106 protein-coding genes and 1 pseudogene (1 of these 107 running past the window's edge) are annotated in these 115343 nt (G+C 65.6%); 50 read left to right on the forward strand and 57 right to left on the reverse strand.

Features of this window, described 5'->3' with window-relative positions; all coding sequences use genetic code 11:
* The 4 genes and pseudogenes from ACLMAJ_RS00005 to ACLMAJ_RS00020 form a co-directional block, all read right to left on the reverse strand.
* A pseudogene (locus tag ACLMAJ_RS00005) lies at window positions 1-1864 on the reverse strand (DNA-directed RNA polymerase subunit beta); the annotation flags it as partial.
* Between the two features lie 304 nt (window positions 1865-2168).
* Window positions 2169-2348: a hypothetical protein gene (locus ACLMAJ_RS00010; protein ID WP_412011337.1), complete on the reverse strand. Its 180-nt coding sequence runs from the start codon at window positions 2346-2348 to the stop codon at window positions 2169-2171.
* A gap of 70 nt (window positions 2349-2418) precedes the next feature.
* Window positions 2419-2673: a hypothetical protein gene (locus tag ACLMAJ_RS00015; protein ID WP_412011338.1), complete on the reverse strand. Its 255-nt coding sequence runs from the start codon at window positions 2671-2673 to the stop codon at window positions 2419-2421.
* Between the two features lie 665 nt (window positions 2674-3338).
* Complete coding sequence (locus ACLMAJ_RS00020) at window positions 3339-4286, reverse strand: hypothetical protein (protein WP_412011339.1); 948 nt, start codon at window positions 4284-4286, stop codon at window positions 3339-3341.
* A 414-nt stretch (window positions 4287-4700) separates the two neighbouring features.
* On the opposite strand from ACLMAJ_RS00020, the gene ACLMAJ_RS00025 reads away from it, so the two are divergent.
* Window positions 4701-4898: a hypothetical protein gene (locus ACLMAJ_RS00025; RefSeq protein ID WP_412011340.1), complete on the forward strand. Its 198-nt coding sequence runs from the start codon at window positions 4701-4703 to the stop codon at window positions 4896-4898.
* 36 nt (window positions 4899-4934) lie between these two features.
* Here ACLMAJ_RS00025 and ACLMAJ_RS00030 read toward each other — a convergent pair whose 3' ends face one another.
* Window positions 4935-5756 carry a helix-turn-helix transcriptional regulator gene (locus ACLMAJ_RS00030; RefSeq protein ID WP_412011341.1) on the reverse strand — a complete coding sequence of 274 codons (822 nt, stop codon included), beginning with the start codon at window positions 5754-5756 and terminating at the stop codon, window positions 4935-4937.
* 310 nt (window positions 5757-6066) lie between these two features.
* Between ACLMAJ_RS00030 and ACLMAJ_RS00035 the strand changes: the two genes are divergently transcribed.
* The 5 genes from ACLMAJ_RS00035 (at window position 6067) to narI (ending at window position 13494) form a co-directional block, all read left to right on the forward strand.
* Entirely contained in the window at window positions 6067-6315 is a 249-nt protein-coding gene (locus ACLMAJ_RS00035) for a hypothetical protein (protein WP_412011342.1), read from the forward strand.
* Between the two features lie 307 nt (window positions 6316-6622).
* The gene (locus tag ACLMAJ_RS00040) at window positions 6623-10378 is read left to right on the forward strand and encodes a nitrate reductase subunit alpha (protein WP_412011343.1); all 3756 of its coding nucleotides are present in this window, start codon (window positions 6623-6625) and stop codon (window positions 10376-10378) included.
* 1 nt (window position 10379) lies between these two features.
* The gene (gene narH / locus ACLMAJ_RS00045; protein ID WP_412011344.1) at window positions 10380-12080 is read left to right on the forward strand and encodes a nitrate reductase subunit beta; all 1701 of its coding nucleotides are present in this window, start codon (window positions 10380-10382) and stop codon (window positions 12078-12080) included.
* Window positions 12077-12757 (forward strand): nitrate reductase molybdenum cofactor assembly chaperone, encoded by a 681-nt coding sequence (narJ, locus tag ACLMAJ_RS00050; protein ID WP_412011345.1) that lies wholly within the window; start codon window positions 12077-12079, stop codon window positions 12755-12757. The genes narH and narJ overlap by 4 nt, the downstream gene beginning before the upstream one ends.
* Window positions 12754-13494 carry a respiratory nitrate reductase subunit gamma gene (narI, locus tag ACLMAJ_RS00055; protein WP_412011346.1) on the forward strand — a complete coding sequence of 247 codons (741 nt, stop codon included), beginning with the start codon at window positions 12754-12756 and terminating at the stop codon, window positions 13492-13494. Before narJ ends, narI begins: the two co-directional genes overlap by 4 nt.
* Window positions 13495-13669: 175 nt before the next feature.
* Here the strand turns inward: narI and ACLMAJ_RS00060 are convergent, their stop codons facing one another.
* A complete protein-coding gene (locus tag ACLMAJ_RS00060; RefSeq protein WP_412011347.1) occupies window positions 13670-14119 on the reverse strand; it encodes a VOC family protein in 450 nt (149 codons plus the stop codon).
* A 229-nt stretch (window positions 14120-14348) separates the two neighbouring features.
* Between ACLMAJ_RS00060 and ACLMAJ_RS00065 the strand changes: the two genes are divergently transcribed.
* On the forward strand, window positions 14349-16055 hold the full coding sequence (locus ACLMAJ_RS00065; protein WP_412011348.1) for a metallophosphoesterase family protein: 1707 nt from the start codon (window positions 14349-14351) through the stop codon (window positions 16053-16055).
* An 8-nt stretch (window positions 16056-16063) separates the two neighbouring features.
* Here ACLMAJ_RS00065 and ACLMAJ_RS00070 read toward each other — a convergent pair whose 3' ends face one another.
* From ACLMAJ_RS00070 to ACLMAJ_RS00110, 9 genes are all read right to left on the reverse strand, one after another.
* Window positions 16064-16399 (reverse strand): TfoX/Sxy family protein, encoded by a 336-nt coding sequence (locus tag ACLMAJ_RS00070; RefSeq protein ID WP_412011349.1) that lies wholly within the window; start codon window positions 16397-16399, stop codon window positions 16064-16066.
* A gap of 48 nt (window positions 16400-16447) precedes the next feature.
* Window positions 16448-17425: an alpha/beta hydrolase gene (locus tag ACLMAJ_RS00075; RefSeq protein WP_412011350.1), complete on the reverse strand. Its 978-nt coding sequence runs from the start codon at window positions 17423-17425 to the stop codon at window positions 16448-16450.
* A gap of 42 nt (window positions 17426-17467) precedes the next feature.
* A complete protein-coding gene (locus ACLMAJ_RS00080; RefSeq protein ID WP_412011351.1) occupies window positions 17468-19261 on the reverse strand; it encodes an AMP-binding protein in 1794 nt (597 codons plus the stop codon).
* 255 nt (window positions 19262-19516) lie between these two features.
* Complete coding sequence (locus ACLMAJ_RS00085; protein ID WP_412011352.1) at window positions 19517-20242, reverse strand: sirohydrochlorin chelatase; 726 nt, start codon at window positions 20240-20242, stop codon at window positions 19517-19519.
* A complete protein-coding gene (locus ACLMAJ_RS00090) occupies window positions 20239-21465 on the reverse strand; it encodes a uroporphyrinogen-III synthase (protein ID WP_412011353.1) in 1227 nt (408 codons plus the stop codon). Before ACLMAJ_RS00090 ends, ACLMAJ_RS00085 begins: the two co-directional genes overlap by 4 nt.
* A complete protein-coding gene (locus ACLMAJ_RS00095) occupies window positions 21462-21905 on the reverse strand; it encodes a nitrite reductase small subunit NirD (protein ID WP_412011354.1) in 444 nt (147 codons plus the stop codon). Before ACLMAJ_RS00095 ends, ACLMAJ_RS00090 begins: the two co-directional genes overlap by 4 nt.
* A gap of 64 nt (window positions 21906-21969) precedes the next feature.
* On the reverse strand, window positions 21970-24519 hold the full coding sequence (gene nirB / locus ACLMAJ_RS00100) for a nitrite reductase large subunit NirB (RefSeq protein WP_412011355.1): 2550 nt from the start codon (window positions 24517-24519) through the stop codon (window positions 21970-21972).
* Window positions 24520-24545: 26 nt separating this feature from the next.
* Window positions 24546-26042 carry a nitrate/nitrite transporter gene (locus ACLMAJ_RS00105; RefSeq protein ID WP_412011356.1) on the reverse strand — a complete coding sequence of 499 codons (1497 nt, stop codon included), beginning with the start codon at window positions 26040-26042 and terminating at the stop codon, window positions 24546-24548.
* Window positions 26043-26273: 231 nt separating this feature from the next.
* Window positions 26274-27533 (reverse strand): MFS transporter, encoded by a 1260-nt coding sequence (locus tag ACLMAJ_RS00110; RefSeq protein WP_412011357.1) that lies wholly within the window; start codon window positions 27531-27533, stop codon window positions 26274-26276.
* 65 nt (window positions 27534-27598) lie between these two features.
* Between ACLMAJ_RS00110 and ACLMAJ_RS00115 the strand changes: the two genes are divergently transcribed.
* From ACLMAJ_RS00115 to ACLMAJ_RS00130, 4 genes are all read left to right on the forward strand, one after another.
* Window positions 27599-28285 carry a FadR/GntR family transcriptional regulator gene (locus tag ACLMAJ_RS00115; RefSeq protein WP_412011358.1) on the forward strand — a complete coding sequence of 229 codons (687 nt, stop codon included), beginning with the start codon at window positions 27599-27601 and terminating at the stop codon, window positions 28283-28285.
* A gap of 147 nt (window positions 28286-28432) precedes the next feature.
* Window positions 28433-29917, forward strand: coding sequence for an MFS transporter (locus ACLMAJ_RS00120; protein ID WP_412011359.1), 1485 nt, complete (start codon window positions 28433-28435; stop codon window positions 29915-29917).
* 159 nt (window positions 29918-30076) lie between these two features.
* A complete protein-coding gene (locus tag ACLMAJ_RS00125; protein WP_412011360.1) occupies window positions 30077-30646 on the forward strand; it encodes a GNAT family N-acetyltransferase in 570 nt (189 codons plus the stop codon).
* Between the two features lie 37 nt (window positions 30647-30683).
* A complete protein-coding gene (locus ACLMAJ_RS00130; protein WP_412011361.1) occupies window positions 30684-31544 on the forward strand; it encodes a hypothetical protein in 861 nt (286 codons plus the stop codon).
* Window positions 31545-31549: 5 nt separating this feature from the next.
* Here ACLMAJ_RS00130 and ACLMAJ_RS00135 read toward each other — a convergent pair whose 3' ends face one another.
* The 7 genes from ACLMAJ_RS00135 to ACLMAJ_RS00165 all read right to left on the reverse strand — a co-directional run bounded on the left by ACLMAJ_RS00135 (window position 31550) and on the right by ACLMAJ_RS00165 (window position 40127).
* Window positions 31550-32536: an SCO2521 family protein gene (locus tag ACLMAJ_RS00135; protein ID WP_412011362.1), complete on the reverse strand. Its 987-nt coding sequence runs from the start codon at window positions 32534-32536 to the stop codon at window positions 31550-31552.
* 1 nt (window position 32537) lies between these two features.
* Window positions 32538-33599 (reverse strand): SCO2522 family protein, encoded by a 1062-nt coding sequence (locus ACLMAJ_RS00140; RefSeq protein ID WP_412011363.1) that lies wholly within the window; start codon window positions 33597-33599, stop codon window positions 32538-32540.
* Window positions 33600-33629: 30 nt separating this feature from the next.
* Window positions 33630-34547, reverse strand: a complete 918-nt coding sequence (locus ACLMAJ_RS00145; protein WP_412011364.1) for an SCO2523 family variant P-loop protein — start codon at window positions 34545-34547, stop codon at window positions 33630-33632.
* 4 nt (window positions 34548-34551) lie between these two features.
* On the reverse strand, window positions 34552-36408 hold the full coding sequence (locus tag ACLMAJ_RS00150; RefSeq protein WP_412011365.1) for an SCO2524 family protein: 1857 nt from the start codon (window positions 36406-36408) through the stop codon (window positions 34552-34554).
* 309 nt (window positions 36409-36717) lie between these two features.
* Window positions 36718-37569, reverse strand: coding sequence for a TIGR02569 family protein (locus tag ACLMAJ_RS00155; RefSeq protein ID WP_412011366.1), 852 nt, complete (start codon window positions 37567-37569; stop codon window positions 36718-36720).
* A 136-nt stretch (window positions 37570-37705) separates the two neighbouring features.
* Window positions 37706-38890, reverse strand: a complete 1185-nt coding sequence (gene moeZ / locus ACLMAJ_RS00160; RefSeq protein WP_412011367.1) for an adenylyltransferase/sulfurtransferase MoeZ — start codon at window positions 38888-38890, stop codon at window positions 37706-37708.
* A 130-nt stretch (window positions 38891-39020) separates the two neighbouring features.
* On the reverse strand, window positions 39021-40127 hold the full coding sequence (locus ACLMAJ_RS00165) for a DUF3152 domain-containing protein (RefSeq protein ID WP_412011368.1): 1107 nt from the start codon (window positions 40125-40127) through the stop codon (window positions 39021-39023).
* 189 nt (window positions 40128-40316) lie between these two features.
* Between ACLMAJ_RS00165 and fasR the strand changes: the two genes are divergently transcribed.
* Window positions 40317-40979: an HTH-type transcriptional activator FasR gene (gene fasR, locus ACLMAJ_RS00170; protein ID WP_412011369.1), complete on the forward strand. Its 663-nt coding sequence runs from the start codon at window positions 40317-40319 to the stop codon at window positions 40977-40979.
* A 157-nt stretch (window positions 40980-41136) separates the two neighbouring features.
* Here the strand turns inward: fasR and ACLMAJ_RS00175 are convergent, their stop codons facing one another.
* Together ACLMAJ_RS00175 and ACLMAJ_RS00180 are read right to left on the reverse strand one after the other, a co-directional pair.
* Window positions 41137-41364: a DUF3107 domain-containing protein gene (locus tag ACLMAJ_RS00175; RefSeq protein WP_412011370.1), complete on the reverse strand. Its 228-nt coding sequence runs from the start codon at window positions 41362-41364 to the stop codon at window positions 41137-41139.
* 145 nt (window positions 41365-41509) lie between these two features.
* Window positions 41510-42064 carry a YceI family protein gene (locus tag ACLMAJ_RS00180; RefSeq protein ID WP_412011371.1) on the reverse strand — a complete coding sequence of 185 codons (555 nt, stop codon included), beginning with the start codon at window positions 42062-42064 and terminating at the stop codon, window positions 41510-41512.
* A 101-nt stretch (window positions 42065-42165) separates the two neighbouring features.
* Between ACLMAJ_RS00180 and ACLMAJ_RS00185 the strand changes: the two genes are divergently transcribed.
* Window positions 42166-43002 carry a helix-turn-helix transcriptional regulator gene (locus tag ACLMAJ_RS00185; RefSeq protein ID WP_412011372.1) on the forward strand — a complete coding sequence of 279 codons (837 nt, stop codon included), beginning with the start codon at window positions 42166-42168 and terminating at the stop codon, window positions 43000-43002.
* A gap of 5 nt (window positions 43003-43007) precedes the next feature.
* Here the strand turns inward: ACLMAJ_RS00185 and ACLMAJ_RS00190 are convergent, their stop codons facing one another.
* The 3 genes from ACLMAJ_RS00190 to ACLMAJ_RS00200 form a co-directional block, all read right to left on the reverse strand.
* Window positions 43008-43688 carry a ferritin-like fold-containing protein gene (locus ACLMAJ_RS00190; protein WP_412011373.1) on the reverse strand — a complete coding sequence of 227 codons (681 nt, stop codon included), beginning with the start codon at window positions 43686-43688 and terminating at the stop codon, window positions 43008-43010.
* Between the two features lie 28 nt (window positions 43689-43716).
* Window positions 43717-44772 (reverse strand): alpha/beta fold hydrolase, encoded by a 1056-nt coding sequence (locus ACLMAJ_RS00195; RefSeq protein ID WP_412011374.1) that lies wholly within the window; start codon window positions 44770-44772, stop codon window positions 43717-43719.
* An 82-nt stretch (window positions 44773-44854) separates the two neighbouring features.
* Entirely contained in the window at window positions 44855-45712 is an 858-nt protein-coding gene (locus ACLMAJ_RS00200; protein WP_412011375.1) for an SCO6745 family protein, read from the reverse strand.
* Between the two features lie 414 nt (window positions 45713-46126).
* Between ACLMAJ_RS00200 and ACLMAJ_RS00205 the strand changes: the two genes are divergently transcribed.
* The 4 genes from ACLMAJ_RS00205 (at window position 46127) to ACLMAJ_RS00220 (ending at window position 50329) form a co-directional block, all read left to right on the forward strand.
* Window positions 46127-47869: a DEAD/DEAH box helicase gene (locus ACLMAJ_RS00205; RefSeq protein WP_412011376.1), complete on the forward strand. Its 1743-nt coding sequence runs from the start codon at window positions 46127-46129 to the stop codon at window positions 47867-47869.
* 27 nt (window positions 47870-47896) lie between these two features.
* Entirely contained in the window at window positions 47897-49135 is a 1239-nt protein-coding gene (locus ACLMAJ_RS00210) for an Rv3212 family protein (RefSeq protein ID WP_412011377.1), read from the forward strand.
* Between the two features lie 85 nt (window positions 49136-49220).
* Window positions 49221-49832: an acid phosphatase gene (locus ACLMAJ_RS00215; protein WP_412011378.1), complete on the forward strand. Its 612-nt coding sequence runs from the start codon at window positions 49221-49223 to the stop codon at window positions 49830-49832.
* Window positions 49829-50329: a GNAT family N-acetyltransferase gene (locus tag ACLMAJ_RS00220; protein ID WP_412011379.1), complete on the forward strand. Its 501-nt coding sequence runs from the start codon at window positions 49829-49831 to the stop codon at window positions 50327-50329. The genes ACLMAJ_RS00215 and ACLMAJ_RS00220 overlap by 4 nt, the downstream gene beginning before the upstream one ends.
* 12 nt (window positions 50330-50341) lie before the next feature.
* On the opposite strand, the gene ACLMAJ_RS00225 is transcribed toward ACLMAJ_RS00220, so the two are convergent.
* Window positions 50342-50779: a hypothetical protein gene (locus ACLMAJ_RS00225; protein WP_412011380.1), complete on the reverse strand. Its 438-nt coding sequence runs from the start codon at window positions 50777-50779 to the stop codon at window positions 50342-50344.
* A 38-nt stretch (window positions 50780-50817) separates the two neighbouring features.
* On the opposite strand from ACLMAJ_RS00225, the gene ACLMAJ_RS00230 reads away from it, so the two are divergent.
* Together ACLMAJ_RS00230 and ACLMAJ_RS00235 are read left to right on the forward strand one after the other, a co-directional pair.
* On the forward strand, window positions 50818-51762 hold the full coding sequence (locus tag ACLMAJ_RS00230) for a diacylglycerol/lipid kinase family protein (RefSeq protein WP_412011381.1): 945 nt from the start codon (window positions 50818-50820) through the stop codon (window positions 51760-51762).
* Between the two features lie 251 nt (window positions 51763-52013).
* Complete coding sequence (locus ACLMAJ_RS00235; protein ID WP_011211115.1) at window positions 52014-52268, forward strand: WhiB family transcriptional regulator; 255 nt, start codon at window positions 52014-52016, stop codon at window positions 52266-52268.
* A 137-nt stretch (window positions 52269-52405) separates the two neighbouring features.
* Here ACLMAJ_RS00235 and ACLMAJ_RS00240 read toward each other — a convergent pair whose 3' ends face one another.
* Together ACLMAJ_RS00240 and ACLMAJ_RS00245 are read right to left on the reverse strand one after the other, a co-directional pair.
* Complete coding sequence (locus ACLMAJ_RS00240) at window positions 52406-53920, reverse strand: sensor histidine kinase (RefSeq protein ID WP_412011382.1); 1515 nt, start codon at window positions 53918-53920, stop codon at window positions 52406-52408.
* A 24-nt stretch (window positions 53921-53944) separates the two neighbouring features.
* The gene (locus ACLMAJ_RS00245) at window positions 53945-54160 is read right to left on the reverse strand and encodes a biotin/lipoyl-binding carrier protein (RefSeq protein WP_412011383.1); all 216 of its coding nucleotides are present in this window, start codon (window positions 54158-54160) and stop codon (window positions 53945-53947) included.
* A gap of 90 nt (window positions 54161-54250) precedes the next feature.
* Here ACLMAJ_RS00245 and ACLMAJ_RS00250 point away from each other — a divergent pair, with 90 nt between their 5' ends.
* The gene (locus tag ACLMAJ_RS00250) at window positions 54251-54325 is read left to right on the forward strand and encodes a 50S ribosomal protein bL37 (protein ID WP_022597109.1); all 75 of its coding nucleotides are present in this window, start codon (window positions 54251-54253) and stop codon (window positions 54323-54325) included.
* Between the two features lie 84 nt (window positions 54326-54409).
* Here the strand turns inward: ACLMAJ_RS00250 and rsrA are convergent, their stop codons facing one another.
* Both rsrA and ACLMAJ_RS00260 read right to left on the reverse strand, forming a co-directional pair.
* The gene (gene rsrA / locus ACLMAJ_RS00255) at window positions 54410-54682 is read right to left on the reverse strand and encodes a mycothiol system anti-sigma-R factor (protein ID WP_412011988.1); all 273 of its coding nucleotides are present in this window, start codon (window positions 54680-54682) and stop codon (window positions 54410-54412) included.
* A gap of 20 nt (window positions 54683-54702) precedes the next feature.
* Window positions 54703-55392, reverse strand: a complete 690-nt coding sequence (locus tag ACLMAJ_RS00260; RefSeq protein WP_479725022.1) for a sigma-70 family RNA polymerase sigma factor — start codon at window positions 55390-55392, stop codon at window positions 54703-54705.
* A 213-nt stretch (window positions 55393-55605) separates the two neighbouring features.
* On the opposite strand from ACLMAJ_RS00260, the gene ybaK reads away from it, so the two are divergent.
* On the forward strand, window positions 55606-56100 hold the full coding sequence (gene ybaK, locus ACLMAJ_RS00265) for a Cys-tRNA(Pro) deacylase (protein WP_412011384.1): 495 nt from the start codon (window positions 55606-55608) through the stop codon (window positions 56098-56100).
* 75 nt (window positions 56101-56175) lie between these two features.
* A complete protein-coding gene (locus ACLMAJ_RS00270) occupies window positions 56176-56490 on the forward strand; it encodes a hypothetical protein (RefSeq protein WP_412011385.1) in 315 nt (104 codons plus the stop codon).
* A 52-nt stretch (window positions 56491-56542) separates the two neighbouring features.
* Here ACLMAJ_RS00270 and ACLMAJ_RS00275 read toward each other — a convergent pair whose 3' ends face one another.
* The gene (locus ACLMAJ_RS00275) at window positions 56543-57352 is read right to left on the reverse strand and encodes an SOS response-associated peptidase (protein ID WP_412011386.1); all 810 of its coding nucleotides are present in this window, start codon (window positions 57350-57352) and stop codon (window positions 56543-56545) included.
* A gap of 190 nt (window positions 57353-57542) precedes the next feature.
* Between ACLMAJ_RS00275 and ACLMAJ_RS00280 the strand changes: the two genes are divergently transcribed.
* The 3 genes from ACLMAJ_RS00280 to rsgA all read left to right on the forward strand — a co-directional run bounded on the left by ACLMAJ_RS00280 (window position 57543) and on the right by rsgA (window position 61642).
* A complete protein-coding gene (locus ACLMAJ_RS00280) occupies window positions 57543-59042 on the forward strand; it encodes an aldehyde dehydrogenase family protein (RefSeq protein WP_479725023.1) in 1500 nt (499 codons plus the stop codon).
* A 291-nt stretch (window positions 59043-59333) separates the two neighbouring features.
* On the forward strand, window positions 59334-60644 hold the full coding sequence (gene aroA, locus ACLMAJ_RS00285; RefSeq protein WP_412011388.1) for a 3-phosphoshikimate 1-carboxyvinyltransferase: 1311 nt from the start codon (window positions 59334-59336) through the stop codon (window positions 60642-60644).
* The gene (gene rsgA / locus ACLMAJ_RS00290; protein WP_412011389.1) at window positions 60593-61642 is read left to right on the forward strand and encodes a ribosome small subunit-dependent GTPase A; all 1050 of its coding nucleotides are present in this window, start codon (window positions 60593-60595) and stop codon (window positions 61640-61642) included. The genes aroA and rsgA overlap by 52 nt, the downstream gene beginning before the upstream one ends.
* A gap of 39 nt (window positions 61643-61681) precedes the next feature.
* Here rsgA and ACLMAJ_RS00295 read toward each other — a convergent pair whose 3' ends face one another.
* A complete protein-coding gene (locus ACLMAJ_RS00295) occupies window positions 61682-64219 on the reverse strand; it encodes an ATP-binding protein (protein ID WP_412011390.1) in 2538 nt (845 codons plus the stop codon).
* A 266-nt stretch (window positions 64220-64485) separates the two neighbouring features.
* Between ACLMAJ_RS00295 and ACLMAJ_RS00300 the strand changes: the two genes are divergently transcribed.
* Together ACLMAJ_RS00300 and ACLMAJ_RS00305 are read left to right on the forward strand one after the other, a co-directional pair.
* On the forward strand, window positions 64486-64683 hold the full coding sequence (locus ACLMAJ_RS00300) for a hypothetical protein (protein ID WP_412011391.1): 198 nt from the start codon (window positions 64486-64488) through the stop codon (window positions 64681-64683).
* A 51-nt stretch (window positions 64684-64734) separates the two neighbouring features.
* Window positions 64735-65937, forward strand: coding sequence for a styrene monooxygenase/indole monooxygenase family protein (locus ACLMAJ_RS00305; protein ID WP_412011392.1), 1203 nt, complete (start codon window positions 64735-64737; stop codon window positions 65935-65937).
* 164 nt (window positions 65938-66101) lie between these two features.
* Here ACLMAJ_RS00305 and secA read toward each other — a convergent pair whose 3' ends face one another.
* Window positions 66102-68930, reverse strand: coding sequence for a preprotein translocase subunit SecA (secA, locus tag ACLMAJ_RS00310; protein WP_412011393.1), 2829 nt, complete (start codon window positions 68928-68930; stop codon window positions 66102-66104).
* 689 nt (window positions 68931-69619) lie between these two features.
* On the opposite strand from secA, the gene ACLMAJ_RS00315 reads away from it, so the two are divergent.
* The 6 genes from ACLMAJ_RS00315 (at window position 69620) to bluB (ending at window position 76589) form a co-directional block, all read left to right on the forward strand.
* Window positions 69620-71041, forward strand: a complete 1422-nt coding sequence (locus tag ACLMAJ_RS00315; protein WP_412011394.1) for a WS/DGAT/MGAT family O-acyltransferase — start codon at window positions 69620-69622, stop codon at window positions 71039-71041.
* 40 nt (window positions 71042-71081) lie between these two features.
* Window positions 71082-71615, forward strand: a complete 534-nt coding sequence (locus tag ACLMAJ_RS00320) for a DUF6912 family protein (RefSeq protein ID WP_412011990.1) — start codon at window positions 71082-71084, stop codon at window positions 71613-71615.
* A 139-nt stretch (window positions 71616-71754) separates the two neighbouring features.
* On the forward strand, window positions 71755-72912 hold the full coding sequence (locus ACLMAJ_RS00325; RefSeq protein WP_412011395.1) for a ferredoxin reductase: 1158 nt from the start codon (window positions 71755-71757) through the stop codon (window positions 72910-72912).
* An 80-nt stretch (window positions 72913-72992) separates the two neighbouring features.
* Window positions 72993-74438, forward strand: a complete 1446-nt coding sequence (locus tag ACLMAJ_RS00330) for a fatty acid desaturase family protein (protein ID WP_412011396.1) — start codon at window positions 72993-72995, stop codon at window positions 74436-74438.
* A 99-nt stretch (window positions 74439-74537) separates the two neighbouring features.
* Window positions 74538-75785: a fatty acid desaturase family protein gene (locus ACLMAJ_RS00335; RefSeq protein WP_412011397.1), complete on the forward strand. Its 1248-nt coding sequence runs from the start codon at window positions 74538-74540 to the stop codon at window positions 75783-75785.
* Between the two features lie 159 nt (window positions 75786-75944).
* A complete protein-coding gene (gene bluB / locus ACLMAJ_RS00340) occupies window positions 75945-76589 on the forward strand; it encodes a 5,6-dimethylbenzimidazole synthase (protein ID WP_412011991.1) in 645 nt (214 codons plus the stop codon).
* Window positions 76590-76676: 87 nt separating this feature from the next.
* On the opposite strand, the gene ACLMAJ_RS00345 is transcribed toward bluB, so the two are convergent.
* The gene (locus ACLMAJ_RS00345) at window positions 76677-77969 is read right to left on the reverse strand and encodes an acetyl-CoA C-acyltransferase (RefSeq protein WP_412011398.1); all 1293 of its coding nucleotides are present in this window, start codon (window positions 77967-77969) and stop codon (window positions 76677-76679) included.
* Between the two features lie 312 nt (window positions 77970-78281).
* On the opposite strand from ACLMAJ_RS00345, the gene ACLMAJ_RS00350 reads away from it, so the two are divergent.
* The 3 genes from ACLMAJ_RS00350 to ACLMAJ_RS00360 all read left to right on the forward strand — a co-directional run bounded on the left by ACLMAJ_RS00350 (window position 78282) and on the right by ACLMAJ_RS00360 (window position 80021).
* Entirely contained in the window at window positions 78282-79004 is a 723-nt protein-coding gene (locus tag ACLMAJ_RS00350) for a helix-turn-helix domain-containing protein (protein WP_412011399.1), read from the forward strand.
* 5 nt (window positions 79005-79009) lie between these two features.
* On the forward strand, window positions 79010-79441 hold the full coding sequence (locus tag ACLMAJ_RS00355; RefSeq protein ID WP_412011400.1) for a hypothetical protein: 432 nt from the start codon (window positions 79010-79012) through the stop codon (window positions 79439-79441).
* Window positions 79442-79511: 70 nt separating this feature from the next.
* Complete coding sequence (locus ACLMAJ_RS00360) at window positions 79512-80021, forward strand: hypothetical protein (RefSeq protein WP_412011401.1); 510 nt, start codon at window positions 79512-79514, stop codon at window positions 80019-80021.
* Window positions 80022-80097: 76 nt separating this feature from the next.
* On the opposite strand, the gene hpf is transcribed toward ACLMAJ_RS00360, so the two are convergent.
* The 15 genes from hpf to cofD form a co-directional block, all read right to left on the reverse strand.
* The gene (gene hpf / locus ACLMAJ_RS00365; RefSeq protein ID WP_412011992.1) at window positions 80098-80790 is read right to left on the reverse strand and encodes a ribosome hibernation-promoting factor, HPF/YfiA family; all 693 of its coding nucleotides are present in this window, start codon (window positions 80788-80790) and stop codon (window positions 80098-80100) included.
* Window positions 80791-81036: 246 nt separating this feature from the next.
* Entirely contained in the window at window positions 81037-81681 is a 645-nt protein-coding gene (locus ACLMAJ_RS00370) for a ComF family protein (RefSeq protein ID WP_412011402.1), read from the reverse strand.
* Window positions 81682-81724: 43 nt separating this feature from the next.
* Window positions 81725-83533, reverse strand: a complete 1809-nt coding sequence (lpqB, locus tag ACLMAJ_RS00375) for an MtrAB system accessory lipoprotein LpqB (protein ID WP_412011403.1) — start codon at window positions 83531-83533, stop codon at window positions 81725-81727.
* Between the two features lie 2 nt (window positions 83534-83535).
* Window positions 83536-85374, reverse strand: a complete 1839-nt coding sequence (gene mtrB / locus ACLMAJ_RS00380) for an MtrAB system histidine kinase MtrB (protein ID WP_412011404.1) — start codon at window positions 85372-85374, stop codon at window positions 83536-83538.
* Window positions 85371-86048 (reverse strand): MtrAB system response regulator MtrA, encoded by a 678-nt coding sequence (gene mtrA / locus ACLMAJ_RS00385; RefSeq protein WP_062984230.1) that lies wholly within the window; start codon window positions 86046-86048, stop codon window positions 85371-85373. Before mtrA ends, mtrB begins: the two co-directional genes overlap by 4 nt.
* Window positions 86049-86126: 78 nt before the next feature.
* Entirely contained in the window at window positions 86127-86774 is a 648-nt protein-coding gene (locus tag ACLMAJ_RS00390; protein ID WP_412011405.1) for a dTMP kinase, read from the reverse strand.
* On the reverse strand, window positions 86774-88258 hold the full coding sequence (ahcY, locus tag ACLMAJ_RS00395; protein ID WP_412011406.1) for an adenosylhomocysteinase: 1485 nt from the start codon (window positions 88256-88258) through the stop codon (window positions 86774-86776). Before ahcY ends, ACLMAJ_RS00390 begins: the two co-directional genes overlap by 1 nt.
* A gap of 69 nt (window positions 88259-88327) precedes the next feature.
* Window positions 88328-89398: an alkane 1-monooxygenase gene (locus tag ACLMAJ_RS00400; protein WP_412011407.1), complete on the reverse strand. Its 1071-nt coding sequence runs from the start codon at window positions 89396-89398 to the stop codon at window positions 88328-88330.
* 279 nt (window positions 89399-89677) lie between these two features.
* Entirely contained in the window at window positions 89678-90298 is a 621-nt protein-coding gene (locus ACLMAJ_RS00405; RefSeq protein ID WP_412011408.1) for a TetR/AcrR family transcriptional regulator, read from the reverse strand.
* A 40-nt stretch (window positions 90299-90338) separates the two neighbouring features.
* Complete coding sequence (locus tag ACLMAJ_RS00410; protein WP_412011409.1) at window positions 90339-90521, reverse strand: rubredoxin; 183 nt, start codon at window positions 90519-90521, stop codon at window positions 90339-90341.
* Window positions 90518-90691, reverse strand: a complete 174-nt coding sequence (locus ACLMAJ_RS00415) for a rubredoxin (RefSeq protein WP_412011410.1) — start codon at window positions 90689-90691, stop codon at window positions 90518-90520. The genes ACLMAJ_RS00410 and ACLMAJ_RS00415 overlap by 4 nt, the downstream gene beginning before the upstream one ends.
* Complete coding sequence (locus ACLMAJ_RS00420) at window positions 90688-91953, reverse strand: alkane 1-monooxygenase (protein WP_412011411.1); 1266 nt, start codon at window positions 91951-91953, stop codon at window positions 90688-90690. The genes ACLMAJ_RS00415 and ACLMAJ_RS00420 overlap by 4 nt, the downstream gene beginning before the upstream one ends.
* 109 nt (window positions 91954-92062) lie before the next feature.
* Complete coding sequence (locus ACLMAJ_RS00425) at window positions 92063-92581, reverse strand: NUDIX hydrolase (protein ID WP_412011412.1); 519 nt, start codon at window positions 92579-92581, stop codon at window positions 92063-92065.
* Window positions 92582-92636: 55 nt separating this feature from the next.
* Window positions 92637-94007: a coenzyme F420-0:L-glutamate ligase gene (locus ACLMAJ_RS00430; protein ID WP_412011413.1), complete on the reverse strand. Its 1371-nt coding sequence runs from the start codon at window positions 94005-94007 to the stop codon at window positions 92637-92639.
* On the reverse strand, window positions 94004-95002 hold the full coding sequence (cofD, locus tag ACLMAJ_RS00435) for a 2-phospho-L-lactate transferase (protein ID WP_412011414.1): 999 nt from the start codon (window positions 95000-95002) through the stop codon (window positions 94004-94006). The genes ACLMAJ_RS00430 and cofD overlap by 4 nt, the downstream gene beginning before the upstream one ends.
* A 549-nt stretch (window positions 95003-95551) precedes the next feature.
* On the opposite strand from cofD, the gene ACLMAJ_RS00440 reads away from it, so the two are divergent.
* The 8 genes from ACLMAJ_RS00440 to ACLMAJ_RS00475 all read left to right on the forward strand — a co-directional run bounded on the left by ACLMAJ_RS00440 (window position 95552) and on the right by ACLMAJ_RS00475 (window position 102904).
* Entirely contained in the window at window positions 95552-95785 is a 234-nt protein-coding gene (locus tag ACLMAJ_RS00440) for a WhiB family transcriptional regulator (RefSeq protein WP_040709504.1), read from the forward strand.
* A gap of 62 nt (window positions 95786-95847) precedes the next feature.
* On the forward strand, window positions 95848-96327 hold the full coding sequence (locus ACLMAJ_RS00445; protein WP_378682825.1) for a metallopeptidase family protein: 480 nt from the start codon (window positions 95848-95850) through the stop codon (window positions 96325-96327).
* Window positions 96328-96428: 101 nt separating this feature from the next.
* Window positions 96429-96809 (forward strand): DUF3499 domain-containing protein, encoded by a 381-nt coding sequence (locus ACLMAJ_RS00450; protein ID WP_412011993.1) that lies wholly within the window; start codon window positions 96429-96431, stop codon window positions 96807-96809.
* Between the two features lie 54 nt (window positions 96810-96863).
* Window positions 96864-98240 carry a phosphomannomutase/phosphoglucomutase gene (locus ACLMAJ_RS00455; RefSeq protein ID WP_412011415.1) on the forward strand — a complete coding sequence of 459 codons (1377 nt, stop codon included), beginning with the start codon at window positions 96864-96866 and terminating at the stop codon, window positions 98238-98240.
* A gap of 88 nt (window positions 98241-98328) precedes the next feature.
* Window positions 98329-99540 (forward strand): tobH protein, encoded by a 1212-nt coding sequence (locus tag ACLMAJ_RS00460; RefSeq protein ID WP_412011416.1) that lies wholly within the window; start codon window positions 98329-98331, stop codon window positions 99538-99540.
* Window positions 99540-100763, forward strand: a complete 1224-nt coding sequence (manA, locus tag ACLMAJ_RS00465; protein WP_412011417.1) for a mannose-6-phosphate isomerase, class I — start codon at window positions 99540-99542, stop codon at window positions 100761-100763. Before ACLMAJ_RS00460 ends, manA begins: the two co-directional genes overlap by 1 nt.
* 209 nt (window positions 100764-100972) lie before the next feature.
* Window positions 100973-101893: a cation diffusion facilitator family transporter gene (locus ACLMAJ_RS00470; protein WP_412011418.1), complete on the forward strand. Its 921-nt coding sequence runs from the start codon at window positions 100973-100975 to the stop codon at window positions 101891-101893.
* 90 nt (window positions 101894-101983) lie between these two features.
* The gene (locus ACLMAJ_RS00475; protein WP_412011419.1) at window positions 101984-102904 is read left to right on the forward strand and encodes a cation diffusion facilitator family transporter; all 921 of its coding nucleotides are present in this window, start codon (window positions 101984-101986) and stop codon (window positions 102902-102904) included.
* A 1-nt stretch (window position 102905) separates the two neighbouring features.
* Here the strand turns inward: ACLMAJ_RS00475 and ACLMAJ_RS00480 are convergent, their stop codons facing one another.
* Complete coding sequence (locus tag ACLMAJ_RS00480; RefSeq protein WP_412011420.1) at window positions 102906-104372, reverse strand: phytoene desaturase family protein; 1467 nt, start codon at window positions 104370-104372, stop codon at window positions 102906-102908.
* Between the two features lie 72 nt (window positions 104373-104444).
* The gene (locus tag ACLMAJ_RS00485) at window positions 104445-105023 is read right to left on the reverse strand and encodes a TetR/AcrR family transcriptional regulator (RefSeq protein WP_412011421.1); all 579 of its coding nucleotides are present in this window, start codon (window positions 105021-105023) and stop codon (window positions 104445-104447) included.
* Window positions 105024-105135: 112 nt separating this feature from the next.
* On the opposite strand from ACLMAJ_RS00485, the gene ACLMAJ_RS00490 reads away from it, so the two are divergent.
* Window positions 105136-105567, forward strand: a complete 432-nt coding sequence (locus ACLMAJ_RS00490) for a DUF4267 domain-containing protein (RefSeq protein WP_412011422.1) — start codon at window positions 105136-105138, stop codon at window positions 105565-105567.
* 67 nt (window positions 105568-105634) lie between these two features.
* Here ACLMAJ_RS00490 and ACLMAJ_RS00495 read toward each other — a convergent pair whose 3' ends face one another.
* Window positions 105635-106993 carry a cation:dicarboxylate symporter family transporter gene (locus ACLMAJ_RS00495; RefSeq protein WP_412011423.1) on the reverse strand — a complete coding sequence of 453 codons (1359 nt, stop codon included), beginning with the start codon at window positions 106991-106993 and terminating at the stop codon, window positions 105635-105637.
* Between the two features lie 211 nt (window positions 106994-107204).
* Here ACLMAJ_RS00495 and ACLMAJ_RS00500 point away from each other — a divergent pair, with 211 nt between their 5' ends.
* Together ACLMAJ_RS00500 and ACLMAJ_RS00505 are read left to right on the forward strand one after the other, a co-directional pair.
* A complete protein-coding gene (locus tag ACLMAJ_RS00500; RefSeq protein WP_412011994.1) occupies window positions 107205-108722 on the forward strand; it encodes a sensor histidine kinase in 1518 nt (505 codons plus the stop codon).
* Window positions 108719-109417, forward strand: a complete 699-nt coding sequence (locus ACLMAJ_RS00505) for a response regulator (RefSeq protein ID WP_412011424.1) — start codon at window positions 108719-108721, stop codon at window positions 109415-109417. Before ACLMAJ_RS00500 ends, ACLMAJ_RS00505 begins: the two co-directional genes overlap by 4 nt.
* Before the next feature lie 26 nt (window positions 109418-109443).
* Here the strand turns inward: ACLMAJ_RS00505 and manB are convergent, their stop codons facing one another.
* From manB to rfbD, 3 genes are all read right to left on the reverse strand, one after another.
* Entirely contained in the window at window positions 109444-110523 is a 1080-nt protein-coding gene (manB, locus tag ACLMAJ_RS00510) for a mannose-1-phosphate guanylyltransferase (protein ID WP_412011425.1), read from the reverse strand.
* A gap of 51 nt (window positions 110524-110574) precedes the next feature.
* A complete protein-coding gene (locus ACLMAJ_RS00515; RefSeq protein WP_412011995.1) occupies window positions 110575-111465 on the reverse strand; it encodes a glycosyltransferase family 2 protein in 891 nt (296 codons plus the stop codon).
* Between the two features lie 92 nt (window positions 111466-111557).
* A complete protein-coding gene (gene rfbD, locus ACLMAJ_RS00520; RefSeq protein WP_412011426.1) occupies window positions 111558-112415 on the reverse strand; it encodes a dTDP-4-dehydrorhamnose reductase in 858 nt (285 codons plus the stop codon).
* Between the two features lie 144 nt (window positions 112416-112559).
* On the opposite strand from rfbD, the gene ACLMAJ_RS00525 reads away from it, so the two are divergent.
* The 3 genes from ACLMAJ_RS00525 to ACLMAJ_RS00535 all read left to right on the forward strand — a co-directional run.
* Window positions 112560-114068, forward strand: a complete 1509-nt coding sequence (locus ACLMAJ_RS00525; protein ID WP_412011427.1) for an LCP family protein — start codon at window positions 112560-112562, stop codon at window positions 114066-114068.
* Between the two features lie 3 nt (window positions 114069-114071).
* Window positions 114072-114791: a TIGR03089 family protein gene (locus ACLMAJ_RS00530; protein WP_412011428.1), complete on the forward strand. Its 720-nt coding sequence runs from the start codon at window positions 114072-114074 to the stop codon at window positions 114789-114791.
* A 170-nt stretch (window positions 114792-114961) separates the two neighbouring features.
* Window positions 114962-115343 carry the start of a cytochrome P450 gene (locus ACLMAJ_RS00535; protein ID WP_412011429.1) on the forward strand. Its footprint extends 935 nt past the window's final position, so the window shows 382 of its 1317 coding nt (coding positions 1-382); its start codon is at window positions 114962-114964; its stop codon lies off the right edge, out of view.

Below are 115343 nucleotides of genomic sequence, written 5' to 3' on the forward strand. Positions count from 1 at the left end.
CGGAACGGATCAGCGGCACGGCCTGACGCTGCATGTTCGCACCCATCAGGGCACGGTTGGCGTCATCGTGCTCGAGGAACGGGATCATCGCGGTCGCGACCGACACCATCTGACGCGGCGAGACATCCATATAGTCGACCTCGGCCGAATCTACGAGCTCGACCTCGGAATTCTTGCGACGCACCACGATTCGCGCGTCAATGAAACGCCCCTCGGCATCGAGCGGCTCATTCGCCTGCGCCACCACATGCAGATCTTCCTGGTCGGCGGACAAGTAGTCGACCTCGTCGGTCACCTTGCCGTCGACCACCTTGCGGTACGGGGTCTCGATGAAGCCGAACGGATTGACTCGCGCATACAACGCCAGATAACCCATCAACCCGATATTCGGACCTTCGGGCGTCTCGATCGGGCACATCCGCCCGTAGTGGCTGTAATGCACATCGCGGACTTCGAGACTGGCGCGTTCCCGACTCAGTCCGCCCGGCCCGAGCGCCGACAGCCGGCGTTTATTGGTCAGACTCGCGAGCGGGTTCCGCTCATCCATGAACTGCGACAGCTGCGAGGTTCCGAAGAACTCTCTGATCCCCGCGACGACGGGGCGGATATTCATCAGCGTCTGCGGGGTGATCGCCTCGACGTCCTGGGTCGTCATCCGCTCGCGGACCACGCGCTCCATCCGAGACAGCCCCACCCGGATCTGGTTCTGGATCAACTCACCTACGGTGCGCACCCTGCGATTACCGAAATGGTCGATGTCATCGACCTCGACCCGAACCTCGATGCCACCGGGGGCCGTCATGTTCCGATCACCCGCGTGCAGACGCAGCAGGTACTCGACGATCGTGACGATGTCTTCCTCGGCGAGGACCCGTGAGTCGACGACTTCGCCGGTGTGGATGCCGAGCTTCTTGTTGATCTTGTAGCGACCGACGCGCGCCAGGTCGTAGCGCTTCTTCTTGAAGAACAGATTCTCCAGCAGAGCCTGCGCGGACTCCTTGGTCGGCGGCTCGCCCGGACGCAACTTGCGATGGATATCGAGCAGCGCCTCATCGGTGCCCGGTGTGTTGTCCATCTTCAGCGAGGTCATCATCACCTCGGAGAAGCCGAAACGCTCGGCGATCTCCTCGGTCGACCAACCGAGCGCCTTGAGCAGGACCGTCACGGGTTGACGGCGCTTGCGGTCGATGCGGACACCGACGGTGTCGCGCTTGTCGACGTCGAACTCCAACCACGCGCCGCGCGACGGAATGACGCGCACGCTGTGCAGGTCCTTTTCCGTGGCCTTGTCGACGCTGTTGTCGAAGTAGACACCCGGCGAACGCACCAACTGCGAAATAACGACGCGCTCGGTGCCGTTGATGATGAATGTGCCCTTGTCGGTCATCATCGGGAAATCACCCATGAAGACCGTTTGGCTCTTGATTTCACCAGTGTTGTTATTGATGAACTCAGCGGTGACGAACAGCGGCGCCGCGTATGTCATGTCCTTGTCTTTACATTCCTCGATCGAGGACTTGACCTCCTCGAAACGAGGCTCTGAGAGGGTCAGCGACATCGTTGCGGCGAAGTCCTCGATCGGGCTGAGCTCGTCGAGTACCTCTGCCAATCCGGCCGCAAGCGATTCGCCGCGTGCCGCTACCCGTGCACGCCAGGCAGGCGCACCGATCAACCATTCGAACGAATCGGTCTGCGCTTTCAACAGCCCCGGAATATCTAGGGGCTCACGGAGTTTGGCGAACGATACCCGCTTCGGCGTGCCGGATCGATCGCGTCCGGCCGCTCCGTTCCTTCCGCTATCGATGGGTATTCCGGCATTGGCCATGGTCTGACTCGAGACTGCCAAGATGCGTCCTTCCAGCACCTCGCGCCGCCCACGCGATTCGCGCGGTCGTCACGGTATCTGCTTGTCCTGTGGGCTGTAATTCACATTGCGCACCGGACCGGACGCTGCCCGAACATGACTCGACAACGACGGGTAGCGAGTGACACGCAGACAGTGCCACTTTCTACAGTCATTTCATATTTCGAGAGTTGGACAGCATGCGCCCCGGCGCGAAGTCCCAAATTACACCCGAACTCGATCGATGTCGAGGGTGCAGAACAAAATAGACACGCAATTCCCGGTGTCTTCCCCTATTAATAATGACATCTCAATATGCCATTCGTCAAGTCCATTGGCCGCAATCCGCGAGCGCATTGGTCAGCTGGCCGCCGATGCGATCAGGCTTTCGATACGGTTCGCGGCCGAGCGTGCGTTGCCGGTCGTGCTCGGTCACACGCTCACGCCTCTCGACCGCCATCGCAGCCATCTCGTTGACCTGGTCCAGGCAGACGGCGAAGTCCATCCGGACACCATGCACGAACACACTCAGCTGGACATCCGCCTCATGCGGCATCGGGGAACGCCGGCACTCATCATGTCTCCGAATCTCGAACGCCGATGGGTGCAACCGGGATGGCTTCGGTTACGTCGAGGTTGTCGTACACCTCGAGCCAACCGCTGGCCTCAACTCCGCAGAGCGTTCCATCCGCCAGATGCGCGGTCGGTCGACTGTCGACGGGAGCCAGCTCGAGCTTCGCACGGGTGTCTTCATGGAACGTCGCGAGTAGCGCCCGCACGGACGGAGCGATCTCACCTGCGGGCAAAACCACGACCACGTCATTGGACATGAATCACCGCCCGCGACTTGCCCGGTCCCGAACACGCACGAACCGATGCGATGACAGCGAGTCCGGAGGGACGGAACGTGTCTGGTGATGGTTCGATCCACCGCCGGAACGGCTCGGACAGCGGCGCGGGTGACGGGAGCGCGACCGTGCCGCCCTCTCGAATCACAGATACGTTGTGGCGAAACAACTCCGCGTACAGCGATACATCCTGCGGTATGTCCGGCCTGATCGAATACATCCACCGATTCGACAGTAGAACCACGAGAATCGGGCCGAAAGCGACACCACTGCAACCTATATGATGTCTTACTGCTTGCCCGAGCGGCGCGAACATCCGCATCGCCTACACATGCGTTGCCTTCGTGACGATGCCGCCCATGCTCGGCAGGTCGACAGTCGCGGGCAGATCGCACGCCCGCCGGTCGAAGACCGTGCGCGAGGTCGGAGTATCACCAAAAGCTGAGTGGTGCAGTCATATACCGACGGGACGCGTTCACGGGCGGCGTGAACGACGGCGAGTTCGAACGCCTGCACAGCTGAACCCAGACACGAAGGCCCCCAGCTCATTACGAGCGCGGGGGTCTTCGTTGTCGCAGGCGGCTTGCTCGACCGCCGAAGGTGATCGATGGAGACCGGCACTCACCAGATGTCGACCGAGTGTGCGGTCAGACGCCGGAGATACCGATCTGGGCGCGTACTGCCCCGAGGTGGCCGTGCTGGACGGAGGCGAAGATGCGGCGCGCGTGCACCGCCACCGGGCTCGTCGACCATGGCGCCAGCGCGGTGGTGAACATGAGCTCGCACCAGGACATGGCGGGTACTTCGCCTGCGGCAAGTGTCGCGATGAGCGACATTTCGGTGTCGTGGCCCGACCATGCGGCAATCAGCCAGCCCGCGTCGAGGCGGCCGAGGAACTCATCGGCATCTTCAGGAGGTCCGTGGGGAGTATCGACAGCGAGATGAACGATCGCGGCGATAGCGTGCCGCATCCTGGCATCGATGCCGACGGCGTCTTGCAGCAGCAACGCTTCCAGCGCCGAGCGCAGTTCTACGCCTGGGTCGATCGGCGAGTCCTCGATCATCGGGGTGGTAGCGCGCGAACTACGGATCATAGGAAGTATCTCCTTCGAGTCGGTATCGAGCTGGGGTGTTGCGATGACCGAACGGAGCGCGCACGACCCGAACCGGCCGGGCCACCCGTTCTCGACCAGGCTGACAAGTGCACCGGGGTTCCAGTCCAGCCTGCCGAAGGCAAGGCACCATTCCAGCGCCGGATTGTCCTCGGCTACTACTACATCCAACGCGAGCCCGGACATCGACGCGGTGCACGCGAGCGTGACGGCGTCCACGTCGGGTTCGGTGATGGTCAAATGCAAGGTCGCCTCGTCGTGGCCCGCGTCGGCGCGGGCCCGGCCCGCCAACCAGACCGCGCGGGCTGCCGCGGCCATTGCGCCCGCTCTGCGGTCACCGTGCGGGTGATCGACGTCGCTGTCGAGGAAGGGGCCATACCAGAGCGCGCGGCCCTCGTCACCGCACACCGCGAAGGTGCCGTTGGAGCAATCCGCTGCCGCGGCTAGTGTGATGTGGGGTACCAGTTGGATGTCATTCGTCATGAATCACTCACTCCCGCAATGTGCGCGCAACCTGTCCTCATCGAGCGGGTGATCGCGATGTCGTCACCGACTTCGCGAATTACCCGATAAACGGATCAAATACGCTCCGGGACGGGTTGTCCAGGGAATCGACAAGATCGACTACACCCTGTGATGTACTTACACCGACCAGTGAAAACTCCGGCCGCGCCGAACACGCTCATCCGACGCACAATACCGAGGTCGGAGACCTTTCGAACGGTAACGTCGCAGTCATACCCTGCGTTCAATCAGACTCGGTAACAGTTCATTTCCAGCCGGGGATGATTCGAGGTCCCGTATTGCTTCTCGCGCATGGATTTCTCATGGACGAATCCGTGTTCGATCCATTGCGGAAACCGTTGGCGGCCGCCGGAATCAATGTAGTGACGTGGGATGCGCGCGGCCACCGCGGCATCGGGACACAACACGCTGGTGATATCGAATGCGCTCGGTGTCGAAAAGGCCGCCGTCGGCGGCATGCGCCAGGGCGGTTACTCGGCACTGCGAACCGCCCTGCGCGCGCCGGACCGAGTGTCCGGACCAGCGCGCTACTCGATACCGAGGCGGGCTCGTGCAGCCTGCCCGAATTGATGCACAATCGCGCATTCTTCGACGCATGGCGCATGCCTACGAGCCGAACGACTCCGTGGTCGACGTCTGCGCGGGGCAGGGCGTGCGGATGCCGAGAAAGAATTGGACCCTGCCCGGGTAGTTACCGGAATCCACCCGGAACATTTGGGCATCGAGACTGTAGGGCTCCCCGGTGCCGAGGTCACGAATAAGCATCGGCTGGTCTCGCCCATAGATGGTGCGCCCCGCAGCCCACATGGTCCGAAATTCCGGGTAGCCCCCGAGTTCTTCGAGCAATTCGGCGGACCAGGCGGTATCGCCCGATTGGCCGATGAGCCCACGTAGCCAGTCCACCGTGAGCGCGGCCTCGCGCTCCCAATCGACCATGACCCGCTTGGACAGCTCGTTTCCGAAGAACCAGCGCAGCACATTGACGTCCTCGACCAGCCCGGGGAAAGTGGCGGCGTAGGCGTCATTGCAGAACAGAATGTTCCACCGCGTATCGAGATAGCTTGCCGCATTCGGTTCATGCAATCGCAGCCCGTTGCGCATGTCGGCACCGATTTCCGCGCGCAGTTGTGGTACTGCGGGAAATGTTTCCTCGGTGAGCCCGGCCAGATCGAAAAGGTGCCTACGCTCGGCGTCAGCCAAGCGACCGATTCGATCCAGATACGCGATCAGCGAGGTCACCACAGCCTTGGTCGGGCGATCGCGATCACCGCTTTCGAGGTGGGTGATATAGCTGGAGCTGACCCCAGCGGCGAATGCCAGCTTTTCCCGGGAAATCCGACGGTCGTCACGCAGTCGTCGCAGCAGCCCCCCGAAGGTGGGGGGCCGCAATTGATTCCCGTCGCCGGGATCGGTCGACTTGCTCAGCACAGCAATCCACTCCTATGAAGCAGTAGTCACATCAACGAGTTGGGTACATCTACGCGAGCGGCGAGCTGGACTGCTCGCACCGCCGCGGCGCGAACAAGGTCGATTTGGTCATAGCTCCATCGTCGACGATGCGAGTCCGTGTCCATAGGACTCGATATTAAACGATATTCGTTCTTTATATTCGGAGCACACGCCGTCAAACAGCAACAATGCAGCTACCTATTTAGGGCTGGATTCGCTACGCTGCCACCAACATTCAGGATGCTCGGGGCCCGAATCTGCAGCCCAGCCGAGGCTACATCGACACCGAGTGCTAACCCAGCGCGGCGCGGCGACGACCTTGTCGATCCGGTTGCTACGGGTTTCCGGGCGCTCGGACGCGGCGATTGCGCTGCAATTCACGAGGCTTCGAGTAGGACAGGGCATCGAAACCGACCGGCATGCACGCGTGCGCCGGCGCGGTGGCCAGATCGCGGGGTACCTCGACGACGCGTTCGGCGTCATCAGGCTCCACCGCGACCGTGACGACGCCGCCGGGCTGCTTTATCCGTACGCATGACGGTCGCCGAAATTCTCGGCAAATGTTAACAAATGTAAAGCAAATAAGAACCGGCGGTTTCCAAAGCTTCACCGGCAAGTCCCGAATACACTTGACGATTACGGCATTTCGGCCGGTCAGACGACATCGGGGCTGGTCACGTCCATGTCGGGAGCATTTCACCGCTATCGTTCGGTGACCGTCATATTGCCGCGATCTCACAACTCACCGACCATCGACGCGCGTTGTGAGAGACGCATTTTGACGCGCAACGCGGCCTCCTTACAGTCGGAACATCAGCCCGATTTCACAGCTCGAAGGGGGCGTCGTGGTCAAATCACACACTCAAGGTTCCGCATCCTCCGATTCGGCCGATCGACCATCCCCCGATGCGGGCGACGCGCTGCTTCGATTGGGCAAGTACTTTCGCCGAGGCGAGCCCTCCGCCGATCAGCGCAGCCTGCATCAAGTCGGTGGGCGCAGCGCCGACGAGTTCTACCGCGATCGGTGGTCGCACGACAAGGTCGTGCGCTCCACGCACGGGGTCAACTGCACCGGGTCATGTTCATGGAAGATCTACGTCAAGGATGGCGTGATCACCTGGGAGTCCCAGCAGACCGACTATCCGTCGGTCGGCTCGGACAAACCCGAGTACGAACCGCGTGGTTGCCCACGCGGCGCCTCGTTCTCCTGGTACACCTACTCCCCAGCGCGGGTGCGTTATCCATATGTCCGCGGCGTGCTGCTCGAGATGTATCGGGAGGCCAAGCAGCGCTGCAAGGACCCGGTGCTGGCCTGGGCCGATATCGTCGAGGATCCGGTCAAGGCCGAGCTCTACAAGTCCGCTCGCGGCAAGGGCGGCTTCGTGCGTGCCGAGTGGTGGGAGGCCGCTGAGATCGCCGCCGCGGCGCACGTGCACACCATCAAACGCTATGGTCCCGACCGGGTAGCGGGCTTCTCGCCCATCCCGGCCATGTCCATGGTCAGCCACGCCGTCGGCGCCCGGTTCATTTCACTGATCGGCGGCTCGATGCTGTCGTTCTACGACTGGTATGCCGACCTGCCGGTGGCATCGCCGCAGGTGTTCGGCGACCAGACCGACGTACCGGAATCCGCCGACTGGTTCGATGCCGGCTACCTGATCATGTGGGGCTCCAATGTGCCGGTCACCCGGACCCCGGACGCGCACTATATGACCGAGGCCCGCTATCGCGGGCAGAAGGTCGTCGTGGTCTCCCCCGACTATGCCGACAACACCAAGTTCGCCGACGAATGGGTGCCCGCGCGGCCAGGAACCGATGCGGCCCTTGCCATGTCGATGGGGCACGTCATCCTGAAGGAGTTCTTCGTCGACCGCGGTACACCGCGGTTCCTGGACTACATCAAGCGCTACACCGACCTGCCGTTCCTGGTGTGCGTCGATGATCCGCAGGGGTGGGATGCGGAGGGCGCGTACCACCACGACGGCGCGCTGCCCGGCAAGTTCCTCACCGCCGCCGACCTCGGGCACACCGGCGAGGGTGTGGAGCACAAGCCCGTGCTGCTCGACGACGCGGGGAAGCCCGTCGTGCCCAATGGTTCTCTCGGGCACCGCTTCACCGCCGCCGATGCGGGAAAATGGAATCTGGACCTCGAAGGTGTCGATCCGCTGCTGACCTTGCACGGCAGGCCGGACCAGGAGCCGGTCGCAGTGCGGCTGCCGCGCTTCGATTCCGACAAGCCCGGCGTCCTTGTGCGTGGCGTGCCGACCATGATGATCGGCGGCAAGCGCGTCACGACGGTCTTCGACCTGCTGTTGGCGCAGTACGGCGTCGGCCGCGACGGACTGCCCGGTGACTGGCCGACCGGCTACGACGACGCCGCGGCGCCGTACACCCCGGCCTGGCAGGAGACGATTACCGGCGTACCCGCCGTGCAGGCCGAGCGGATCGCGCGCGAATTCGCCGACAACGCAGACAAATCCGGTGGACGCTCGATGATCCTGATGGGCGCGGGCACCAACCACTGGTTCCACTCCGATCAGATCTACCGCGCCTTCTTCACATTGACCCTGCTCACCGGCTGCCAGGGTGTAAACGGCGGCGGCTGGGCACATTACGTGGGCCAAGAGAAGTGCCGACCGGTAACCGGTTGGTCGACTTTGGCTTTCGGACTGGACTGGCACCGACCGCCACGGCAGATGCAGGGCACGGTGTTCTGGTACCTGACCAACGATCAGTGGCGCTACGACCCGTTCACCGCACAGGCCTTCGCCTCCCCCTTGGCCAACGGAGCCTTCGAAGGACGGACCGCGGCCGACAATATCGCGCTGGCCAGCCGTCTGGGCTGGATGCCGACTTACCCGACCTTCGATCGCAATCCGCTCGACCTGGCCGACGAGGCCGAAGCCGCGGGCAAGAGCGCACCGGACCACGTGGTGGACAGCCTGAAGTCGGGTGCGCTGCGGTTCGCCTGCGAAGACCCCGACGCACCGGAGAACTTCCCGCGCTGCCTGACCGTGTGGCGGGCCAACCTCCTCGGTTCCTCCGGTAAGGGCAACGAATACTTCCACCGGCATCTGCTCGGCGCGGACTCCAACCTCCAGACCACCGATGACTCCGGCGTGCGACCACAGGAACTGGTCTGGCGCGACGAGGCACCGACGGGCAAGCTCGATCTGCTCCTTTCGCTCGATTTCCGGATGACGAGCACCACCTTGTTCTCCGATATCGTGCTGCCCGCCGCGACCTGGTACGAGAAGCACGACCTGTCCTCGACCGATATGCACCCTTTCGTGCACGCCTTCTCCCCCGCCATCTCCCCACCGTGGGAGGCCAAGACCGATTTCGACGCCTTCCACCGGATCGCCCGCGGCTTCTCCTGGATGGCCGAAAAGCATCTCGGCACCCGCAAGGACATCGTCGCGGTGCCGCTACAGCACGATTCACCGGATGCGCTGGCGCAGGCGGGCGGCCGGGTGCTGGACTGGAAAGCCGGTGAGTGCGAGCCGATTCCGGGCAAGACCATGCCCAAGATCGTGGTGGTCGAGCGTGACTACTCGAAGATCGCCGAAAAGATGGCCGCACTCGGGCCGCTCGTCGAAACGCTCGGGCTCACCACGAAGGGCGTCACCACGCTCCCCGACGAAGAGGTCGCCTACCTCGCCGGCGTGAACGGCACCGTGGTTTCCGGTGTGGCGCAGGGGCGCCCATCGCTGTCCAAGGACACCCACGCGGCCGAGACGATCCTCGCGCTTTCCGGCACCACCAACGGCAGGCTCGCGGTCCAGGGCTTCCACGCACTGGAACGGCGCACCGGAACCCAGCTGGCCGACCTGGCCGCCGAGCACGAGGGCAAGCGAATCACCTTCGCCGACACCCAGGCTCGGCCGGTGCCGGTCATCACCTCGCCGGAGTGGTCCGGCAGCGAGACCGGCGGGCGTCGATACTCGCCCTTCACCATCAACACCGAGCGGCTCAAGCCGTGGCACACCCTCACCGGTCGCCAGCACTTCTATCTCGACCACGACTGGATGGCCGAACTCGGCGAGCAGCTGCCGATCTTCCGGCCGCCCTTGGATATGACTGCCTTGTTCAGCGAACCGGCTGTGGGCGACGTCGGCGCCAACGGCGTCACCGTCCGGTACCTCACGCCGCATTCCAAGTGGTCGATCCACTCGGCCTACCAGGACAACCTGCACATGCTGACGCTCTCCCGTGGCGGGCAATCGATCTGGATGTCGGAGAAGGACGCCGCGAAAATTGGTGTGGCCGACAATGATTGGATCGAGGCGATCAATCGCAACGGCATCGTTGTCGCGCGCGCGATCGTCAGTCACCGGATGCCGGAGGGCACCGTGTTCATGTACCACGCCCAGGACAGGGCGGTGGGCGTGCCGCGCATCGAGACGACCTCCGAGGTGAACGACGCACGAGGCAAGCGCGGCGGCATCCACAACGCGCTCACCCGCATCATGATCAAGCCATCGCACCTCATCGGCGGCTACGCGCAGCAGTCCTTCGCGCTGAACTATCACGGCCCCACCGGAAATCAGCGCGACGAAGTGACGACCATTCGCCGTCGCTCGCAGGAAGTGGAGTACTGACATGCGCGTGATGTCACAGATGGCCATGGTGATGAACCTCGACAAGTGCATCGGCTGCCACACTTGCAGCGTCACATGTAAGCAGGCATGGACCAATCGTGGCGGCACCGAATACATGTGGTTCAACAACGTGGAAACCCGCCCAGGACAAGGCTATCCGCGGCAATACCAGGACCAGGAGAAGTGGAAGGGCGGCTGGGATCTCAACCGGCGCGGCAAGCTGACGCTGAAGTCGGGCTCACGGATGAAGCGGCTGCTGAACATCTTCGCCAATCCGGACTTGCCGACGGTGACCGATTACTACGAGCCGTGGAGCTACGACTACGACAACCTGCTGTCGGCTCCCGCCATGGACACCGTGCCGGTCGCGCGGCCGAAATCACTGATCACCGGGAAGAACACCGATATCACCTGGGGCGCGAACTGGGACGACGACCTCGGCGGCGGCCCGGAACAGGTCGGCAAGGATCCACTGCTCGCGCGGCTCTCGGACCAGGTGAAGCTGGAGTTCGAGCAAACGTTCATGTTCTACCTGCCGCGAATCTGCGAGCACTGCCTGAACCCGTCGTGCGTCGCCTCCTGCCCGTCGGGCGCGATCTATAAGCGCTCCGAGGACGGCATCGTGCTCGTCGATCAGGACAAATGCCGAGGGTGGCGGCAATGCGTCACCGGCTGTCCGTACAAGAAGATCTACTTCAATCACAAGACCGGCAAGGCCGAGAAGTGCACCTTCTGCTACCCACGGGTCGAAGTCGGTATGCCGACGGTGTGTTCGGAGACCTGTGTCGGACGGCTGCGCTACATCGGTGTGATGCTCTATGACGCCGATGCCGTGCTCGCCGCCGCTTCGGTCACCGATACCAAGGATCTCTATCCCTCGCAGCTCGGTGTGTTCCTCAACCCACACGATCCCCGCGTGGTCGCGGAGGCCGAACGAGCCGGGATCTCACCGGAATGGATCGACGCCGCGCAGAACTCGCCGGTGTACAAGCTGATTGTCGACTATCAGATCGCGCTTCCGCTGCATCCGGAGTACCGGACCATGCCGATGGTTTGGTACGTGCCGCCGCTGTCGCCGGTGGTGGATGTGCTTTCGGAGACCGGCCACGACGGGGAGAGCGCACCGAATCTGTTCGGCGCCATCGACGCATTGCGCATCCCGATCGAATACCTCGCCGAACTGTTCACCGCCGGTGAGGTCGGGCCGGTACGCGCCGCGCTCCAGCGGCTCGCGGCGATGCGCTCGTTCATGCGCTCGGTGAATCTCGGTGTAGAACCTGATCCTTCGATCGCGCCGTCGGTACGACTGGAGCCCGAGGAGATCGAGGCGATGTACCGGCTGCTCGCCATCGCGAAATACGAACACCGCTACGTGATTCCGACCGGCGCGGGAACCCAGGCACACGAGCTGGACTCCCTCGCCACCGGCTGTAGTTTGGACACCGATGGCGGGCCCGGTATGACGGCGCTCGACACGATGGTGGAGAAGTTTCATCTCACCGACGCCAATGACGCTGCGCCGGAGGAGAAGTCGAACCGGATCAATCTCTTGAATTGGGATGGGCGCAGCACCGAGGGATTGCTGCCCGTCGTGAACGTGGTCAATGGCAATGGCACGAACGGTCACGGCGCGAGCGACACATCGAAAAACGTCGCCGCCAACAATGGTTCGGCCACCACACCGACCGGAGCGCGACGATGAGTCTGCTGAAAGTGCGCCGACGGCCCGAACCGGCCGTGCCGATGCCCGAGCGCGACCGCCGCCTGGTGTGGCGGATCGGCGCACTGCTGCTCGATTATCCGAGCGAGCAGTTGCTGGCCGAGATCGACCAGATATTCGATGCGGCAACGCTATTGCCGGAGCAAGTGCGCTCGCACCTACTGGCGTTCCTGACCCACCTGCGCAGCATCTCGCAGCTCGAGCTGGCGAAGAAGTACGTCGAGACCTTCGATATGCGCCGCCGCTCCAGCATGCACCTGACGTTCTACGCCTACGGCGACACCCGCAAGCGCGGGATGGCACTGCTGCGGTTCAAGCACGCCTACCGACACGCCGGTGTGGAGCTCGGCGACAAGGAACTGCCCGACCACCTGCCTGTGCTGCTGGAGTTCGCGGCGACCGTCGACCCGATCGGCGGTGAGCGGCTGCTCGGTGAGCACGTACCGGTCATCGAACTGTTGCGACTGTCGTTGGCCGACAACGGTTCCCCGTATTCCGGCGTGCTTTCGGCCATTGTCGCCACGTTGCCCCCGCTGACCACCGCCGACCGCCGTCGCATCGCCGAGTTGGCCGCGCAGGGACCACCTGAGGAGGAAGTCGGGCTCGACACCTTCGCCATGGACCCCGCCCTCTTCGACGGATCGGGAGCCCGCCGATGACCACCGTCTTCTGGATGACACTGCCCTATGTGGCGTTCACGTCGTTCCTACTCGGCCACCTGTGGCGCTATCGCAACGACCAATTCGGTTGGACCACCAGGTCATCGCAGATCTACGAAAGTCGCCTGCTGCGCCTGGGCAGTCCGCTGTTCCACTTCGGCATGCTCGGCGTGATCGGCGGACACGTGCTCGGTGTGCTGATACCGGAGTCCTGGACCGACGCTGTCGGCATCTCCGAACACACCTACCACCTGGTCGCGGTATCGGCGGGATCCGGCGCCGGAATCGCGGTGCTGCTCGGCGTCGGCATACTGCTCTACCGCCGCATCACCGTGCCCGCAGTCCGCAAGGCGACCACCCGCAACGACCAGCTCATGTACACGCTGCTCGCCGCCGCGCTGATCACCGGCCTGCTCAACACATGGGGCAGCAACCTGCTGTGGGGCACCTACAACTATCGCGAAACCGTCTCCCCTTGGTTCCGTAGCCTTTTCACGCTGCACCCGCAGCCCGAACTGATGGTCGGCACTCCGTGGACCTTCCAAGTCCACGGCCTCGTCGTGCTGACCCTCATCGGGATCTGGCCCTACACCCGCCTCGTGCACATGTTCAGCGCCCCCATCGGCTACCTCACCCGCCCCTACATCGTTTACCGCAGTAAGGAATCCAAAACCCCCGACAAGCGCCGCTACGCCCGTGCATGGGAAGCCCCCGTCACGCCCGAACACTGGCGCTGACCCGAGGCCGCAGACCGGCCGTGCGCGGTCATGCGCGGCCGATCGCGACAGTGTGACCTCGGCAGCGAGCCCTGTCCGCGACTGAGACGCTCGAGGTAACGCGACAGAGCCCGCCCGTTCGCTCGACACAGCAAGCGACGGGCGGGCTTTGACCATCTGAACGTGATCGCCCTGATCAGGCCCCTTCGTAGGCATCCTGGAGCGTCCGCAGATCGATCTTGGACATGCCCCGCAGTGCGGTCGCGACGGCGGCGGTCTTGGTGGGGTCACCACCCATCAATTCGGGAAGGGCGGCGGGTGCCACCTGCCAGGACAAGCCGTAGCGGTCGGTGAGCCAGCCACACGGCCCCGGCTCACCGCCCTCGACAAGCGCGTCCCACAGGCCGTCGAGCTCGGCCTGGGTCTCCACGATGAGCTGCACCGACGCGGCATCGGTGAGCGGGTGGCCCGGGCCGCCGTTCATCAGCGTGTAGGACTGTCCGTCCAGCTCGATGGCGACGATGAACGCCGAACCGTCCGGGTTACGGGTCACCTCGACGACACGGGAGTCGGGCACGATCTCGGTGTAGTGGGTTGCGGCTTCCTCGGCCTTGTTGTCGAACCAGAAGAAGGTGGTGACGGTCATAGTGGGGCTCCTTGCTGAGTGGCTGACGTACTGTCACCCTTCGGTCGGAGCCGATCACCACCCTTCGACCTATCCCGGCAGATTTCTCGAGACTATTTTTCGAGAGCCTCGATGACCAGGCGCAGCGCCCGGTTCCGCGGAGGTAGACGGCCGAGTTCATCCATTATTCGTATGTGCCCCACCGGTGTCGAGTTGCTCGATGCGCCGTGGACATACAACATCGTGTGTCATGCCGTCGAATTCGTTGAACCCCGCTGGCGATGTTCCGGATACCGGAATACCCGCCCACCTCGCCGCCGATATGACGATGGCCGAGCAGCACGAGTGGCATCGGGCGTTCCTGCGCCGCCACGCGGTCTCACGGCGCAACGTCCTGCGCGGGGCGGCGGCCGCGGCGGCTGTCGCGGCGGTGGGTACTTCCCCCTTCGGCAAGCGTGCCTACGCCGAAGGAACGCAACTGGCGGTCGGCGGTCGGCATGTCGGATATGGGGCGGATGCGACGAGTCAGCTCCGGTTCTCCGGTCAACTATCCCGTTCGCCTATAGGTGCGAAGGTTTTTCTCGACCACGGGCCGACGCCGGCGCTGGGTGGGACCGTCGAGGCCGAGGTGCGCAATCTGCTGACCCAGCTGCCCGCGAGTGACGGCGGGGTGCTCGCCGCTGAACAGTTCTATGTGCACGCGCCGGTAGACGGGCTGCCGGGGCGACTGCCGCACTTCTACCGCTGGCGGACCTCGGACGGCTTCACCGGCGACATCCGGGCCGCCGCTGCGGCGATGCCCACCGCTCGCGCGGCCATCGTGCCGTTCCGCTTCACCATGATGGGAGACCAGGGCACCGACGAAACCCCTGGACAGCCCTCGGGGGTCGCGACGGGTGATTACGACGACAGGTACTACAAGCCGGACAACGATCCGACGGCGCCGCACGCGTCCAATGTGCTGCGTCAAATCGCCGCCGCCAAACCGGATTTCCATATCCTCGCGGGCGATATCGCCTATGCGGATCCCTCCGGAGCGGGGAAGCCGAACCGGTACGTGGCGCACGGCGCGCAATTGCCGAGTGGGTTCGACAAGTTCAACCCCTACGTATGGGATGTCTACTTCGGTTCCATCGAACTCAGCGCCGCGCAAACGCCGTGGATGTTCGCCACCGGCAACCACGACATGGAGGCGACCTACGGAACCCATGGTTACGCAGGACATCTCGCGCGCCTCGACTTTCCGGGCAATGGGCCTGCCGGGTGCCCCTCGGCATACTCGTTCACCTACGGCAATGTCGCGGTGCTCTCGCTCGACGCCAACGACGTCACCTACGAGATTCGAGCGAACACCGGCTATTCCGGTGGGGCACAAACGAGTTGGGTCGAACAAACCCTTGCCGGCTACCGCGCCGACCCGGACATAGATTTCATCGTCTGCTTCTTCCACCACTGCGCCTACTCGACCACAGAGGCGCACGCCAGCGACGGCGGCGTCCGTGATGCCTGGACCGGGCTGTTCGACAGGTATCAGGTGGATCTGGTGCTACAGGGCCACAACCATGTCTACGAACGGACCGACCCGATTCGAGCCGGCGCGGCGACCAAGGTCGCCGCCGACAACTCCCTGGTCTACCCGGAAACCGACGGCACCGTCTACTACACCGTCGGCGGCGGCGGTCGCCCCCGCTACGAGTTCCAGCCGGGGTCACGGGAAACGTTCCGCGGCTATGAATTACCGGACACCACGGTGCCCGACAGCTATGTCTGGAAGCCGGATGGTGAGAAACAGGACGAATCGGCCCCGTGGTCGCGGGTTCGCTTCCGCAACTACTCGTTCCTGCGCGTCGACGTCCGCCCCGGCATTTTCTCCAGCGAAATGGAGGTCGTCGCCGTGGACGAATACGGTCGCGAGTTCGACCGGGTCACCTTCCGGCGCCTTGCCAGGCCGGCGTAGCTCGTGGGCTACTTCTTCACAGGCAACGAGCGCGCGTAGTCGACGCTGCGCTCCACCCACTCGTGCAGGACGTCGTCGCTCGCCAGCGCCTCGTCGGTGACCAGTAGCCAGCCGCGCATCGACCGGCCACCCATCACCATCGTCTCGACGAAGTCGTCGACCAGCAATGCGTCGGATTCGTCGGGGTCGACTCTGACCAGCAGACCACCCTGTCTGCTCGCCGCCACCGCCATATGGCCGCCGATCAGGAAGGCCAGCCCGCCGAACATCTTCTTCTCGGTCAGATCCGGTCCTGGTTCGATGAGCTCCCGGATCCGGTCGGCCAGTTCCACGTCGTACGCCATGGGTCACATTGTCGACCCGTGCACCGACAGGTTCGCGATTGTCAGTGGCTATGCGCCCAGCGCCGAGGCGAACAGCGGCCAGGACATGTGCACGTCGTCTTCCCAGTAGGGCCACGCGTGGGTGCCTGCGCGCAGGTCGACGGTAGCGGGGATGCCGAGCGCGGCGAGGCGGTCGGTGAAGGGGCGGGTGCAGCCGCCGATGACCGTTTCCATGGTGCCACCGACCAGCATGCGATCGAGCAATCGAGCGGGGTTGCCGTCGATGCCGGTGTCGCCGAGCGTCTCGTGCACGCCGGGCGCGCCGTTGCCGGCGGAAATGTAGAGGGCAACGCCGCGCAGGCGCTCGGCCTGCAGCATCGGGTCGTGCTCGGCCCACGCCGGGTTGTCGGGTGCCCCCCACATGTTGTCGGCGTTCGCGCCGAACACCGCGAGCTGGGCGTGCACGTAGGCGTTGGCGACCGCGTCGCTGGTACGCGGGCAGCCACTGTAGGCGCCGACGGCTTGATAGAGGCCGGGTGCGCCGATCGCGAGGTTCAGCGCGGAGGTCGCCGACATGGACAGTCCGGCGATGGCATTGCGCCCGGTCATCCCGAATCGCGACTCGAGCAGCGGCGGCAGCTCCCTGGTCAGGAAGGTGGTCCACTGATTGCGCCCCAGAGCGGGATCGTCGCGCAGCCAATCGGTGTAGTAGCTGGCGCGGCCGCTCATCGGCATGATCACGTTGACGTTCTTGTCCGCGAAGAAGTCCGCGATGTCGGTTCGGCGGGTCCACGGTCCGCCGTCTTCGCCGCCGTCGACGGCATTGAGCAAATACAGAGCAGGCGCGCCAGAACCCGGATGCGACATCCATAGCGTGATGGGACGATTCATCGCCGCCGAGTGGACGACCAGCTCCAATTGCCGACCGCCGAGTGGGCGCTCGTCGAGAATGCGGGAGTCGCTTGGATCGGCCGCGGCCACCGTAGCTGGGACTATCGCGACAGAAAGGGCAAGGAGTGAAACCAGGCATCGCAGAAGCCGGTACATGCCATCGATCTTCGCCCACCGAGACGCCGCGGGCCCGGACATTCAGCGGGTGTGTTCTCCTGGCGAGCGAACTCGCCGGTCGGTGCTGGCGTCGACGGCGGCATCCGCGCGCCGCAACCTATCGGCAATCGACCAGCGCAGGGCGGTTTCGGTCGGGCCGTACCCGTTGAACAGCCGGACGTGCGGTGCCCACCTGCGGACCAGATCCGACGGGCACGCCTCGCCACCGACGACCACCACCTCCAGTCCCGGCACCTCCGTCGGCGACAGGGTCGCAAGCACAGCGGGCGTGGTCAGGAAGTGCGTGATGCCGCTGTCCTCGATCAATTGGGCGAGTGCGTCGCCGACGACCACCGACGGCGGCTCGATCACCAACAGCGCCCCCACCGCGAACGCCGCGAACAATTCGAGCAGATGCGCGTCGAACGATGGTGTGTGCGCGTGCGGAACGACGGAATCCTGGTGCACGCCATAGTGTTCGGTGATGTAGCCGGTCAGCGGACCGAGCCCGCGATGGGTGACGGCGACACCCTTCGGCGTTCCGGTGGTGCCCGAGGTATAGATCAGGTAGGCGGGATGCCCTGGCCGCAGCGCACGTGCCCGGTCGGCGTTGTCCACGGGAGTAGCTGCCCGGCGGGCGATCCGGCTTACGGCGCGAGGATCGTCGAGCACCAGCCAATCGATACCGCGCTGTCCACCGGGGACCACATACCGACGCGCGCGTTGGGTATCGCGCTGCGGCACACCGGGCGCGCCACGCCTGTCCGCGTCGCGGGAGTCGGTTGCGACCGGATCACCCGACCCGGTAGCGGCCGCACCGTGCTCGACACCGTTACGGCGCGCCGATCCGCCGCTGCACGGCAGATTTCGTCGCACAGTCGCGACGGTAAGACCCTGGCGTGCACCGGAATCCGCGATAATCGTCGCGATGCGAGGGGCGGGCTCGGTCGGATCGACTGGTACGAAGCACGCTCCCGACTTGGCCACGGCCCATAGCGCGAGTACGGATTCCAGCGAGCGCGGCACCGCGACGACGACGAACTCTCCCGGCCCCGCTCCGCCCGCCATCAGTTCACGGGCCCAGCGCGAGGACGCCTCGTCCAGCTCGCGGTAGGTCATGGTGCGTTCGCCATCACCCAGTGCGACCGCGTCGGGAAGTGTCCCCGCACGCAGCAGTTCGGGTAGTAGCACGCTCGGCGCGACGCCGGGCCGTACCGCAGGGCGCGGCGAATCCCGGTAGGCCTGTTCATCGCTCAGCAATTCCGCCACCGACAATGCTCGCGCAGCAGCGGGTTCCGCCTGCGTCTTCTCGACCGCCGCTCGATACAGCTGCGCGGTGCGGCGCAGCACGGCGGCCGCACCCACGCCATCGACAACGATGTGATGGCTGCGGATGTAGAGCAGATGGCGCTCACCCGCCACCCGATACACCGTGACCACGGTGAGCTTGTCGGAGAGCAGATCCAGCGCGGCGGTGTAGTCGCCCTCCATGTGCGCCACCGCGGCGGCGACGGGGTCGGGTTGTCCCGTCAGATCCTCGATCCGGAAGGGTAGATCCTCGCGCATGTCGAGATATTGGTGCGGCTGCCCATCGATGATCCGAAACCGCAGGTGCGGCGATTGGAGTTCGCGGGTCGCGCGGGCAATGCAATCGCGCAGCAACTCGACATCTACCGGACCGGACAGATCCAGGTACATCGCGACGGTTATCGGCACATCGGCATGCGACGGCTGCGCGACCCACCACCGCAATTGGGCGGTCGACAGCGCAAGCGGCGCCTGCCCCGTGCCGTTTGCCCGAGCCTCCGATACGGTGTCGTCGCCGACTCCCGTCACAACGCCTCCCTGCCATTTCGGAAAGCATGCTGCTGAAGAACGTTCCCGGGCAAACCTACGGCATCCTCGATGCAAGGCGCTGCCATTCCACGCCGTCCGAATGTCGGCGACCTCGCGCACGGTGGCGATGACGGTCGGCGCGAGCAAGGCGCTGCCCCCCGCACGATCATCACGGGCGAGCGCGACCGGGCCCGACACCGGCGACCCGCGCGGCAGGTCGAGGGTCCTCGAGTACCTGGCAAACCGCCTGAAAGGTCAGAGCGCGCGGACGCGGACCAACTCGCGTGCGGCGGTACGGTAGCGGTCCGCGATAAGGCGCACGACTGCCGGATGAACACCGATCGGTTCGGCGACGCCGTCGGCGCCCGCTTCGTGCAGGCGCTGCTGGAACAGACCGTGTGCGAGCAGGTACGAGGCGATGAATATCCGCTCTGAACCCGAGTCACGCAGCGCGGCAACTACTTCCGGAACGCGCGGCGCCCCGGTCGCGACGTAGCCGATCCGGACCGGAGCACCGAGGCATTCGGTGAGCATGGCGGCGGCGCGCCGAACGTCCTGGCGCGCTCTGGCATCCGAGGATCCCGCGGCAGCGAAGACCACCGCGTCGCCGGGGCGCCACCCCGCCGCACGCAGGCGCAGGCTCATGATCCTGGCCAGTGCCGGGTCGGGGCCCATGGCCGGGGTGACCGCAACCGCCGGGTGCGCGCTCTCGGCCACCTCACGAGGTACGTCCTGGTACACGTGATAGCCGGAGGCGAGGAACGCGGGAACCACCACGGCGGGAACGGACTCCCCCGTCGCGTCGATCAGGTCGCCGAGCACCTCGGACGGCGAAGGACCGAGCACGTCCACGAATGCGGTACGCACCCAGGGAAGCTCACCGAGCTCCCGATCCACCGCCTCGGCCAGCGCGGCGATCATTTGCACGCCCCTGGTGCTCCTGGTGCCGTGTGCCACCAGGACCAGGGCCGGAGCCGTCACAAGCTCCGCACGATCTGTGCGTATCGCGGTGCCCTTGCCGGTGTGCCGATACTGGACGCCGGGCCGACGGGTCGTGGGTAGTCGATGCATTCGGCGGCGTCCAGCGCCAGCCGGTAGCCGCGTTTGACCACCGTCTGAATCGCTTTCGGCGTACCGAGTCCGGCGCGCAACCGGGCGATCGCGGTTTCCACGGCATGCGTGTCATCACCACCACCTGGCAACACCGCGAGCAGGTCCTCGCGGGACACAACCCGGCCGGGCTGGCGAGCGAGCGAGCGCATCAGTGCCATCGGCGCCGGAGCAAGCTGTCGCACCTTCCCGTCGACAACTACGCACGCGCCGCGCACGCTGATGTGATGCCCCGCGGCCTGAATTCGATTGGCGCGACGAGGAAGTTCCTCGGCGACGTGCCGAGCAAGCGCACCCAACCGCGCACGCCCCGGCATCGTGGTGGACACACCGAGCTCTTCGAGCGGCGCGGCGGTGATCGGCCCGACGCAAGCAGGAAGCACCCGGCCACGGAACGCGTGCAGCACACCATCCAGCAGCCCGGTTTCCTTGGCGCGCATCAGCAATGACGCCACCGCGGGTGCACTGGTGAAGGTCACGCAGTCCAGACTTCCCGTGACGATGGCCTCGATCAGGTTGTCCATCGGACCCTGATCCTCCGGCGGGATCCAGCGATACACCGGTACCGGTATCACGTCCGCTCCAGCACACCGCAAGACCTCGCAGAAGTCGGGAACCGGCTCCCATTCGGTAGTGGCGCCGTGCAATTGGACCGCGATCCGCACGCCTTCGACGCCCTCGGCGAGCAGATGGTCGAGCACCTCGGCGGAGGACTCCGAGGCAGGCGACCATTCCTCGCGCAGTTCCGCGGCGCGGATGGCGCCCTTGGCTTTCGGCCCACGGGCCAGCATCCTGGTCGATGCCAGCGTGGTGCGCAGGTCCTCGGCGATCCCCCACCCTTCGGCGGCCTCCATCCAGCCGCGGAAACCGATGCCGGTGGTGGCCACCGCGAGCTGTGGCGGATCCGCGATCAGCAGACGAGTCACCCGCTCCAGTTCGGTGTCGTCGGCGAGCGGGATGATTCGAATGGCCGGGGCGCAGACAACACCGGCGCCTCGTCGCACCAGCAGCGTGGCGAACTCATCCGCTCGCCTTGCCGCCGTGATGCCGACCGTGAATCCGGCCAGACAGGCGTCCGCGTTGATAGTCGTCATGTCGATCCACCGTCCGAAGAGTCGAGCCCGGAGATCGGCTCATTGGAAATCGAAACGATGCCGTCGTCGACTCGCACCGCATACACCGGCAGCGCTGCCGAATCGTCGTCGAGGCAGTGCCCGTCGACCAATGAGAAAGCCTGCTTCAGCAGCGGCGACGCAACGACAGGGATACCGCCGCGATCACCGACGATCCCACGCGACATCACTGCGGCTCTGCCGAACGGATCGATATTGCCGACAGCACAGAGTGTGCCGTCGGACAGCAGGAACAGAGCGGCCTGACTGAGCGTAGCCCCGGGACGCTGTGCCCCGGCCCGCCGGCCACCACGCAGCAACACCGCGACGCCGCGGCCGGGAATCAGGTAGTCGAGCCGGCATGCCTGCGTCCACCCAGTTGCGGTAGCCGCGGTGATGCCGGGCGTATCGATCACGGTCATCGGTGTCATCCTCCAAACGCCTCACCCATTGGTACCGACGTCTTGTTTCTTCGGGGTTAAGCGGTCATTGCCCGTGCGTAGCGACCGGGATATCAGGCATGCCGAGCAACACAGGCACCTTGCGATCCCCGCTTTCGTTGAAGGAGATGGTCGGATCGGCCTCTTCGGGGGCATTGACAAAGGACACGAAGCGCGAAAGCTTCTCCTCGTCGTCCAGTACCGCGGCCCACTCGTCGCGGTAGCCGATGACATGCTGGGCCATCGCCGCCTCCAGATCGTCGGCGATACCGAGGATGTCCTCGCACACAACCTGCTTCAGGTAGTCGATTCCGCCCTCCAGTGCCTCCTGCCACGGCGCGGTGCGCTGCAAACGGTCAGCGGTGCGGACGTAGAACATCAGATACCGGTCGATATAGCGGATCAGCGTCTCGTCGTCGAGATCGCCTGCCAGCAGCACCGCGTGCTTCGGCACAAGTCCGCCGTTACCGCCGACATACAGGTTCCAGCCGTGCTCGGTGGCGATGACGCCGACATCCTTGCCGCGCGCCTCGGCGCACTCGCGGGCACAGCCGGAGACGGCCAGCTTCAGCTTGTGCGGCGAACGCAGTCCGCGGTAGCGCTTCTCCAGCAGCACGGCCATGCCTACCGAATCCTGCTGACCGTAACGGCACCAGGTGGATCCGACACAGCTCTTCACGGTGCGCAGCGATTTGCCGTAGGCGTGACCGGATTCCATGCCGACATCGACGAGGCGCTTCCAGATCAATGGCAGCTGTTCGACGCGGGCACCGAACAGGTCGATGCGCTGGCCACCGGTGACCTTGACGTAGAGATCGAATTCCTTGGCCACCTCGCCGATGGTGATCAGCTGCTGCGCGGTGACCTCGCCGCCCGGCATCCGAGGGACCACCGAGTAGGTGCCGTTCTTCTGCAAATTGGCGAGGAAGTGGTCGTTGGTGTCCTGCAACGCCGCCTGCTCGCCGTCGAGGATGTGCTCGCTCGAGGTGGAAGCGAGGATGGAGGCGACCGTCGGCTTGCAGATATCGCAGCCAGTTCCCTTGCCGTGCTTGGCAATCAACGCCGAGAAGGTGCGAATGCCGGTGACCTGGACGATCTGGAACAACTCGGCGCGCGACTGCGAGAAGTGCTCGCACAGCGCCTTCGACATCTCGACGCCGGACTGCTCGAGAAGTTTCTTGAGCATGGGAACACAACCACCGCAAGAAGTTCCGGCGGAGGTGCACTTCTTGACGCCCGCGATATCGCAAGCGCCGTCTTCGATGGCCCCGCAGATCGCGCCCTTGGAAACGTTGTTGCAGGAACAGATCTGGGCGTCATCGGGTAGCGCGTCGGCCCCGAGTTCAGCGCCCGCGGGGGAGATCAACGCCGCAGGCTCGGCCGGCAGCGGGCGACCGACCAGCGGGCGCAACGACGAGTACGCGGTGGCGTCGCCCACCAGGATGCCGCCGAGCAGGATCTGCGCGTCATCGGAGACGACGAGTTTCGCGTACGTGCCCTTGGCCGCGTCGTGCAGTACCACCGAGAGCGCGCCGGGGGTGGTCCCATGCGCGTCACCGAAGCTGGCCACATCGACGCCGAGCAGCTTGAGCTTGGTCGACATATCCGCGCCGGGGAATTCGCCTGCGCCACCGAGCAATCGGTCCGCGACGATTTCCGCGGTGGTGTAGCCGGGAGCGACAAGGCCGTAGCAGGTGCCCTCGACGGCGGCGCATTCGCCGATCGCGTAGATGTCCGGGTCCGAGGTCCGCAAGCCGAGGTCGGTGATGATGCCACCGCGCGGGCCGACCTCGATGCCGCAGTCACGGGCGATCTGATCGCGCGGGCGGACACCGGCGGAGAACACCACCAGCGCCGCGTCGATCACGGTCTCGTCGGAAAGGGTGACCTTCAACCGGCCACTCGGTGTGCTGTCCGGCTCGGTGTCGATCGACGAGGTGCCGACCCCCGTGTGCACTTCCAGGCCGAGGTCGGTGACCAGCCGCTCCAGGATGGCGCCGCCGCCCTCGTCGATCTGCGCGGGCATCAGCCGGGCGTTGTACTCCACCACGTGCGGAGTCATCCCGAGCATCCGCAGCGCATTGGCCGCCTCCAGACCGAGCAGGCCGCCGCCGACCACCACACCGACCGCGCCGGGACCGGCCGTCGTCGCGGTCGCCCGGATGCCATCCAGGTCGTCGAGGGTGCGGTAGACGAAGCACTCCGGCAGATCGTGGCCGGGCACCGGAGGCACGAACGCATACGAACCGGTGGCGAGCACCAACGCGTCGTAGGCGATGGTGTCACCCGCGGAGGTGGTGACCTTGCGAGCGTCCCGGTCGATGGCCTCCGCACGCTGACCAAGGCGCAACTCGACCAGTTCGTCGGCCACGTACTCGTTACCGGGCAACGCGAGTGCGCTCGCGTCCCACACACCGACATAGGAGGACAGACCGACGCGGTCGTAGGCGGGCAGCCGCTCCTCGCTGAGGATGACGACCTGCCACTGGCCTGCCTCGTCCCTGGACCGCAGCGCCTCAACGAACCGGTGCCCGACCATGCCGTGACCGATGACCACTGCTGTCTTGCGCTGGTTTGGTTCGACTGTCGAGTTCATGACTGTCCTCCGTTGATATTTCGGCGTCAGGCTCGGGCCGACGAGCTGGCGGACGTGGACTTGGTACCGACCGGCTCGGTGGCTTCGGCCTCGAGGATCAGTGCCTCTGCCTCGACGACCACCTCGGAGTCGAGGCCCGCGGCGGCGGACATCGACCGCATGCTCGGGCGGCGCAGGAAGACCGCCCAGGTCACCACGGCGCACACCACATAGAAGGCCATGAAGACCCAGAAGGCGGTGGTTGCCGACGCGGTCGAGGCATAGGAGGAGCGCAGCACCAGGTTGATGCCGACCCCACCGAGCGCGCCGATGGCGCCGACGAATCCGATGAGCGCACCGGAGGTGTTCTGCGACCACGAAGCCCTGGAGGCCGGACTTACGTCCAGGCTCTTGGACTTGGCGTCGAAGACCGAAGGGATGATCTTGGTGACGGACCCGTTTCCGATACCGGACAGCACGAACAGCGCGATGAATCCGCCGACCAGCGTGACCATCACCGCACCGCTGGGCACACCGCCATTGCCGTCACCGACGGTACTGGCGGCCGCGACGATCACCGCGGCGGCGATCATTGCGCCGAACACATACATCGTGACCCTGCTGCCGCCGATCTTGTCGGCCCATTTACCGCCGTAGGGCCGGGCGAGCGAGCCGAGCAGCGGACCGACGAACGCGATCTGCGCGGCATGCAGCGCGGCCTGCGCGGCGGTGTCGCCACCGGCCTTGAAGCTGATTTGCAGCACCTGCCCGAAGGCGAAGCTGTAACCGATGAACGAGCCGAAGGTGCCGATGTAGAGGAAGGCGATCGCCCACGACTGCGGCACCTTCAGCGCCGTGATCATGTAGGAGAGGTCGGCCCGCTGGTTCTTCAGGTTGTCCATATTCAGCGCGGCGCCGACACCGGCCAGCGCGACGAGCACCAGGTAGATCGCGCAGATCAGCGAGGCGTAGCCGTTGCCGAGGGTGGCGATGACAAGCAGGCCGAGCAACTGGATGACCGGAACGCCGATATTGCCGCCACCGGCGTTCAGGCCGAGGGCCCAGCCCTTGAGCCGCTGGGGGTAGAAGGCATTGATATTGGTCATCGAGGAGGCGAAGTTGCCGCCACCGAAACCGGCGAATGCCGCGACGACCAGGAACGTCGTGTAGGAGGTGCCCGGCTGGTTGATGAAGTACAGCGTGAGCAATGTCGGGATGAGCAGCAGCACGGCGCTGAAGATGGTCCAATTGCGGCCGCCGAACCGGGCGGTAGCGACCGTGTACGGAATCCGCAGGATCGCACCGACCAAGGTCGGCACCGCGACGAGGAAGAACTTCCCCGCCGGATCGATGCCGAAGGTGTCGGTCGGCATGAACAGCACCATCACCGACCAGATCGACCAGACCGAGAACCCGACGTGCTCGGCGAAGACCGACCAGATCAGGTTCCGCTTGGCGACGTCTTTACCGCCGGCCTCCCAGGCCGCGACATCTTCGGCATCCCACTGCTCGATGTTGTGGTTACGCGTCAGCGTGCTCAACAAGGGCCTCCCAAAATCGGTTAGCCCAACCGTAGGAAACGGGTATTGCCGCAATGCTGCGCGAAATGACCGTCAAATCAACGGTTGCTCACGATTCCCCCGCACCACAGGTGAGAACCCACCGAATGTTTCGGGCATGTGACACAACGGTTTCCGCGCGTCACGAACAGCCGACCTCGAGATCCGCGGCCGGTGAGGGTGTGACGCACGACTCGAGCTGTGAGGCTTTTCCGATCAAGCCCAGGTGTCTTCGAGCATCCGCGGCTTGCACGCCTGCCATGCGCCTGCCAAGAGCACCAGCACCGCGACGCTGAGCATCGCGAACGGGGCCAGCCAGCCGTTGGTCGCGGTGTGCAGCATGCCGAACAGCAGCGGCCCGACACACGCCACGGCGTAACCGACGCCCTGGGTGAAGCCCGACAACGAAGCGGAGCCCTGCGGGGTGCGGGTGCGCATATTGATCAGGGTGAGCGCCATCGGGAACGTGCTCGGCCCGAGACCGAGCAGCACGACCCACAGCAGCGGCACGCTCATCGGCGCGATCAACAGCCCGGCGAACGCGGTGAAGAAGAAGACCGCGCACGCGACCACGAAGGGGAAAGGATTGCGGAAGCGCGCGACGATGGTCGGCGCGGTGAATGCCGACACCAGCCCGACGAGCGCGAAAAGACCGACCATGGTTCCGCCGAACGCCGCGCTCGCGCCGGCCTCGCCGAGAATCTTGGGCAACCAGGTGAACATCGCGTAGGTAGTCAGCGAGGTCATGCCGAACATGCCCGCCATGCCCCAGGCCAGCGGCGAACGCCACGCTCGACCCTTCGGCTCCGCGGCGGCCGCGGGCAGGCCGGTGGTATCCACCACATCGCGACCCCGACGATCACGCAGCACGCCGATCCACGGCAGTGCCGCGGCGAATCCGAGTACCGCCCACAGACCGAGCGAGATCCGCCAGCCGTGCGCTTCGGCGACCGGAACCGCGATGAGCGCGGGCACGACGGTGCCGAGCTGAACCATGGTGATGTACAGCGAGCTGACCACCGCGAGTCGATCCGAGAAGTACCGCTTCACCAACGGCGGGATCACCACATTGCCGATGCCCATACCGCCCAGCGCCAGCGCCGAGAAGACGAACAGGGTGGCGGTGCTTCCGACGGTGGCCCGGATCAACATGCCGAGCCCTGCCATCAACATGGCGACCATGGCGGTGCGTTCCAGCCCGACCTTGCGCACGAAGATCGGTGTCAGCAGACCGGACACCGCGAACATCGCGGTGGGGATCATGCCGAAGACACCGATCACGGCGGTCGAGTAGCCGATGTCCGCACCGATTCGATCGGCGAGCGGACTGAACGCGGTGACGGCGACACGGAGGGTGAGCGCGGACACGACGATGGCGGCGAGAACCAGCAGGCGGCCCTCGGTCAGCGCACGTCTACGCTGCTCGATCCGGTCGGATACCGGATGAGTTGTCGTCTCCTCGAGGGTTGCAGTCACCGAGGAATCATAGGATGACCCGACGATATGGGGCAAGCATTTGTGATGGGCGGTACTCTGTTGCGGTGCAACCAGTCCGGCGTACCAGCCTCATTGCCCAGGTAACCGAGCAGCTGCGTTCCGAAATTCGTTCCAGCCGTTGGCCGATCGGCTCCCGCATCCCTACCGAACCCGAACTCACCGAGCTCACCGGCACCGGTAGGAACACCGTGCGCGAGGCGGTGCAGGCGCTCGTCCACGCGGGGGTGCTCGAGCGCCGCCAAGGGTCGGGCACCTACGTGATCGCCGCCTCCGAGGTCGGGGGCACGCTCGCGAAGTACTTCGCGGACGCGGAGGAACGCGATGTCCTCGAGCTGCGCCAGGCCCTCGACTCCACCGCCGCCGCGCTCGCGGCGCGGCGCCGCGACGACGCCGACATCGCGAACCTGCGCCGCCTGCTGGAGGAACGCAACAAAGAGCGCTGGAACGAGCAGAACGTGGCGGCTATCGAGGCCGACGTCAAATTGCACCGCGCGATCGTGGTCGCAAGTCACAACGCGGTGTATCTCGAGTTCTACGACTCGCTGCTGCCGACCATCGAACAAGTGATCCGGTCGCGGACCAAGAAATCCGACGACGCCTTCGACGCGGAACACAACGAGTTGGTGCAGGCCGTGATCGATGGCGACGCCGACCGCGCCGCGCAGGCCGCGCGCTGCTTTCTGGGCACACTCATCGCCGAATACCCCGCCCGTGACGAATCTCAACGGTAGGTAACCGACTGGTCACCGCCCGACTCCCCGCTGTGTGAGTCGGATTTGCCTCGAACGTCATCGACAGCCACTCACACGCAACAACCGACTTCTACCTTTGTCTCGACCGAGCTGGGCAACAAGCCGAGCCCAATCGAGAGGAAGCCGATGACCGCCACAGTAGCTGCCACCGGCCAGCAGTCGGACACAACAACTTTCGAGCACCGCAAGCGCGGACGCTGGCTGGATACCTGGGAGCCGGACAACCCGAAATTCTGGGAATCGGGCGGCAACCACACCGCTCGCAAGAACCTGACCTTCTCCGTATTCGCCGAGAATCTCGGCTTCAGCGTCTGGGTCATCTGGGGCACCGTGGTGACCAGCATGGGCCTGGCGGGCTTCGACTTCCTGGCCGGGCTCGGTAAAGGCAACCCCATCGCGGTGAGCAACGCCTTGCTGCTGACCTCCACCCCCACCCTTGTCGGTGCGGCGCTACGGATTCCGTACACCTTCGCCATCCCCAAGTTCGGCGGGCGAGCCTTCACCGCGTTCAGCGCGGCGATGCTGCTGATCCCGACCGTTGGCCTTGCCTACTTCATCAACCACCCCGGCACGCCCATGTGGGTGTTCATGATCCTTGCCGCGCTCGCCGGTTTCGGCGGCGGCAACTTCTCGTCCTCGATGGCCAACATCAACTTCTTCTTCCCCGAAGGAAAAAAGGGCTCGGCACTCGGTATCAACGCCGCGGGCGGCAATCTCGGCGTCGCCCAGACCCAACTGGTGCTGCCGCTGGTGATCACCCTCGGCACGCACATCATGGCCAAGGACGCCGCGGGCTACCGGTTCGGCATCACCCTGTCGGTCCTGGTGTGGATACCGTTCATCCTGATCGCGGCCTTCGGTGCGCTGCGGTACATGGACAGCATAAGCACCGCCAAATCCGATGGCAGGTCCTACAAGCTGGCATTGACCAATCGGCACACCTGGGTGATGTCGTTCCTCTACGTCGGCACGTTCGGCTCGTTCATCGGGTTCTCCTTCGCCTTCCCGACGCTGATCAAGGCCAACTTCCCCGACCTCGCCAAGATCGGCTGGATCACCACGCTGGGTAACCTCGCGTTCCTCGGCGCGCTGGTCGGCTCGTTCAGCCGTCCGTTCGGTGGCTGGGTTTCCGATAAGGTCGGCGGCGCCAAGATCACGATGTTCGTGTTCGGCGGCATGGCGGTGACGTGTGCGCTCATCATGGCCGCGCTGGAGCTGAAAAGCTTCCCGCTGTACCTGATTTCGTTCCTGCTGCTGTTCGTCCTCACCGGCATCGGAAACGGCTCGACCTATCGGATGATCCCGTCGATCTTCAGCGCCGAGGCCAAGAAGTACGCCTCGGAACATGGTCTGGACGCCGGCGATGCCGTGGCATCGGCACGGCGACAGGCGGGCGCGGCCATCGGTGTCATCGGCGCGGTCGGCGCCGCGGGCGGATACCTGCTACAGCAAGCACTTCGCCTGTCCAACATCAATTTCCACAGCATGGCGCCCGCATTCTGGAGCTACGCTGCCGCATTCCTCGTGATGTCGAGTGTCACCTGGTTCTTCTACCTGCGCTCCTCGTTCGGCATCGCGCGGATCTCCTCGCTCGCCTACGCCAACGTGTAACCGCAAGCGCCACAACACAAAAACCGACGCCACACCGTTCGCGTCCGACTGAGGTCGGGACAACGGTGTGGCGTCCGGCTTTCCGCCTTCTCGACCCCCACACGGCGCCAACGCTTTACGCTGGAACCAGACTCACACCGGGGTGACAGAGGTGAGCATTTGGACATCAGCAAGAAGTCGCGAGCACCGGTGTACCGGGCCGCGACTCGGGAGGATCTTGCCGAAATCGCCGAGTTGGAGGAGCAACAGCTCGGTGATCTGGCCTACTCGTTGGTTGTCCTGCGCCAACTGTTCGATCTGCACGGATCGGACTGGGTGGTGGTCGATATCGGCGGCCGTGTCTGCGGATACGTGCTTGTCGGCATCAACACCTCGCGGCGGGCCTGGGTACTCGGGCTGGCGGTCGCGGCGGACTGCCAGAGTCGCGGATTCGGCACGGCCCTGCTGGAGCGGGCCGTCGCGGGTTGCGTTGCCGCGTTGGTCGAGCGGGTCTACATCACCGTCCGACCGACCAATCCGCGCGCCGCCAAGCTGTATATGAGCGCGGGGTTCCATTGGGCCGGATACGACCAGCGCTACTTCGGCGACGGCGAGCCGCGCGACGTGTTCGTGCACCGTATCCAGCGCACGCCCGTCGGCCCTCCGATCGCCGGTCCGGACGACAAGCGATGGCTGAAGGAGTCCGCAGCCGCAACCAATAGCCGAATTCCATTGCTATGGTGGAAATAACGTCTTGCCGACGTGTCACTCCCGGGGGAGATTCACCATGACCGATCAACCGGATCTGTCATCAACCTTTGTCGCGTCGATGACTACCCGGATCTATCGGCACGCCGCCGCGTACGAGGATAAGATCACCGACCACTTCGCCGGACTCGACGGCCGGGACCGGCAGCCGCGCGAGGATCGGCTGCTCGACTCCTTCAACACACATGTCGAAACGGTCGTCGCCAGCTATGAACCACCGGGTATCCGCCGCCGCGGTGACAGCCTGGTGTTCGCGGATCTCTATGCCGCGACCCGTGAACCGCATACCGACGAGGCCGAACACGGCACCATCCCAGTCGAATTCCTGGCCGCCCTCCTCGCCGCCGAGGTCGAGTACCGCGGCCCATTGCGCCTGAGCGGCACCCAGAACACCATGCTCGCCGAGGTCTACGAGCGGCTCGGTGACTGCATGCGTTCGACCGGACTGCCCGGCCACGCGGCGCTCGCGTTCCGCAGGGCAGGCGGTCTACATCGGCAGAACGAGGACGACGACGACGCGGACCGGTGTGGCCTCGCCCAGGCCCGCGCGCGCTTCGAAGCCCTACCGCCCGGCTTGCGCCGAACCGGAGGCTATGTCTCGGATCTGTTGTGCGGCTACGGATATCAGCCGTTCCGGCTGCTGGCCTGGATGGCGCTGCTTTTGGTCGCTTTCACCCTCGTGATCAGTTTTCTGGCCGGTGTCGAGATCCCGTCGACCTTCTACCTGTGCCTGATGAACTTCCTGAATCCGGTCGGTGTCGGCGACACCAAGGACATCGGCGGCTTCGGCCAGACCCTGCTCGTCGTCGAAGCGTACGTCGGGACCGTCTCGACCTCGGTATTCTTCGCGCTGCTCGTCCGACGCTGGTTCAGGTTGTGAGATGGCTACCAGTTCGTCGTGGCCACCTTGGCTTCACGAAGCGCGGCCAAGGTCGCTACCGACAGGCGGTTGCGCAGCTGACCGACCCTGCTTTCCCAATCACGGGTGAAGCCGGGACGCATTTCCAACTGCTGCCACAGCCCGAGGAACTGCGGCGGTGTGTGAGCGCCAGGCATCCAGAGGTGCGCCAGATGCTCGAGGACAGCGGCGAGGACGCGCGCGGATTCCTGGCTCGCCGTGTCGTATCTGTCGGCCTCCTCGACCACGTTGACGACAGCGGTCAACAGCCAGTCGTGCATGGCGAGGTCGGCGCAGAACTGATGGACCACAGCGAGTTCCCCGATTTCGCGCACGGTGATCTGCACGGTACGGATCTCGTCGTCTTCGAGTCGGAAATCGACGGCTGGGGCATCCACCTCACCCAGGCGCGCTGTCCAACGCAGCCGAGTCGAGCCGACCAGCAGCGGCGATCGCTGGTCCAACCCTCGATCCAGCCGCACCTTGGCAAGAAGTCGCTCGCTGATCGAGGCGAGATCCAGGGTGTCGTTAGCCTGCGGCCGGTACAGAAAGCCGTTCACCAGGTCCGGACCGATTCCGCTGCTGATCTTGTTGATCACCTCGGCGACCCCGCCGCTGCGCAGATAGTGCTCCCACTTCTCGCGCTGCGGCCGTGCGGAACGCACCACCACCGAGCGCACCGAACTCTGCAGGACCCGGCCGCCGACCACGACGGCGTTGGTGGCAACGGTGCCCCTGCTCTCCGCTTTCGCACCCGAACCCGTCGGCAACAGGCAATCCACACCGACAAGCATGGTCGGCGAGATCGCCATCGGAATCGGCCGCTCCCACGATCGCACCGGGCGACCGGGCTTCAGTGCGAGCAAATCGCGAACCTCGACACGACTCAGTGCCCCGGCGGCCGGCACCACGCAGGTACGGACTTCGCCGAGGATGATGAGCGGGCGCTCCGGAAAGACCATCGCATCGGCCATATCAGGCGATCGTCGCCCGGCCGGCCCAGGTTTCTGGGACGAAAAGGTGCTCGAGCCGATGACTGACCGGGCGCGGCACCGTGACACCATCCTTGATCCCGCTACGCACAGCCAGATCGATCACCTCGTCGTCGATCTGGAGGTGACCGAGGATGACCTCGACCGCATGCTCGATGCTGACATAGGTGCGCGGCAGAATCGACACCGCCCGGTAGGCGGCGAACGGGTGTGCCCGCGGGTTCAACTGCACAACCGCGGGCATATCACGCCACGACTTCGGCCAGACGAAGTCCTCCGCATCCTGCTCACCGGAGACCGGCCACAGTTGTGGTTGCACGACCGGCGCGCCTTGGTATCGCAGCAGGTCCAGGCGCATCAATTGCCATATCGATGCCAAGAACGGACAGGACCACACCCGATCGGCGTCGGCGCGAATCCTCGACTTCTTGTTCGGCGGCGCCCACAGTTGAGCGTCGAGGAAGATCGAATGCTCGCGGCGACCGTACTCCTCGGCCGGCCGGTATGTACTGCTGCGCATTGCCTGCACCGTGTCGGAATCCGACGAGCGGCGACCGTTGCACAGCCAGCCCGACACATCCGTCGGCGGCCTGCGCCCTGTCGTTTGCAAAATCGGCTCGGACACGATCCATGAGGCGACCATCTCGGCAAGCGGGATCCGCGCCCCTGTCGCGACGCCGTCCACGTACACGGGCGACTCGAAGCAGCCTTCTTCACGGGCCAGATAGTCGATGGTCATACCGCACTCTTTGGCGGCCGTCAGCAGCTTGCCGATGATCTTGCCGGGGTCGGTATCGGGACCGAAATAGTCATCGATCAGAAAACAGGTGCTTACCTTGGCCTTCTGACCGAATTCATCTCGCGCGTATCCGATATTGGATTCGAGCCGTTTCTTGACCTCCTTGAACTGCGCTCTGATCCGATCCTCGCCATTGGTGAGGTCGTTCATATAAAAATGGCCGACCTCGATAGACAGATGCGAAAGCGGCGCAGACGTCATCGTCGCGCTCGCTGTCGCCTCGCTGTAGCCCGCAGCGGTCTCCACTGGCGATCGGAATCCTTCCTTGAAGGTGGGTCAGAACGTTTCCCACACGGCGTCATCGGTGAGCTGTCGGGCAAGTTCACCGAAAGCGGTCGTGGTCTCTAGATTGGCGATCTTCGCATCGACATCGGCGTCGAGGATCACTTGTTCACGCCACTGCAACATCGGTTCCATCGGTGTTTCCCCGAGCAGTGTGCTCTGCCCCAGCTTCTTGGTGGAGGCAAGCTTTTTGAGCGCAGCGTTTTGTTTCAGCAGCCATCTGGCCTGGGCGGACTCCTCATTGCCCGGTTGGGTGAACGGGTTGGGGACAGCGGTGCGAATGAACCGAATCGACTCGCGCAGCTTCTTCTCCCCATGCCCATAGCCGACACCGGATTCCAAAAGCCCACTCGGTCCGTGCACCAGCGAACTGGCCGCCATGATGTGCTGGCGTGTCCAGCGATGAAAGATCAACCAGCGGACGGTCTTTTCGGCAAGCTGCGGTCGCGCCGTGGCCTCGAGAACGAGCTGAGCCGCCGCCGAACGTCCCGCACTGAGATCCACGATGACGATATGGAATTCATCCAGTACCTTCGACAAAAGTTTCACGCATTGATCGACCATGGCGGTTCCGCTGGTGGGGAATTCCGCACCGCCCTCATCGCCAGGGAACAGTACGAGCTTCCCGGAACGAGTCGGCATTCGCCCCAGTTCGACGCGATCAGATTTGGCGCGCACATCGAATCTGGCCGGTGTCTCGTTCTCGTTCAATAAATACGAGTGCATCCCTGAGCCGTTGGAAACGCCACGCTCCACGGCACCGATCTCGAACAGGGCTCCCGCGGTCGGTGATCCGAAGTCGAAATCCAGATACGCGACGTTCTTTCCGCCCATACACAGTCGAAACGCGATATTGCAGCTGGTTACCGAACGGCCGGTGCCGCCCTTGTCGGATGTCGAGAACACGAGCATGGCGTCAGTTGCTCCTCATCGCGTCCTGGTCGGCATACGCCAACTCGTCGAGTTGATCGAGCGCTCGCATCGTGAGAACGACCGCGGTGCCCGGCCTTTCATCGATCATCCGTCGCGCTCGGTCGAGATGACGCTCGATCTTCGCAAGTGCCCTCCGGTTGGCCGTGAAATCGGCGGCATTGACCTCGAGTAGTTCACGGTTGAGCAGATGCTCCGCCTCGTTGAGCAATGCCACCGCGTCGTCGACCAGTGTCACCGGGCGCAGTGGCAGCGAACGATAGGTTCGGTCGGCTGTGACGAGACCCTCGATGACTCGCTCCGTCAGATACCACGACGGTTGCGACGGCGAGGAGCTCGCCAGACCGAATACGCGCGCGGAGTCGTCCCACAGCCCCGCCGCGGGCCCGTCCTGGATGATCCGCGAATCCAGGTGCTCCATCACAGATTTCGCGAGTTCCATCAAACGGTCGCGGGCGGTCACATTGCCGGACAAACGGGCCGCCTGCAGAATTCGCTTGAGCAACACCGGCGCGTAATCGGAGACGATCCAGGACAATCGGTCACCGCCGCCGATGTCCTCGGTACCGACAAGCGACATCCGTACGCCGGGAACGTGCACCTCGACCGAGGGGTCGTCCTTGGTGACACGTCGGGTAATTCGGCCGCGCCTGGCCAGTTCGTCGAAGATCTCCACCGCTCGTGTCAGATCCTCGTCGTTGGCGGTGCGGTTCACCAGGTCCTGGATCAGCACAGCGGAGACGACGAGGCTGTAGTAGTCGGATTCCTGGCCGTCCGAAGTCCGCCACGGGATATCTTCCAACGGCCAGCGCCCCGCGCCGAAGCGCGCGACTGTGGACCAGTAGAGCTGGGTGAGATGCCAACGCGTCTGCAGCGCCTCGGCCAGCCTGCGCTGGTTTTCATCGAGCAGGTCCAACTGCCTGGTCCGCTGCGAGGTGAGGTCGTTGATGCCGTCCAGCGCTACGACGCTGAAATAAAGGTATGGGCGCGGGTCCGCGGTGCCGGACTGTCGGGCGATCTTGGCCTGCACGAAATCGATGGGTTCGGCTTCCCTGGCGATGCCCCAGGTCCAGCCGCACTCGAACAACATGTCCTCGGCCCCGAGTTCGGCGCCGGGAACCATGGCGAGCTTGATGCCGCGAAGCTGGGTACGCACCGGTTCCAGACCGCGAATAATGTTTTCCGCCATCACCTTCGGCGGCTGCCCGGTCTGGTTCAGCATTCTGATGATCGTCTCGCCCGGTTCCGACTTCGTCGACACCGTGTTGACAACGAAACTGCGAAGCAGACCGATCATCGCCGCCGTCAGCCGGATACTGATCTTCGCGCTGAGCTCGTGGATCCGCTCACCGAGCAATTTGGCTTCGTCGTAGGTCTGCCCCTGCACGAAGCCTCGGAAAACCCGGAGGAAACCGAGCGCCGCGATGCTGAGGGTCAGTGACATCGAATACGAGTCGACGACCTCGATCTCGCGTTGCGCCTGGTTCGGGTCGCGTCCGCTGTTCGCCCGAAGATAGCTTCCCGCCGAGAATTCGGGCTCACCGTCAGGGTCGGTGTGGTTTTCGATGTACTCCTCGAGCACGGTGACGATGACCTCGCCGATCCGTGTCGCGCCACCCATCGCTTCGAGGGTTTCCTTGACGTCCTCGGCCATATCGTCAGGACGATCCAGTGCGAGGACATTGATTTCGGTGGCGGGGTACAGCAGGCACAGCAACTGCTCGGCGTCGCTGATCGAGTTGGAGCCATCCCGACCGCCCCACTGCCATTTGCCATCCTGATAGCAGGTGGCGATCACCGTTTTCCAAACGTTCAAGATCTGTGCCCGAGGCTGAATTCTCACCTGCCGCCGTCCTCACCCCATGTCGCAGACACCAAGCAACCCGACGGATTACCAGACCGGCGACTTCGTCCAAATTAGCACGGGCACCACGGTTTTCGCGCGGAGACCGTAAGGGTTACACCAAGCTGTCACCGACGACTGCGAAAACTCGCGCAACCGTAGGAGCGATGCGCAGCTGCCCAGGAAATAGGCAACTGCCCAAGTGGAACGCAGCCCCTGGACCGCGGGCGGCTGTCAGAGCATAGAACAATCGTGACGTAGGACACACTCAGCCCCCCGGCAGAGCTGACAGGTCAAGATCAACACCCCTCAAAGGGTGAGCCGGACCATGTCCGCGGTGCGGGCGAGACCGGGGAAAGCCTCCGGGGTCGACCGCGGATGCAGGGCATGCACGGCAAGTCGAAACATGACCGCGCGCAACAACATCTGCGGCCATTCCGGCAGATCGGACCAACGCTCGAGCAGGCCGTCGTCGGCGCCGCCCCATGCCAACGCGTCGACAACGATGACACCGGCGGCCCACGGCGCGGGGCGCCAGTACGGAGTGATGTCGGTGAGGCCGGGGCTATAGCCACCGGCGAAGAGAACTGTGCCGAACAGGTCGCCGTGCACCAACTGGGCAGGCGTTTGCACCGGCTTGCGCAGCGTGGCCAGTTGGCCGATGAGCTCCATGCTGCGCACACCATCCGGAGAGGTCGCCAGTGGGATACCTCCGGCGCGCAGGCTTCGCAGCGGGACGGCCTCCCATGCGGCGCGATCGGCCGCGACGAACACATCCACGTCCACCCACGGTGCCACCGGTGGCTGCACCAGGAAACGGGGTCGCTCCAATTTGTCCGTGGCCTGATGTAGTCGCAGCGATACCGAGACCACCTCGTCGTGGCGCGGCTCGGGAATTCCCTCCAGGAAAGTATCCGCACGCCAACCGGATACGACATACCGGCCGTCGGTCGCGCGGACCGGGCGGGCCAGCCGAAGTCCGTCGACCTTCAACGTCTCGCGGATCTTCGCCGACCACGCCGCCCTGGCATGGTCGGCGACGGGACTGAGCACCACATCCCCGAGACGCCAGCCGCCGTCCCAGTCTCCCAGCCAAACCGGGGTCACTTCGCGCAGACCGAACGTGGCTCGCACGTGCTCGGGTGGTTCCACAGAAGTCACGGCCGTACCGTACTCCCGGCGTCTGTGCCGTAAAGGGCGCCGCGCCGAAGAATCCGTCCGCCATCAGCGGCCACGGTCGTCGGCGTGGTGCGGGGCCCGGTGCGGACCCCGCACCACGCCGGAGCAGGGATGACGGTCAGTACACCGGCATCGAGCGATCGACCTGGTTGGCCCAGGCGATGACACCACCCTGCAAATGGGTGGCGTCGGCGAAACCGGCGCGTTTGAGTGCGGCGAGGGCTTCGGCCGACCGGATTCCGGTCTTGCAGTGCAGCACGATCGGCTTGTTCTGCGGCAGTTCCGACAGCGCGTCGCCCGAAAGAATGCGGTCCTTCGGGATCAGCTTCGCGCCCTCGATGTGCACGATGTCCCACTCGACCGGCTCGCGGACATCGATCAACTCGATGTCCTTACCCGCGTCGATAAGGTCCTTCAGTTCGCGCGCGGTGATGGTGGACCCGGCCGCGGCGGCGACGCCTTCTTCGGAGACCACACCGCAGAACGCCTCGTAGTCGATCAGCTCGGTAATCGGCTGACGCTCCGGATCGCGGCGCAGCTTGATGGTCCGGTAATTCATGTCCAGTGCGTCGTACACCATGAGCCGGCCCAGCAGCGGTTCCCCGATACCGGTGATCAACTTGATCGCTTCGGTCACCATGACCGAACCGATCGAGGCGCACAGCACGCCCAGGACACCACCCTCGGCGCAGGAGGGCACCATGCCGGGCGGTGGGGCCTCCGGGTACAGGTCGCGGTAATTGAGGCCGCGGCCATCCGGTGCGTCCTCCCAGAACACCGAGACCTGGCCTTCGAAACGATAGATAGAGCCCCAGACATAGGGCTTGCCCGCCAGCACCGCCGCATCGTTGACCAGGTAGCGGGTGGCGAAGTTGTCGGTGCCGTCGACGATCAGGTCGTAATCGGCGAACAGTTCGACCGCGTTCTCCGGCTCCAGCCGGATTTTGTGCAGCCGGACGTCGATGCCGGAATTGATTTCCAGGATCGAGTCGCGTGCGCTGTCGGCCTTCGGTCGGCCGATATCGGATTCGCCGTGAATGACCTGGCGTTGCAGGTTGGAGGCGTCGACCTCGTCGAACTCGACGATGCCGAGGGTGCCGACGCCTGCGGCGGCCAGATAGAGCAGTGCGGGCGAACCGAGGCCGCCCGCGCCGATCACGAGCACCTTGGCGTTTTTCAACCGTTTCTGCCCGTCCATACCCAGATCCGGGATGATCAGGTGGCGGCTGTAGCGGGCGACCTCGTCCCTGGTCAGCTCCGCGGCCGGCTCGACGAGCGGCGGGAGGGACTTCGGTGATGACACGTCCAGGACTCCTCGAATCGAATTGGCCGATCGCAGTACGGCAGCTGCGCTGCTTGCGCAACTGCTACTTGTCCAACACCGACGACCGGACCGTTCTTCCCGTCCCATCGTCCCGCATTCGCGACCGGGTCTAGCCGCGGGGGTAAGGCCATGGGTTGAAGCGACAGCGCTTGCCATCCATCGGAACAATGCCGTCTGGATCGAGCGTGGCGATGTCGTTGTTCTGGATGCCGAAGGTCTGCTGCATCATCACCGGCGCGAGCCCACCGTCGGCCTCGCACGGCTGATGCTGGTGGTAGCCGATGGCGTGACCGACCTCGTGATTGATCTGGTACTGCCGATACGAACCGATGTCGCCCTCGTAGGCAATGGCGCCGCGCACCCAGCGCACCTCGGAGAGCACCACACGGTGCTGGCCGGCGTTGAAGCACGACGAGTCGATCGGAATGTCGAAACCGCATGCCTTGCGCGAGGATTCGCGCGAAGCGAGCGAGATGCGAAAATCCGGCACGCCCTGATCGATGCGCCGGAAGGCGAACTTGGTGTCGTGCGCCCAGCTCTTCGGATTGGCCAGGGTGGAGTCGACCATTTTGGCGACGGATTGATCGCCGCCGAACTCGGAAGTGTCTACGCCGTCCTCGATCTCGACGGTGTAGCTGAACTTGAACTCCGAGCCGGTACCGACCTGCGCGGTGGTTCCGGACACCACATGCCAAGCCGCAGTTCCTGTCTCGGTGAAGGCGCCGCCATCGGGCAGCGCCCCGGACGGCAGATCGGTCGGAAAGTGTCCGTCGCCGGGCGGGGCGCCGATGATGCCCGCCGATGCCGCGTGCGGGCTCAGCTGCCCGAACCCCGGTGCGCCACCGGCGGTGCTCACCGCGTCGGGTCCGCCGCGCACCGCGTCGACGACTACCAGCACGGTGACAACCAACAGCACAGGAAGCGCATACGCGCGCCAACCGTAGGTGGAGACGAATCTGCCGAGCGCGCTTTGCTTTTTGGTGTCGCGTTCGGGCCGTGGCCGCTGGCGCTCATCGTCGGGTCCGGCGGGATCCCAGCTGGCCCGCAACGGCTGATGGGATCGGTCGGGGGGCTGGTGGAGGCCGAGTGGGTCATAGACCTCGACCCCGCCTGGATCACCGATTGCTCCAGACCTCTCCACGGGACCGGACGCGTCGGAGCCAGCGGGGCGGTGCGCAATTCGCCCGCCGCCGGGTCTTTCCGGTCGGTCGGTCACACACACCAGACTCTCACAACACGCAAGCCCCGAAAGTCGCGCACGCCTCTCGACGTCGTTTGCTGCGACATTTCTCACCAGCGGGCAACAGTGGGAACCCGGGTCCGCATATGGTCGATGTACGGGTATCGTTCTTGGGATACCCGGTGTACATCCCCTCTTGCCGGGGCATCGACTGGGAGACCGAAAATGACTGACCTCGTGGACCGGATGACGTCCCGTAAATCGTCGTCCGCCGCGGCGCCGACCAAGCGCGGTACTCGGCTTCCACGCGACGAGCGACGGCTACAGCTGCTCGCGGCGGCAAGCGAAGTCTTCGTCCAGCGCGGCTATCACGCCGCCGGTATGGATGAGATCTCACAATGTGCCGGAGTCAGCAAGCCGGTGCTCTATCAACACTTCGCCAGCAAGCTCGAACTCTACCTCGCGGTGCTGCAAAATTACGTCGACATGCTGGTGTCGAGTGTTCGGCAGGCACTTCGCTCCACCACCGACAACCGGCAGCGCGTGCGCGCCGCGGTGCAAGCGTATTTCGACTTCGTCGACAATGAAATGCAGGGCTTCCGACTGGTCTTCGAGTCGGATCTGACCAGCGAGCCGCAGGTGCAGCGCCGGGTCGAGCAGGCCACGGAAGCCTGTGTCGACGCGGTCTTCGATCTGGTGGCACACGATTCCGGGTTGGACCCGTACCGTGCCAGGATCCTCGCCGTCGGCCTTGTCGGCACCAGCCAGTTCACCGCGAGGTACTGGCTGGAGGCGGACCGTCCCATCCCGAAGGACGAGGCGGTCGACACCACCGTCCAACTGGCCTGGGGTGGCCTCTCGCACGTGCCGCTGCATCCCATCGCCTGAGCGTTCTTCACTTGATCGGTAGTCCCGGATATCCTCCGGGGCTACCGATTTCGTATATCCATGGGAAGAAACTCAGCGGGCGCCGCAACCGCCGTCTCTCGGACGGCAGTTGCGGCACCCGCTGGTCATGCTCGAATCCGCGCAGCGGCGGACGGGCTCAGACGCCGGCGAATCCGACGCGACCGCCAGTGGACGTGCCGATCTCGACGTAGGCGACTTTGACAGCCTGGATCAGGAACTTGCGGCCCTTCTCATCGGTCAGCGACACGACGCCGGTTTCGCCGCCCAGCGCACCGGCCACCAGCGCCTCGACCTCATCGGGGGTCTGCGAGCTGATGATCACGATCTCCCGCGGGCTATCCGAAATACCGATCTTGACCTCCACGGCCAACCTCCGAACCTAGAGTCCTGTGCGGCGTGCGGACCTTCGTCCACCCGAGCGCTCTTCGCTGTCCGATCAAGGCTAGTGCAGGGCCACAACGCGCAGGCACACGACTGCCTGCGCTGTCAGCGAACAGGGATGTCAGGAATTACTTCGGCTCGACCAGCTGAATTTCGAGTTCGATCTTCACCGTGTCGCTGAGCATGCCGGGCAGCGGTCCACCGACACCGAAATCGGTGCGCTTGATGGTGCCGGTCGCGGAGAATCCGGCATGCCGATCGCCGGTCGCCCCGAACTCCTGCACCCCGCCCCATTCGACGTCGAGTGTGATCGGCTTGGTTATCGCGCCGAGCGTTGCTTCACCCTCGACCACGAAGGACTCGGTGATCTGGACCGCTTCGGTGGCGCGGAAGGACAGCGTCGGCCGGTTGGCCACGTCGAGGAAATCGGCGTTGCGTACGTGCGCGTCCCGATCGGTGTTGCCGGTGTCGAAGGAATCCAGATCGATGACAGCGCCGATGGTGGCCGCGCCGGATTCATCGACGACGAACTCGGCCTCGAAACGGGCGAATCGACCGCGGACCTTGGAAATACCGAGATGCCTGATGCTGAACTCGACCGAAGAATGCAGCGGATCGAGCGTCCAAGAGCCCGCTGCGAGCGAAGTGGCCGTGGCGATGTCGGATTCGGAAGAAATTGTCATGCCGTCGACCATTCTCGCCTCGCCGCCGGGTAGCCAGACCGCCGTTATCCTGGACCTGGCAGGGCGCGGATAACTATCCCAGGACAAGGCACGATGGACCTATGGCACGAAACGCATTCGCGGAATTCCTGATCGCGCGCCGCGGCGAATTGCGGCCGTCGGATGTCGGGATGCCGGGGGGCGGGCGGCGGCGTACCCCTGGGTTACGCCGCGAGGAGGTCGCGGTCCGCGCCGGGGTCAGCGCCGATTACCTGGCCAGACTGGAACAGGGCAGGGATACCAATCCCTCCGTCGCGGTCGTCGATGCGCTGGCCGAGGCGCTGCTGTTGGAAGGCGCGCAACGCCATCATTTCGGCTGGCTCGCCTTGACCTCGGCCAACGAAGAGCGTTGCCCCAAAGCCCCGACCGCACAGGAATCCGTCAGCCCCGCCATCCAGACCATTCTGCGGGCGCTGCATCCCACCCCGGCCTTCGTCGTCGGCCGACGGCTGAATGTGCTCGGCTGGAATCCGGCATGGGAGGACCTCGCGAAACCGCTCGGCCTGCTCGACGATCCGACCCAGGTGAATCTGGCCTTTTACACCTTCATGCATCCGCTGGCCAGGAGTGTCATGCGGAATTGGTCGGAGGTTGCGGACGGCTTCTCGGCAGAGCTGGCCCGGGCCAAAATGCGCTGGCCCGGCGACGATCGACTGCTCGAGGTGATCAACGCGCTGCATCACGACCCGGATTTCGCTGGACGCTGGCAGCCGCACCGCCTGCAGGAACGCATGATGGCCGCGCTCCATCTCGACCACCCCGAGCACGGCGACCTGAAGGTGGCCTTCGAGACGCTGGAAACCGGCAGCGACCAGAGCGTGATGGTCTGGCTCACCGATCAGGCCGAGGCCCGCGCTCCCGAGCTGCGCCTGGTGCCCAAGCGCGCGGTCAACGAGTAGCCGCGTCAGATACCGAGGACGGCCATCCGTTCGGCGTGGCTGGCCTGCATACGCTCGAACAGCGCGGCTATGCCGTTGAGATCGCCGGTGGCGGTCAGCACGAGCTCGGTGAGTTCGTCGCGCTGAGCCATCACGTACTGCGCCTGGGTGATGGCCTCACCGAGTAGCCGCCTGCCCCAGAGGGTGAGCCGGTCGCGTTCGGAGCGACTGGTCCCGACCGCGCGGCGCACCTCCTCCACCACGAATTCGGAGTGGCTGGTTTCGGCGAGCACGTCACGGACCACCGTGGCGACCTCGGGAGTCAGCGCCCCCGCGATCTCGGTGTAGAAGTCGGCGGCGATGCCGTCGCCCACATAGAACTTCACCATCGACTCGAGCCAGGTCGAGGGGTCGGTGGAGTCGTGGTAGGCATCGAGCGCACGCACGTAGGGGGCCATCGCGTCGAAGATGTCTACGCCGCGCTCGGCGAGTGCGGACTCCAAGGTCTCGAAATGCCGCATCTCGGCGGCGGCCATCTTGGCGACGGCGACCTTGCCCCGCAGCGTCGGGGACAGCTTGGCCTCCTCGGCCAGCCGATAGAACGCGGAAATCTCACCGTATGCGAGCACCGCGAACAGCTCGGTGATTCCCGAGTGGTCAGCGATGACGGACGAAACACCTAGTGCGGTGGATGACTGGGCTCCCATAGTTCAACAGCGTAGTACTCGGCTCGGATCACGCGGCTTCTCGCAGGAACTTGTCGAGATAGGTCCAGGTTGTGTCGCGGGCGGTCAGTCCGGCGAGGATGCCGAGGTGGCTACCAGGGGCGGTTTCGTAGCGCACCGACCGAGCGCCGGTGAGTGTTCTGGTACCGGCCTCGACCGCGGCGGCCGGGGTGATGACGTCGCTGGGACCGCCGACCAGCAGGACCGGCGCGGTCACCTCCGACAGTTCGATCCGGCGCTTGCCCAAATGCACGACGCCGCGGCCGATGTCGTTGTTCAGGATCAGCCTGCCCCACAGCTGGCCGTAGAAGCGGCCGGGATAGCCCGGCATCTCGGCCATGAATCGGTCGATCGTCTCCATCCTTGCCAACGTCTCGGTGCGGGCGATGTTGCTTGCCACGAACCAGGGGCGGGTGAGTTCCCGGTCCCACGCGGTGACCTTGTAGGCCAATCGCGTCAGTGACGCCGGGATGCCGCCGGCGGCGCGCACCGCTGTCGACGTCGCGATTCCGCCGGTGAGCCTGGCGACCGCGCGCAGCTGCGGAATGCCGGTCATCTTGTCGTAGTCCAGCGGCGCGCCGACCGCGGTGATGGACCGGATCGGCAGCTCCGGATGCGCGGCCGCGGCGAGCAACGCCAAGGTCCCGCCGATGGACCAGCCGACCAGGTCGACCGGACGACCGTCCTGATCGGCGGAGGCACGCAGCACCGCCTCGGGCAGGATGTCGTCGATCCAGTCCTCGAAGCCCATCCGCCGATCGGCGAAGGTGATCTCGCCGTAGTCGACGACATAGGGCGTATGGCCGGTGTCGAGCAGGAATCTGGCAAGGCTCTGGTCGGGCCGCAGGTCGAAGCAGGTGGCGGGCGCCGCGAGCGGCGGCACCAGCAGAACCGCCGAACCCGTTGCCGCACTGAAGGGTTCGGGCCCTTCGAAACGACGCAGCTGCCGGTGCGGTTGCTCGCAGAGCACCGTCGATGGTGTCGGATCCGGCGCCTGGACGCCCGCACCGAAGGTGAGGGCCCAGGCATTGCGGGCGGCGATGGTGACGGTGTCCGTGAAGCTCACAGACAAGAATCTCTCACATCCGATACCGACGGTAACAGGCAAGTCCGGTTTGCCGACGGCCGGAGCGAAGGCGGAGGTACGCCTATTCGTTCCCCATTCCGATGGGGTTGATCGGCGGCACCAGGGACGCCTGCACCTGCTTCACCAGCGGACCGAGAACATATGCCAGCTCAGCGCTCGCATCCTGCGACAACATCGCCAGCGCGCCGTTCCACGCGGCATCGTCGGTGCTCGCCTCGACCCGCCGCAACAATTCCGCACCGCTGACGGTCAACGACGAACTCGTCGGCTCTCCCTTGATCAACCCACGCGCGCGGAGCTCGTCGACATTGTCGGACCACTCCCGCTCCGACCAGCCGCGCGCCGCCCGCATGACCGACTCCGGCACCTTGCCCGCCGCCACCTGCATCACCAATGCCTGCGCTCCGGTCAATCCGTGCGAGACAAGCGCGGCGACATGCCCGTCGCCGCGATGCTCACGCAACGTCGTCGCCAGCTGCCACAGCGCGGCGACCGGATCGTCGGACAACGGTAATTCCGCATTCGCCGCGAACAGTGCTCTGCCGGTCGCATCGGCCCCTCGTTGCACAGGGACCAGCAACTCGACCGCGCGTGCGCATTCCGCACTCCCCGCACCCGCGCCGCGCAACAGCCCGGTCGAGACGGTGAGCCTGGCATCGAGGCTCTGCTGCGGAGTCGACCTGACCCACGCGTCGGGCAGCGCCTTTCCGATCATGTCCGGATGAAATCCGGCGAAGGTCGCGACCACTGTGCCCGCCGTCACCGCACCGAGCGGCGCGGCACGGAACGCGAAGTATGTCTGCCAATATCCGCGCAGGCCGATCCCTACTCCAGCATCCTTGATCGGTGCTCCGAAATAGACCACGTCGTGCAGCGGTTCCAGAGTGGTCCAGATTCGGCGCGCAAGATGAATTGCCATGTGGCACAGCGTACGTCGGCGAGCCTCGCGAGGATACCGGACTTTTGCCGCTGAAATTGTCGTGGCGGCAATTCGGGCCGTGCACAATATCACGCTACAATCACTGCGGACAACGAAAAGTTTCGCCCGACCGGGTCGCCGGATCGTATGGTCAGACGGGCACCGGGTGCGAAGTTTCGATGTCCAGGAAAATGTGCGCGCACCAGATCCGCATCACAAGAGCGCCGCGCCGATGTCCAGGTAGCTGCCGTTCACACGGCACCCGCTGACATCAGGCTGTAGCCGAGTGAGCATCACAGGCGGATACGTGGTTGTCGCGGGCCGACCGGTCCGCCCCACGCCTCGTGCGCGCGTGACGCGCTAACGAGGAAAGGCACGAACCTGAGCAAGATCACTGTCGAACAGGAACCGGGCTTGGCAGATACGCTGCTGACCGCCGAACTGGACGAAACCCACACTGCACCGACTTTTGCCGAATTGGGCGTGCGCGAGGAAATTGTGCGCGCACTCGGCGAGATCGGAATCGAACGCACTTTCGCAATCCAGGAACTCACCCTTCCGTTGGCACTCGCCGGTGAAGATCTCATCGGCCAGGCGCGCACCGGCATGGGTAAAACCTTCGGATTCGGCGTGCCACTATTGCACCGCATCGCGACCGCCGATACCGGAACAACACCGCTGGACGGCACTCCGCGAGCACTGATCATCGTGCCGACCCGCGAGCTGTGCATCCAGGTCACCCAGGATCTGGACAACGCGAGCAAGTACCTGAAGAACCATCAGGGCCAGCTGCGCGTGCTGTCGATCTACGGCGGCCGTCCGTACGAGTCCCAGATCGCGGCGCTGCGCTCCGGCGTCGATGTCGTGGTCGGCACCCCGGGCAGGCTGATGGACCTCGCCGATCAGGGACACCTGATCCTCGGCAAGGTGGGCGTTCTCGTTCTCGACGAGGCCGACGAAATGCTCGACCTCGGCTTCCTGCCGGATATCGAGCGCATTCTCGGAATGGTGCCGACGCAGCGCCAGACGATGCTCTTCTCGGCGACCATGCCGGGCCCGATCATCACCCTGGCCCGCACCTTCCTGTCCCGGCCGACGCACATCCGGGCCGAGGAGCCGCACGATTCGGCCATCCACGACCGCACCGAACAGTTCGTCTACCGCGCGCACGCGCTCGACAAGAGCGAACTCGTCGCCCGCATCCTGCAGGCGGACACCCGCGGCGCGACGATGATCTTCACCCGCACCAAGCGCACCGCGCAGAAGGTGGCCGACGACCTCGCCGAGCGCGGGTTCTCCGTCGGTGCTGTGCACGGTGACCTCGGGCAGATCGCCAGGGAGAAGGCGCTCACGAAGTTTCGTAAGGGCGGCATCGATGTGCTCGTCGCGACCGACGTCGCCGCGCGCGGCATCGACATCGACGACGTCACGCACGTCATCAACTACCAGTGCCCCGAAGACGAGAAGACATACGTGCACCGGATCGGCCGCACCGGCCGTGCCGGGCGTGCCGGTGTCGCGATCACCCTGATCGACTGGGACGAACTCAATCGCTGGGCGGGCATCGATAAGGCGCTCGGCCTCGGTATCGCCGAGCCGGTGGAAACGTACTCGCGCTCACCGCACCTGTACGCCGAGCTCGGCATTCCGGAAGGCGTCACAGGCACCGTCCGCAAGGCGAAGGTGGAGCGTGACGAGGACGCCGTCGTCGTCGAGCGGCCCGCGCGTGCGCCGCGCAAGCGCAACCGCAGGCGGACACGGGCCGGTGAGGCGCTGGACCAGACCGAGATCAACAGCACCGACGGCGGCGCTGTCGCGACGTCCTCGGACAGCGCGGCACCGGTCGACAACGCCGGTACCGATGACGCGGACGAGAACGGTGACAAGCCTGCCCGCCGCCGCCGCCGTAGGCGCAAGCCCGCAGGGGAAGGCGACGCGGCCGCGGACAACAGCGCGGCCGTCAACGGTGCCGCCGATGACAACGCCGAGGTTCGCGTAACCGCGGACAACGGCGGCCACGACGCCGAGACGGCCGACCAGCCCGCGCGACGTCGACGGCGTCGGCGCAAGCCCGCGGGCGAGAACGGTGCCGAGAACGGCAACGGAGTCGCCGCGGAGGCGGCCGCGACCACCACCGCGGCCACCGCATCCGTCTAGTCGAGCGGATCCGCTAGTCTCGCAAGCGTGCTCGCACCTGAGCGGCGGACGCGCGCCGACATCATCTCCGCTGTCGCGATCGCTGTACTCGTAGCGGTCGCGGCGGCGTTGGTGTGGGCGCGTGGCGACGCCAACGGCACCGAATCGGTGACCGCGCAACATCCGGTATCGACGCCGACTCCAGCGGAACAACTGCCCACTTCTCTGCGTGAACTGTGGCATGCCCCTGACGGCGCGACGGCGAGGGCCATCGTCGCCTCCGGGGCGGCGATCACCGGCGACGACGGCACGGTCAGCGGCCGCGATCCGCAGACCGGCACACCGCTGTGGCACTACCGGCGCGATATGCCGTTGTGCGGGGTCGAGTCGCAATTCACCGTGGTGGTCGCGGTGTACCGGGATCAGCGCGGGTGCAGCCAAGCCACCATGCTCTCGGGCGAGGACGGCTCGCGACGCACCGCACGCAGCAGCTATATGGACGAATCCCTGCGGTTGTCCGTGGACGGCACCTATGTGCTCGCCCAGGGACCGCGACGGTTGGAGATGTGGCGCTCCGATTTGGTGCGCACCCTCGAATACGGTTACGTCGACGCGCCGGTGAACGTGAAAACCCAACCACGCAAGGACTGCGGCCTGCTGTCGGCCGGTTCGAGCGCCTCCCGGCTCGCCGTGCTCGAGCGCTGCCCAGAGGATCCCGCCGACCGGCTGACCGTGCTCAATCCGGCACCCAAGGACAACACCGTCCCCGAGGAGCACGGCTCCCACGTACTCATCGGGCCGGGAACCGATTCCCCGGATGCCCGCGTGATCGCGGTATCGGACAACCGAATTGTGCTGTACCTACCCGGTGCACCCGCGACACCAGGGGCGGAAGCCGCGACACCGCGGCTAGCCGTCTACGACGGCACCGGCAATCCACTGATCGTGCACCAGCTATCGGCACCGCTGACCGACAACGCGACAACCACCCGAATCAGCTCGGCCTTCTTCGTTTTCACCGGCAACAGCGTGATCGCATTGAGCGCAAGCACCTTCGACCCACTGTGGATCACACCGAATGCCCTCGGCGGCCCGGCCTTCATGGCGGGCAAACTCCTTGTCCCGGTGCCAGGAGCCCTTACCGCCCTCGACCCCGCATCCGGCGCCGAACTGGCCCGCATCCCGGTAACTCGCCGGGCCCCCGAAGCCACCCCCATCTCACTCGCTGTACTCGGCACAACAGTCCTGGAAAAGCGCGGCACAGAGCTATACGCACTCGGCCAGTAACTACACTCACCACCACACCGCCAGCCGCCGACGCCACCATCGCGGCACCCGGGTCTGGCCCGACGACGCGGAGAGGCCCGACAGCATGTCTGCACTCGACGACGCCCGGCTGGTGCTACTCCGGCACGGCGAAACCACCTGGTCGACGCAGCGCCGCCATACCGGCCGCACCGATCTGCCCCTCACCGAAGTCGGCGAAGAGCAGGCCAGAGACGCCGGACAGCTGCTGACCGAGCTGAGGCTGCGTGACCCGCTGGTACTCACCAGCCCGCGTCGACGGGCCGTGCACACCGCCGCGCTGGCGGGGCTCACCGATACCACCGTCGACGACGATCTGGCCGAATGGGACTACGGCGACTACGAGGGCCTCACGACCGCACAGATCCGCGACATCGTGCCGGGCTGGACCATTTGGACCGGTGTGGCGCCGGGCGGTGAGAACGCCGAGCAGGTGCGCGCGCGGGCCGACCGCGTACTGACCTCCGTCGAGCCCGCGCTGCCCGACCGCGATATCGTGCTGGTCGGGCACGGGCACTTCTCCAGGGCGCTGATCGCTCGATGGGCCGAGCTCGACCTCAGGGAGGGTCGCCGGTTCACCATGTCGACCGGCGCGGTCACCGTGCTCGGTTATGAGCACGACGTGCGAACCATCCTGGCGCACAACCTCGTTCCCGCACCGAACGGAGCAATTCTGTGACTCGATCAGACAGCGGCGTCGTCCGCCGCGCGACTCCCGCTGACGTATCCGCACTCGTCGGGCTGGTCCACGATCTCGCCGAGTACGAAAAGGCGAGCGACGAGTGCACATTGACCGACGAGCAGCTGCACGCCGCGCTCTTCGGTCCGACGCCCGCGCTGTTCGCGCACGTGGTCGAGGAGGAAGGCGGCCTTGTCGTCGGCGGCGCCATCTGGTTCCTGAACTTCTCCACCTGGGAGGGCGTGCACGGCATCTATCTGGAGGACCTGTACGTGATGCCGCAGACCCGGGGCAAGGGCTACGGGAAGGCGCTGCTGACCACGCTCGCCGAGGAAGCGGTCGCCAACGGTTACAGCAGGGTCGACTGGGCGGTGCTCACCTGGAACACACCGTCCATCGACTTCTACAAGTCGCTCGGCGCGGTCGGCCAGGACGAGTGGACCGGCTACCGGCTCGAAGGTGCGGCGTTGGCAGCACTCGGCCGCGGCGGCCGGTAGTCGAAGTCCCGACTACCGGGTGCGCGGCTCGTCGATGTCCATGCCGTACTCCTCGGCCATCCATCGTGACGAAGCAGGCGCGAACAGCAGTACCAGTGTGGCGATCACCACCACACCGAGCAGCACTCCGTAGAGCGGCTGGTGCGAGTCGGTGAGCAACGACCAGCTGACCGGCAGCAGCAACAGCTGAGCGATCACCGCGATCGCCCGGCCCCACCGGCGACCGAGCAGCAATCCGATACCCGCCGCGAGCACCGAGCCGCCGAGAATGCCGAACCATGCCGCCGTGCCGTACCCGCTCGCCGCGGTCTGGTCATGTCCGAGCAGCCCGCGCACCACCAGCACGATCGCCGCGATCACGGCGACGGCGCCCTCCAGCGTCACCAGCCCGCCCGCACCGCGCACCGTGGTCGGCACGCCGGAAAACTCGCCTTTGTCGGTCTCAGCCACGCGCCCAGCCTAAAGGGCCGCCCATTAGGCTTCGGAGCGTGCGGACGTTGCTGATCGTGAATCCCAATGCCACCTCGACTACACCGGCGACACGGGATCTGCTCGCGCACGCGTTGGAGAGCCGGACTCAGCTGACCGTTGCGCACACCCAGCATCGCGGGCACGCTGCGGAATTAGCGCAGTGGGCATCGACCAACGAGATGGATCTGATCGTGGTGCACGGCGGCGATGGGACGGTCAACGAGACCATCAACGGCTTCCTGCCACTGCCCCAAGTCGACGACGGCCAGGCCTGGCTGCCGAGGCTCGGCGTGATCCCTGGCGGCTCCGCGAACGTCTTCGCGCGGGCACTCGGCATTTCGCCCGATCCGGTGACGGCGACCAACCAATTGATCGATCTGCTCACGCTCGATCGCGACCGCAAGATCGGTCTCGGAATCGCCGACGACCGCTGGTTCACCTTCAGCGCGGGCGTCGGCCTCGATGCCGATGTGTGCGAGGCGATCGACGCCAGCCGCGCCAACGGCCGGGCCGCGACTCCGGCCCACTATGTTCGAACGACCGTGCGGCAATTCTTCCGCGCCAAGCGCAAGGAACCGCACGTCCGGATCGAGGTACCCGGACACGAACCGGTGGACGGTGTCCATTACGCATTTGTAACGAACGCCAGTCCGTGGACCTACCTGAACGCGACCCCGGTGCACACCAACCCCGGCACCACCTTCGAGACGGGCCTAGGGGTGTTCGCGGTGCGCTCGATGGCGGTCCTCCCGACGCTGCTGCTCGCCCGGCAACTGCTGGCAGTCGATGGAAATCCCAAGTCCCGCAAGCTGTTTCGCGAGGACGACGTACCTTCGGTGCGGATCGTCGCCACGGAGCCCATCGGCCTGCAAATCGATGGCGACTTTATCGGAAAACGCAACATGGTGGATTTCACAGCCGTGCCGAACGTCCTCGACGTCGTCGCTCCCCGACCGTCCTGAACACGAAACGCGCGATAAACTACGTGTTTGCGCTGCGAAAACCGGGTAGAGCGAGTACAAAGGACCGGGCAGGTTCCCCTAGGGGGATCTCAGAGCGTGAGCTTCCCCACGGTGCACCAGATACCTATTGACATCTACGGTGTTCGTGAAAGCATTCACAAGCAACCGTGCGGAAACATTCGAGTCGCACAAGTGAACGATCCACAAACCGTAGGCGCCCTTTTTGGGGCGTCCAGCAAAGGAGCAGAGGAATGGACTGGCGCCACAAGGCCATCTGTCGCGATGAGGACCCTGAGCTGTTCTTCCCGGTGGGTAACAGTGGTCCTGCGCTCGCGCAGATTGCCGATGCCAAGCTGGTCTGCGCTCGCTGCCCCGTCACCGCCGACTGCCTGTCCTGGGCCCTGAAGTCCGGGCAGGATGCCGGCGTGTGGGGTGGAATGAGTGAAGACGAGCGCCGCGCGCTCAAGCGTCGCAACGCGCGCACCCGTACCCGCACTGTCGTCTGATCCACCAGACGATCGGCGTTACCGGGCCATTCAGCCCGGCCTGGTAACGCGTCAAGCCCGGCACCCACAAGGTGCCGGGCTATTTTGTGCCCGAAACCAATTGACCACCAATGATCTTCGTTTCGCGATGGGGAGCATCAGCGACCCGAGCGCCGGCCCAACGGAACTCGCAACACCGCGTCGGTACCGATGTCCGCGCCGGGATGCAGGCCGATCGAGCCACCCAATTCGGCGGTGACCAAGGTGCGCACGATCTGCAGGCCGAGCCGGTCGGAGGACTCCAGGCTGAAACCGGGCGGCAGGCCGCGGCCATCATCGCTGATGATCACATCCAGCCAGCGGGCCGACCGCTCGGAACGGATTGTCACCGAACCGTTCTCACCGGAATCGAAGGCGTGCTCGATGGCGTTTTGCACCAGTTCGGTCAGCACCATCACCAGTGGTGTCGCCCGCTCCGCGGAGAAGACACCGAGCGAACCGGATCTGCGCACCTTGATTCGGGCGGTGTGCACGGTGGCGACGTCGGCCATGATCGGCAGCAGCCGGTCGACGACCTCGTCGAGATCGACCTCCTCGTCAACCGACATCGACAGCATCTCGTGCACGGATGCGATCGAGGTGACCCTGCGCACCGACTCGGTCAGCGCGACCTGCGCCTCCTCGTTCTCGGTGCGGCGCGCTTGCAGCCGCAACAGCGCGGCCACCGTCTGCAGATTGTTCTTGACCCGGTGGTGGATCTCCCTGATGGTCGCGTCCTTGCTGAGCAACGCCCGGTCCCTGCGTTTGACCTCGGTGACGTCACGCACCAGCACCGCGGCACCGGCCAGCTCACCGTGCGGACGCAGCACAAGGGTGCGCAGCAGCACAGTGGCCCCGCGCGCCTCGACCTCCATCCGACGCCCGGTCCGGCCCGCGAGCGCGGCCTGGATATCGCCGACCACCTCTTGCGCGTCGAACGGGTCGGTGATCAGCGACCGCGTGGTCACGGCGAGATCCTGACCGGCCAGATCCGCTTGCAGACCCATCCGGTGATAGGCCGACAAGGCATTCGGGCTCGCGTAGACGACGATGCCTTCGGTATCGAGCCTGATGAAACCGTCGCCCGCGCGCGGGCTGGAATGGGTCGCCGCCCGATCCTCGGTGGTCGGGAAAGTGCCGTCGGCGATCATCTGGCACAGATCATCCGCACAGGCCACGTACGCGATCTCCAGGGTGCTGCGCACCCGAGACCGCTGCAGGTCGGTATCCCGGCTGAGCACCGCGATCACATCGTCGCCACAGAGCACCGGGATGGCCTCGCGCAGCGAGTGCACCTGCTGTGGGTGATAGACCCCTTCGGCCTCGACGTCGCTGTCGGAGCGCACGATCTTGCCGGTCACCAGTGCGTCGAACACCTGCGGGTGTTCGGCCTTGAGCGCAAGCCCGCCGACTCGATCCTCCGGGTGTGTGGTGTGCGCCGTCGTCGGGCGGCACTGCGCGACGCAGACTATGTCCGCACCATCGGTAATGGGACCCGCTCCGACCCACAACAACAGGTCGGCGAAGGAGAGGTCGGCAAGCAGTTGCCAGTCCCCGACCACCCGCTGCAGATGGTCTACAGCGACGCCGGGTAGATCGGTGTGCTCGGCAAGGAGCTCGCTCAGTGTCGCCATGTTCGGTCTACCGCTTCGGTTCGATCAGGAGATGACGGCGATCAGGTCGCCCTGCTTCAGTACCTGGCCGGGCTCGACGGCGATCGAGGTGACCTCACCATCGATCTCGGTAAGCACCGGGATCTCCATCTTCATGGACTCGAGCAGCACCAGGGTCTGGTCGTGGTGCACTTTGTCGCCAACGGACACTTCGACGGTGAGTACAGTCGACACCATCTCCGCGCGCACTTCCTCAGCCATAACACCCCATTCGCTAGTCGGCGCTGTATCCGCTGAAGCTACAGCCAACCACACATGAAACAATGGCCTTCAACAGAAGGGAGACTACTGATGGGTAAGCGTGGTCGTAAGAAGCGCAGCCGCAAGGGCAACGCAGCAAATCACGGCAAGAGGCCAAACGCCTGAGCCGTTGTGCCGATAGCATCTGAGCGGCACGCTCCTCCGTGACGGAAGGGCGTGCCGCTCAGTCGTTTCCGGGGTTGCCCTCGATCAAGATTCGGTTGCCTGCGGCGACTCGACATTGGTGATCGTCACCGTCCGACGGAACTCGACGGTCAGCCGCTCACGCAGTGAATCCGGGGCGCGGTCGCCACCGCATTTGCGGCTCAGCAGACCCTTGACCTTCTCCTCGATGCCATAGGCCTCGATGCATGGCGAGCAGTGGTCCATGTGATGCTGCAGCCGAGCTCGGGTCGCGGCGTCGCATTCGCCGTCGAGCATCAACCACACATCGGCGAGCACCGCCGTGCAGTCGAGCTCCATATCGGGGTCCCGCTCCGTACTCACTGCTTGACCTCCTGGCGTTCCGGCTCGTTGCGGTTGAATCCACGTTCGCGCGCCACATCCGCGAGCAAACTCTTGAGCTGCTTGCGACCGCGATGCAATCGGGACATCACCGTACCGATGGGGGTGCCCATGATGTCGGCGATTTCCTTATACGGGAAGCCCTCGACGTCGGCGTAGTACACCGCCATCCGGAACTCCTCCGGCAGCTCCTGTAGCGCGGCCTTGATGTCGTCGTCCGGCAGCGCGTCCAGCGCCTCGACCTCGGCCGAACGCAGACCCTGCGAGGTGTGCTCGGCGGTGGCCGCGAGCTGCCAGTCGCTGATCTCGTCGGTCGGATACTGCGCGGGCTGACGCTGCTTCTTGCGGTAAGAGTTGATATAGGTGTTGGTCAGGATCCGGTACAGCCAGGCGCGCAGGTTGGTGCCCTCCTTGAAGGACTTGAACCCCTGGAACGCCTTGACGTAGGTCTCCTGAACCAGGTCCTCGGCGTCGGCCGGGTTCCTGGTCATGCGCAGCGCGGCGCCGTACAGCTGGTCGAGCATCGGGAGCGCGTCCCGCTCGAACCGCTGTGCCAGCGCGGTTTCGTCGACCGCGGCGCCGACCTCACCGTCGGTCACCACATCGTCGTCGCTCGTCACACCTGTCCCTTCGATTGCCGTACCTGCCAAATCTACCGGCAACGGCATATCGAATGAGAACCGGTCATTCGTCGGCGACACCTCGGTCCACACCGGACGTTCCTCGATCAGAACGGGCACCCGACATCTCCTTCGCGTCGTGCACAAGGCTGCTTGTGTATTTCCGTCAACAGACGTGGCCCCGGCTGTGTTCCCACGGCAACGCCTCGGCATCGAAAAAGCCATGTCCACCCGTGGCGTGGCGCGGCTAGGGTGTCCGGCATGGCAGGAGCCTCGACCCCCGCGATCCGCACCCTGGCCGAGGCCGGCGTCGACCACCGGGTGCACGCCTACTCCCACGATCCGCGCGCCGATTCCTTTGGCGCCGAGGCGGTCGAGGCGCTCGCGGGACAGCTCGGCCTCGACGCCGCGCAGATCTTCAAGACCCTGGTGCTCGAGCTGTCCACGGGAACGTTGGCCGTCGCGGTGCTTCCGGTGCCGAATACGTTGTCGCTCAAGGCAGCTGCCGCGGCACTCGGCGCGCCCAAAGCCACGATGGCCGACAAGGCCAAGGCCGAGCGGGTCACCGGTTATGTGCTCGGCGGCATTTCGCCGCTCGGGCAGCGCAAGCTGCTGCCGACCGTGGTGGACGCCTCGGCGCTCACCTGGGATCGGATGCTGTGCAGTGCGGGGCGGCGTGGTCTGGAGATCGACCTCGCGCCCGCTGATCTCGTCCGGCTGACCAACGCGGTCACCGCGCCGGTCGCGTCCGTGTAATTGACGCGAATTTCGGGCTACCTGTGCGTTACTTGATGGACCCAGATTCGTCCGACCCCGAGGATGTGATGCGAAATGTCTCTGCGCACCATGATCGTCTCCCTGTTCGGTGCGCTGGTCCTAGCCCTTGGTTCGGTTGCGCTACAAGCTCCGACGGCCGCCGCCGCTCCGGACCGACCCTCGGTGACACAGATCGGCGACTTCCCGTTCGACGGGCAGGGCACCGACGACGCGCCGAGCAAAGAGGGCACCCCGAAAAAGGATGAAAGGGCCGACAAGGCCGAGAAGCTCGGCGGTGGTCTAACCACCAAGGTCATCGACCTGATCACCGGCACCATCAAGTGCGGGCTGAACATCGCGGTGCCGAGCGTCAAGTGCGGCTCGCTCTGAACCGCCGCTAGCTACACCGAACCGCCGCCGCCTACACCGACAGGCCGGGCGATCACAACAGGCTGATCTGCCCGGTCTGCTCCGCATCCGCCGAGCCACCCGAGACCTCGGCCAGCAGTTCCGGACCGTTGTTGCGCACGCTGTTGACCAGATCGGGCACCGGGCGTGCCACGATCCCGGACACCACGTCGGCGCTCGGGGTCTCGAGCAGCGTGGCAGGCGCGGGGTGATCCGGATCGAGCCAGGCGTCCCAGTGTTGCCTCGGCATCGGCAGCGGCATCCGGTCGTGGATACGCGTCAGATCGCCGACCGCGTCAGTGGTCAGAATCGTGCACGACAACAGCGGCCGGCTCTGCTCCAGCGAGCGATCGCGCCACACCGACCACAGACCGGCCATATACAGCGTGGAACCGTCAGCGGCCGACATGTAGAACGGATGCTTGGCCACCTTGCCCTTGGCGCCGCCGAGCGCATCCGGCTCGACGACCCATTCGTACCAACCATCCATCGGGACCAGGCAGCGCCGGTATTTCACGGCGTCGCGGAACGACGCGGTAGTGGCCGCCTTGTCGGCGCGGGCATTGAACAGCGGCTTGCCCTTGACCGGCACGCCGGGCTCGGCGGTCTTGGTCCACACCGGAATGAGACCCCAGCGCATCCGCCGGATCCGCAGCTGGGGATCGTCTTCGTTGTTTCCGTGCTCGTGGCGCTCTACAACGGTCAGGACCTGAGTTGTCGGCGCGACGTTGTAGTTGGTGAATCCGCCGCTGCGCGCGTCGGTGCCGGTATCTGTCTCATCGATGGCGTCCAGCTCGACGGCAAGCCGGCCGGAATCGGTGGTCGTCGCATATCGTCCGCACATATGTCGATACTCCCACCGAAGGCCGACAGAGTCGGGAACAATTAATAGGTAGTTGGTGACCTTGTGAGAGTTCTGGCATAACATTCTCTCAAGGAATGGGTGGTAACTTACGCCGCTCGTTACCGCACGCGCACCGACCGCCATATCCGGCCGCCGTTACCGGCAAGAGGAGAGACCTACCGTGACCACCATCGAGACCACCCCGGCCGCGCCCGACACGGCGCTGACGTCGGTCGACCCTGCCACGGGCGAGGTCATCGCCACGCACATCGTCGCCGACGCCGACGCGGTGCACGCGGCAGTGGCCAAGGCCCGCACCGCCGCCGCGACCTGGGGCACGTTGAGCTTCGAGCAGCGCCGCAAGCACCTGCTGCGCTGGTCGACCCAGCTGGTCACGAGCTCCGACGAATTCTGCGCGCTGATCCACAGGGAAAACGGCAAGCCGCTCGACGACGCCTTCCTCGAGCTGATGCTCGCCCTCGAACACATCGCGTGGGCCGCGAAGAACGCCAAGAAGTTCCTCTCGCCCAAGAAGATCTACCCAGGCGTGCTGATGTCGAACTTCGCCGCCCGCATCGAGCAGCGCCCGCTCGGCGTCGTCGGTGTGATCGGCCCGTGGAACTACCCGGTCTACACCCCGAACGGCTCCATCGCCTATGCGCTTGCCGCTGGTAACACCGTGGTGTTCAAGCCGAGCGAATTCTCCACCGGCATAGGCAATTTCCTCTCCGACGCGTTCAAGAAAGCCAATCCGGAACTGCCGGAGGGCGTCTTCGAGACCATCAATGGTTTCGGCGCCACCGGTGCCGCGCTGGTCACCTCCGGTGTGGACAAGCTCGCGTTCACCGGATCCACCGCGACCGGCAAGCGGATCATGGCCGCCGCCGCGGACACCCTGACCCCGGTGCTGCTGGAATGCGGCGGCAAGGACGCGGTGATCGTCGCGGGTGACGCCGACGTCAAGGCCGCCGCCGACGCGGTCGCATGGGGTGCCACCGCCAACAGCGGCCAGACCTGCGCCGGTGTGGAACGCGTGTACGTGGATCGTTCGGTGAGCGAAGCCTTCGTCGCCGAGGTCAAGCGCATCCTGACCGACATCAAGCCCGGATCCGGTACCGGCGCCTCCTATGGCCCGATGACCATGCCGAGCCAGGTCGACATCGTGCGCCGCCACATCGAGGACGCGCTGAAGAACGGCGGCACCGCCGTGCTCGGCGGACCGGAATCCGTCAAGGCCCCGTTCATCGAGCCGGTCGTGCTCGTCGACGTGGACGAGAGCTCCGAGGCGGTATGCGAGGAGACCTTCGGCCCGACCATCACCATTCGCACCGTTGACAGCGTCGACGAGGCGGTCGAACTGGCCAACAAGTCCAAATACGGCCTGTCCTCGGCGGTGTACTCGAAGAAGAACGGCCTGGAGATCGCCCGCAGGCTGCGCGTGGGCGCCACCTCGGTCAACTCGGTGCTCGCCTTCGCCGCCATCGCGGGACTGCCCTTCGGCGGCGTCGGCGAATCCGGCATCGGCCGCATCCACGGCGAGCCCGGCCTGCGCGAATTCTCCCGCCCACACGCGATTGCGGTGCAGCGCTTCGCCATCCCCGGCATGGCCCTGCTCAGCTACTCCCGCACCGACTCAACCATGAAACTGCTCCGCAAGGTGGTGCCCTTCCTGCACGGCCGCCACAAGTAAGTCGAACCGCCCTCGCCGCCGACATAAACCTGGATACCGCCCGGCCACAACGCGCCAGTCATCCGACAAGCGCTTGTGGCCGGACTTACGCGCCCACAAGGCACGACCCCGTATTCCGAGCGAAGCGAGACCGAGCACTAGAGTTCGCGGCCCGTCTCGCGTCCGAGCGGTCGAAGCGCATGCGCCGAAGGCGCGAGTCTCGACTGGTCGGAAGCGAGACCAAGGGGGCCGCGAACACGTGACGCCGCAGGCGTCGCCAAAAACACAGCCGCCCGTGTGTCTCTTGGTGCGATGGGCGAAGATGGACGAGTGAGTTTCTGGCCAGCGCCCCATGTCGATGTCCCCGTGCACGCGACCGTGACCTTGCCCGGATCTAAATCCATTACCAATCGAGCCCTGATTCTGGCCGCACTCGCCGAGGGACCCTCGACGATCACCGGTGCGCTGCGCAGCCGCGATACCAACCTGATGATCGGTGCGCTGCGCGCCATGGGCGCGGTCATCGAGGGCGACGGCGATACGTTGACCGTCACGCCCGCTCCCCTGGGCGGCGGAACCGTCGACTGCGGACTCGCGGGCACCGTGATGCGGTTTCTGCCGCCGGTGGCGGCGCTGGCGAGCGGCAATGTGGCGTTCGACGGTGATGAGCAGGCTCGCGCCAGGCCGCTGGGCACCATCCTGGACGCGCTGCGCGGGCTCGGTGCCGATATCGACGGAACCGCCATGCCGTTCACCGTGCACGGCAAGGGCGCGCTGCGTGGCGGCAACGTCACCATCGACGCGTCCGGCTCCTCGCAGTTCGTCTCGGGACTACTGCTCTCGGCGGCCCGGTTCGACGAAGGCCTGATCCTGCATCACGACGGCAAGGCACTGCCCTCGATGCCGCATATCGAGATGACCGTGGAGATGCTGCGTCGCGCCGACGTCGCGGTCGAGGCTCCCGCGGACAGCCGCAAAGCACAGACCTGGATCGTGCCGCCGGGCCCGATCCACGCGGTGGATTGGGATATCGAGCCCGATCTGTCCAATGCCACACCGTTCCTTGCCGCGGCCGCGATCACCAGCGGCGAGGTCCGGATCCCGCACTGGCCGCGGATCACCACCCAGCCCGGCGATGTGATCCGGGAAATCCTGGTCCGGATGGGCGCGGAGACGAGCCGCTTCGATGGCGTGCTCACCGTGCGAGGGCCGGAGCGGCTCGCCGGTATCGATATCGACCTGCACGACGTCGGTGAGCTGACCCCGACGGTCGCCGCCCTTGCCGCACTGGCGGATTCGCCGTCTCGACTGCGCGGCATCGCGCATCTGCGCGGCCATGAGACCGATCGCCTCGCGGCACTGTCCACCGAGATCAACCGGCTCGGCGGCAATGTCACCGAGACCGAGGACGGCCTGGAAATCACACCGGCGCCGCTGCACGGAGGCGTCTGGCACTCCTACGCCGACCACCGAATGGCAACGGCGGGAGCAATTCTCGGACTGCGGGTGCCCGGCATCGAGATCGAAGACATCGGCACGACGGCGAAGACGTTGCCGGGGTTCGTGTCGCTGTGGGAACAGATGCTCGATCCGACGCTCTCCAGCCAGGGAGTGACGCACTGAAGCGTCGCGAATACGACGAATCCGACGTCCGGGTGCGCCCGGGTCGGGCTTCGCGGCCTCGAACGAAAACCCGTCCGCAACACAATGATGCGGAATCGGCGATGGTTGTCGCGGTGGACCGCGGACGGTGGGGTTGTGTGCTCGGCGGCGACCCGAACCGCCCGATCGTCGCCATGCGCGCACGCGAACTCGGCCGGACACCGATCGTGGTCGGCGACCTGGTCGACGTGGTCGGCGACGTGTCGGGCAAGACCGACAGCCTCGCCAGAATCGTCCGGGTCACCGATCGCCGAACGGTGTTGCGCCGCACCGCCGATGACACCGATCCTTTCGAGCGGATCGTGGTCGGCAATGCCGAACAGCTGTTCATCGTTGTCGCCCTCGCCGACCCGCCGCCGCGCACCGGTTTCGTGGAGCGCGCCATGGTCGCCGCGTATGCCGGTGGGCTGCAACCGATTCTGTGCCTGACCAAACACGATCTGGACGCCGAATCCGAATTCGCCTCGCTCTTCGACGGTCTCGACCTCACGATCGTCTACGGCGGCATCGATGACGCGCTCGAGCCGGTCAACGAGCTGCTCGACGGCCGCCTCACCGCACTCATCGGGCACTCGGGAGTCGGCAAGTCGACGTTGGTGAATCGTCTTGTCCCTGACGCGTATCGCGCCGTGGGTGTGGTCTCCGGCGTCGGCAAGGGACGGCACACCTCGACCCAATCCGTCGCGCTGCCGCTGCCCGCGGGCGGCTGGGTGATCGACACCCCCGGCATCCGCTCCTTCGGCCTTGCGCACATCGGGCCCGACGATGTGGTCGCCGCCTTCAGCGACCTCGCCGCGGCAATCGAGGACTGTCCACGCGGCTGCACCCACCTCGGTCCGCCCACCGACCCTGAATGCGCCTTGGACAAACTTCCCGGCAAGGAGCGGCGTGTGGCCGCGATCCGCCTGCTACTCACCGCCCTGAACTCGAACGACTCCTGGACAACCCCCAGAGATTGACCGCGGTATCCAACAGGATTGTGTTGATCCCGTGCACGATCAGCGGCGTGGCCTTTTTTCGGATTCCCGCACGGCCCGATCCCGCTGATCAGCGGGAAGCAGCGGGAGGATTTCGGTGCGGGAACTGATCATCAGCTTATGCAGCACCGTAGCGACTTGGGTATCCACGGTTCGGTAGGAACTGCCGCGGCGGGTCGCGATCGCCGCGTTGGTCCATCCCGCCGCGGCCAGTACGGCAACGTGCTGCTCGGCGGCGGAGAGGTCCTGCCACGGCGAAGGACGGTCCTGCCGGGCGGGGTGGTCCGCAGGCAACCGGTCGAGAGACAGCGTTCCCAGTGCGAGCCGTGCCGCCTCTTCCAGCGCCGGACGCACCAGCCGACCCTCTCGTTCCGCGCTGTCGAAGGCATGCTCGCCGAGCGCGTTTTGCGCTATCTGGATCGCCTTCTCGGTTTCTGCCGCGAAGGGCACGAGGTTGGCCAGGTCGACACCGATCTGCTCGCGCAAAGCCGTGCCCGCTCCACTCAACCAGGCGATTTCCCGTGCCCAGTTCTCGACGGAATCCGAATCTCCGCCCGGCGCTGCGGCCTGGTCGACGATCATCCGGGCCAGCGTCCAGCCGCGAATGTGCACCGCCCACACCACGCCCCACTGATCTCGCATCCCGATCTGCCAGGTCAGGGCCTTGTGACCGATAGCGGCGGCCTGATCGGGATCTCCGTGCCTTGTCAATGCAATCGCCCGGGCCAGCTCGGCCCACGATGTCGCCCACTGCGGTCCGGATCGACCGATGGTGCCGAGATGCCGATGCGTGACATCGAGCGCCTGCTCGGCAGTGCCATAGAAGGCGGCGGCCAGCGACTCGAACAGCTCGCTCATCGTGGCGCCGCCGAGGTCAGCGGCTGCTGTGAATTTCTCGCGGGCACGCGACAGCACCGTCAGCGCGCGGACATCGCCATGCGTAAGTAGCAATGTGCTGCCCCATAAGAACTCCACCGAGGCCGGCAGCCCGAGATCGACCGTCGGATCCTGCCGCCACGCAGCCTGAGCACCAGGGTCTGCGACGCAGACGCGCACGCATTCGTCCAGCATGCGCTCGGCATCGTCGGGTAGGCCCTGGCACAGCGAAACCCAGCCTATGAGAGCCATCGCCGATACCTGGAGCTCGAGCGGCCCGAGCCCGGCCGCTCGGGTGGCCGCCAGTGTTCGCTCGGCCAATTGCCGGGACTCACGCAGCGAGCCCTGTAGAAACGGGATACGCAATGCGATGAGTCCGGTGGCGATCTCGAGGCCGTCCACCGCCTGTCCCGGCTCGGCCAGACTGCTATCGATGGCACACCGCAGGTTGGCATTGGCCGCGCGGGCCCAGTTCAGCAGCTGCTGTTCGCGCGTACTCGCCCAGCCGGCTCCGGCCTCGATGACCTTGTCCCGGTAGTAGCGGCGGTGCCGGGCGGACAGCCGTGCCCACTCACCGTCCGCCCGCTCGCTCGAGCGCTGCTTGGCAAAGACCCGGAAGCTCTCGAGCAGCGAATACCGCGCCACGTCGGCACCGAGATGGATCAGTACCAAAGACCGATCCACCAGGCGCTCCAGTAGTCCCTCGATCTCCTCCGACGGGAGACCGTCCGCCTCGGTGTCGGCGCACACCGCTTCGATCGCTTCCAGGTCGGCCCCCACATCGAGGGCCGAAATGCTGTCCGTGTCATCCGGATTGATGTCGTATCCCGCGGCGAACACCGACATTCTCTCGAAGAGCAGGCGTTCTTTCGGGCCGCACAGATCGAACGACCACGCGATGACATCGCCGATACCCCGATGCCGTTCCTCGGTACCGACCCGGGGGCCGGGAGACCAACGCAACCGGCGATCGGCGCCCTCGCCGTTGAGGTCGCGCAGGATCAGCGACAGCGGCTGATACCGCAGCCTGGCAGCGGCCAGTTGAATGTGCAGCGGATGATTGTGCACGTGTCGGCAGATCGCCTCCGCCACTGCCACTTGGTCGTCTCCGATGATGTGACCGGTCAGCGAGGCGCGCTGACGGAACAGTGCAAGCGCCTGGGTGTGCGACAGCGGCGGGATCTGAACCAACTGTTCGTCGATCCATCCGATCGCCTCGCGGCTGGTCGCAAGCACAGTCAGGCCGGGCACCGCGTCGAGCATTGCGCTGATGACCGCACCGGCCCCGTCCAGCACGTGCTCGCAATTGTCCATCACCAGTACGGTTTGCCCACCACGGCCGACGGTGTCCGAGCGACCGAGTGAATCGATCAGAGCCTGCCACGCCGATCGGCCGGAGAAGTCACCGTCGACCACCGATCGCACGACCTCTTCCTCGACCGCAGCGGCATCGGCGCCCTTGGTCAGCCGCGCGAGGCGCACCCAGTGGACCGGAACCCGCTGCGTCTTCCGGAGCCGGTGTCCTACCACCGCGGCAAGCCTGGTCTTCCCGATTCCGCCCGAACCGATCAACGTGAGCAGGCGGGCGGGGCCGAGTAGCAGCGTCACGATCCGCTCGAGTTCACGCTCTCTACCGACAAAATCATTGATGGCTGGTTGAGCTCCAGCGCCCGGCCCCAACATGTCCGTGCAGCATACCTGCTGGTCGCGCCGCGGGCACCTCAAACTCGACGTGCGCGAAACGGTGATCGTCGCCGGACCACCTACGTACGTTCGACGGTCGACCGTCAGTAGCCGTTTCGGACATTTACCGATGTTTCCGACGCACCTATTGGGCGACTGTTGGAGATTCACCGGTGTGGCGACCATCACCAGGTACGCGCCGTGTGAAGACAAGCCCGACACATCGTCGGAGAACAGCGAAATGCCTGCAGAAGGACCCCGGCGAGGTGCGTGAACAGGAAACCGACTCGTGTCATATCCACGTGCGATTCACCAGTTCGGTGGTCGAGTTCGACTATCAGGACGACAGCGCGATCGCCGTCCGGTTCGCCGCGGCGGCGGCTGGAACCGGGGCAATCGTGACGATCGACGATGACCTGTGGGAGAACTTACCGCCGCTACCGTGTCGGCGGCTGTGGACATGACGTGCCTGTCGTCACGACCACGAACCAAATCGGTAGTAAAAAGGAGTCAACGTGAAACACGTGCAGGTATTGGGCGCTGGTGAATGTGGTCTGCCCTTGGCCCGTCGGTTGCTCGACGGCGGCATGCCGGTCACTCTCGTCGCCGACCGCAGCGCCGAGGCAATCCTGTCCGGCTCGGTGACAAGCACGCAGGTCAAGTTTCCGTACACACTGGATCTCGAAGCGGCGGCGGGCCTGGGGCATTGGCGCTCGACCGCCCCTGAGATCAAGGGCATCCGATTCAACCTGGTTGTCGAGCGAAACGCGATTGCCGGGTGGTCGGGGCACTTCGGTCGGCCCGCGCAGAGTGTCGACCAGCGGACGGTATTCGCCAGGTGGATCACGGATTTCCTCGCCGCGGGTGGAGATCTGCAGATCACCGACCTTTCGCTGGAAGACGTCGACCGAAGGGCCGCAGAATATGATCTGACGGTCGTCACCAGGGCCTCGCGCGACCTCGCGGCATGTTTTCCGGACGACCCGGCGTGGACGGTGCCTGCCGCGCCGCAACGTCAGCTTTCGGTGCTGTACCTGGATGGTGTCCAGCCCGAACAGGATGACCTCGGAACGTATGTGGCGCTTCCCGAACTCGGTGAGTTGGTCTCCTATCCCGGGCTGACCGGACAGCCCGGGCGCGAGCGGCGGTGCGAGATGCTGCTTTTCGCGGCCAAGCCAGGGCGCGAACTCGATGTCTTCAGCCCGTTGAGCACGTCGGTCGAACGCCTGCGGCAGACCAAAGAACTGCTGGAGCGCTATCTGCCGGCAGCGTTCGCCGATCGCTATCGCGATGCCGAGCTGACCGACAGCGGGGCCACCCTTGTCGGCGGGGTGACTCCGGTGATGCGCCAGCCGATCGGCACCCTGCCGTCCGGCCGACTGGTGCTCGGCGGCGCCGATATCGTGTGCCGGATGGATCCGAGCGGCGCGCAGGGCGCGAACAACGCCGTCCATTGCGGAATCCACTACGGCAATACGATTCTGGACAACCCCGACGGCCCGTACGACCGTGACTGGATGCACGCGACCGCGGCGCCATGGCTCGCCGACATCGCCCATCCGGCCGCGCGCTGGACGACGGCTCTGCTCGATCCACCGCCTGCGATGCAGAGGCTGATGCTCACCGCGGCACTGGAGGTCGCACTGGCCGACAGCTTCGCGGACACCTTCGCTCGGCCCGCCAACATGTCCACTTTCCTCGCCGGGGCCGAATCCTGAGGATGCGTGGCGAACACCGCAAGCACTGGATCCGCCTCGGCCGGTGACGCCGAGAGCCGAAGAGACGTTCACCGATGTGCTGCCGGGCCCGATACTACGAAGGCGCCCATGGACCGATGTCCATGGGCGCCTTCGTCGTTCGACTCAGTACCGGGCTATGACCCTCAGTGCCTGCGGCGCGTCTTCGGTGCGCGCTTCGGCCTGTCCTGACCGCGGGCCGCTTCGCGGCGTTCGCGGCGGGTGGTGCCGTCGCCGTACTCTTCGGCGTCGTTGTGCACCTCGGTGTGGCCGTCCTCGGTGGGGCCCGAATAGTGGAAGCCGCGGGGGCCGGAGTCATCAATGCCCTTGGCGCGCAACGCGGCAGGTGCACCGTTGGCGGGCGGGGCCTCCTGGGTCGGCAGCGGACGGGGTGCCGACATGGCACCCACCGGGGAGCGCAAGCCCGTATCGACCGAAACACCCTCGGGCTGTGGCTGCTGGACCTCGACCTGCAGGTTGAACAGGAAGCCGACCGACTCCTCCTTCAAGCCCTCGAGCATCGCGGCGAACATGTCGAAGCCCTCGCGCTGGTATTCGACGAGCGGATCGCGCTGCGCCATCGCGCGCAGGCCGATGCCCTCCTTGAGGTAGTCCATCTCGTAGAGGTGCTCGCGCCACTTACGGTCGAGCACCGAAAGCAGCACCTGGCGTTCGAGATTGCGCATGCTGCCCTCGCCCGCGATGCCGTCGATCTCTTCTTCGCGCTTCTGGTAGGCGTCGTGCGCGTCGTCGAGCAGCGCCTCGGCCAGCTCCTCCTTGGACAGGTCACCGGCCTCGCCGACCGTGGTCTCGCCGGTCAGTGCCTTGTAGTCGATGTGCACCGGGTACAGCGTCTTCAACGCCGCCCACAGCTTGTCCAGATCCCAGTCCTCCACGTACCCCTCGGCGGTGGCGCCGTCGACATAGGCGGTGACCACGTCGGTGATCATGCTCTCGACCTGGCCCTCCATGTCCTCACCACGCAGGATCCTGTTGCGCTCGCCGTAGATGATGGTGCGCTGCTGATTCATCACCTCGTCGTACTTGAGCACGTTCTTGCGGATCTCGAAGTTCTGCTGCTCGACCTGCGTCTGCGCGCTCTTGATGGCCTTGGAGACCATCTTCGCCTCGATCGGCACATCGTCGGGCAGATTCAGCCTGGTCATGATCGATTCCAGCGCCGCACCGTTGAAGCGGCGCATCAGCTCGTCGCCGAGGGACAGGTAGAACCGGGATTCGCCAGGGTCACCCTGACGGCCGGAACGACCGCGCAGCTGGTTGTCGATGCGGCGCGATTCGTGCCGTTCGGTGCCGAGCACATACAGGCCGCCCGCATCGCGCACCGCCTCTGCGTCCTCGGCGGTCGTCTCCTTGACCCGCTTGAGCGTCGGCAGCCACGCGGCCTGGTACTCGTCCGGTGTCTCGACCGGATCCAGGCCCTCCTTGCGCAGGATGATGTCGGTGATGATGTCCGGGTTGCCGCCGAGCACGACGTCGGTGCCACGACCGGCCATATTGGTCGCCACGGTGACCGCGCCCGGCCGACCGGCCTCGGCGATGATCTCGGCTTCCTTCTCGTGGAACTTCGCGTTCAGCACGTTATGCGGGATGCCGCGCTTGACGAACTGCTTGGACAGGTACTCCGAGCGCTCGACGCTGGTGGTACCGATCAGCACCGGCTGACCCTTTTCGTGCCGCTCGATGACGTCGTCCACGACGGCGGCGAACTTGGCCTCTTCGGTCTTGTAGATCAGGTCCGACTGGTCCGCACGGATCATCGGCTTGTTCGTCGGGATCGGCACCACGCCGAGGGCGTAGATCGAGTGCAGCTCGGCCGCTTCGGTTTCGGCGGTACCGGTCATGCCCGAGAGCTTGTCGTAGAGGCGGAAGTAGTTCTGCAGCGTGATCGTGGCCAGGGTCTGGTTCTCCGGCTGGATCTCGACGCCTTCCTTGGCCTCGATCGCCTGGTGCATGCCCTCGTTGTAGCGGCGCCCGACCAGGATGCGTCCGGTGAACTCGTCGACGATGATGACCTCGCCGTCGCGGACGATGTAATCCTTGTCGCGCGAGTAGAGTTCCTTGGCCTTTATGGCGTTGTTCACGTAGCTGACCAGCGGCGAGTTGGCTGCCTCGTAGAGGTTGTCGATGCCGAGCTGGTCCTCGATGAACTCGACGCCGGCCTCGTGCACGCCGATGGTGCGCTTCTTGATGTCGACCTCGTAATGCAGGTCCTTCTTCAGCAGCGGCGCGATGCGCGCGAATTCGGCGTACCACTTGCTGGAAGCGTCCGCGGGGCCCGAGATGATCAGCGGAGTGCGCGCTTCGTCGATGAGGATGGAGTCGACCTCATCGACGACGGCGAAGTTGTGCCCGCGCTGCACCAGGTCGTCGAGCGAGTGCGTCATGTTGTCGCGCAGGTAGTCGAAGCCGAACTCGTTGTTGGTGCCGTAGGTGATGTCGGCGTTGTAGGACACGCGCCGCTGCGCGGGGGTCATACCGGACAGGATCACCCCGACCTCGAGGCCGAGGAAACGGTGCACGCGGCCCATCCACTCGGAGTCGCGCTTGGCGAGGTAGTCGTTGGTGGTGACGATGTGGACGCCGTCACCACTGAGCGCGTTCAGGTAAGCGGCGAGCACCGAGGTGAGCGTCTTGCCCTCACCGGTCTTCATCTCCGAGATATTGCCGAGGTGCAGCGAGGCGGCGCCCATCACCTGCACCTTGTACGGCTTCTGGTTCAGCACGCGCCAAGATGCTTCCCTGGCCACCGCGAACGCCTCGAGCAGCAGATCGTCCAGCGATTCGCCCTCTGCGTAGCGCTCACGGAACTCGTCTGTCTTCGCGCGCAGCTCGACATCGGTGAGGTCCTCGATCTCGGGCCCGAACGAGAGGACCTCATCGGCGAGATGGGCGAGCCGCTTGACCGTGCGGCCCTCACCAATCCGTAGCAACCTCGTCAGTGTCAGCGCAGGCACGGGTCTCGTCAGTCCTCTGGTCGGTGTGTCATCGTATTGTCGGCCCCGCCCGCGTCGGGCCGGTGCGCGGAGCCCTTTCGGGCCGGTGCGCACGAGCCCGTCGGGTATGACGGAATCCGCAGCACGCTTCATGGTAATGCGGCACCCATGGTAGGCGTCGACGAGCAGCGTTTGTGCTGACTCACCCCGGCCCCGCCATGTGGTCCCGCCCGTTACTTGTCACCGTACCCGCCGGACGGGACGCTCCCCAGGCACGGTCGGGTAGCACGGCTGGTCGAAGGTGCGCGTGCCGGCGAGCGCTCCATGGCGCGGTCTCAGCGAACTTTCAGCGAATCGAATTGCACCGGAACCTGTTTCGCCTTCGGTGTCCTACCGTTCGAGGCGTCTATCGTCCGTGCTCGCCGATCACTTCTGTGCTGGTCTGCCCGCTACGAGGCGACATACGAAGACGGCGGGGCAGCGCGGCTCGTCCGGAGCAGGCGAGAGTGGCGACCGCCCACCGTGCACGACACTTCCCCCTGTGATCGAATCGAGTTCCCCGGGCTCGGATCGGCGAATTCTGTCACGGATCCGAGCAGGGTAAAAGGGGTGTGCCGGTATCGCTGGATATGCCATAGGGGAAGGGGCGAACCGTTGTGGGAGAGCACACTGGACGTAGTCGCAAGGCATCGGAAGGAGCACCTGGCAGCGTGATCACGACATTGACGCCGCAGGACGCGTCGTTCTATCGGCTCGAGTCGAGTAGCAATCCGATCCACATCGGCTCTCTCGCGATCGTCGGAAGCACCGACCCGGCACCCGAGTCCGGGGAACCCGCACTCGACTACGACCGGCTGGTCGATCTCGTCGAGGCCAGGCTCTCGCTGGTCCCGCGCTATCGGCGCAAGGTGCGCGAGATACCGTTCGCGCTCGGCCGGCCGGTCTGGGTGGAGGACAGCGCCTTCGACATCACCTACCACGTTCGGCGTTCGGCACTACCCGATCCAGGCACCGACGAGCAGCTGCACGACCTGGTCGCGCGGCTTGCTTCGCGCCCGCTCGACCAGAGCAGGCCGCTGTGGGAGATGTACCTGATCGAGGGGCTGGCCGACGGCCGGACCGCGATCTTCACCAAAACGCATTCGGCGCTCGTCGACGGGGAGACCGCGCTGGAGATCGGGCATGTCATCCTCGATAGCAGCGCCTCCCCACGCGGCTTCGCCGACGGTGCCTGGAACGCGCCGCGCGAACCCAACGAGGTGGAGCTGTTCCTCGGCGCGGTGACCTACCTCGCCGCGCAACCGCGCGAGGCGCTGGAGGTGTTCCGGCACGCGAGTGCCGGCGCATTCGCGGTGATCGGCACGGCGGGCCGGGCGGTCGACTCGGTGGTGTCGGCGGTACGCGCGGCGACAACCGGTGCGCCCGATAGTCCGCTCAACGCCAAGACCTCCCGCAATCGCCGCTTGGCCGTTGTCCAGACAGATCTCGATGACTACCGCAAGATCCGCGAGCGCTTCGGATGCTCGACCAACGACGCGATCCTCGCGGTCGTCACCGGGGCTCTTCGCAACTGGCTGCTCTCCCGCGGCGAGGCGCTCATCGAGTCGACTGTGCTGCGCGCGGTGGTGCCGATGTCGGTCTATGTCGAGGACGCGGACGGCCTTGCGCCGCAACCCGTCAGCGAGGTGTCTTCCTTCCTGATCGATCTGCCGGTCGGCGAACCCAATCCGGTGATGCGGCTGTCGCACATTTCGCACGCGACCGAGGCCAACAGCAAACAACGGCGCAGTGTGCGTGCACGCACACTGGTGCACCTGGCCGGGTTCGCACCAGCGAGCCTGCATGCGATGAGTGTGCGTGCGGCGAGTACGTTCGCAGAGCACACGTTCAATTTGGTGATCACCAACGCGCCGGGACCGCAGACGCCGATGTTCATCGGTGGAGCGCGGATGCTGGAGATGTATCCGGTGTCGCCGCTGCTGCGCAACCAGGCCTCGAGTATCGGGATCACGTCCTATGACGGGCGCGTCTTCTACGGGCTCAATGCCGACCGCGACGCGATGGCCGACATCGGCGTGCTCGCCGCGTCGGTGCACGAGTCCATGGAGGAGATGCTCGGTGCCTGTATCTGACCAGAACAAGCTGCGGGTCTATATACCCGTGACGGTGCCGATGCTGCGCGAACTGGTGGCCAACCGGGAGCTGAGCGCGGTCAGCGGCACCGCCTTCGCGGTAACGCCCGCGCTTCGCGAGGCATACGCCTCCGGCGACGACGACGAACTTGCCGAGGTCGCGATGGGCGAGGCCGCCCGCGCTTCGCTGCGGCTGCTCGCCGCCGAACGCGACGAGGTCGCCGAAACCACCGACAACGACCCCGCCGCCGATGACGCCGAGCCGACGGCCGCGCACAGCCACAGCCCGGTGTATCGGCGCGCGGTGCTCGCCGCCGACGTGACAGGCACGAAGCTGCGCTCCGACCTCGACGACGCGGTCGTGCGCTTGGCGGGCCCGATCACCTACGACCAGATCGCATCGGTGCACGTCGACCTCGCCGAGGCCGAGCCGCAGGTCGCCAAGGCCGTTGATGTGGTCGACGCCGCCGACCTCGGCGATACCGATGCGGAGTTCGTGCTCGGCGACGCAGAGGACCACCAGCTGGCCTGGTACGGCGCTCAGGAGCTCCCCTTCTTGCTCGAATTACTGTGAGCGACACCTTCGTGGGGAACCCGCGCAGGTAGGTCGCATATCCGAACCTGCGAGTCCCCCCACGAACCTACGATGCCGTAACCTGACAGCGAAGGCGGCCGTGACAGCGGCTGCTATGACAGGGAGACGAACGGCAGCGATGGTCTTGAAAAAAGGGGGATTCTCGGTGCGGGGTGTTCGGGAGTGGCTGGAGGCACCGGCCGCCGATGTCGCCGAGCGCGGTGGGCGGCTGAATGTGCTGCGCGGCGCCGTCGCTAGAGTCACCACCCCACTGCTGCCGGATGACTACCTGCATCTGGCAAACCCGCTGTGGTCGGCACGCGAGCTGCGCGGGCGAATTGTCGAGGTACGCAAGGAAACCGCCGATTCGGCCACCCTGGTCATCAAGCCGGGCTGGGGGTTCGATTGGAAGTACGAACCCGGTCAATACATCGGCATCGGCATCCTGGTCGAGGGGCGCTGGCATTGGCGGTCGTACTCGCTCACCTGCCCGCCGAACTGGACCGACCCCGAGCACGGCAGCAAGCGGCTGATCTCTATCGCGGTCAAGGCCATGCCGGAGGGATTCCTCTCCAGCCACCTGGTCAGCGGCGTCGCTGCGGGCACAATCGTGCGCCTCGCCGCGCCACAGGGCGGATTCATCCTGCCCTTCCCGCCGCCGGAAAAGGTGCTCTTCCTCACCGCGGGCAGCGGCATCACCCCGGTCATGTCGATGCTGCGGGCGATGGACCGGCGCGACAGGGTGAGCGACGTCGTGCACGTCCATTCCGCGCGAACCGACGACGACGTGATGTTCGGCGCCGAACTGCGCGATATGCACGATCGACACCCGAGCTTCTCCTCGCACGTGCAGCTCACCAGCGAGCAGGGCAAGTTCTCGCTCACGCGGCTCGACGAGCACTTCCCCGATTGGCGCGAGCGCCAGACCTGGGCCTGCGGTCCAGCGGGAATGCTCGACGAGATCGAGCACCACTGGCGCGACGCGGGCATCGCCGACAAGCTGCATGTGGAGCGATTCGAGATCGAGCGGTCCGCGGTCGGTGAGGGCGGTACCGTCACGTTCGGGAAATCCGAGCGCAGCGCGGAGGTCGACGGCGCGACCAGCCTGTTGGAGGCGGGTGAGTCGGCTGGGGTACAGATGCCCTTCGGCTGCCGGATGGGTATCTGTCAAACCTGCGTGGTGACAATAACTTCCGGACATACACGCGATTTGCGCAACGGCGACGAGCGCCGCGAGGGCGACAAGGTGCAGACCTGCATCTCGGCCGCGGCGGGCGACTGCACACTCGACGTGTGACGACGGGCACCGCGAGCGCACCGTAACCGGAGCAGCCGCCAGGTACCCTCGAGGTAATTCCAAGCAGCGAAAGGACCCCGGTGGCTATCACCGACATCAAGGCGTTCGCCCATCTCACGGCGGCGGACATCGAAACACTGGGGCAGGAGCTCGACTCGATACGCCGCTCGGTGGAACTGTCGCGCGGTGAACGAGACGCGAAATACATCCGTCGCACCATTGCCGCACAGCGGGCACTCGAAGTTGCGGGGCGCGCGATGCTCTTCGGCAGCCGCAAGCGCTGGGCCTGGGTCGGCGGTACCGCGCTGCTCTCGGTCGCGAAGATCATCGAGAACATGGAGCTCGCGCACAACATCAGCCACGGGCAGTGGGACTGGATGAACGACCCGGAGATCCACTCCAGCACCTGGGAGTGGGATCAAACCGGGCCATCGTCGCAGTGGCGGCGGGCGCACAACTACTCCCACCACACCTATACCAACGTGCTCGGCAAGGACGAGGATCTCGGCTTCGGCATCCTGCGGATGACCCGTGACGAAGAGTGGCGGCCGATCCACCTGGTCCAGCCGCTCGCCAACGTCCTGCTCGCCGCGACCTTCGAGTGGGGCATCGCGCTGCACGACTGGGAGATCGAGAAGGAACTCACCGGCGCGCCGCGGGATCTGATGTCGGAGCCGAACAAGGAGTTCGGCCGCAAGATCGCCCGCCAGGTGGCCAAGGACTTCGTGTTCTACCCCGCGCTGACCGGCCCCGCGTGGAAGAGCACGCTGAAGGCGAACGCGACGGCCAACTTCGTGCGCAACCTGTGGGCCTATGCCGTCATCTTCTGCGGCCACTTCCCCGACGGCGCCGAGAAATTCACCGTCGAGCAGCTCGAGGGCGAGACCAGCGGCGAATGGTATCTGCGCCAGATGCTCGGCAGCGCCAACTTCAAGGCCGGACCGGCGATGGCGTTCATGAGCGGCAACCTCTGCTACCAGATCGAGCACCATCTGTTCCCCGACTTGCCGAGCAATCGGTACTCGGAGGTCGCGGTGCGGGTGCGCGAGCTGTGCGACAAGTACGACTTGCCTTACACCACAGGCTCGCTCGGCAAGCAATACCTGCTCGCCTTCCGGACTATTCACAAGCTCGCGCTGCCGGATCGGTTCCTGCGGCGCACGGCCGACGATGCACCCGAGACCTCCTCCGAGCGCAAGTTCGCGGGTATCACCCTGCCCTCGCTACCCACCACCGACCGTTGGTCGGAGACCACGGACCGCTGGTCGGAGACGACCGAGCGATGGTCGGAGACTTGGGCGGAGACCCACATCCTGCCGGTAGATCCGGCGACCGGCCGCAGGTACGGACTGCGCTCGGCCATGCGCGAGGCCAAGATCGTGCTCCAAGAGAAGGCCAGGCACGAGAAGGAAGTGCTGCGCGAGGCCAAGCAGGCGCTACAGGAAAAGGCCCGTCAGGAACAGGCGACGCTGCGTCGGAAAGCCGTGCGTGAGCGGGCATTACGCCGGATTCGACGAACGCGTTAACATAGCAGCCCCCGGCCGCATTCGCAATGGGGGATTTGCCACATCTCGGCATTGCCCCCTGTAACCTACGGTCACGTAACTTACGGTACTGTAACCGCCATGGCGATCTCGGATGTCAAGGAATACGCGCACCTCACCGAAGCCGACGTAGAAGCGCTCGGTGCGGAATTCGACGCGATCCGCCGTGATATCGAATCCTCGCGCGGCGTGCGCGACGCAAAGTACATCCGCAATGTCATCCGGCTACAGCGTGCGCTCGAAATCAGTGGTCGCGCCGTGCTGTTCGCCAGCTGCCTGCCGCCTGCCTGGCTGGCGGGCGTCGCACTGCTCGGCTCCGCCAAGATCATCGAGAACATGGAGATCGGGCACAACGTCATGCACGGCCAGTGGGACTGGATGAACGATCCCGAGGTCCACTCCAGCACCTGGGAGTGGGACAACACGGGGCCGTCCAAGCACTGGAAGCAGACGCACAACTATTTGCACCACAAGTACACCAACGTGCTCGGCATGGACGACGACATCGGCTACGGACTGCTGCGCGTCACCCGCGACCAGCGCTGGAAGCCGTTCAATATCGGCAACCCCGTCTACAACCTGTTCCTGCAGCTGTTCTTCGAATACGGCGTCGCGGTCCAGCATCTCGAGCTCGGCAAGGTGAGTCGCTACAAAGAGGGCTCACCCGAGCGGGCCGCGTTCGAGGTCAAGCGCCGCGAGGTGCTGCTGAAGATCGGCAAGCAGGTCGGCAAGGACTACCTGCTGTTCCCGCTGCTGACCGGGCCCGCGTTCCTCTCGACGCTGACCGCGAATATCGCCGCCAATATGGTTCGCAATGTCTGGACCAACGCGGTGATCTTCTGCGGCCACTTCCCCGACGGCGCCGAGAAGTTCACCAAGGCCGACATCGACGGCGAATCCAAGGGCCAGTGGTACCTGCGCCAGATGCTCGGCAGCGCGAATATCTCCGGCGGCCCCCTCACCCACTTCATGTCCGGCAACCTGAGTCACCAGATCGAACACCACCTGTTCCCGGACCTGCCGAGCAACCGGTACCTCGAGATCGCGGTGAAGGTGCGCGCACTGGCCGAGAAGTACGACCTGCCCTACACCACCGGCTCGCTTCCGGTGCAGTACTTCAAAGCCTGGCGGACGATCGCGAAGCTCGCGCTGCCGAACAAGTACCTGCGCGCGACCGCCGACGATGCCCCGGAGACCGCTTCGGAGCGCAAATTCGAAGGCGCCACCATGCCGAGCTTCGACCCCGCGACCGGCAAGCGTCGTGGTCTGCGCACCGCACTGACCGAGAGCCGTCGCCGCTTCGTCCGCCGTTCCGTGTCGATCGGCTGAGCCTTGGGCGCATCCCGTCGCGCTTCCATATCCGTCACATGATTTCGTACGTATATGGGTAACTCGCCGGGTACGTCCAAAAATGAGCATGAACCTCGACCATCGGCCCGCGACGAGAGCCCCGCGACACCGGCTGCCGCGCTGAGCGGTGATCGAGCGCTGAGCGTTTACGACGCCATTCGGTTACGGCGCGATGTACGTGCCGAATTCACCGGCGTGGTCGTCGACGACGCCGCGCTATGGCGCATTCTCCAGGCCGCCCATCGCGCACCCAGTGTCGGCAACTCGCAACCATGGGACTTCGTGGTCGTTCGTGAACCGGCGACCTTGCGGAAGTTCGCCGACCATGTCGCGGACAAGCGCACCGAGTTCCGTGCCGGACTACCGCCGGAGCGGGCCGCGACCTTCGAGCCGATCAAGATCGAGGGCATTACCGAGAGCGGCACCGGCATCGTGGTCACCTACGACCACGAACGCGGCGGCCCACAGGTGCTCGGTCGTGCCACCGTCCCCGAAACCGGTATCTACTCGGCCGTTCTCGCGATTCAGAACCTCTGGCTCGCCGCCACCGCCGAACACATCGGCGTCGGCTGGGTTTCCTTCTACGATGCGGATTTCCTGACCGACCTTGTCGGCCTGCCAGCGGGCATCCGACCGGTGGCATGGCTCTGTGTCGGCCCGGTCGACGAATTCCAGCACATCCCCGATCTGGAACGCTTCGGATGGCGCAGCGGTCGCCCGCTCGCCGACGCCGTCCACCACGAATCCTTCCGAGCCGCAACAGCGGCGTCGACCGCACCCTGACCGAACACCCGGCCGCGGGCACCTCGCGCGCCGGGTGCCCGGTCGGACACCGGTTCCGCCCGAAGCACCGGCCGTACCGGGATCAGATCAGACGCGCTCGAGCACGGCCGAGGCCCCGATGCCGCCCGCAGCGCAGATCCCGAGCAGGGCGGCGTTCTTGCCCGTGCGAGCCAGCTCGTTGGCCATGGTGGTGACCATGCGAGCGCCGGTGGCGCCGAAGGGGTGGCCGAGGGAGACCGAGCCACCGTGCACGTTGAGCTTGTCGATATCGACCTCGCCGACGGCGGTATCGCGGTCGAGCCTGGCCTTGGCCCACTCGTCGCTGTTCAGTGCGGCGAGCACGGAAAGGGTCTGGGCCGCGAAGGCCTCGTGGATATCGACGAAATCAATGTCGCCCAACGACATTCCGGCCTTGTCCAATGCCCTCGGCATGGAGATCGCCGGGCCGATGAGCACCTGGTCGGTCGGGTCGACGCTGACGTAGCTCCACGAACGGAACGCGGCGAGCGGCCGGTAGCCGAGGGCGTGCGCCTTTTCCTCGCTCATCAGCAGCACCGCGCAGGCGCCGTCGGTGAGCGGGCTGGCATTGCCCGCGGTGACGCTGCCATCGGCGGCGAACACCGGCTTCAGACGCGCCAGCTTCTCGACGCTGGTGCCCGCACGCACCAAACCGTCACGAACGATCTCGTTGCCTTCGGGCGTGCGCACCCGAAGCACCTCGTCGTCGAAACGTCCCGAATCAATGGCGGCCGCGGCACGGTGGTGCGAACGCGCGGCGAATTCGTCCTGATCGGCGCGGGTGACGCCGTGGATGCGGGCCATTTTCTCCGCCGACTCCCCCATCACCTCACCGGTGGTGCGTTCGGCGATCTTCGGCCTGCTCGGCAGCAGATCGGTGAACGGCGCGAGCTGTGAGATCGCGGAAAGGTAGTCCTTCGGCTTCGGCTTGCCCAGCGCGAGCGGCGCGGCCGCGTGCACCACCTTCTGAGGCAATTTCACCTCGGCATTGCTGGTGGAGTCGCTGCCGCCGGCGATCATGATGTCGTACTCGCCACGCTCGATCGCGGCCGCTGCCGAGGTCACCGCCTGTAATCCGGACGCACAAGCCCGCGTCACCGTGTACCCCTCGCACCCGGCGTCGAGCCCTAGATCCAGCGCGATCTCCCGAGCGATATTCGGCGCTACGCTCGGCAGGATCACCCCACCCCACACAATGGCCTGCACCTGCGCACCCGGCAGTCCGGTCCGCTCGAGCAAGCCGCGCACCGCCGCATCCGCGAGCGCGATCGAATCCATCCGCGTGTAGTCCGTGAACGCCCGCATGAACGGCGTCCGAGCACCGGAAACGATGACGGCACGGCGAGCAGCTTTGGTAGCCATGGGTTTTCCCTTCAAGAGCCTCAGCAACCTAACTTACTCCATAGTAAGTTTCCGCGCCACGCCCCGGCTCAGCGATCCCCTCCAGTTGCCGCTGAGCCGGTTTGTCGCCGGTGAACCGGTCTGTCACGCGCCGTTGCGCAACAGACCGGGGCGCCGGTCCCGCAAACGCCCCTGCTCGTTACGGAACTGCCCGAAGCCGACACTCAGCAAGGCCGACGTTGTTCACTCGGCGCGATGGAACAGTAGCAATTTTGTCATAGATTTTTCAAACTCTTTCTATCAAGTTGTCTTTTTGACCAAGCTGGATCTACCATGAAGCCCACTATGCAGAGCCCTTCGGAGCTGTCGCGACAGAAGCGCTTCGGCCGAATCATCAAGGAGCGCCGGGATGAACTCGGCCTGACCCAGATGCAGATCGGCGATCTTGGAGGGCCATCGGCACCGACGATCAGGAAGATCGAAGACGGCGAGGCGGCGATCAGTACGCACACGCTCAACAAGCTCGACGCGCCACTGCGCTGGCTGCCGGGAAGTGCCGCGCGCACTTATGCGGGCGGCGAACCGTCCGCGCACGAGGTCGATGTGCACGCACCGAAGTCCGACGAGTCGATCGTGTCCGGACCCGATTCGATCCGGTTCGAGATCTCCGATCTGACCGGCCTGCTCGCGGCGGCGGGTCGACTCAACGACGCCGTCGAGCGCGGCCGGACGACCGAACCTCATGTGGTGGCCGCGATCTCGGATCTCAACGCCGTCGTCTCCCGGCTATCTGCCCGCTACGCGACCGCGATGCTCGAACGCAACGGCGGGCCGGGCAGACACCTGCACCCGCTCGTCGAGATGGCCTTCTCGCATCTGCTGGAGGTGCCTGCCGAGGCGGACGATCCGACGGAGTTCGAAGAGCGCCGTTATCGTCGCTGGCTGGCCGGCCGGACCGAGGACATGGACGCAACGGCGGAAGCCCGGTTTCGCGCCCGCTGGCTGGCAGCCAACAATGGTGCGACACCGATCCGAAACGGCAGGCACTCAGGGTGAAGGACATGACCGACGACGCGGCAGCTCGACCGGGCCTCGCGCTCAGCCAGAAGATCAACCGACTGTTCGCCACCGTGCACCCACGCTCGGCGCCCGAACGCACGACCTCCTCTGTGGCCGAACACATCAGCGACCAACTGCGGCGCGCGGTACGGGCCACCGACATCGAAAAACTTCGCGACGGCGAATTCGACGGAGCAGCCGCCGCTGTCGACATCGCGGTCCTCACCGCGATCGCCAAGTGCTTCGGCGTGAGCGCCGACTACCTGATAACAACGGGACAGGCCGCGATCGCGATCGACAGGGAATTGGAACTGCTCGCGACCATGCGCGACGCCAATGTCGCCAGCATCGCGCTGCGCGGTTCCGATATCGATCCCGCCATGCTGACCGCCATCATCGACGGCGCCGATCGACTCCGACCACCGACTCGGTAACATCCTCTCCTACCCGGAGGCGGGAACCGTCAGCGCCGCTGTATGTAGGAGATCGGATCGAATGGCCGGTATGGACAGCCGATTTCGGGAACTTTCCCGGACCGTACCGATACCGCACCCCTGGGACCTGTCGACCTATCTACAGGTGGTCGCTGCCCATCGTGGCCGCACCATCACCCTGCTTCCTGTCGACACCGCCATCCTCGCGGGCAGCGGCTGCGGTACCGGCAGCGGGCTGTGGATCGCCAAACACGACAGCGACGTCATCGCCTATGGCGCCGATACCACCGATTGGCACGCGGAACACATCATCGTGCACGAACTCGGGCACATGCTGCTGGGTCACGGTGCCGAATCGGCGCGTACCGAACATCCCGAGGCACACGCCTACGCCGCGATCACCGACCTGCTCCCCTCGATCTCCCCGGAATCCATCGCACACGTCCTCGGTCGCAGCGATTACGAATCCACCCGCGAGCGCGACGCCGAAACCTTCGCCGACCTGGTCATGCTCCAGGCCATGCGCCCCCAACGTCGAGAATCCTTGCTACACAAGACATTCTTCCGCGACAGACGGTAAACGACCTCGCGCATCGCAATTCTCCGGGCACCCGACTTCGTGCGCCGAATACCCGGAGAGGCGGGAAACGCGGTAACTACGAGAGCCGGATAAGGCCGTAGTCGAAGGCGTGGCGACGGTAGACGACCGACGGTCGACCGGATTCTTGGTCGTAGAAGAGGAAGAAGTCGTGGCCGACGAGCTCCATCTGATAGAGAGCGTCGTCGACGGACATCGGTGTCGCGGCGTGCGACTTGGTGCGAACGATATGGCCGGGACCGGCCGCGTAGTCCGTGTCGTCCGACGACTTCGAAACACGGCGGTCGTCACCATCGGGATGGTCGTGCGCCGAGGTGGACCCATCGCCGGGACCGAACAGGGAATCGTCGATCAGGTCCGCGGTGGCCTGTGCCACCGACACGGGGGTCTTGTCGCCGTAGTGCACCTTGCGGCGGTCCTTGGTCCTGCGCAGTCGGTTCTCCAACTTCGCGGTGACCGATTCGAGCGCGGCGTAGAAGCTATCGGCGCAGGCTTCCGCCCGGACGACCGGTCCCTTTCCACGCGCGGTGATCTCGACTCGCTGGCAGCTCTTGCGCTGCCGACGATTACGTTCATGGAACAGCTCCACGTCGAAGAGGAAGATCGACGGATCGAAGCGTTCGAGTCGGGAGAGTTTCTCCTCGACGTAGATTCGGAAGTGATCAGGTACCTCGACGTTGCGACCTTTCACAACGACGTCCGCGCTAGGAGACCTAGGGCTGTCCGCTGTGGGTTGCTCTGTCAGATCCATGGCGCTGGAATCCAGCACGATGGAATCGGCATCTTTCACTGAAGGTCGTGAAGAAGTCGTCACGCGTACCTCCCGGATATGGCCGCACAGACCGAACGTGCGTGCGGCGGGATGAGCGGTGCCGATAGACAATCTCTCGGCACTCGAAGTCCGAGGCGCCACCTCCAAACTGCCGGTTCGGGTGTGTGATCGCGACGCTAGTACGACAACGGGCGGACCGCCAGTGTTCACGCAAATTTCCCGGAGTCAAGCAGCACACACCACCAGCACTGCACATACCGAGACCCCGATTCCCGCCAACACGCGGACCGATTCGGAGGCGGTAGCTCCGGTCGTCAGCACGTCGTCGACCAGCACCACATCGGCATTCGCCGAAATACCCACCGCACCCCCACGGCAGGGCGCCGCGCCGATTCGGCCACCGAGATTGTGTTGTCGCTCACGCGGTGTCAAGCCCACCGAATCCCGTACGCCCCACCACATCCGCATCAGCGGTACCACCCGGCTATCAGGCAGCGATCTCGCCGCGGCGAGCGCGGCACGGACCACAGGATCGCCGCCACGTCGCCGGGCCGCCGCCGCCCGGCTCGGCGCCGGAATCAGTACCAGGGCCCGATCCCGCGTCCGCAACCGAGCAAGCCCGCCGGCGAGCGCCACCCCGAGTGGCGCCGCGAGATCGCGGCGCCCATGCTCCTTCGCCGCCAGCACCGCGCGCCGCCCTGGCCCCGCATACCGCCCAAGCGCCCAGCACGGCACCCCGGGATCGGCACGCGGCCACACCCGCACCGGCCCGAGTGTCAGCGCCGCCGCGCAGTCGGCACACCAGCCGACGCCGACCGTCCCACACCCGGCACACGCCACAGGCAGCACGAGATCCAGCAGTGTCCGCATCGCCCGAGTGTGCGCGCGGCCACCGACAGGTTCGATCGAGATCTCAACCGGGCAGCACCGGAACGGCATTCGCGCCGAGACCGGGCACCTCACGCCAATAGGGCTCGCCACCACCGGGGTTGCTGGTCAGCTCCAGTACCGCGCGCAAATCGGCGGCGTACTGATGCTCGGGTGACGCGCTCACCACCCGCACAGGTGGGGTCAGATTCTGGCTTGTCTGCGGAAGCGGTTGGGAGCCGTCCACCGACACTGTGCTCACCGGGTCGACATTGCCCTCGCGGGCGATGAGCAAGGTGTCGGCACCGAGCCAGTCCACCGAGACCGCGGCGGTGCTCAGTCCGAGGGCAAGCGGAAGCGGTGAGGTCAGGGCGTACTTGCCGTTCGGCTGCGGGACGACGACCACGACATAGACCTTGCCGTCGGCGATCAGCGCGGCACGCACTCCGGTTCGGGAAATCCGCAGTTCGGTGATCGGCAGCCGGAATGTCGGGCTCGGCATCGCCGCGGTCAGTGCCGAGATGTCGACATCCTGGACCGAGACAGTTCCTGTGGTCCGATCGTTGACCGCGCGAATCACCCGCTCGCCGTCGATGACCGCCCACGCGGCGCTGCCGTCGGCGCTCCAGGACGGCCTGGTGATGGTGGTGCCCTCGGCGACGGGAAAGGCGCTGCCGCCGTAACTGCCGACCATCAGGGTGCGCGGCGGTTCGGGGGGCGGCCGTCCCGCATCGGCGACGGCGGCGACGAGCTGGCCATCCGGGGACAGCCCGACCGTCTGCAAGTTGCTCACGGCACCGAAGTAACCGGGCGGCGTGACCATGCCATCCGCGGTGACCTGCACGAGGGAACCGTTGCGTAAGGCGTGCAATCCGATCCGATTCTGCGTGTGTGCCGCCACGCTGAGCTGTTCGACGTCGGCGACCGACCAGCCGTTGGCCGCGAATCGATCGTCCAGCGGTTTGCCGTCGGCAAGCAACATGTACGGGCCGAGGATGTCGGCGCCCGCCAGCGTGAGGACCACCTGCCCGGCAAGAAGTTCGCGGTCGCGTGGCGACAGGTTGGTTGCGCCCGCGAAGTCCATGCGCACACCGCCGAGCCCGACACCGACTTCACCAGGGTCGTTGCCCGCCTTGGTGATCGGTCCGCGCAACGCGACCGGCGGCGCCAGCTCGTTGCGCAACACGGTCGCCAGTGCGGGCTGGCTGCCCTCGGTGAGCAGGGTCATCAGCCGCTGGGCCAGTTGGTTTTTGGCCACCGAGATCCACCGCAAGTCGGGCACAACGGTGGTGCCCGACGGGTCGATGAAGTACAGCACGTAGCGCCGATAGGACTTGGCGAACGCCGAGTGGTCCATGATCACGCCGTCGGGCAGTTCGTCGATGCGCCACTCACCGTCGACCTTGGACATTTCGATCTTGTTTTCCAGTGGCGAGTCGCTTGCCCGATAGGCACCGTCGGGCGCCAACTCACCGATCTTGTGCGTCCGGATCACATAGGTTGCCTTGTCTCCGACACGCGATTCACGCAACGTGTCTGTTTTCTCCACGACCACGGTGCTCGCCGCATCATCCCACTGCGCCGACGCCGACGGCGTCATGTACTGCCTGGCCGCCAAATGTCGGTTGGTGGGGTCGGCGGTGGCCTGTAGGAAGTCACGCAGCAGCAGATCGGGATCGCGCCCGGCGATGGGCGGTGGCGGTCCATCGTTCGTCGGTTCCCTGTTGATGGTGCCGAGTGCCTGCGGCGCGGAGGATTCCGGCAAGCTCGCGCAGCCGGTGAGTATCAATAACGTCGCGATGGCGACCGCGCCGAACGCGGGCCGCCGGTGCGACATCGGATACCAGGCGCGCATCCTCATGACTGTACGTCCCCCGGTTCGGCGGCTTCGGCGTCGGCAACGGCGCTGTCGTCGGCCCGCGATCCCACGCCATTCGTCGATTCGACCCGCTCGGCCGTCTCCGGCCGCGAGGTCGGCCCCGCGGCCTTTTCGGCCTCGGCATTGCTCGCTGGGTCATTACTCGCAGGCACGGATTCGACCGCGCGCAGCTGAGCGTGCTTGCGCAACACGGGCTCGAGCGGCAGCGGACTCGCGCCGAACTTCTTGCCGCGCACCAGCGGCAGTGTGAGCCGGAAGCAGGCGCCGAGACCGGCCTCGCCCCACGCCTCCAGCTTGCCCTCATGCAGATTCGCGTCCTCGACGCTGATCGACAGGCCGAGTCCGGTGCCACCGGAGCGACGCATCCGCGACGGGTCCGAGCGCCAGAACCGGTTGAAGACCAGCTTCTCCTCGCCTGGCCGCAGGCCGATGCCCTGATCGCGCACGATCACCGCGACCGCGTTGGCATCCAGATCGCCACGCATCCGGATCAGTACCGGCTTGCCCTCGCTGTGGTCGATCGCGTTCGCGAGCAGATTACGCAACACCCGCTCGACCCTGCGCGGATCGACCTCCGCGACGAGCGGCTCTTCCGGCATATCGATGACAACCTCGACGCCTGACTCCTTCGCCAGATGCCGGACGGTCGAAATCGCGGCCCGCGCGCACATCCGCACGTCGAGAGATTCGACCTGGAGCTCCGCGACGCCCGCGTCGTGACGGCTGATCTCGAGCAGATCGTTCAACAGCCCCTCGAACCGGTCCAGCTCGGTGACAAGCAGTTCGGAGCTACGGGCGAGCGCGGGGTCGAGATCGTCGCTGCTGCCGTGGATCAGATCGGCGGCCATCCGCACGGTGGTCAGCGGGGTCCGCAGCTCATGGCTGACATCCGAGGTGAATCGGCGCTGCAGATTGCCGAACTCTTCGAGCTGGGTGATCTGGTTGGACAGGCTCTCGGCCATCTCGTTGAAGGCCTGAGCCAATCGCGCCATATCGTCTTCGCCACGCACCAGCATGCGCTCCTTGAGCCTACCGTCGGCGAAACGGCCGGCGATCCGTGCGGCCGAGCGGATCGGCAAAACAACCTGGCGCGTGACCAGCGCGGTAATCGCGGCAAGCAGGACCAGCAGCACGATGCCGCCGATCAGCATGGTGCCGCGCATCAGCGCCAGACTGCTTTCCTCATTGGCCAACGGAAAGACCAGATAGATCTGCAGCGTCGGGATCTCGGCGCTCGGGCTACCGATGATCAGCGCGCGACCACGGTATCCGTCGGGGTCGGAGACGGTGGCGAACTGATAGCTGATCTGGTTGCGCTCGACGTAGTGGCGCAGTTCCTCCGGCACCTCCTGGATCGGGCCGGTCGAGATCTGCTGCAGCGGGGTGCCGCCGACGATGCTCAACGCCGAGTCGAAACTGCCCGCCGCTCCGCTCGATTGACCGGTACCACCGCGGTTGGACAGCGCGTTGCGCGCGTCGGACAGCCGCTGCTGCTGGGTGCCGATGTCGTGCACGCCCGCAAGTTGGTTCTCCACGGTGTTGCGGGCGCGATCCATCTCCTCGACCGCCGCGTTGATCTTGGCGTCGAGTAATCGATCGGTGATCTGGCTTGTCAGCACCACGCCGAGGATCGTGATGACGATCAGCGACAAGGTGAGCGTGGAGACGATGACGCGTAATTGCAGCGAACGACGCCACACGTGGCCGAGCGCGGTGCCGACCTCCTTGAACCAGGTGACCACCGGTGCGAGCGATCGTTCGAGACGCTGGGCCGAAGTCTCCCTGACGTCCGAACGATCGGCATCGCCTTCGATCACGGCGGTCCGGCCTTGTACCCGACGCCTCGAACGGTGAGCACGATCTCGGGATTCTCCGGATCCTTCTCGACCTTCGCGCGCAGTCGCTGGACGTGCACGTTCACCAGGCGGGTATCGGCGGCATGCCGGTAGCCCCAGACCTGCTCGAGCAGCACCTCACGGGTGAACACCTGACGCGGCTTGCGGGCGAGCGCGACAAGCAGATCGAATTCGAGCGGAGTCAGCGAGATCTGCGCACCACCACGGGTCACCTTGTGCGCGGGCACATCGATGACGATATCGGCGATGGAGAGCAGCTCGGCGGGCTCCTCCTCGGTACGGCGCAGGCGAGCACGCACGCGAGCGACGAGCTCCTTGGGCTTGAATGGTTTGACGATGTAATCGTCGGCACCGGACTCCAGACCGAGCACGACGTCGACCGTGTCGGTCTTCGCCGTGAGCATCACGATCGGGACTCCGGAGTCGGCCCGCAGCACCCGGCATACGTCGATGCCGTTCATGCCAGGCAGCATCAGGTCCAGCAACACAAGATCGGGGCGGATCTCCCGAACCGCCGCAAGCGCCTGCGTACCGTCGCCGACCACATGCGGGTCGAACCCTTCCCCGCGCAAGACGATCGTGAGCATCTCAGCGAGTGCCATATCGTCGTCGACGACCAGAATCTTGGGCTTCATAATTACTATGGTGTCATCTCTCGGGCTCGGATCGGGCCGCCACGCCAACACTCGTGGGATCCCGCGGCACATCCAACCTTATCGGCCTGCGATTTCGGCCAGTCGCGAGGCTAATGAGGCCGGATCGTCATCGGATCGGTATATCCACCACGGGCCGTGCCAGCCTTGTTCGGCCAGCTCGCGATACACCTCGAGAGTGCGCCGCTGCAGTCCGCCGTCGCGTTCGTAGGCATCGAGTGAGCGGTTCGCGTCGAGTTCGCCTCGGCTGCGGGCACGCTCGGCCGCGACCTCTGTCGAGACATCGAGAAGCACCTGCACCCCTGGCTCCGGCATGCCGAACCTGCCGAACTCCAATTCGGCTGTCCAACGAGCGATCTCACCATCCACGGACTGGTGCAGCCTGGCCGCGTTGTAGGCCGCGTTGGAGGCGACGTAGCGGTCCAGAATCACGATGTCATTGTCCGCCAGCAGTTTCGCCAACTCCACACGTGCGTCGGCCCGGTCCAGAGCGAACAGCAACGCCATCGCATACACCGATTCCGCGAGATCTCCGTGCGCACCGTGCAGTGCCTCGGAGGCGAGATCAGCGTGCACCGACCGCCCGTAGCGCGGGAAGGCGAGCGTGGTCGCTCGCACTCCCCGCGCCGTCAACGCGGTGACGACGGCGTCGGTCAGCGTTCGCTTTCCGGCGCCGTCGAGTCCTTCCAGCGCGACAAGAACTCCCATCAGTACCGGTAGTGCTCCGGCTTGTACGGGCCATCGACATCGACGCCGATGTACTCGGCCTGATCCTTGGTGAGCTTGGTCAGCGTGCCACCGAGCGCCTCGACGTGGATCTTGGCGACCTTCTCGTCCAGGTGCTTGGGCAGTCGGTAGACCTCGTTGTCGTACTCGTCCGGCTTGGTCCACAGTTCGATCTGCGCGATCACCTGATTGGAGAAGCTGTTGGACATGACGAACGAGGGGTGGCCGGTGGCGTTGCCCAGGTTCAGCAGGCGCCCCTCCGACAGGACGATGATCGCCTTACCCGACTCCTTGAACGTCCACAGATCGACCTGCGGCTTGATGTTCAAACGCGTTGCGTTGGAACGCTCGAGCCCCGCCATATCGATCTCGTTGTCGAAGTGACCGATGTTGCCGAGGATGGCCTGGTCCTTCATCGCCTTCATGTGCTCGAGGGTGATGATGTCCTTGTTGCCGGTCGAGGTGATCACGATGTCGGCCTTGCCGATCGCGTCCTCGACGGTGACCACGTCGTAGCCGTCCATCAGCGCCTGCAACGCGTTGATCGGGTCGATCTCGGTGACCTGCACCCGAGCGCCCTGTCCCGCAAGCGATTCCGCGCAGCCCTTGCCGACATCTCCGTAGCCGCAGATCAGCACCTTCTTGCCGCCGATGAGCACATCGGTACCGCGGTTGATGCCGTCGATCAGCGAGTGGCGGGTGCCGTACTTGTTGTCGAACTTGCTCTTGGTGACCGAGTCGTTGACGTTGATGGCCGGGAACACCAGCTCACCCGCCGCGGCGAACTGGTACAGCCGCAGCACACCGGTGGTGGTCTCTTCGGTGACACCCTGGACCGAGTCGGCGATAGCGCCCCACTTGGTCTTGTCGGTCTCGAACCGCTCACGCAGCAGGTTCAGGAAGACCTTGTACTCGGCCGAGTGATCCTCGTCCGCGGGCGGCACCACGCCCGCCTTCTCGAACTGCGCGCCGCGCAGCACGAGCATGGTGGCGTCACCGCCGTCGTCGAGGATCATGTTGGCGGGCTCACCCGGCCAGGTGAGCATCTGCTCGGCGGCCCACCAGTACTCCTCCAGCGTCTCGCCCTTCCAGGCGAACACCGGGATGCCCTTCGGCTCGTCCTCGGTGCCGTCGGGACCGATGACGATGGCCGCGGCGGCGTGATCCTGGGTGGAGAAGATGTTGCATGAGGCCCAGCGCACCTGCGCGCCGAGACTCACGAGGGTTTCGATCAGCACCGCGGTCTGGATCGTCATATGCAGCGAACCGGAGATCCGCGCACCCTTCAGCGGCAGCACCTCCGCGTATTCGCGGCGCAGCGCCATCAAGCCGGGCATCTCGTGCTCGGCGAGGCGGATCTCCTTGCGGCCGAATTCGGCCAGCGACAGGTCCGCCACCTTGTAATCGATGCCGTTGCGGACATCGGCGATCAGGGACGTGCGTGCGGGAAGTTCTGAGGTCGTCATCTGCCTCTTTCAGCCTCTCCTGGTTCGTCAGTACCGAGGCAAGGCTAGTCGCTGAATCGACCCCAAGGACTAAGCGCTCACCCCGTAGGAGGACAGAATACGGCGACGCTTGCGCGGATGAATGTTCGCCAGGGTGATGTCACCGTTGTAATGGGCGAACACCCGGTGATCCATGACATAGCGCCACAACGGCGGTATCGCCGCGAAGACGATCATCGTGGCGTATCCGGCGGGCAATTGCGGCGCCTCCATCGAGCTGCGCAGGGTTTGGTACCGGCGGCCGGGATTGGCGTGATGATCGCTGTGGCGTTGCAGATGGAACAGGAAGATGTTGGTGACGAGCCGGTCGCTGTTCCAGCTGTCACGCGGCGAACAGCGCGCGTAGAGGCCGTTTGGCCTGCGCGCCCGCAGCAGCCCGTAATGCTCGACGTAGTTCACCGTCTCCAGCAGGGCGACACCGATCACGGCCTGTAGCAGCAGCCACGGCAGCGCGCGCACGCCGAACAGGGCGACCATGAGCCCGAACAGCGCAAGACTCATCGCCCACGCCTGCAGGATGTGGTTGTGCACGCTCCACCAGCCGCGCCCCTTACGCGTCAAACGCTCGCGTTCCAGTGCGAGCGCCGAGCGGAACCCACCGGCGACTGTGCGCGGCAAGAACTCCCAGAGCGATTCGCCCATCCTGGCGCTTGCCGGATCCTGGGGGGTCGCCACCCTGGCGTGGTGGCCACGGTTGTGCTCGACGAAGAAATGCCCGTACCCCGACTGCGCGAGCGCCACCTTGGCGAGCCAGCGCTCCAGGTGCTCGACCCGATGCCCGAGTTCGTGCGCGGCATTGATACCGATGCCGCTGACGAAGCCGAGGGTTGCGGCGAGCCCGAGCTTGTCGAGGATGCTCAGGCTGTCGCCCACCCACATGTAGCAGGCGATACCCAGGCCGATCAGCTGGATCGGCAGAAAGAGGTAGGTGCACCAACGGTAGTAGCGATCGTTGGACAGCAACTCGTAGTCCTCGTCGCGCGGATTGTTGCCGTCATCGCCGATCACCCAGTCCAGCACCGGGATCACGATCAGAACGATGATCGGTCCGATCCACCAGAAGACGGTCGCGCCGGTGTGCAGGACCAACTGTGACGGCAATAGCGCGCACGACGGAGCGATTAGGCCCAGAACCCACAGATGGCGTTTGGGGTCTACCGACCCCGCCCGGTTGCCAACCGATTGCACGTTTGCCCCGCTAATTAAGTACCTCGACTCCGTCGCATGACAATACATACAAACTTTTCGAATGTTCCACACCGGGAAGGGTCCGAAAATGTAGACAGTTACATGCCAGACAGTTGGTTTTTAAGCACGTTGACATGCGACGACGATGACCGCACACTCCCGGCAAACCAGTGCGCGACACCGGCAGCGGCGCTAGCTCAGCTCGCGTGCCGCCAAGATCGCCTCGACGTAGGGACTCAGCAAATCGCTCAGGTCGGCGGGCGCATTCCGACCGGGGGCGGGCGGTGTCGGAATGTAGCTCAAGGCGATGCGCACCAGCGCGTGGGCGAGAACCGCCGATTCCGCCGCCGACGCACCGACCCAGCTGTGCTGGAACGCGACGGCAAGTCGCTCGGTGGCATGTTCGAGCAACGGCCCCGCATCAAGGGTGATGAGCCGCAGCAGATCCAGCTTCACCTCGCCCGCGAGCAGCGACTGCACCAGCGGATCGGCTGCGGCTTCGAGGAAGAAGCCGCCAAGCCCCTCACGGAAAGCCGCCCTGACATCGCCGACATTGCCATCGATCGCCGAATGGACGTGATCGACGAGATCGTCGGCCAGGCGCAGCGCATAGGACTGCGCGAGGCCCGACCGCGATCCGAACTCGTTGTACAGGGTCTGTCTGCTCACCCCGCCCCTCGTCGCCACATCGCCGAGGGTGATCTTCGACCAGTCCCGCTCGGTGAGTAGCTCCCGCATCGCATCCAGGACCGATGTGCGCAGGAGTTCCCGCGCCGCCTCCTGATACGGAACCCTCGGTCCTGTGCGCGGCATACCCGCGACATTGTCACGGGGATATGCCGCAGTCAAAATCTCACAACCGCTCGATCTCGACCATGTAGAAGTCGGCTTTCGCCGCGCCACAGTCCGGACAGGTCCAGTCCTCGGGGATGTCGTCCCAGCGGGTACCCGGCTCGATCCCGTCGTCGGGCCAGCCCTTGGCTTCGTCGTATTCGAAGCCACACTGGATGCACTGGAACAGCTTGTATTCGGTCATTTGGCAGCTCCCATCAATTCGAAGTCGATCTTCTCCCGCACCCCGCAGTCCGGGCAGCACCACTCATCGGGCACCTTGTCCCAGGCTGTTCCTGCCGGGAAACCCTCGTGCGGTGCACCTTTCGCCTCGTCGTAGACGTAATCGCAGACGGGGCAACGAAACCTGCTCATGCTCCAGCCGCCTCCACACCCGAGCCCGCAGCGGCGGAACCCACCGCGTAGCGGGCAATCACCTTGTCCCGCTTGGGCGGATGGATGTTCGCGCGGGTGACGTCGCCGCCGTAGTGCGCGAGCACCCGCTTGTCCATCACCCGCCGCCACAGCGGCGGAAAGTAGGCGAGCAGGATCATGCTCGCGTAGCCGGTCGGCAGGTTGGGCGCACCGTCCCAGCTGCGCAGCGTCTGGTAGCGCCTGGTCGGGTAGGCATGGTGATCGCTGTGCCGTTGCAGGTGATAGAGGAAGATGTTGGTGACGATGTGGTCGCTGTTCCAGCTGTGCACCGGAGCGGGCCGCTCGTACCGGCCGGACGCGGTGCGCTGGCGCACCAGCCCGTAGTGCTCCAGGTAGTTGACCGCCTCCAGCAAGCTGAAACCGACCACCGCCTGCAAGATCAGATACGGCAGCACGCCGATACCGAACACCGCGATCAGCACCGCGTACAGCGCCACCGACATCAGCCAGGCGCTGAGCACCTCGTTACGCAAGCTCCACGGCTTCTTGTCGAGGCGATCCAGCCGCGCCTTCTCCAATCGCCACGAGGAGCTGAGGCTGCCCCATACGGTGCGCGGCCAGAACGCCCAGAACGACTCTCCGAGACGGGAACTCGCCGGATCCTCCGGGGTGGCGACCCGCACGTGATGACCGCGATTGTGCTCGATGTAGAAGTGCCCGTAGAACGATTGAGCCAACGCGATCCGGGACAGCCACCGCTCCAGGTCGACCTTCTTGTGCCCGAGTTCGTGCGCGGTATTGATACCGATGCCGCCGATCATGCCGACCGTGATCGCCAGGCCGACTTTGTCGACGATGTGCAGGCCACCGTCGATGCCGAGCCAGCCGACGTTGTCCGCGGTGATCAGGTAGCAGGCGATGATCAGCGTCGCGTACTGGAACGGCAGGTACAGGTAGGTGAGATATCGGTAGTACTTGTCGTTCTCCAGGTACTCCATCACTTCATCGGGCGGGTTGTCGCCGTCCGGGCCGAAGAAGACGTCGGCCAGCGGGATCAATACGTATATCAGCACCGGCCCCAACCAGAACGGCACCTGCGCGAGCCGATGCCAGCCGAGTTCGTTGAATGCCCAGATCAGGGGCAGTCCGATGGTGAAGAGGCCGGTAGGCGCGAACAACCCCCACAGCCACATATATCGCTTGCGGTCACGCCATGCGGGCACCTCGACCTGACGGTCGGAGGCATCGGTTTCTGTCGACATCGCTGTCTCTCCATTCGAGCGGCACATCACATGTGACGTGCATTACTACTCAAATTGACATTAGCGATACACATGTCTTCTGTCTATACAAATCACCAAATTTGTAAACCTAACGCAGCAGCACGTCCGCATCGAGCGGGAGAGCGTCGATCGGCCACCAGCGCAGATCAGTGGATTCGGCGCTACGGACCGGCACCGCACCCGCAGGGGCGGCGATTCGGAACAGCAGATCCAGATGCCGAGTCGGCACGCCGAGCGAACAAGTGATCGGATGCGCCTGGGCGCCGTACAGTCGCGGCTCGATGCGCAGACCGGTGATGCCGGACTCCTCGACGGCCTCGCGCAGCGCAGCGCCCGGCACCGTTTCGTCGCCCTCCTCGCAGTGGCCACCGAGTTGGATCCAACGGCCGACCCGCGGATGCAACGTCAGCAGCACCTCGCGTTCGTCATGTGAGAAGACGACCGCGGACGCCGTGATGTGACCGGGGACGTGCTCACGCAGGCAACCGCGCGGCGCCGACCCGAGGAATGCCAGCATCGCCTCTCGCAGTGAAGCATCGGAACCGGCTGCCGGACGCCATGATTCGAGCAAATCCGTCGCCGAAGCGTGCAGCGAACTCGCGCTCATTGTGGGCTCCCACAGCCGGTGCGGACCTCGAGACAGCGCGTGGGCGCAAGAGGGGTCACAGTTCGATCAGGCCGAGGCCGGTGCCGCGTACCGCGCGGGGGGTCAATTCCTCCAACGGATGACCGATCGCGATGCCGCCCAACGGGCTCCAGTCCGCATCGAGGCCGAGCACATCGCGGGTGATCTCCGGCGCGAAGATCGTCGAGCCGATCCAGCAGCTCCCGAGCCCCTCGGCGGCGAGGGCGACCAGCAGCCCTTGAACCGCCGCACCGACCGCGACGGTGAACATGGTTCGCTCGTTCGCGCGCCGTCGCTCATCCGGGTAGTCGTGCGCGCCGTCGGGCACACAGAACGGAATGATCACCTCGGGTGCGTCGAAAAGGATTCGGCCACGGGCGATTCGGCGCTGCACCCGCTCCGGCGTCAGCCCGTCGGCGGTGAGGTCTTGCCGCCACTTCTCCGCCATCGCCTCGAGCAACTGCTCGCGCAGACCGGACTTGCGCAACCACACGAACCGCACCGGGCGCGTGTGGTGCGGCGCGGGCGCTGTCAACGCGACCGCGACGGCGGCACGCACGCGCTCGGGATCGACAGGCTCGTCGGCGAACTGCCGGACCGACCGGCGCAGCAGCAGCGCCTCCGAGCGCCCCTTCGCGATCGCTTCCGCGGTACCGAGCCAGAACAGGTCATCGATGCCGCCGCGCAACAGGTCCGCGGCGGTCGAACCGTCGTCGCCGACCGGGAGCCCGCGCACCACCGCGACCGGAACGCCGCCGAGCTTGCCCTTGACCAGATCCGCGGCTGCCGCGAGTTCATCGGCGATCGCGACCTGGGTGACGTGCAGTTCATTACCCTGCCCGTCCACCGCGCCCGAATAGTCGTGCAGCACCCGCAGTCCCGAGGAGCCGATGGCGGTATCGGTCTGGCCGTTGCGCCAGGCCCGGCCCATGGTGTCGGTGATGACTACCGCGACCGCCACCCCGAGCCGTTCGGACAACTCGGCGCGCAAGGCTTTCGCGCTGGCATCCGGGTCGGACGGCAACAGCACGAGTTCACCCTGCTCGACATTGGAGCCGTCCACGCCGGAAGCGGCCTGGACGATGCCGAGCTTGTTCTCGGTGATCAGCGTGCGCCCCTTGGTCGCGAGCACGCGAACGGCTTCCTGCTCGACAAGCGCGCGGCGCGCGGCGTCACGCTCGTCCGGATCGAGCGGAGCCTCGACGATCCGCCCCTCGGCCTTGGCGACAATCTTGCTGGTGACAACCAGGATGTCGCCGTCGACCAGCCACGGCGCACACGCGGCGATGTGTTCGGCGAGATCGTCGCCGGGCCGGAACTCGGGCAACCCCGTAATCGGCAGGATCCGCAACTCCCCCGCCGCGTGATCGGCCGGGCCGACTCGGTTTTCTTCGCTGTGCTCACTCACGGCTTCACTCCTGCGAGGTCGAGTGCCTCCCGGACCATCTCGGCGGTGGTCGGCGGGTCGGTCATCAACAACGGCACGCTGCGTACTTCGACGCCGGGCACATCGGCGGTGTCGGTGGTGTGGATCAACCAGCCGTCCAGGATTCCGGTACCGGAGCGGGCGCCGTAATAGCGGCCGATTGCCTCGGCGGTGGTCTCGACACCGATTACCGAAAGGCACTCGTCCGCCATGCCACGCAACGGCTTGCCGTCGATCACTCCGGACACCCCGATCACCTTGGCTTCCGTGGTGCGCAGCGCACCGCGAATACCCGGTACCGCGAGGATCGCGCCGATGCTCACCACCGGGTTGGACGGGGCAAGTAAGACGACATCAGCATTGGCTATGATCTCCGTCACATTTGGCGCAGGCTTCGCCTCATCCGCCCCAATTGTGGCGAATCCGTGGGTATCGATGTTCGCGCGGTAGCGAACCCACCACTCTTGGAAATGGATCGCGCGACGTTCGCCAGGGTTGTCGGGGTCACTCACAACCACGTGTGTTTCGCATCGATCGTCCGTTGCCGGGATCAGTTTCACGCCCGGCTGCCACCTATTGCAGAGCGCTTCTGTCACCGCGGACAGCGAGTACCCGGCACGCAACATTTCACTTCGAACCAGATGCGTGGCGATGTCGCGATCGCCGAGACCGAACCAATCGGGCTGCGCGTGATATTTGGCCAGCTCTTCCTTGGCATGCCAGGTTTCGCCCAGCCTGCCCCAGCCCCGGTCGGTGTCGATTCCCTCGCCGAGGGTGTACATGCAGGTATCGAGGTCGGGGCAGATGCGAAGGCCATGCATCCAGACGTCGTCGCCGACATTGACGATCGCGGAAACCTCTGCCTCCGGCAGTAGTTCCCGAACGCCCTGTAGGAAGCGCGCGCCACCGACTCCGCCCACCAGGACGGCAATCCGGGGTCCGCTGGCGGGTGCGGTGTCCGCTTGTTGTGGAGTCACATCCGCACAGCCTATGCGGTACCGGAGTTGCCGCACTTCGTCCTATATTAGCTGGTCATTTGCTATTTGCTGGTTCAAGATCATCTTGGAATCCGGTTGCGGATAGTAACGGAATAGAGACGGCGGCTTGACCATCGACACGTCCGGCGTGTCTAATCACAGGCATGTCATTTCGGGTCCGCGTGAGAGTTCAAGGCGCGGATAGCTTTTCGAACAGGTGTTCGCATCGGAATGACAAGCTCGGGGATGTCCGCGGGACAACGTCGCGGAGTACGGCCGTCGGTGTGCGTGTTGGTCCGACGGAAAGAATCATTCTGCGCTAACACACAGTGAGGAGGCGGAGCGATGGCCAACGAAATGGTCTCGCCGACCGATTCCACAGCAGGCGCAGCACGTGGCGTCTGCGCAGATATCGGCCGGATCGAAACAGACCGGATCGAAACGGACCGGTTCGAGCCGGTCCGGATCGAACCAGACCGGACCGAACCAGAGATGACCGATGGTGTGACAGCCCCCCGGCTCAGCCTGGTCGTGACCGGCTTCGACGAGATGTTCGAATCCATCGAGGAACAGTGGCAGGAACGCGCCCTGTGCGCGCAAACAGATCCCGAGGCGTTCTTCCCCGAGAAGGGCGGCTCGACCCGCGAGGCAAAGCGGATCTGCCTGGGCTGCGAGGTACGCGACGAGTGCCTGGAGTACGCACTCGCACACGATGAGCGCTTCGGCATCTGGGGCGGCCTCTCCGAACGCGAGCGGCGCCGCCTGAAGCGTGGCATCGGTTAGAAGACGTGAGGCCAGCCTGCCTCGATGCGCGAGTTCGCGGCAGGCTGGCCTAGATTTTGTCCATGGCCCATTTTCGGAACCGACGACCACCGACCGCGCGGTCGGTGATCCGCCGCGGCCGTGGGCTGCGCGGGCCGATGCTGCCGCCGACTGTTCCCGCGTGGCGAACCCGCGGCCAGCAGTTCGACCGACTGGTCCTCGAGGCGTTCGCACCGCTGGACACCCGCTGGCACGACCGGCTCACCAAGCTGGATATCGCGGTCGACGACGTACCGAAAATCCGTCCGCTGCATCCTGATTCGGTCACCTGGCCGGATGAGGTCGTCGCCGACGGGCCGGTGCCGCTGTCGCGGCTCATCCCCGCGGGCGTCGACCGGCACGGCGTGGCGACAAGGGCCAGGGTGGTGCTGTTCCGCAAACCTCTCGAACTTCGTGCGGGCGACCCCGACGATCTCGTCGATCTGCTCCGCGAGGTCCTCGTCCAGCAGATCGCCACCTACCTCGGCGTCGACCCCGACCTCATTGATCCCGAGGGCGATTAGGCCCGAACGTAACGGTCGATCCGGACAAGTCTCATCCCCTACCTGAGCGTGTCTGCCTCCATCGGACGGCGTGGCGGGTTACTCTCATCGTCGTGATCCCGATGCGTCGTTGCTGCCGACCAGGCTGCAAGAATCAAGCAGTCGCGACGCTGACCTATGTGTACTCGGACTCGACGGCAGTGGTCGGTCCGCTGGCCACCGTTTCCGAGCCGCACTCCTGGGATCTCTGCGAAACACATGGTTCGAGAATCACCGCCCCGAAAGGTTGGGAAATGGTTCGCCACGAAGGCGGATTCTCTTCCAGCACACCGGATGACGACGATCTGACGGCACTCGCCGAAGCGGTACGCGAGGCGGGGCTACGCCGGCGCCCGCCCGAGCATGATCAGCGCGGCTATTCCGATTACGCCCCTCCGCCGCAGCGCGCTACCCGCACCGGCCGCCGTGGACATCTGCGAGTGCTGCCCGACCCACCGAGCTGACCAGAGGCCGGGACCGTGTCAGGGGTGTCTCAGGCAACCACTAGGGTGGTTCCCATGACAGTCGCGCGCTCTGCCGAATTCGTGAACGCGGTGATCAAGGCTTACGACGTTCGCGGAGTGGTCGGTGAACAGATCGACGCGCAATTCGTAAGGGACGTAGGAGCTTCCTTCGCGAGGCTGATGCGCGCCGAGGGCGCGACCCGCGCGGTCATCGGACACGACATGCGGGATTCCTCGCCGGGGTTGGCCACCGCTTTCGCCGACGGCGTCCTCGATCAGGGCCTCGATGTGATCCACATCGGACTCGCCTCCACCGACCAGCTCTACTTCGGCTCCGGCAGCCTGGAATGTCCCGGCGCGATGTTTACCGCCAGCCATAACCCGGCCCGCTACAACGGCATCAAAATGTGCCGCGCGAAGGCGCTGCCGGTCGGTCAGGACACCGGCCTCGCCACGATCAAGAGCGAAGTCATCGAGGGCGTTCCCGCCTATGAGGGCACGCGCGGCACCGCCACCGAGGTCGACCTGCTCGCCGACTACGCGAAGTACCTGCGCGGCATTGTCGATCTCGACGAGGTCCGCCCGTTGACCATCGCGGTGGACGCGGGCAACGGCATGGGCGGGCATACCGTGCCCGCCGTACTCGGCACACTGTCGCAGCTGAAGATCGTGCCGCTGTACTTCGAACTCGACGGCTCGTTCCCCAACCACGAGGCGAACCCGCTCGATCCGAAAAACCTGGTGGATCTACAGGATCTGGTGCGCGCGTCCGGGGCCGACATCGGCCTCGCCTTCGACGGCGACGCCGACCGCTGCTTCGTTGTCGACGAGAAGGGCGACCCGGTGTCACCGTCGGCGATCACCGCGCTCGTCGCCGAACGCGAGTTGGCCAAGGAACCGGGCGCGGTCATCATCCACAACCTCATCACCTCGCATGCGGTGCCCGAGCTCGTCACCGAACTCGGCGGTACTCCGGTACGCACCAGGGTCGGCCATTCGTTCATCAAGCAGGAGATGGCGTCCACCGGCGCGGTATTCGGCGGCGAGCACTCCGCGCACTACTACTTCCGCGACTTCTGGGGTGCGGATTCCGGGATGCTCGCGGCGCTGCACGTGCTCGCCGCGCTCGGCGAGAAGGACCGGCCGATCTCGGAGCTGATGTCGTCGTATGCAACATATGCGGCCTCCGGAGAGATCAACTCCACGGTGGCGGACGCAAAGGAGCGGACGATGGCTGTCGTCGAGGCATTCGGAAGCCGGACCGTTTCGGTGGACCGGCTGGACGGGGTGACCGTGCAGCTGCCCGAGCACGCCTGGTTCAATCTTCGCGCGTCGAATACCGAACCGTTGCTCAGGCTGAACGTCGAAGCCCGATCGCCGGAGGAAGTAGACGCACTCGTGACCGAGATTCTGAGCATCGTTCGCTCCTGACTGGAATAGTGGAATCACAGGCCGTGGATTCGCCCGATCTGGGTTCGGTGTGGATGGCACAGCGCGATGAGGGGAGGTGGGACACCCGATGATCGCTGGAACACCGGTACTCGACCTCGACGATGCGGCTTCGCTCGAGGCAGCCGATGCGGGCGGCGCCCTGCGTTCGGCCGCTTCGGGCGGCGCTCAGGTGCGCGCCAGCGCCGCAGACGTCGCCGAGAATGTGCTCGCGCGCCTCGCGGACCTTCGACCGCGCAGCGTGGTGCTCGTATCCGGCGCGGGCAGAGCGGCGCGCGCCGCTGCCATCCTCGTCGCCGCGCTCGGCGATCGGGCGAGCTTGCCCGTCGTCTCCGTCGCTTCGCTACCGCCATGGGTCGGCCCGCTCGATGTGGTCCTGGTCGCCGGTGACGACGCGGGTGATCCGCGCCTGATCGACGCCGTCGACCGCGCGGTGCGCCGCGGCGCCGAAGTGGTGGTCGCCGCTCCGCTGGAGGGACCGCTGCGTGCCGCCGCCGCCGGCCGTGCCGCCGTGCTGGCGCCCCGGGTGCGGGTGCTCGATCACAACCGGCTGCTGCGCTTCCTGGCGGCGGGAATCGCGGTCCTGCGGATCGTCGACCCGACGCGAGCGGGGGCCGCGGTGCCCGACCTGACCGAACTCGCCGATGTGCTCGACGCGGAGGCACTGCGCGACGGACCGCACAACGAGATCTTCCGCAATCCCGCCAAGACGCTCGCCGTGCGCATGCACAAGCACGGGGTCGTATTCGCAGGGGACTCCCCCGCGACGGCCGCCCTGGCCGCGCACGGCGCCGAGGTGCTGCTGCTTTCGGCAGGGCGGCCGGCGGCCGCGGTCGACCTGGCCGAGGCCGTCGCCGCCAATCCCCGAATAGTCGAGGCCGCAGGACAATCCGCGCCGAACTTCGATCCGATGTTCCACGACGAGGAACTCGACGGGCCGGTACCGGTGGAGCGCATGCGGGTATTCGTGCTCAGCTCCGATGCCGATCAGTCCGCGGCGCGGCGCAGGCTGGCGGTGTTCGGTGCCGCCGGGTCCGGGCTGGTGGACGCCGACCTGGTGCGCGCCGATGTCGACCTGCTGCACACCACACTGACCGACCCGTCCATCCCGACACCGGTAAGGCGAGCCGAACCCGGGGTCGGTGACAGCGGCATGGGCACCGAGCTGGAGCAGCTCGCGGTGCTTGCACTCAGACTCGAAATGGCCGCCGCCTATCTGCGGCTGATCGGTTCACACGGCAGCGCGTCCGAGGACCAAGAGCAGTTCGGGGGACGCTACTAGTGCACGAACTCGTTGGTGCGCTGCGTTCCTACGCCTGGGGTTCGCGCACCGCGCTCGCTCAGTTGTGCGGCCGACCGGTACCGTCCGCGCATCCGGAAGCCGAACTGTGGTTCGGTGCGCATCCCGCCGATCCGGCACACGTGCGCATCGACGGGCACACCCGGTCACTGCTGGAGCTGCTTTCGGCCGACCCGGATCGGGAATTAGGCTCCGCCGCAACGGAATTCGGTGATCGGTTGCCGTTCCTGTTGAAGATTCTCGCCGCCGAGGAGCCGCTGTCGCTGCAAGCACATCCGAGCTCGGCGCAGGCGCATGCCGGGTTCGAGCGGGAGAACCTGGCGCGGGTACCGTTCGACTCGCCGATGCGCAACTACCGCGATGGGAACCACAAGCCGGAGCTGGTTGTCGCGCTGGATCGGTTCGAGGCGCTCGCCGGGTTCCGTGAGCCGCTGCGCACCGTCCGACTGTTCCGCGCGCTGGATGTGCCCGGCTTGCATCCCTATGCGGATCTACTTGCCGCCCAACCGGATTCGGCTGGTCTGCGGACCCTGTTCACCACCTGGATCACGCTGCCGCACGCCGCACTGAGCAAGCTGCTCCCCCAGGTGCTCGACGGCTGCGTGCAGTACCTGTCGTGCAGCACCGAGGGCCGCAAGGAATTCGTTCCCGAGGCCCGCACCGCGCTCGAGCTCGCAGAGGCATACCCCGGCGACGCCGGAGTACTGGCCGCGCTGCTGCTCAACCGGCTGACCCTGGAACCCGGGCAGGGTCTTTACCTCGCGGCCGGCAATCTGCACGCCTACCTGCGCGGACTCGGCGTCGAAATCATGGCCAACTCCGACAATGTGCTGCGCGGCGGTCTGACGCCGAAGCATGTCGATGTGCCGGAGCTGCTGCGGGTACTGGATTTCGAGCCGATCGACCTGCCGGTGGTGCTACCGGAACCGGTCGGCGACGGATCGGTCCGCTACCGGGCGCCCGCACGGGAATTCGCACTGCGCCGCTACGACCTGACCGCGGGCTCCGCGCAGGTACCGCTGACCGCGGCGGGCCCTGGCATCGTGCTGTGCACCTCGGGCACGGTGCAGCTGCTGCACGACGACGAAAAACTTGTGCTCGCCCGGGGCGCGGCGGCCTGGATCTCGGCCGCCGACAACGATATTCGCGCCCAAGCCGTCGACGGAAACGCGCAGCTGTTCTGTGCCGGTGTCGGCTCTGTGTAATTGACTGGTCTCGCTTCGCTCGGAAGAAGGGGTCGTGCCCAGTGGGCGCGTATGGGGTTTTGCGACCCTGTCGCACGCGCTCCACACCAGTCGCGGGTGGGTCGCCGCGCATGGTCGCTCGTCGGACTTGCTCCGAAGTGGGTGTGGGTCTTGGTGACAGGCTAAGTTAGCCAAGATCGGACAGAGCGCGGAGAGAGGACCGAAACCGTATGTCGGCTGGTGGTGGCAAGAAGGCGATCCTCGCGGCGTTGTCGGCGAACGCGGGGATCGCGGTGGCGAAGTTCATCGGCGCGGCGATCACCGGTTCGGCGTCGATGCTTGCCGAGGGCGTGCACTCGGTGGCCGACACCGCCAATCAAGGTCTGCTGCTGTTCGGTCAGCGCCGCGCCGAGCAGGAGGCCGACGAGCTGCACCCGTTCGGGTATGGGCGCAATCGCTACTTCTACTCCTTCATCGTGGCACTCGTGCTTTTCACGCTCGGCTCGGTCTATGCCATCTACGAGGGCATTCACAAGATCCAGCATCCCGAGGAGCTGAGCTCGCCGATCGTCGCGGTCGTCATCCTCGGCCTCGCGGTCGCATTGGAGGGCTACAGCTTCCGCACCGCCGTCCACGAATCCAGGCCGCTGAAGGGCAATTCGAGCTGGTGGCGGTTCATCCGCAACTCGCGAAGCCCGGAGCTGCCCGTGGTGCTGCTCGAGGACAGCGGCGCGCTGATCGGCCTGATCTTCGCCCTGGCCGCGGTCGTACTGACCATGGTCACCGGCGAGCCGATCTGGGACGGCATCGGCACGCTTGCCATCGGCATCCTGCTCGGCGTCATCGCGCTGGTGCTGATAGTGGAGATGCAGAGCCTGCTCATCGGCGAGGGCGCGACCCCGGACGAGGACCGCGCCATCCGCGCGAACCTGGTCGACGACAGTCGCATCGATCGAGTGATCCACGTGAAGACCCAGTATCTCGGACCCGAGGAAATGCTCGTCGCCGCCAAGGTGGCGATCGCACCGGGATTGGACATCGAAACTATCGCCGCCGCCATCGACGCCGCCGAGGCTCGGATCCGCGCCGCCGTGCCCGCGGCGCGGATCATCTATTTGGAGCCAGATCTGTACCGTACGCAGCACGTCTGAGCAGATCGCCCGCGGTGGCGGGCGCTGTTGGGCTTCGGGGTCCGTGTCGACACCGGTGACCCGCACCCGCGCCGGGTAGCGTTGAACTTCATGGCCGCGAGTGGCAGCAAGAAGGCGATTCTCGCCGCGCTGGCGGCGGACGCCGGTATCACCCTGGCGAAATTCGCCGGCGCGGCGCTCACCGGTTCGGCCTCGATGCTCGCCGAAGCGATGCACTCGGTGGCCGACACCGCCAACCAGGGCCTGCTATTGATCGGCAGGCGTCGCGCGAAACAGGTACCCGACGCCCTGCACCCCTTCGGGTACGGCCGCAATCGCTACTTCTATTCGTTCGTCGTCGCCCTGGTGCTGTTCACCATGGGCTCGCTGTTCGCCATCGATGAGGGTCTGCACAAAATTCGGCACCCTGAGGAGCTCACCGATCCGCTCATCGCGATCGGCATCCTCGTCATCGCGATAGTTCTGGAATCCTTCAGCCTCGCAACGGCGAAACGGGAATCACGCGTGCTCAAAGGCAGCGGCAGCTGGTGGCGGTTCATCCGCAACTCGCGCAATCCGGAGCTGCCGGTGGTGCTGCTGGAGGACAGCGGTGCGCTCGTCGGTCTCGGATTCGCTTTCGCTGGTGTGGGATTGACGATGCTGACCGGTGACGCGCGCTGGGACGGTATCGGCACCTTGGCGATCGGCCTGCTGCTCGGCGCGATCGCGGTGATCTTGATCGTCGAGATGAAGAGCCTGCTCATCGGCGAGGGCGCCACCACGCACGAAGACCGCGCCATCCGCGCCAACCTGGTCGACGGCACGCGCATCGACCGTGTGATCGATCTGAAGACCCAGTATCTGGCTCCGGACCAATTGCTCGTCGCCGCGAAGATCGCGATCGTGCCCGGACTGCATATCGCCGATGTCGCCGCCGCCATCGACGACGCCGAGGCCCGGGTGCGCGCGGCGGTTCCAACCGCGAAAGTGATGTACCTGGAGCCGGACCTCTATCGCGCGTCCCCGAGGTGATTCAGGCCGATACCTGCGGCGCGCGCAGTAGCTCCAGCGGATCGGTGTCGATGCCGAATTCGTCGCGCAGCACGTGCCCGGCGGCGTGCAAGCCGTTCATGCCGTGCACGCCGGGACCGGGCGGAGTCGCTGCCGAACAGAGGTAGACCCCGGGCAGCGGTGTCGCGTAGGGGTTCCATCTCGGCGTGGGGCGGAAGAGAGTCTGACGCAATGTCATCGCCCCCACGGAGATGTCACCGCCGACGTAATTGGAATTGTGGTCGGGCATTTCGGCGCCCGTGCGGACGTGCGAGGCCAGGATCAGGTCGCGGAAGCCGGGGGCGAAGCGTTCGACCTGTTTGATCACGGACTCGGTCATGTCCCTGGTCGAACCGTTCGGGACGTGCGCGTAGGTGTAGAAGGTGTGACCGCCCGCCGGGGCACGGGACGGATCGACGACGCCGGGCTGGATGGCGAGCACATACGGTCGCGCCGCGTGTTGTCCTGCGGCGATGGACCTTTCGGCGGCCATCGCTTGTACGCGCGTGCCGACGAGGTGCAAGGTCCCCGCCAGATCGCAGCCCTCGGCCTGCCACGGCACCGGTCCCGACAACGCGAAGTCGACCTTGCACGCGGCGCCGCCGTAACGGACGCGGCGCAGGCGCGCGGCGTAGCGGTCCGGCAGGTCGGTACCCGCGATGCGCAGTAATTCAGCTGGGGCGGTGTCCAATACGACCGTTCGAGCATCGCCGAACTCTGCCAGTGAGTCCACCCGGTGATCGGTGACGACGCGTCCGCCCAGACGCTCCAGCTCGGCGATCAACGCATCCGGAATCGCCTGACTGCCACCACGCGGGAGCACCCAGCCGCCCGCGTGCGCGAGCGTGCCGAGCAGCAGTCCCGCGCCGACGGCGGGAAGGGCGCGCGGCGGGGTGATCGCATGTGCGGCAACGCCGCTCAGCAGAGCGGGCGCGGCCGCCTCGCGAAATCGCATGTTCCATAAAGGCGATCCCTGCTCCATCATGCGCAGGCCGAAGCGCACCGCGGTCGGCAGATCCGCGGGAATGCCGCGCAGATCCGACATCGCCAGGTCGACGACTTCGCTCCAGCGCTCGACCAGCGGTCCGAAGAGCGAACGCCATGCCGCGCCGTCACGGCCGAGATCGTGCACGGTCCTGTCGAGATCGCGCCAGGCCAATCCCGCCGCACCACCGTCGAGCGGATGCGCGTAGGACACCTGCGGCGCAAGCAGTTCCACCCCGTGCGCCGGCAGATCGAACGCACGGAAGAACGGCGAGGCCAGCGCCATCGGGTGCGCACCCGCGCATACGTCGTGCCGATAACCGGGCACGGTCAGTTCGGCGGTCCTCGAGCCGCCGCCCGCGGTGTCCTGGGCCTCGTACACCTCCACGTCGAGCCCGGCCCGCGCGAGGATCACCGCCGTAGCGAGTCCATTCGGTCCGGATCCGACGACCACAACATCAGACATACCGACCACTCTGCCCTGCCCGCCGCTCGGACGCCGCTATGTGCCTTCCACGACACACTCTCGCCGCCGTCCTCACCCTTGCCCGGATGTCCACAGATTCATGAAGACCTCGATGCGCTGTTCGCGCAGATCCGGTCGCAACCGTCCGCTGCGATCCAAGGTCGCGGCCCCATGCAGAGCGCTCCAGGCCACCTCCGTTCCGGCTTGTAAGTCGTTCGCGCCGACGAAGGGTTCGTACGCGGCCTCGATCTCGCCGAACGCATCCTTCAATGCCTGTGGGGCTTCGGGACCGAATTTCAGATCGGTATGCATTACGAACATCGCGTCGTAGCGAGCCGGGTTGGCGGTCGCGAAGTCCAGGTAGGCGCACGCGACCCGCTCCAGCGCGTCGGCCGGTGTCGAACCACTGGTACGCGCCGCGCGCAACGTCACCGCGAGGTCGGCGCAGCCCTGCTCCGCGACCGCCGACACAATGGCCACCTTGCCGGTGAAGTGGCTGTAGAGCACGGGCTGGCTGTATTCGATGCTCTCGGCGAGACGGCGCATCGTCACCGCCTCCCAGCCATGCGCCTCGGCGAGTTCGCGGGCGGTGTCGATGATCCGCTGGTGCCGCTCGGCACGTTCGCGTTCCTTGCGATTCTGGATGGTCATATAAGAAATACTAGCAGCGCTAGACAAACTATCGAAGATCATCTACTGTTGCTCTCATACCTAGCAACGCTAGATCACAGAGCATCGAGAACGCGCACCAAGGAGCAATCTGATGAACATCTCCCGCATCGCCACCGGCCTTTCCCTCATCGGCGCGGCCTTCATCCTCTACATCGGCATCAGTTACCTGGTCGCCCCCGAGGCCATCGCCACCGGATTCGGGCTGCCGGAATGGCCGAAGGGCGACGCGGTCGCGTTCATGAACCTCAAGGGCGTCCGTGACACCGTCTCCGGAATCCTGATCCTGGCCCTGCTCGCGATGCGGCAGCGATTCGCGCTCGGCATCGTGATGCTGGTCATCGCGCTGATCCCCCTCGGCGACATGCTGACAGTGCTCAGCTGGAACGGCTCGGCGGGCACCGCCTTCGGCGTCCACGGCCTCACCGCCGTCCTCGTCGCCCTCGCCGGCGCACTGCTGATCCGCGAGCACAGCACGGCGAACAAGACCGTCACCGAGCCGGTGGTCGCCGCAGTCGCAGCGTGATTCAGACCATGTACCACCACGAAGGGGCCCGCAGATCCTGCGGGCCCCTTCGTATTCGGGTTGCAGCCTATGCCGTGACCAGGTCTTTGGACTCGGGCTCGGGCTGCTGGCGCGGATCATGGGCGTCATCGACCATGGTCCGCTCGTCGAAGGGCAACTTGCGGTCGAGGACCATGGCAACCCGGTCGACATCGACCGTCTTGGTCCAGGTGCCGACCAGCAGCGTCGCGACTGCGTTGCCGGAGAAATTGGTGACCGCGCGTGCCTCGGACATGAAGCGGTCGATACCGACGATCAGGCCGACACCGTCGAGCAGGTCGGGGCGGTGGCTCTGCAATCCGCCCGCCAGCGTCGCCAAACCCGCGCCTGTCACGCCCGCGGCGCCCTTCGACGCGACGATCATGAACACCAGCAGACCGATCTGTTCGCCGATGGCGAGCGGCTTACCCATCGCGTCGGCGATGAACAGCGAGGCCATGGTGAGGTAGATCGCGGTGCCGTCCAGGTTGAACGAATATCCGGTCGGCACAACGACACCCACTGTGGTGCGCTCGACGCCGAGGTGTTCCATCTTCGCGATCAGTCGCGGCAGCGCGGACTCCGAGGACGAGGTGCCGATGATCAGCAGGTACTCCCGGGCGAGGTAGCGGACCAGCTTGAAGATCGAGACGCCGGAAACCGTCCGCAGCAGCGCGCCGAGCACACCGAAGACGAACACCAGGCAAGTCAGGTAGAAGGCGATCATCAGCAGCGCGAGCTGCTTCACCGCGTCGAGCCCGGTCTTGCCGACCACGTTCGCGATCGCACCGAAAGCACCGATCGGAGCCAGCCACAGGATCATCGACAGGATCCGGAACACCAGCTTCTGCAGCGTCGCCACCCCGCGCAGTACCGGCTCTCCCGCCGTTCCCATGGCCTGCAACGCGAATCCGACCAGCAGCGCGACGAACAGGGCTTGCAGCACGCTGCCCGCGGTGAGCGAGGAGACCAGCGTCGTCGGAATGATGCTCTGGATGAACTCCCAGGTGCCGCCCGCGGCGTGTGCCTGGTCGGCCAGCTTCGCGCCCTGCTTGGCGGTCTCCTTGATGTTCATACCCGTGCCCGGTTGCAGCAGATTGCCGACCACGAGACCGATGCCGAGCGCGATGGTCGACATCACCATGAAGTATCCGATGGCAAGGCCGCCCACCTTGCCGACGGTCGCCGCAGCACGCACCGAACCGATGCCGAGCACAATGGTGCAGAAGATGACCGGTGCGATCATCATCTTGATCAAGTTCACGAACATGGTGCCCAGTGGCGCCATCGACACACCGACACCGGGAGCTAGCCAGCCGACCAGAATTCCCGCTCCGACGGCGACGATGACGGCTAGATACAGCCAATGGGTACGGTCGCGCCGCTGGTGCTGCGTTTTGTCGCTCATGGCGAGTCTGTCCTCTTCAGTGGTACCGGCGTGAGGTGGGTCACGACCCCTTGTGCACAATGTTGTCTATCGGAGTGATGCCGGTCACGCTTTGGTGCATATCGTTCAACGAACACAGAGTTCAGGTTTCAGCGGAGGACAGTTTGTGAGGCGCGGTCGGGTATCCCTTGCCGGGCAGGCGTTCGTTCTGCAACTGGTGGTACTCGCGCTGATGATCAGCATCGGTGCGGTACTCGCGGTACTCGATGCTCGCCACGACAGCGACGTGACGACCACCCGCGAGGTCACCGACGTCGCGGTGGCGGTCGCGCAAGCACCGTCCACCCTCGCCGCCGTGCACTCCCCCGACCCGACGGCGCTGCTGCAACCGGTGACCGAGCGGATTCGCAAGGACACCGGCATGGACTTCATCGTGGTGATGGCGCCGGACCGGACCAGATTCACCCACACCACCCCCGAACTCATCGGCCAACCCTTCAGCGGCAATATCGAACGCGCGCTGGCCGGGCAGACGTTCACCGAGACCTTCACGGGCACGCTCGGACCTTCGATACGCGCGGTGACGCCGATCTACGACAACGGTCGCGTCGTCGCCCTGGTATCGGCGGGTGTGACAAGGGCCCGCATCGGCGACCAGGTCGCCACCCAACTGCCGGTGATCCTCGGCGTCGCGGTCGCGGGCCTGCTGGTCGCGGCCGCGGGTTCCTTCCTGCTGAGCCGTCGGATCCGCCGCCAGACCCACGGCCTCGCGCCGGACGAGCTGCGCGCCATGTACGAGCAGCACGACGCGGTATTGCACTCGATCCACGAGGGCCTCGTGGTGTTCGGTCCGTCCGCCGAGCACGCCGAAGTCGTCAACGACCAGGCACGCAAGCTGCTCGACCTGCCGTCGGGCCCGGTGCGCCGCGCGGACCTTCCGCTGTCGATGCAGCAGATGAGCTGGGGCGTGGTTCGCGATGAGATGCATGTGACCACCGACCGGATACTGCTGGTCAACCAGGACGTGGTGACCTGGGAGGGTCGGCCGATCGGCACCGTGATGACCATCCGTGACCACACCGAATTGCGAACCGTGATGGGCGAACTCGATTCCGTGCGCGGATTCGCGGAATCACTGCGCGCACAGGCACACGAATCGGCCAACCGGTTGCACACCGTGGTCACCATGGTGGAACTCGGCCGCTATCGGGAGGCCGTGGAATTCGCGACCGCCGAACTCGAACTGTCCCAAGCGCTCATCGATCGGCTGCTCACCTCGGTCGGCGACCCCGCGCTCGCGGCCCTACTGCTCGGCAAGGTGAACCAGGCCGCCGAACGCAGCGTCGAACTGACCATCTCCGAAGACACCGCCCTCGACTCGACCGCGCCGTTGTCCGCGCACGAAACGGTGACGCTGGTCGGCAATTTGATCGACAACGCCATCGACGCCGCCGCGGACGACACCGACGGCTGGGTGGAAGTGTCGATGCGCCAGCAGGATTTGGTGGACGGGGCCGTCACAGACCAGGATTGCGCGCTGTACCTGCACGTCGCGGACAGTGGCCCCGGCATGTCCGCCGAGACCTTTGCCCGTGCCGCCGAACGCGGTTACTCCACCAAGGCCGACCATCAAGGACTCGGCCTGGCACTGGTGCACCGGCTGGTCGTCCGATACGGCGGCGCGATCCACACAGAGCGAGATCCGGAAAGCGCGATCTCCGTGACGATTCCACGAAAGGTCGAACCATGATCCGGGTCCTGATCGTCGAGGACGAACCCCTCATCGCCGAGGCGCACCGCGCCTACGTCGAACGCATGCCCGGCTTCACCACGGTCGGTATCGCGCACACCGGTCGCGACGCGATGCGCTCCGCCGCCGACGCCGCGGCCGAGGGCACCCCGATCGACCTGGTACTCATGGACATCGGTCTACCCGATGCCAGCGGCCTCGACGTCGCCGCCGCACTCACCGGACTCGCTCCGCGCCCCGACGTCATCGCCATCACCTCGGCACGCGACCTGGCCATGGTCCGCACGGCCGTCTCCCACGGCGTCATTCTCTACCTGCTGAAACCGTTCACCTTCGCGGCGTTTCGCGAAAAACTCGAGCGCTATCACGAGTTCCGCACCGCGCTACCCGCAGGCGATATCGCAGTCTCGCAACACGATGTCGACCGCGCCCTCAGCGCCCTGCGCACCTCCGACCAACGCGCCACCGCCCCGAAAGGCGTTGCCCCACAGACCCTCGACGAAATCTCCCGAGTGGTCCGCGACGCCCCCGAAGGCGTCACCGCCGCCGACACCGCGACGTCCATCGGCGTCTCCCGCATCACCGCATGGCGCTATCTGGAGAAACTCGCCGAAGACGGCTTGGTCGACCGCCGCTCCGACTACGGCAGAGCGGGCCGCCCCAAAACCCGCTACCGCTGGAAGATCCGAAGCTAGGACTGTCGACGACGGCAGCCGAGCCGCTACACGTCGGTGGAAAATCGGATACCGCCGTCGGGGATGTCGACGCCGGGCCAGACGCGAGCGCCGCGAAGTAGCTCGCAGCGGGCACCGACATTGGCGCCGTCGCCGATGACGGCATCGCGGACCAGAGCGCGTGGGCCGATACGAGCGCCGAAGCCGATGATGGAGCGTTCGACGGTAGCGCCTGCTTCGATGCGGGCACCGTCGAAGAGAACCGCGCCGTCGAGGCGAGCGCCCGCGCCGACCTCGGCGCCGCGGCCGACGACGGTGCCGCCGATGAGCAGCGCGCCCGGCGCGACGCCCGCGCCCTCGTGGATCAGGAATTCGCCGCGCTGGCCTGGCAGTGCCGGCGAGGGGGCGATGCCGCGTACCAGATCGGCGGAGCCGCGCACGAAGTCCTCGGGTGTGCCCATGTCACGCCAGTACGCGGAGTCGACGTGGGCCTGCACGTGGGCGCCCTCGGCGAGCAGCGCGGGGAAGACCTCCCGCTCCACCGAGACCGGGCGTCCCGCCGGGATCTTCTCGATGTATTCGCGACGGAATACATAACAGCCCGCGTTGATCTGATCGGTCGGCGGATCCTGCGTCTTCTCCAGGAACGCGGTGACCCGGCCGTGGTCATCGGTCGGCACGCAGCCGAAGGCACGCGGGTCGCTGACCCGGACCAGATGCAGCGTCACATCGGCCTTGGTCGACTCGTGGGTGTCGAGGATGCCGCCGAGATCGGTGCCGCCGAGCACGTCACCGTTGAACACCATGATGTTGTCCGCGCGCAGCTTGGACAACACATTGCGGATACCGCCTCCGGTGCCGAGCGGCTCGGTCTCGGTGACGTACTCCAATTCCAGGCCGAGCTCCGACCCGTCGCCGAAATGCTCCTCGAACACCTCCGCCTTGAAGGAGGTGCCGAGCACGACGTGGTTGATACCGGCCTCGGCGATGCGGGCGAGCAGATGCGTCAGGAACGGCAGTCCGGCCGTCGGCAGCATCGGCTTCGGCGCAGATAGGGTCAGCGGACGCAGCCGTGTGCCCTGCCCACCGACCAGAATCACCGCGTCGGTGCCTGCGTTTCCTGCCATCGAGCTCCCCTGTTCACAGTGGATTGTTCGGCCGCGCGCCTCTTGGCGCGGCTAGCTTTGCGCCTGTTGGCGCAGCGCAGATCGAACCGCAATCCGTGAGCGAATCGCAAGTCCAGCGCGCAGAGCCAGCCGCAACGGCGCCTGCCACCAGTGCGGATGCCGATCGGCTTGGAAACGGTATGCGCTCGCGTGGTGCGCGGGCAGCATCAATTCCGGGTGGCGCCCCGCGGCGTGTCCCTTGGCGTGGGTCACCTCGGCGGAGGGCACGAACACATTGTGCCAACCGGCGTTACCCATCCGGTCACCGAAGTCGACATCCTCCATGTACATGAAGTAGCGGGAGTCGAATCCGTCGATGGAATCGAAGGCCGCACGCCGTACCAGCAGGCAGGATCCCGACAGCCAGCCGACTGCCCGCTCGGAGATCTCCTCGTTTTCCTGCCGGTAGCGCCGCGTCCAAGGATTCGACTTCCACACCGTGCCGAGTATCGCGTGACCAGCACCGTCGAGCAGGCCGGGCACCGAGCGCGCCGACGGGTAGGTGCTGCCGTCCGGTTCGAGCACCTTCGGGCCGAGCGCGCCCGCGCGCGGCCAGCGCTTCGCGGCGGCGAGCAGCTCATCGATGGAATCGGTGCCCCAGCGGATGTCGGGGTTGGAGATGATCACGAACTCGGCGTCCGGATCGATCTCCGCGACGGCTCGGTTGATCGCGCCGCCGTAGCCGATATTGCCGCCGGTGCGCAGCAGGCGCACGTGCGAATTCGCCTCGGCCGCCAGCTCCGGGGTGCCGTCGACCGAACCATTGTCGGCGAGAATCACCTGTGGTTTCTCGCTGGTCGCCTCGGCCAGCGTGGTGATGAAGTGCTCGAGGTGCTCGCCGGGTGAATAAGTCACGGTGACGACGACAAGCCCGCCCGCGGCCGCGGCGTCGGAGGCACTCACAACCTCCGCCGCGCTCACGCTCGGCTCCGGTATGACCGCCGGGACGGCTGTTTCTTCGATTGGCTCACTGCGCTCGCTCACGACCACCCAGCCTAGTCGGACACCCGAGACAACGCGTCCTCGAGTGCTTCCCGCCAATCTCGCAGCGGACCGAGCCCCGCGCTGATCCAGGAATCGTTGGACAACACCGAATATGCCGGGCGCCGTGCGGGTCTCGGAAACGCGGTCGAGTCACACGGCCGTACGCGAGCGGGATCGGCGCCGATTCCGGCGAATACCGCCTGCGCCAATTCGAACCAACTCGCCTGGCCCGCGTTGGTGGCGTGCAGCAGTCGGGGCGCGTCCGGTCGGCCGACGAGTTCCAGCAGTCCCGCGGCCAGGTCGCCCGCATAGGTCGGGGAGCCGATCTGATCGTCGACCACGTCGATGGTGTCGCGTTCGCGTTCCAATCGCAGCATGGTGGCGACGAAATCACTGCCCGCTCCCGCGTACACCCACGCTGTCCGCACCACGTGCGCCTGCGGCGCCAACGCCGATACCGCCTGCTCGCCCGCCAATTTGGAACGCCCGTACGCCGTTGTCGGCCCGGTCGGATCGGTGGTGTCGTATGGCCGATCGTGGGTGCCAGGGAACACGTAGTCGGTCGAGAGATGGATCAGCCTGGCACCGGCGGCCGCGCAGGCGGCGGCGAGGACGGCGGGTCCGGTCTCATTGCCTGCGAAGGCCGCGTCCGGATCGGCTTCGGCTTGGTCGACGGCCGTGTAAGCCGCGCAATTGAGCACCACGTCACCGTTTTCGACGATCGCGCGCACGGCGGCGGAGTCGGTGATGTCGAGTTCGCGGTGACCGAAGGCACAGGCAGCGGGTGCGCGGCGGAGGATCTCTCGCCCGAGCTGCCCACCAGCGCCCGTCACGATCAGGCGTCCTGGGGCGGCGGTATCTGCGGTCACGGCGGCAAGTCTGGCACGCCGTCACACCTGAGGTTGATGTCTACGGCGGTAACCGTTGGATAGCCTTGCTGGACGGGCACGGGGGGCTTACCGGAAATGGGGCGGGCGGGCGCTGTCTGGAAAGAACCTGAGATAGTCGAGAGGATGCAGAAGTTGCCGCAGCGGAGCAGGACGTCGGCGCAATCGCGACTTTCCGGCGCTGGCGCCGGAGCGGGCGCGTTCGGTCCGCTGCGCGTGTTCATCGCGGCGGGCGCGGTATTGGTTCTCGTCATCACCGGTTTCGCCTGGCACAGCGTCGATTCGCTGATCTCCAATATCGAACGCATCGGCGACCTCGGCTTGGGCGGTGGCCGCGACGGTGCGGTCGATATCCTGCTCGTCGGCGTCGACAGCCGCACCGACGCGCACGGAAACCCGCTGCGCGACAACGAACGTGCGATGCTGCACGCGGGCGACGAGGTCGGCACCAATACCGACACCATCGTGCTCATGCGCGTCCCGAACGACGGCCGCTCCGCCACCGCCATCTCGATCCCCCGCGACTCCTACCTCGATATCCCGGGCCTCGGCAAGGGCAAAATCAACTCCGCCTACGGCGCGACCAAGGAGACCGAGCGGCTGAAATTGATCAAAAGGGGCGTTTCGGAGGCCGACGCGGAGAAGCAGTCCACCCAGGCAGGACGGCAGGCGCTGATCAAGTCGGTCGCCAACCTGACCGGCATCACCGTCGACCACTATGCCGAGGTGAGCCTGCTCGGCTTCGTGCTGCTGACCGACGCGGTCGGCGGGGTCGATGTGTGCCTGAATCAACCGGTCGACGAATGGATGTCCGGCGCCGACTTCCCCGCGGGCCGCCAGCGGCTCGACGGCCCGCAGGCCCTCAGTTTCGTGCGCCAGCGCCACGATCTGCCGCGCGGTGACCTGGACCGGATCGTGCGCCAGCAGGTCTTCATGGCGCAACTGGTCGGCCAAGTGCTCAATGCGAAGACACTTGCCAACCCCAGCAAACTCGGGCAGCTCAGCGATGCCGTCGGGCGCACTGTCGTGTTGGACGACAACTGGGATGTGCTCGCGTTTCTGCAACAGCTACAGGATCTTTCCGGTGGTCAGGTGAAATTCGAGACGGTGCCGGTCACCGATTTGAACTACATGACCAGCAATGGCGAATCGGTGGTCCGCGTCGATCCCAAGGCCGTCAAGACCTATGTGTCCTCGCTCGTCGACGGCAAGTCCGAAGAGCCCGGACAGGACCCGGTCGACACAAGCGCCATCAGTGTCAGCGTGCTCAACGCCAGCGGCATCGGCGGACTCGCCGGGCAGGTGGCGCAGGCGCTGGCAACGAGGGGCTTCCACGAGGGTCTGGTGAGCAACTACACCGGCCCGAGCGTCACCAGCAGTCGCGTACTCGCCGCGAACACTTCGGATCCGAAGGCCAAGGCGGTGGCGAAGGCGCTCGGCGGGCTGACGGTGATCGCCGACCCGTCGTTGTCACCGGAATCGATCAGCGTCGTACTCGCGAGCGACTATTCTGGTCCGGGCTCGGCTGCGAGCAGCATGTTCGACATCTCCGGGACGTCGTCGGCCACCGCAACGCCGGTCCCGCCCGCCCCACCTATCGACGCAGGCCAGACAGGACCGAAATGCGTGAACTGAACGATGCGTGACAAAGCCAAGGCACTGACCCTCACCGAGGCGGTGCTCGATCCGATCCTCGAACGCGAGCCCGCGGGTCCCCGCGTCACCTATTACAACGATGCCACCGGTGCCAGGATCGAACTGTCCGGGCTGACGCTGGCGAACTGGGCGGCCAAGACCGCCAACCTGGTTCGCGACGAGTTCGGCCTGAGTCCCGGCGCGCGGGTTGCGGTACTGCTGCCCGCGCACTGGCAGACCGCGGCGGTATTGCTCGGCTGCTGGTGGGCGGGTACCGAGGTGGTACTGCGGCCCGATCCCGACGCTGATCTGGCACTTGCCACGGCCGAGCGACTCGACGAAACCGACGGTGTCGCCGAGGTTGCCGCTTTATCGCTGGACGCGTTCGGTATGCCGGTGCGTGACCTGCCGATCGGCATCACCGATTTCGCCACCTCGGTGCGCGTGCACGGTGACCAGTTCCTGCCACGCGGTACCGGTGTCGCGCTGGATGGCATGCCGGTGTCCGAGGTGCTGGCCGAGGCCAAGAAATCCGCTATGCGGCAAGGGTTTTCCGAGGGTGACCGGGTGCTGTCGAGCGCGTCGTGGGATACCCCCGCGGAGCTGATCGACGGGCTGGTCTCGGTGCTGGCCGCTGGGGCCTCGCTGGTTCAGGTGGTCAATCCCGACCCGACCCAGTACGACCGGCGCGCGGAATCGGAGCGAGTGACCGTTCGGCGTTGAATCCCCGCGTTCGCCGCGATGACTGCCGCGGCAGCTGGGACAATCGATCGATACGTGGCGTGGGCGACTCCTACCGCGGTATAGGTGGTCATCCGACCAGGGGACGTTCCACAGCCGCGCATGAATCCGTACGGTGGGTGTATCGCACAACGTTGGGGTTGGTGAGAGATATGAAGCCGCGATATTGGTTCCGTTGGTTGTCGGTGCAGGGCGCTCCCCGGTTGGTCTTGCGAATGCATGTCCGACGTGGTGATCGGTTCGCGGAACTGATGGGTGGGCCGGATGGCTTCGCCGATCCGTATCCGCTCATCGAACACCTACGCGAGCAGGTGAAGCGCGGGCCGAGCAGGTTCCTGCGCACTCCCATCGCGTTGGCTGCCTTCGACCACGATCTGTGCCGAGCCATTTTGCGGGACACCCGTTTCGGCGTGCGCACCACCGAGAGCTTCAACATTCCGAAGCCACTCCAGAAGCTCGCGGAACGTTTCCCGATGCCGCCGAGTCCGGTCGAGCCACCGTCGATGCTGGTGATCGACCCGCCGGAGCACACGG

The organism is Nocardia arseniciresistens (assembly GCF_046764875.1).
In the GTDB taxonomy this organism is placed as follows: Bacteria; Actinomycetota; Actinomycetes; order Mycobacteriales; family Mycobacteriaceae; genus Nocardia; species Nocardia arseniciresistens.

Excerpts from the sequence above, each read along its gene's own strand:
- ACLMAJ_RS00485 (WP_412011421.1), bottom strand. The coding sequence starts at position 105,023 with ATGACCATCCAGAATCGCAAGGAACGCGAACGTGCCGAGCGGCACCAG.
- ACLMAJ_RS00360 (WP_412011401.1), top strand. The coding sequence starts at position 79,512 with ATGGACAGCCGATTTCGGGAACTTTCCCGGACCGTACCGATACCGCAC.
- ACLMAJ_RS00405 (WP_412011408.1), bottom strand. The coding sequence starts at position 90,298 with ATGCCGCGCACAGGACCGAGGGTTCCGTATCAGGAGGCGGCGCGGGAA.
- ACLMAJ_RS00020 (WP_412011339.1), bottom strand. The coding sequence starts at position 4,286 with ATGACGAATGACATCCAACTGGTACCCCACATCACACTAGCCGCGGCA.
- ACLMAJ_RS00135 (WP_412011362.1), bottom strand. The coding sequence starts at position 32,536 with ATGGCCGATGCGATGGTCTTTCCGGAGCGCCCGCTCATCATCCTCGGC.
- ACLMAJ_RS00335 (WP_412011397.1), top strand. The coding sequence starts at position 74,538 with ATGGCGATCTCGGATGTCAAGGAATACGCGCACCTCACCGAAGCCGAC.
- ACLMAJ_RS00190 (WP_412011373.1), bottom strand. The coding sequence starts at position 43,688 with ATGGGAGCCCAGTCATCCACCGCACTAGGTGTTTCGTCCGTCATCGCT.
- ACLMAJ_RS00240 (WP_412011382.1), bottom strand. The coding sequence starts at position 53,920 with ATGGCGACACTGAGCGAGCTCCTTGCCGAGCACACCGATCTACCCGGC.
- ACLMAJ_RS00415 (WP_412011410.1), bottom strand. The coding sequence starts at position 90,691 with ATGAGCAGGTTTCGTTGCCCCGTCTGCGATTACGTCTACGACGAGGCG.
- ACLMAJ_RS00500 (WP_412011994.1), top strand. The coding sequence starts at position 107,205 with ATGATCAGCATCGGTGCGGTACTCGCGGTACTCGATGCTCGCCACGAC.
- narI (WP_412011346.1), top strand. The coding sequence starts at position 12,754 with ATGACCACCGTCTTCTGGATGACACTGCCCTATGTGGCGTTCACGTCG.
- lpqB (WP_412011403.1), bottom strand. The coding sequence starts at position 83,533 with ATGCGCGCCTGGTATCCGATGTCGCACCGGCGGCCCGCGTTCGGCGCG.
- ahcY (WP_412011406.1), bottom strand. The coding sequence starts at position 88,258 with ATGACGACCTCAGAACTTCCCGCACGCACGTCCCTGATCGCCGATGTC.
- ACLMAJ_RS00060 (WP_412011347.1), bottom strand. The coding sequence starts at position 14,119 with ATGACCGTCACCACCTTCTTCTGGTTCGACAACAAGGCCGAGGAAGCC.
- ACLMAJ_RS00180 (WP_412011371.1), bottom strand. The coding sequence starts at position 42,064 with ATGACAATTTCTTCCGAATCCGACATCGCCACGGCCACTTCGCTCGCA.
- ACLMAJ_RS00325 (WP_412011395.1), top strand. The coding sequence starts at position 71,755 with ATGGTCTTGAAAAAAGGGGGATTCTCGGTGCGGGGTGTTCGGGAGTGG.
- ACLMAJ_RS00025 (WP_412011340.1), top strand. The coding sequence starts at position 4,701 with ATGCGCGCGGCCACCGCGGCATCGGGACACAACACGCTGGTGATATCG.
- ACLMAJ_RS00455 (WP_412011415.1), top strand. The coding sequence starts at position 96,864 with ATGACAGTCGCGCGCTCTGCCGAATTCGTGAACGCGGTGATCAAGGCT.
- ACLMAJ_RS00355 (WP_412011400.1), top strand. The coding sequence starts at position 79,010 with ATGACCGACGACGCGGCAGCTCGACCGGGCCTCGCGCTCAGCCAGAAG.
- ACLMAJ_RS00390 (WP_412011405.1), bottom strand. The coding sequence starts at position 86,774 with ATGGGAGTTCTTGTCGCGCTGGAAGGACTCGACGGCGCCGGAAAGCGA.
- ACLMAJ_RS00275 (WP_412011386.1), bottom strand. The coding sequence starts at position 57,352 with ATGTGCGGACGATATGCGACGACCACCGATTCCGGCCGGCTTGCCGTC.
- ACLMAJ_RS00530 (WP_412011428.1), top strand. The coding sequence starts at position 114,072 with ATGCGTGACAAAGCCAAGGCACTGACCCTCACCGAGGCGGTGCTCGAT.
- ACLMAJ_RS00070 (WP_412011349.1), bottom strand. The coding sequence starts at position 16,399 with ATGGCGTACGACGTGGAACTGGCCGACCGGATCCGGGAGCTCATCGAA.
- ACLMAJ_RS00185 (WP_412011372.1), top strand. The coding sequence starts at position 42,166 with ATGGCACGAAACGCATTCGCGGAATTCCTGATCGCGCGCCGCGGCGAA.
- ACLMAJ_RS00015 (WP_412011338.1), bottom strand. The coding sequence starts at position 2,673 with ATGTCCAATGACGTGGTCGTGGTTTTGCCCGCAGGTGAGATCGCTCCG.
- ACLMAJ_RS00345 (WP_412011398.1), bottom strand. The coding sequence starts at position 77,969 with ATGGCTACCAAAGCTGCTCGCCGTGCCGTCATCGTTTCCGGTGCTCGG.
- ACLMAJ_RS00090 (WP_412011353.1), bottom strand. The coding sequence starts at position 21,465 with ATGACGACTATCAACGCGGACGCCTGTCTGGCCGGATTCACGGTCGGC.
- narH (WP_412011344.1), top strand. The coding sequence starts at position 10,380 with ATGCGCGTGATGTCACAGATGGCCATGGTGATGAACCTCGACAAGTGC.
- ACLMAJ_RS00295 (WP_412011390.1), bottom strand. The coding sequence starts at position 64,219 with ATGTTGGGGCCGGGCGCTGGAGCTCAACCAGCCATCAATGATTTTGTC.
- rsrA (WP_412011988.1), bottom strand. The coding sequence starts at position 54,682 with ATGGAGCTCGACTGCACGGCGGTGCTCGCCGATGTGTGGTTGATGCTC.
- ACLMAJ_RS00490 (WP_412011422.1), top strand. The coding sequence starts at position 105,136 with ATGAACATCTCCCGCATCGCCACCGGCCTTTCCCTCATCGGCGCGGCC.
- ACLMAJ_RS00370 (WP_412011402.1), bottom strand. The coding sequence starts at position 81,681 with ATGCGGACACTGCTGGATCTCGTGCTGCCTGTGGCGTGTGCCGGGTGT.
- ACLMAJ_RS00445 (WP_378682825.1), top strand. The coding sequence starts at position 95,848 with ATGGCCCATTTTCGGAACCGACGACCACCGACCGCGCGGTCGGTGATC.
- ACLMAJ_RS00460 (WP_412011416.1), top strand. The coding sequence starts at position 98,329 with ATGATCGCTGGAACACCGGTACTCGACCTCGACGATGCGGCTTCGCTC.
- ACLMAJ_RS00235 (WP_011211115.1), top strand. The coding sequence starts at position 52,014 with ATGGACTGGCGCCACAAGGCCATCTGTCGCGATGAGGACCCTGAGCTG.
- ACLMAJ_RS00065 (WP_412011348.1), top strand. The coding sequence starts at position 14,349 with ATGCCGTCGAATTCGTTGAACCCCGCTGGCGATGTTCCGGATACCGGA.
- ACLMAJ_RS00010 (WP_412011337.1), bottom strand. The coding sequence starts at position 2,348 with ATGGACTTCGCCGTCTGCCTGGACCAGGTCAACGAGATGGCTGCGATG.
- ACLMAJ_RS00425 (WP_412011412.1), bottom strand. The coding sequence starts at position 92,581 with ATGAGCGCGAGTTCGCTGCACGCTTCGGCGACGGATTTGCTCGAATCA.
- ACLMAJ_RS00200 (WP_412011375.1), bottom strand. The coding sequence starts at position 45,712 with ATGGCAATTCATCTTGCGCGCCGAATCTGGACCACTCTGGAACCGCTG.
- aroA (WP_412011388.1), top strand. The coding sequence starts at position 59,334 with ATGGGCGAAGATGGACGAGTGAGTTTCTGGCCAGCGCCCCATGTCGAT.
- ACLMAJ_RS00350 (WP_412011399.1), top strand. The coding sequence starts at position 78,282 with ATGAAGCCCACTATGCAGAGCCCTTCGGAGCTGTCGCGACAGAAGCGC.
- ACLMAJ_RS00120 (WP_412011359.1), top strand. The coding sequence starts at position 28,433 with ATGACCGCCACAGTAGCTGCCACCGGCCAGCAGTCGGACACAACAACT.
- ACLMAJ_RS00130 (WP_412011361.1), top strand. The coding sequence starts at position 30,684 with ATGACCGATCAACCGGATCTGTCATCAACCTTTGTCGCGTCGATGACT.
- ACLMAJ_RS00245 (WP_412011383.1), bottom strand. The coding sequence starts at position 54,160 with ATGGCTGAGGAAGTGCGCGCGGAGATGGTGTCGACTGTACTCACCGTC.
- ACLMAJ_RS00410 (WP_412011409.1), bottom strand. The coding sequence starts at position 90,521 with ATGACCGAATACAAGCTGTTCCAGTGCATCCAGTGTGGCTTCGAATAC.
- ACLMAJ_RS00420 (WP_412011411.1), bottom strand. The coding sequence starts at position 91,953 with ATGTCGACAGAAACCGATGCCTCCGACCGTCAGGTCGAGGTGCCCGCA.
- ACLMAJ_RS00260 (WP_479725022.1), bottom strand. The coding sequence starts at position 55,392 with ATGCCGTTGCCGGTAGATTTGGCAGGTACGGCAATCGAAGGGACAGGT.
- ACLMAJ_RS00450 (WP_412011993.1), top strand. The coding sequence starts at position 96,429 with ATGCGTCGTTGCTGCCGACCAGGCTGCAAGAATCAAGCAGTCGCGACG.
- mtrA (WP_062984230.1), bottom strand. The coding sequence starts at position 86,048 with ATGAAGCCCAAGATTCTGGTCGTCGACGACGATATGGCACTCGCTGAG.
- narJ (WP_412011345.1), top strand. The coding sequence starts at position 12,077 with ATGAGTCTGCTGAAAGTGCGCCGACGGCCCGAACCGGCCGTGCCGATG.
- ACLMAJ_RS00145 (WP_412011364.1), bottom strand. The coding sequence starts at position 34,547 with ATGCTCGTGTTCTCGACATCCGACAAGGGCGGCACCGGCCGTTCGGTA.
- hpf (WP_412011992.1), bottom strand. The coding sequence starts at position 80,790 with ATGGATCTGACAGAGCAACCCACAGCGGACAGCCCTAGGTCTCCTAGC.
- ACLMAJ_RS00475 (WP_412011419.1), top strand. The coding sequence starts at position 101,984 with ATGGCCGCGAGTGGCAGCAAGAAGGCGATTCTCGCCGCGCTGGCGGCG.
- ACLMAJ_RS00470 (WP_412011418.1), top strand. The coding sequence starts at position 100,973 with ATGTCGGCTGGTGGTGGCAAGAAGGCGATCCTCGCGGCGTTGTCGGCG.
- nirB (WP_412011355.1), bottom strand. The coding sequence starts at position 24,519 with ATGAACTCGACAGTCGAACCAAACCAGCGCAAGACAGCAGTGGTCATC.
- ACLMAJ_RS00270 (WP_412011385.1), top strand. The coding sequence starts at position 56,176 with ATGTCTCTGCGCACCATGATCGTCTCCCTGTTCGGTGCGCTGGTCCTA.
- ACLMAJ_RS00095 (WP_412011354.1), bottom strand. The coding sequence starts at position 21,905 with ATGACCGTGATCGATACGCCCGGCATCACCGCGGCTACCGCAACTGGG.
- fasR (WP_412011369.1), top strand. The coding sequence starts at position 40,317 with ATGACTGACCTCGTGGACCGGATGACGTCCCGTAAATCGTCGTCCGCC.
- manB (WP_412011425.1), bottom strand. The coding sequence starts at position 110,523 with ATGGCAGGAAACGCAGGCACCGACGCGGTGATTCTGGTCGGTGGGCAG.
- ACLMAJ_RS00320 (WP_412011990.1), top strand. The coding sequence starts at position 71,082 with ATGCTGCGCGAACTGGTGGCCAACCGGGAGCTGAGCGCGGTCAGCGGC.
- ACLMAJ_RS00495 (WP_412011423.1), bottom strand. The coding sequence starts at position 106,993 with ATGAGCGACAAAACGCAGCACCAGCGGCGCGACCGTACCCATTGGCTG.
- ACLMAJ_RS00215 (WP_412011378.1), top strand. The coding sequence starts at position 49,221 with ATGTCTGCACTCGACGACGCCCGGCTGGTGCTACTCCGGCACGGCGAA.
- ACLMAJ_RS00525 (WP_412011427.1), top strand. The coding sequence starts at position 112,560 with ATGCAGAAGTTGCCGCAGCGGAGCAGGACGTCGGCGCAATCGCGACTT.
- ybaK (WP_412011384.1), top strand. The coding sequence starts at position 55,606 with ATGGCAGGAGCCTCGACCCCCGCGATCCGCACCCTGGCCGAGGCCGGC.
- ACLMAJ_RS00075 (WP_412011350.1), bottom strand. The coding sequence starts at position 17,425 with ATGTACCGGCTTCTGCGATGCCTGGTTTCACTCCTTGCCCTTTCTGTC.
- ACLMAJ_RS00505 (WP_412011424.1), top strand. The coding sequence starts at position 108,719 with ATGATCCGGGTCCTGATCGTCGAGGACGAACCCCTCATCGCCGAGGCG.
- ACLMAJ_RS00440 (WP_040709504.1), top strand. The coding sequence starts at position 95,552 with ATGTTCGAATCCATCGAGGAACAGTGGCAGGAACGCGCCCTGTGCGCG.
- ACLMAJ_RS00480 (WP_412011420.1), bottom strand. The coding sequence starts at position 104,372 with ATGTCTGATGTTGTGGTCGTCGGATCCGGACCGAATGGACTCGCTACG.